Origin of the sequence: Mesorhizobium sp. B2-3-14 (assembly GCF_006442175.1) — a bacterium.
Lineage (GTDB): Bacteria > Pseudomonadota > Alphaproteobacteria > Rhizobiales > Rhizobiaceae > Mesorhizobium > Mesorhizobium australicum.
The window spans coordinates 55,660-169,311 of sequence record NZ_VFVP01000009.1 but is presented as its reverse complement, the minus strand read 5'-3'; the positions used below and the strand labels follow the sequence as shown (position 1 = coordinate 169,311).

Below are 113,652 nucleotides of genomic sequence, written 5' to 3'. Positions count from 1 at the left end.
TGCTCGCCTTCATCCGCGAAGGTGGCGGGGAGAGGTTGATCTGTGTCTTCAATTTCGCTGAGGAGCCGGCGACCTTGCCGTTGGTGGGTGATATCGGACCCGTCGCGGCTATCTTCGGCGGGACCGCTTCTGTCGAGGAAAACACCCTCTCGCTGCCAACTCTCGGCTGCTTTCTCGGTCGGCTCGACTGATTGGCACTTCGGTTGTGGCTAGGCGGTCCTACTGAACGAGCACCGCCCGGCCGCAGGTCGCGCCGGTGACGCGCACGTCGGCCTGGCCGACGCCCACGCCCAAGGCCGACAGGACATTGTAGAGAAGGTCGTCGACGGGCGCCGTTACAGTGTTGAGCAGTGCCACCACTGCTGGTTTGACAGTTCCGAGCAGGGCGGTCACATCGATCCCAAGGCCAAGCAGATTGGCCGAAAGCGACAGATTGTTGACCAGTGACGTAGTGAGCGACTGCGAGATGTTTCGCGTCGAAACGGTCTTCACCGTCTTGTTGGCGATGTCGGTCGCGTTGAAGGTCAGGGTCTGCGGACTGTTGTTGGTGATTGCCGTCGCGGCCGAACCCATCACCTGGATCAACGGGATGTTGATCAGCAGGAGCCTGAGGCTCACATCGGCGATGTCTGCATCCGTGAAGGTCTGCGGCTGGCTGAAGTCGGCGAAGCCGGAGGGATTGTTGCTGTTGGCCAGGTTCAGCTGCGCAACGCCCGGATGCGCGGCGATGGAAACGCTGATACTGGAAGGCCCTGTCGGACAGGTTATGTCGGTCAGTTTGGCTTCGGCGTAGGCGACTTCCACATTGAGCGGCAGGTTGACCGCGAGCAGGCTGACGCCGCCGGCGAGGCCCGGCGTGCCGATACCGACGGAGGCTGTCAGTTTGATGCGCGTCTGTGCGGTCCGCACGACAGTGCCGATACCATCGATCGCCAGCCAGGGCGAGGACTGCATCGGCTCGCCGATGGCGATGCTGAGTTTGGTGGAGAGCAGCCCCGGAATGGTGGCGCCGAGATCGATCGCGGCCTGGTTGGTACCGTTGGCGAGCACGGCGGCCGCCGTCAGCATGCCCATGGCGCTTGCGTCTACCCCAAGCCCGGACGGCTGTTGCCCGAGGCCCAGGCTGCCGACCGAACCAAGGTCGACAAGGCTGCTGAGCGGGATCTTGACGGTGCTGGTCGATTTGGAGGCGATGGTCTGCAGGGCGACCTTGGCCGTATTGCCGAGGCCGGGAACATTGGCCATGGCGGTAGCGATCTGGCCGACCGTCGCCTTCGATGCCAGAACGTCGGAATAGGTGCCGGCCGTGATGTTCAGTTGCGTGGCGAGCGCACTGATGAAGGAAAGCACGCTCACATCGGCCGAGATCAGCCCGTTGTAGTCCATGACGCTGAGCGAGATGTTGCCGCCGAGAAGTCCGCTCAAAAGTGCATTGAGGATGCCGCCGTTGACGCTGAGCAACCGCGATCCGACCGAGAACGTCGCCAGCGGCGTCATGCTGGCCGTGGCCTGGGTGCCGATGACGGGAGTGGGGATCAGCGAACTTGCGAAATAGCGGTTCGGAATCTTTGCCAAAGTGACGCGGACGGCATTGTAAGGCGTCACACCCGCCTGGAAGCGCTGGCTGACATTGGCGGTCGATGAGGCGTATCGGCCCTGCGTGACCGTCACCACCGTTTTGCCGGTAGCCGGGGCAATGGTCTGGCCCGAAGCTTGAACGACGACGCCCGGCATGCCGTTGTCGGTCAGTGTGGTGACGACCGCGGTGTTGACGTTGTTGATGTTCGAGGCGGCGGTAATCGCCGCCAGGTCGACCATCGCCTGGGCTTCCCGGCGCTCGGTATAGATGGAGGCTTCGTCAATGGCCACCGCTGCCAGCGCCAATGCAACCGGCGCGCTCAATGCGGTCATGACGGCGAAGTTCGCCTTCCTGTCTCCTATCATCGACCGTGCAAGCCGACCCATACCCTTGCCCGCCCGCCGCAGCATTCAGATACCCCCGACCCTGATCGTTGACTGACGCTTGATGGTCGTCCCTGGCATGGCTATGCCGGGGAACAGGTTCCAGATCGGCAGGTTGCGGGCATCGTAGGAGATGGACACCACGAACTGGCTTCCGTCGGCGATGCTGTCGTTGGCCTGGTAGGTCAGTTTGCTGGCGTCCACGAAGGGGTAGCCGCCGGCATTGTTGGTGAGATAGCTGGCCACGAGCGTCTGCCGCTCGGTCTGGTTCACCCCAGCGATGGCTGTTCGGGCAGCGTCGGCTGCAATTTGCTGGATCGAATTGGCGGCGCCAAAATAGATGCCGTATGCAACCATTCCGAGTAGAAGCAGAATGAAAAGCGGTGACAGCAAAGCGAACTCGACGGCTGAAGTTCCCGAGTTGTCTGATCGGAAACGGCGACTTCGGGCCTCGAAAATGGGGTGGTGAACCATCGCACCAGCATGCCCAAATTCGCATGCAGAAAGCGAAAACTCTGGGTGCAACCAAAGGGTGCGGTCGATTGAAAACGAATCTCTAATTTAGCCGTTGCTTTCTCGACAATGGGGATTGACTTAGGGTCAATCAGTACTCGGTTGAAAAGAGCTTACCTCCTGTCTAGTCTCCTGCCACCAGCCGCCGGAGGGAACCGGGGGCGCGCTCAAAGGAGCCAGTCATCGGCTTCGGGGCGTCAACACGTAAGGCGCGCCGATGGCAGCGCCGACAGGGAGAACTTCATGCTGAAAAACATGCTGAAGGCGACGGTATTCGCCACCACCATGGCCGTAACCGCCGGCGCATTCTACACGCCGGCTTTCGCGGAGAGTGTCTATAACAGGGGCACCGCCGCTGAATCGGAGTCGGTCGATCCGCACAAGACCTCGACGGTCTATGAAGCCAATGTGCTGCGTGACCTGTTCCAGGGATTGGTCATGCAGGACCAGAAGGCGAACCTCATTCCGGGCGCGGCCGAAAGTTGGACGGTATCGGATGACGGCACCGTCTACACCTTCAAGCTGCGCAAGGACGGCATGTGGTCTGACGGCAGCCCGGTGACGGCGGACGACTTCGTCTATGCCTTCCACCGGCTGGAAGATCCGGCGACCGGCGCCGAATACGCCTCGATGCTGTATCCGGTGAAGGGCGCGGAGGACGTCAACACCAAGAAAGGCAAGCCCGAGGACATGGGTGTCAAGGCGATCGACGCCGGCACCCTGGAGGTGACGCTGAAGGCGCCGACGCCGTACTTCCTGGAGATGCTGACCCATCAGGCGACCTATCCGGTCAGCAAGGCCTCGATTGAAAAGCTTGGCGCCGACTGGATCAAGCCCGGCAATCTGGTTTCGAACGGCGCCTATACGCTGGCCGAATGGGTTCCCAACGACCACATGAAACTGGTCAAGAATCCCAAATTCTGGGACGCCGCGACCGTCAAGTTCGACGTGGTCAACTACATTCCGACCGAGGATCGTTCGTCGGCGATGAAGCGCTTCGAGGCCGGCGAACTCGACAGCTATGACGATCTGCCGACCGAACAGCTCGCCGACCTCAAGACCAAGTTCGGCGACCAGATCCATGTCGGGCCGTATCTCGGCACCTACTATTATGCCATCAAGACCGACAAGGCGCCGTGGAACAACCCCGAACTGCGTAACGCCATCTCGATGGCGATCGACCGTGATTTCATCGCCGAGAAGGTCTGGCAGAATTCGATGCTGCCCGGCTATTCGATGGTGCCCCCCGGCATCGAGGGCTATACGCCCGCAATGGCCAAATACGCCGACATGCCGCAGATCGACCGCGAGGACGCGGCCAAGAAGATCCTCGAGAAGCTTGGCTACACCCCCGAACATCCGCTGAAGATGGAAATCCGCTACAACACCTCGGAAAACCACAAGAACACGGCAGTGGCGATCCAGGAACAATTGAAGCCGCTTGGCGTCGACGTCACGCTGCTCAACACCGACACCAAGACCCACTACTCCTTCCTCGAGCAGAAGGGCGACTATGACGTGGCGCGTGCCGCCTGGATTGCCGACTATAAGGATCCAGAGACCTTCCTCGGTATCACGCGCAAGGCCAGCGGCAACAACTATTCCAACTACAACAGCCCGCAATACGAAGCGGCAATGGACAAGGCCGCGGCCGCGGGCGGCAAGCCCGAAGAGCGCATGAAGGACCTCTCCGCGGCCGAGCGCATCCTCATCGACGACGTCGGCCAGATCCCGCTTCTCTACTACAGCTACCACGACATCGTTTCCTCGAAGCTGCATGGCTTCGTCGACAATGTGATGGACGTGCATCCGTCGCGCTTCGTCAGCAAGGATTGATCCCTGGCCAAGCCGCCGCGCTCAAAAGAGCGCGGCGGTGCTGGTTTGCCATCGCATCGGCCCGGGAAGCGGAAATCGATTTTCGGAAGAATCCGGTGTGAAGATTTGAAGGCTGGAGCGCAATCGTCCGAGTGGAAGGGCGTGCTCTGGATCAAGTGGGGCACCGATGCTGCGATACGTATTCCGGCGGCTTTTGACCGCCATCCCGACGCTGTTCGTCATCGTGACGATGGCGTTCTTCCTGATGCGCGTCGCGCCAGGCGGTCCATTCAACCAGGAGCGGGGGCTGAGCCCAGAGATCAAGGCCAACTTGGAAGCCCAGTTCGGCCTCAACGATCCGCTCTGGCTGCAATATGTCCATTATCTCGGCAATCTGCTGCGCGGCAATTTCGGCCCGAGCTACAACATGCCGGATTTCACCGTCACCGAACTGTTTGCCAAGGGCCTGCCCATTTCCGTGCAGCTCGGAGCCTCGGCGCTGATCCTGGCGCTGCTGCTCGGCAGCGTGCTCGGCACCATCGCCGCGCTCAACCAGAACAAGCTTGGTGACTATACGGTGATCGCCTTGGCGACAGCCGGCAGCACCATCCCGACCTTCGTCATCGCGCCGGTGATCCAGCTTGTCTTCGGACTGACCTGGAGGCTGCTGCCGATCGGTGGCTGGGGTGACGGCGCCTTCATCAACAAGGTTGGCCCGGTGCTGACACTTGCCTTGCCGCAAATCGCCATCGTTGCCCGGCTGATGCGCGGCTCGATGATCGAATCGCTGCGATCCCATCATATCCGAACGGCGCGCGCGCTCGGCCTTTCCGACTGGTCGGTGGTGGTCAAGCACGCGTTGCGCGGCGCCATCCTGCCGATCGTCTCCTTCACCGGCCCGGCGGCGGCGGCACTGCTGACCGGCTCGGTCATCGTCGAGACGATCTTCTCCATTCCCGGCGTCGGCCGCTATTTCGTCGATGCCGCGCTCAACCGCGATTATACGCTGGTGATGGGAACGGTGGTGGTGATTGCCATTTTTACCATCGTCTTCAACCTGATCGTCGACGTCATGTACGCGGTCGTCGACCCGAGGGTGCGCTATGACTGACATCGCAGCCACGGCCCCCGCAATCGTTGGTCGCTCGCTTTGGGGCGATGCCTGGGCGCGCCTCAAGGCCAATCGCGCCGCCATGTTCAGCCTCTACTACCTCGTTCTGATTGGGATCATCAGCGTCTTTGGCCCGTGGTTCGTGCCCCATCAATACACGACCATCTACGCCGACTACGTGCGCATGCCGCCAAGCCTCTCGGCCTATCCGAAACCCGATATGATCGAGACCGCGCTCACTGAAGCGATCAAGCGCATGCGGGTCGACATCAAGGAGTGGCGTCAGGAGGGGAGCCAGGTCTTCGTCACGGTCAAGTCGACCAAGCCGATCGACGACCGCAACATCCGCTACCTCGACCGGTCCGATGCCTTCGACGACACCAAGATCGAAAACAAGTCGCCCGACGGCCTCGAAGTGACGATGAGCGCATCGGTCAAGCAGCAGTATTTCCTGTTCGGCACCGACAATACCGGCCGCGATCTTCTCTCCCGCACGCTGATGGCCGGGCGCATATCGCTGGCCATCGGTCTGCTGGCCGGTGTCGTGGCGGTGGTGATCGGCGTGATCTACGGCGCCGCCGCCGGCTTTTCCGGAGGGAAGGTCGATGAAGTGATGATGCGCATCGTCGACGTGCTCTATTCCTTGCCGTTCATCTTCTTCGTCATCATGCTGGTGGTGTTCTTCGGCCGCAACTTCGTGCTGATGTTCCTGGCGGTCGGTGCCGTGCTGTGGCTCGACATGGCGCGCATCGTGCGCGGCCAGGCGCTGTCGATTCGCCGGCAGGAATATGTCCAGGCGGCGGAAGCCATGGGCATTGGCCAGCGTGGCATCCTGATCCGCCATGTCATCCCGAACCTGCTTGGCCCAGTGGTGATCTACATGACACTGCTGGTGCCGCAGGTCATCATCCTGGAGAGCTTCCTGTCGTTCCTCGGGCTTGGTATCCAGGAGCCGATGACCAGCTGGGGCGTGCTGATCTCGGTCGGCGCCAAGAACATCGGCACCGCCAACTGGCTGCTCCTGTTTCCCGCCTTCTTTCTGGTCTCGACGCTGTTCGCCTTGAATTTCGTCGGCGACGGCCTGCGCGACGCGCTCGACCCGCGGGATCGATAAAGATGGGTATCGATAAAGATGGGGACCGCTGAAATGGCTGCTTCCGAAACGATCCTCAGCGTCAAGGACCTTCGCGTCCGCTTCCGCACCCTCGACGGTGCGGTCGAAGCGGTCAAGGGCATCAACATCCACGTCAACGCGGGCGAAACGGTTGCCGTGGTCGGCGAGTCCGGTTCCGGCAAGAGCCAGACGATGATGGCGGCGATGAGCCTGCTGGCCTCCAATGGCGAAGCGTCAGGCCATGTCGACTATCGCGGCCGCAACCTGCTGACCCTGAGCAAGTCCGAGCTGAACAAGGTCCGCGGCCGCAAGATCAGCATGATCTTCCAGGAACCGATGACTTCGCTCGATCCGCTCTATTCGATCGGCAACCAGCTGATCGAGCCGATCCGCCGCCATCGGGGCCTGAGTGCCGCCGCAGCGCATGAAGAGGCGCTCAAGCTGCTGCGGCTCGTGCATATTCCCGATCCGGAACGGCGGATGAAATCCTATCCGCACGAAATGTCCGGCGGCCAGCGCCAGCGCGTGATGATCGCCATGGCGCTCGCCAATGACCCCGACATCCTGATCGCCGACGAGCCGACGACGGCGCTTGACGTCACCATCCAGGCGCAGATCCTGATGCTTTTGGCCGAACTGCAGCGCAAGCTCGGCATGGCGATCGTCTTCATTACCCATGACCTCGGTATCGTCCGGCGCTTTGCCGACCGTGTCTATGTCATGCGCCAGGGCGAGGTAGTCGAGGAAGGCGAGGCGGAAGCCATTTTTGCCAATCCGCGGCACGCCTACACCAAAATGCTGCTGGCGGCCGAGCCGACGGGAACCAAGGCGCCGCCGCCAGCCGATGCGCCGGTGGTGCTCGAAGGTAGGAATGTCGAAGTCACATTCAGGATCGGCGGTGGGTTTCTGGCCGGCGAACCGCTGATGCTGCGGGCCGTCGATCACATCTCGATCCGGCTGCAGCGCAACCAGACCATCGGCATTGTCGGCGAATCCGGCTCGGGCAAGTCGACGCTCGGCCGCGCCTTGCTGCGGTTGCTGCCGAGCGATGGGCTCATTCGGTTCGGCGATCGCGATATCTCCACTGCCGACCGGCAGCAGATGCGGCCACTGCGGCGCCAGATGCAACTCGTCTTCCAGGACCCGTTCGGCTCGCTGTCGCCGCGCATGACCGTCGGTCAGGTCGTCACCGAGGGGCTGCTGGTGCATGAGCCCAACCTTTCAGGAAAGCAGCGCGACCAGCGCGCGGTCGAGGCCCTGCGGGAGGTCGGCCTCGACCCCAATGCCCGCAACCGCTACCCGCACGAATTTTCCGGCGGACAACGGCAGCGCATCGCCATTGCCCGCGCCATGATTCTGAAGCCGAAGATGGTCGTGCTGGACGAGCCGACATCGGCGCTTGACCGCTCGGTGCAGAAACAGATAGTCGAACTGCTGCGCAAGCTGCAGGCCGACCACGAACTGTCCTACCTCTTCATCAGCCACGATCTGTCGGTCGTGCGCGCCATGGCCGACTACATCATCGTCATGAAGCAAGGCAAGATCGTCGAAGAGGGGCCGACGGAAGAGATCTTCAGCAATCCACGGGCGCCTTATACGCAGACGCTGATGAACGCCGCGATCGACGTCACACGGTTTCGACTGAGCGCGTAAGGCGCCGGCAGGGGCAATTGTCGTGGCGTCGTCTGTCGCTCAGCTCGCGCACTTGCGTGCGCGCACAGCGACAATGGCATCCTGCTGTCGCTTCAGCCGGTCGATCCTGGCCGTTTCACGGTTGGCGACCGCGGTCTTGACGCGCGATCCGCCCAGCAGCCAGCGCGGCACGCTGGTGTTGGCGACCTTGCCGCGGGTGATCGCCGTCTGCGAGATGTCGCGCGCGCTGCTTCCCAGCGCACTGTTGAGGTCGCTACAGCTCATGCTCTCGTATTTGGCCGGATCGGCCGTCCTGCCGATCGATGAGCATCCGGCAGCCATGAAGGCCGCAGCCAGAAGAGCGGGTGCCGACCTTGTCCTTGAAATCAAACTCATGCGCGCGTCCGGCCCGGCCGTTTTTGCCGCCTCCCTGATCTTCATTGATCAACCTAGCGCTGATAGCCAATTCGTCAAAGTTTCACCGGCCGGCCAGTGCTCGCGTTCTGCACTGGCTATCGGCCAATTATCGCTGTCGGAATTTTTACGCTGCTTGGGCGGCCAATTCGGCCATAGAGCCACAACCGCCGAGCATCATCTGGGCAATGTCGGTCGCATTGTCGTCGACATGCGCCGTCACCAGCACAATCCCCTCGCCAATACTTCGCCGCTCGGGTCTTTTGGCGGCCGCGACCATGGCGCCGAGCAATCCGCCAAGGCCGCCGCAGAACACGCTGGCCAGGGCTATTGCCGACAGGCCGGTCGGGAAAAGGTTGATGCGGTAAACAGCAACGGCGCCGAGGCACGCCAACAGCCCGGCGGCAGCGCCCAGCATGACACCCGGAGACCTCAGGACATCGATTTCGTCACGATAGGGCCCGATAATGGCGACCTGTACGCGCGGAACCCCGGCCGCCAACAGGTCGCCGGCAATCCGCGCCGCTTCGGCATGGGATTCGAAAAGCTTACTGATTGTTGGCATGGTTACTCGGACATCGCGTCCGTCAGCGTGTCGGTAACGAAGGATGCGGCGATCAGATCGTCGCCGTCGATGCGGCCTCGCCCGCCTTCAATCACGGCCGCTACCTTTTGGAAGGTCTTCATTTCCCCCTCGGTGATCTGAGCGTGTTGCATTCTGGTTTTGAGGCTATCTATGCGCATCCCCAACACATGGGATGTTACAGTCTCATGGTTCGACATGGTGGTGCTCATCCGTTCCCGCTTCGCTTGGTTTTCCCGCGCCCGATCTCGAACTTGGGCCGAGCGGAAACGTTCCCAGGGCAGGGCTTCGGTCGGGCGGAGGTCGGACCTAAGTCTGGGCCTGGAGCGCATTGGTCTTGCCAAGCGGGCCGGCCGGAACAGTCGCTCTTCGTCACCGTTGTCTGCTGCAATACCGGAGGAATTTGATGGAGAAGAGTGTTGGTCAGGCGCGCTGGTTGCTCGCACCGATTTTCGCGGTTGCCATCACCTTCATGGTGGCTGGAATAGTCCTCAGCTAATCTCTTGGCACATTAGCGCAGCCCAGTTCTTTCCCAGGCCGATAGGCTTCGTGAGCGAGCATGGATCTGGCGAACCCTGAAGTCTTGGCCAGGCCAGCTCAAATGACCTGGTCACCGAGCAGAATTCCCGCGACTTGCTTCCGAGCGGTATGGGAGATTCGAAGTTGAAACGATCGCTTCGCATGGCTGCATTTCAGCCGCGGGCGAGAACTCGAAGCTATTCGCATGAAACGCGCGCGAGCGTGCTGGGCAAAGTCACCTGGTGGCCGGGCTCGCGAGAGCCGGGCCACCAGTTGGGCATCAGTAACCGCCGTTTTCCATTACCACCGGATGATGGTGACGGTGGTGGGTGGAAACGGAGCCGGTGACGACGACTGCATTCCGATCGTGATGCCGGCGGCCATGGTCATAGAACGCCACCGTCCCGTGGTGTCGGTGATGCAGGCGCTGGCCTTCCTCATTGATGATCCTGACGTTGTGGTGGTGCCGATGGTGGGTCCTGATGACGACGTCGGCCTCGGCTGCCGAAGCCAAAGCGGGCAATCCCATTGAAAGCGCCAAAGCGCACATGATCATTGTTTTCATTGCAAGTTCTCCAACTGCTTTGATTAGCCCTTCGTTGGTTACAACTGCTGCTGATCCCTTTGGTTCCGGTTCCCGGGGACAGCCGCACGCAAGCGAAGGGCTGGCTATCGCGTCGCCACGATTGGCAAAGAGGAGGCTTGCTTCCGGCCATCTGCGCAGGCGGCGGCAAACGTCACCCGCGTTCTGTCACTGCCAGGGAGGAACGCTCTGCCGCAATTGTTAAGACAGTTCGCCCACCTGTCGCCAGATCCCCGTCAGGCGACGGAACATTAGGCCGGCCTAACAGTTCTTCCCGCAGCGCACATCACGGTTTGGTGTTCGCTGAAGATCAGCAGGCAAAGGCTGATCGGCCCGCGTCCTCCGCCAGAGGCGCGGGCTTCACCAGGCAACAGGAGTGAGATTATGAACAACATCATTTGGCTTGTGGGAGCGGTGGTCGTCGTCATAGCGGTATTGAGCTTTTTCGGCCTCCGTTAAACGCCTGCATATGGGGGCAGGGACTTCGTGGCCCATGCCCCCAAAGAGGAACGAATCTCGTGTCCGTTCCCGAGGAACAGGCATCATCTTGGACAAGGCTCTATCTCTGGTGAATCTCGGGTGGAGCGCCAAAGTCGGGATGCGCTAACAAATTGTTTTTTCTGGTCGGAGTGGCAGGATTTGAACCTGCGACCCCCTCGTCCCGAACGAGGTGCGCTACCAGGCTGCGCTACACTCCGTGACCAGATCGCGGGCTTATAGCCGCCACACATCGTTCCTGCAAGCGGCAATGGCAGCCCTTCTGTCGCATTTCGTCCGCTTTCTGCGGGCGTTGCCGGAAGGCCCGAATTTCCATCCGGGATAAACGTGGCTTAAAGCCTTGTGTGCTAAGCCGCTGCCTTGATGGATCGTATTTCTGCCGCTAGGAGCCCTGCCGTCTTGCCCCTAAAAATCGTCGGCGAAGCGTGGCCAAACAGCTTCGAATTCGAAACCGCGGCGCTGATCAAGGCATCCGGTTTTCGTGAATATGATGCGCGCTGGTGGTTCGGCCATCCCGGTTCGGCAGTGCCGCCTGAACTCAATCTGATCGGCGTCCAGGCGCTTGGCATGGGGCTCGGCACGCTGATCCGGCGGCTCGGCGCTGGGCCTGACATCGTCACCGGGCATGATTTCAGATCCTATTCGCTCGGCATCAAGCTGGCGTTGGTTTCCGGGCTGATGGCGGCCGGCGCACGGGTGAAGGATATCGGTCTGGCGCTGTCACCGATGGCCTATTTCGCGCAATTCGCGCTGGAGACGCAGTCGGTGGCCATGGTCACCGCATCGCACAACGAGAATGGCTGGACCGGCGTCAAGATGGGAGCGGCGCGGGCGCTGACCTTCGGCCCCGAGGAGATGAGCGCGCTGAAGACGATCGTGCTGGCCGCCGATTTCGACCTTACCGGCGGCGGCTCCTATGATTTCGTCGACAATTTTCGCGCCACCTATCTCGACGATGTGACAAGGGACAAGCGCATCACACGAAAGCTGAAAGTGGTCGCCGCCTGCGGCAACGGCACTGCTGGCGCCTTTGCCCCGGAAGCCCTGCAGCGCATTGGCTGCGAAGTGATCCCGCTCGATGTCGAGCTTGATCATACGTTTCCAAACTACAACCCCAATCCGGAAGACATGCAGATGCTGCATGCAATCAGGGACAAGGTGCTGGAGACCGGCGCCGATGTCGGGTTGGGATTCGATGGCGACGGCGACCGCTGCGGTGTCGTCGACAATGAAGGCAACGAGATCTTTGCCGACAAGGTCGGCGTCATGCTTGCGCGGGATATTTCGCGGCTCCATCCGGGTTCGACCTTCGTCGTCGACGTCAAGTCGACCGGACTGTTCAACACCGACGCGGTGCTGCGCGCCAATGGCGCCGTTACCGACTATTGGAAGACCGGCCATTCCTACATCAAGCGCCGGGTTGCCGAACTCGGCGCGGTCGCCGGCTTCGAAAAATCAGGCCACTTCTTCTTCAACCCCCCGATCGGGCGCGGCTATGACGACGGACTGGTCACGGCAATCGCCATCTGTCAGATGCTGGACCGTAACCCCGCCAGTTCGATGGCCGATCTCTACGGGGCACTGCCACTGACCTTCGGCACGCCCACAATGTCCCCGCACTGCGCGGACGATGTGAAGTACGGCGTGGTCGAGCGGGTGGTCTCCGATTTTCAGGCGATGAAGCGGGACGGCTCCAGTTTCGCCGGCCAGAAGATCGTCGACCTTGTCACCGTCAATGGCGTGCGCGTCGTTGCCGAGGACGGTACCTGGGGTCTGGTGCGCGCTTCGTCGAACAAGCCGGAACTGGTCGTGGTCGTCGAAAGTCCGGTCTCGTCCGAGCGTCGCCGGCAGATGTTCGATGCCGTCGACGCCGTGCTGCGCCGCAGTCCGGAAGTCGGCGCTTACAACCAGACTTTTTGACAGGGCATCCATGGGCCAGCGCATCGTCAGTTTTGTCATGAGCGGCGGCGTCGGCTCTCGGCTGTGGCCGCTGTCACGCGAGGACAATCCCAAGCAGTTCCACGACCTGTCGGGCGACGGTTCCATGCTCGCCAAGACCTTGCGCCGCCTGACGGCGAGACCGGCTGGCGAGACGCCGATCTTCCTGATCGCATCGGAGCGTCACGCCGATCGTGTCCATGCCGACTTGGCCGGTCTCGATCTTGCCGGCGGCGGCCCGCTGTTCGAGCCGGCGGGACGCAACACGGCCGCCGTCGTCGCACTGGCGACCCTGCGCACGCTGTCGGAATTCGGCGACAGCCTGATTCTGGTGGTGCCCTCGGACCATGAAATAGCGACGGCAGGGCAATTCTGGCAAAGTATCGAGGCGGGATCGCAGGCGGCGCGCGCCGGTCGTCTGGTGGTGTTCGGCATCAAACCGACCCAGCCGGAAACCGGTTACGGCTATATCGAGGTATCGGCCGAGAAGGGCGGGGTGTTCGACGTTTCGCGCTTTGTCGAGAAGCCCGACCTTGCGACGGCCAACGACTATCTCAAGGCGGGAAATTTCTACTGGAACACCGGCATCTTCCTGTTTCGGGCCGGTGCCATGCGCGACGCCTTCAAGACATTCCAGCCCGACATCTGGCACGCCACCGAAGCGGCCTACGAGGCGGCCACGACGGACCTGTCCGGCCTCTATATGCCGCTGGAACTTTACGCGGCGATCCCGTCGAACTCGATCGACTATGCCATCATGGAGCGGGCAAAAGACATAGCCATGGTGCCGGCCGGCTTCCGCTGGAACGACCTCGGCTCCTGGCAATCGCTCCTCGATGTCGGTCCCGCCGACGACCGGGGCAACGTCGTTGTCGGCGATGTCGTCGCCATAGATTGCGAGAATTCCTATATCCGCAGCGACGGCCGCCTGCTGTCGGCGATCGGCATGAAGGACGTTGCCATTGTCTCGACGGCGGATGCCACTTTCGTTGCCCCGGTGAGCCACAGCCAGCACGTCAAGAAGATCGTCGAACAACTCGAAAAATCGGGACGGCTGGAAACCAGGTTCACGCCGGCGCATGACCGCGTCATCGAAAGTGGCGCCTGGCGGCGGCGCGTTCATCACTGGCTGTTCCAGGAGACCTTGCCGTTGTGGTCGACATCAGGCGTCGACGAGCGCCACGGTGGCTTCCACGAGGCGCTGGGTTTCGACGCCAAGCCGCTCGTCAAGCGCAAGCGCATGCGCACCCAGGCCAGGCAGGTCTATGCCTTCGCGGTTGCCAAGGAGCGCGGTTGGACCGGGCCGGCCGACCGGCTGATCGCGCATGGCATCGACTTCATGGCGGGGCAGGGCCGCACCGAACGGGGCGGTTGGGTGCGCACGCTGAATGTCGATGGCTCCGTCGCCGATCCCGTCGAGGACGCCTACGATCATTCCTGCATCCTGCTGGCGCTGGCGTATGCGCATATGTCGGGCAATGCCGATGCCTTGCGGCTCGGCCAAGAGACCTTCACCTTCCTCGATGCGCATCTGGAGGACAGCCGCATGACCGGCTTCCTCGACACCTCGGACGGGGCGGGCGAGCGACGCTCCAACCCCCACATGCATCTGCTCGAAGCTTTCCTGGCTTGGCACCAGGCAACCGGTGAGCGTGCGCATCTGCGTCGCGCGGCGCGCATCATCGACCTCTTCCGCAGCCATTTCTTCGACGCCGAGAGCTGGACGCTCGGCGAGTATTTCGATGCAGAATGGAAACCGGTACCGGGAGAGAAGGGGGCCTGGACCGAACCTGGCCATCACTTCGAATGGGCCTCGCTGCTGGTCGATTTCGCCGGCCGCAGCGGTCAGGCCGAACTGAGCGTCTTTGCCCGAAAACTCTACGCCTCGGCAATCGCCAATGGCCTCAACCGGGCCACCGGCCTTGCTTATGGCGCAGTCTCGCGGCAAGGACTGCCGCTCGACCTGATATCGCGCAGCTGGCCGCAGGCCGAGGCGCTCAAGGCGGCGATCGCGCTGGATGGCTCGGGCGGCCCCGATCTGAAGCCGGAGATCGAGGCGAGGGTCGGCCGGCTGTTCCGCTGGCATATCGACCCGGCGCCGCTGGGTCTTTGGATCGATCGCATGGACGAGCGCGGCCGCTCGCTGGCATCTGACGTGCCGGCGAGCATCTTCTACCATCTGGTCTGTGCGCTGACGCAGTATCTGGATGGAACGGCGGAGAAGTAGGCGGGATCAGTACGGACTGGCGACGTCCCCGGTCTCGACATAGATCGACTTCAGCTGCGAATAGAGCGCCAGCGCCGCCAGCGAGTTCTCCCGCCCGATGCCCGATTGCTTGACGCCGCCGAAGGGAATTTCCACCGGTGTCAGATTGTAGGCATTGATCCAGCAGGTTCCGGCCTGCAACTCGGCGATGACGCGGTGGGCGCGCGGCAGGTCGCGCGTGAAGACGCCGGCGGCAAGACCGAACTCGGTGTCGTTGGCGCGGTCGATCACCTCGTCCTCGCTGTCGAATTTCAGCACGCTCATGACCGGGCCGAAAATCTCCTCGCGGGCGATCCGCATCGTGTCGGTAACGGCGGTGAACACGGTCGGCTCGACGAAGAAGCCGCCCTGTAAGCCCTGCAGCGACGGCACATTGCCGCCACAGGCCAGCGTCGCCCCATCGTGCTTGCCGGCCTCGATATAGCCGACGACTTTGTCTTGCTGTGCCTTGGAGACCAGCGGCCCCATCTGCGTTTCCGGGTCGAGCGGATCGCCGATGCGGATTTTCTTGGTCCGTTCGATCAGCCGCTCGACAAAGCGGTCGTGAATGCCACTCTGGACGAAAACGCGCGTGCCGTTGGAACAGATCTGGCCGGTCGAATAGAAGTTGCCGAGCATGGCGCCGCCAATCGCATTTTCGAGATCGGCATCGTCGAAGACGATCAGCGGCGACTTGCCGCCGAGTTCCATCGTCGCGTGCTTCATCCTGGAGCCCGCTAGCGACAGCACCTTGCGCCCGGTCGGCACCGAGCCGGTCACCGAGACCTTGGCCACGACATCATGGCCGACAAGGCCGGCGCCGACGTCGCCATAGCCTTGCACGACGTTGAACAGCCCGTCGGGCAGGCCGGCTTCCGAGTAGATCTCGGCCAGCGCCAGCGCCGAAAGCGGCGTGTTTTCCGATGGCTTGAACACCATGGCATTGCCCATGGCGAGTGCGGGTGCGGATTTCCAGCCGGCGATCTGGATCGGATAGTTCCATGCGCCGATGCCGACACAGACGCCGAGCGCCTCGCGGCGCGTATAGGCGAATGGCCCGCCGAGATCGACCGCTTCGCCGTTGAAGACAGCGACCGCGCCGGCGAAATATTCAAGGCAGTCCGCGGCGGAAGGTGCATCCGCCACCAGTGTCTCCTGGATCGCCTTCCCGGTGTCGAGCGTCTCGATGCGGGCAAGATCGGCGTTGCGGGCGCGCAAAATGTCGGCGGCTCGGCGCAGGATGCGGCCGCGCTCGACCGGCTTAAGCCGCGCCCAGGCCGGCTGTGCGGCGCGGGCGGCCTCGACCGCCAGTTCCAGCACGTTCGGCGTCGCCGATCGCAGCATGGCGATGGTCTCGCCCGTGGCCGGATAGATCACCGGCAGCGGCGCGCCGCCTTCGTCCTCGATATAGCGTCCGTTGACATAGTGCGAAGCCGTGGGCTGGGCGCGCATGGGAGGTCTCCAATCGTTGTGCCCAAGACGGCTATTGGGCGGGCGCCTGTCGGGCAGCTCACTCTATCGGCGGATCATGGCCTATCTGTCGGAAGCCTGCCAGCGCGGATTGATCCATGGTTCCTGGTTGGACGGCGCGAGCGGCGTGCGGCCAAGGATGTGATCGGACGCTTTTTCGCCGGTCATGATCGATGGCGCGTTGAGGTTGCCGTTGGTCACGCGCGGGAAGATCGAGGAGTCGGCGACCCGCAATCCGTCGACGCCGATGACCCGGCATTCCGGATCGACCACGCTCGATTGATCATCGACGCGGCCCATTCGGCAGGTGCCGCAGGGGTGGTAGGCGCTTTCGGCATGGTCGCGAATGAATAAGTCGAGATCGTCGTCCGACTGGACATGGCTGCCCGGCGAGAGTTCCTGTCCGCGATAGGCATCGAAGGCCGACTGGCCGAAGATCTCGCGGGTCAGGCGGATGCAGTGGCGGAACTCCGCCCAGTCGTCCGGATGCGACATGTAGTTGAAGCGGATGACCGGCTTCGCTTTCGGATCCGGCGAGCGCAGCGTCACCGAACCGCGCGACTTCGAGCGCATCGGTCCGACATGCGCCTGGAAGCCGTGCGACTTCGCCGCCGCCTTGCCGTCGTAACGCACCGCCGCCGGGATGAAGTGGTACTGGATGTCGGGATAGTCGACGCCTGCCTGCGAGCGCACGAAGGCGGCCGCCTCGAAATGATTGGTGGCGCCAAGGCCCGATTTGAAGAACAGCCACTGCGCCCCGATCATCGCCTTGGAGAACGGGTTCAGCACTGAATTCAGCGTGATCGGTTTGGTCGATTCCTGCTGGATGTAGAGCTCCAGATGGTCCTGCAGGTTGCCGCCGACGCCAGGCCGGTCGGCCACGACGGCAATGCCGTTTTCGTGCAAATGCCCGGCCGGGCCGATACCGGACAGCATCAGGATCTTCGGCGAGTTGATCGACGACGCCGCGACGATTACTTCACGTCGCGCCTTAACGACCTGAATCTGTTTGTGAGCTTCGATCTCGACGCCGATGGCGCGTTGATTCTCGATGATCACCCGGCGCGCAAAGCCTTTGACCAGTCTGACGTTTTTGCGCCGGAGCGCCGGCTTCAGATAGGCTGATGCCGCCGACCAGCGGCGGCCGCCCAGAATGGTCTGCTCCATCGGGCCGAAGCCTTCCTGCTTGGCGCCATTGTAGTCGTCGGTCAGTTCAAACCCTGCCTGGCGGCCCGCTTCGACGAAGGCGCCATAGAGCGGATTGCGCCGGGAGCCGCGCTGCACATGCAGCGGGCCGCCGTGCCCGCGCCAGCCATCCTCGCCGCCATCTGAATCCTCCATGCGTTTGAAGTAGGGCAGCACGTCGGCGAAGCCCCAGCCGGCCGCGCCCTGTTCGGCCCAATGGTCGAAGTCGCGGGCGTGGCCGCGCACATAGACCATGCCGTTGATCGAGGACGAGCCGCCGATCACCTTGCCGCGCGGCGTCGCCAGCACGCGGCCACCCAGATGCGGTTCCGGTTCACTGGCGAATCCCCAGTCGTAGAGGCTCATGTTGAGCGGTATCGACAGCGCCGAAGGCATCTGGATCAGCGGCCCGATATCAGTGCCGCCGAATTCGATGACGATGACCGAATGCTTGCCGTCTTCCGACAAGCGATAGGCCATGGCCGAGCCGGCGGAGCCGGAGCCGATGATAACGAAATCCGCTTCAAGCATGGTTCATATGCGCCATAAAATCGGCGAGCGAAACGTTGCCGCCGGTAGCCACCACCAGGACGGTTTTTCCCGCCACATCCACCTTGCCACCGAGCAATGCCGCCAGCGACGCCGCACCTGACGGTTCGAGCACCAGCTTCATCCGCTCGAAAGCGATCCGCATCGCGCGCCGCACCGACTGATCGTCGACCGTGATGCCGCGCACGCCAGCGGTCTTGACCGCGGCGAACGGCGCGTCGCCGGGCCGGCGCGACATCAGTCCGTCGCAGATCGATTTCGGACCGATCGGCATGGTCTCGATGCTGCCATGCGCCAGTGAAGAGCCCATGCCGTCGAACCCTTCGGGCTCTACGCCGATGATCTCGGTCGCCGGCGACAGATAGTGGAAGGCGAGCGAAACGCCGCCGATCAGCCCACCGCCGCCGACCGAGCAGAACAAGAGATCGGCGCTGGCATCCTTACCCGACAGCTGGTCGAGCGCTTCGAGGCCGGCACCCGCCTGACCGGCGACGATCTCGGGATCGTCGAATGGATGCAGGAGCGCTAGCCCTTCTGTTTCAGCGATTTCGCGCGCCTTGGCCGCCGCGACCTCTTCACGCGCGCGATCGTCATGGTCGGTCAGCACGACGCGCGCGCCATAACCCGCGGTAGCATCGCGCTTGGCGGCCGGCGCGTCGATCGGCATGACGATGGTCACGGGAATGCCGAGCGCCTGGCCGGCCGCGGCCAGCCCTTGCGCGAAATTGCCCGAGGAATAGGCGACGACGCCCTTCTTCGCCTCGTCGGGCGAAAGCCGCTTCAGCCGCCAATAAGCGCCGCGAACCTTGAAAGATCCGGCCCATTGCAGCGATTCCGGCTTGATGAAGACCCGGGCCGCGCCGGTTTCCCTGGCGAGCGCCGCCGATTCCAACAGCGGCGTGACCTGTGTCGCCCGTGACGTTACCGCATAGGCCTGCCTGAGATGGTCGAGAGTGGGAACGAGAAGGTCTGCCATCATTCGCCTCGCGGATACCTTTTGCTCTCTTCGAGATTGTCGAGGTTCATGTGATTGCGCATGTACCGCTCTGACGCTTTCTGCAACGGCTGGAAATCCCAGGGGTAATAGGCGCCGTTGCGCAGCGCCGGATAGACGACCCAGCGGCGTGCCTGGTTTTCGCGCACGGCGGCATCGAAGCCGGCCATGTCCCAACGCGCCCGGACCTTTTCCAGGAATGCCGCCACAAGACCCGCATTGGCGGGGTCGGCGGCCAGATTGTCCCGCTCGAGCGGATCGGCTTCGAGATCGAACAATTGCGGCGGATCGAGTTCGCAATGGACGAATTTGTACCTGCCTTCGCGGATTGCCACCAAGGGCGCATAGGAGCCCTCCGCCGCGTACTCGATCAGCACCGGTGCCGTGCGCTGCCCGCCCTTGGTGAGCGGCAGCAGCGACTGGCCGTCGGTCCACGGCGCGATCGCCCCGATGTCGATGCCGGCAAGGTCGCAAAGCGTTGGTGCTACGTCGAGATTGGAGACCGGCGCCTCGATCAGCCCGGCACGAATGCCCTTGCCGGCAATCATCAACGGCACTCGCGCCGAGCCTTCGAAGAAGCTCATCTTGAACCACAGGCCTCGCTCGCCGAGCATGTCGCCGTGATCCGAGCAGAACAGGATGATCGTGTCGTCGAGCATGCGCGTCCGCGTGAGAACGTCGAGGAGCTCGCCGACCTTGTCGTCGACATAGGAGATGTTGGCGAAATAGCCGCGCCGCGAACGACGCACCTCTTCAGGCGTGATCTCGAAAGAGGGATAGTCGCTGGCATGGTACAGCCGCCGAGAATGCGGATCCTGCTCGTCTTCGGCGATGTACCCGGTTTCCGGATCCAGCACCTGGCAATGCTCATAGAGATCCCAATACTGCTTGCGCGCGACATAGGGATCGTGCGGATGCGACAGCGAGACGGTGAGGCACCAGGGCCGATGGCTCGCATCGTCCTGTTCGCGCGAAAGCTGATAGAGCTTCTGAGACGCGAGGAACACGACCTCGTCGTCATACTCCATCTGGTTGGTTGTTTCCGCAACGCCGGCGCCGGTCACCGAACCCAGATTATGATACCACCACTCGATGCGCTCACCGGGTTTGCGGTAGTCCGGCGTCCAGCCGAAATCCGCCGGATAGATGTCGGTGGTCAGCCGTTCCTCGAAACCGTGCAGCTGATCAGGTCCGACGAAATGCATCTTGCCCGACAGGCAGGTGTAGTAGCCGGCCGCACGCAAATGATGGGCGAAGGTCGGGATCGACGAGGCGAACTCGGCGGCATTGTCATAGACCCCGGTGCGCGACGGCAACTGGCCGCTCATGAACGAGGCACGGCCCGGCGCGCAGAGTGGCGAGGCGGTGTAGTTGTTGGCAAAGCGCGCCGAACGCGCCGCCAGTGCCTTCAGATGCGGTGTGTGCAGAAATTCCGCCGGCCCATCCGGGAACAAGGTCCCGTTGAGCTGGTCGACCATGACGATCAGGAAATTGGGTCGCTTCGCTGTCACTGCTTGTGCCGTCCGCCAAGTTTGGTTTCGAGATAATCCTCGACCAGCGCGATCGCGGTCGCGGCGTCAGGCACGCCATCCTTCAGCGCGCGCCTGATGTAGAGCCCGTCGATCATCGCCGCCGTCGCTTCCGCGGCGCGGTCGGCCTCGGTCCTCGGCAGGATGCCGGTCAATCCACTCATCAGGTTGGAATGCAGCCGCCGAGCATAGATTCTAAGCAGCCGGCGCAGCGAAGACGATTGCTGCGCCTCGACATAGAAAGCGAGCCATGCGGCAATGGTTTCGGCCTGGAACTGGACATCGGAGAAGTTGACGGCGACCACGGCCGAGACGCGCTCGCGCGCGGTGCCGGCGCACTGCAAGGCGCGGCGCATATCGATGGTCAGTTCGGCCAGGATGTGCCGCATCGTCGCGAACAGCAGCTCGTCCTTGGCGCCGAAATAGTGGTGGGCGAGCGCTGAAGAGACACCGGCGCGTCCGGCGATCTCGGACATGGTCACGTCAAGCGAGCCACGCTCGCCGATCGCCGAGATCGTCGCGTCGATGAGCGCCCTGCGGCGCAATGGCTCCATTCCGACTTTTGGCATGCCGTTTCCGATTTTTGCGGGAGATTATTTTTTATTGACGCGTCAATCAATAAAAAATCGACCTCGACGCGACCTGTACCAAGCGATTGTTGCGTTGCGGCCCTTCACGGCCCGGGCGAGAATGTTTATATTTGAACAATAAAGGCGAAGTGCGTCACGAGCCGTGGGCGCTGGCGCCAAGGATGGAGACCGCCATGACCGCATGCATCGTTGGCTGGGCGCATTCGCGCTTCGGCAAGCTTGAGGGCGAGACGCTCGAAAACCTGATCGTCAAGGTCGCGACGGACGCGCTCGACCATGCCGGCATTGGCCCGGACGAGGTCGACGAGATCGTGCTCGGCCATTTCAATGCCGGTTTTTCGGCGCAGGATTTCACGGCAAGCCTGGTTCTCCAGGCGGACGACCGGCTGCGCTTCAAGCCGGCGACACGCGTCGAGAACGCTTGCGCCACCGGTTCGGCGGCGGTCAGGCAAGGTATCCGCGCCATTGATGCAAACGCCGCCCGCATCGTGCTGGTGGTTGGCGCCGAGCAGATGACGACGACGCCCGGGCCCGAAATCGGCAAGAATTTGCTGAAAGCTTCCTATCTGCCCGAGGACGGCGACACGCCAGCCGGCTTCGCCGGCGTCTTCGGCAAGATCGCGCAGGCCTATTTCCAGCGCTATGGCGACCAGTCGGATGCGCTCGCCATGATCGCTGCCAAGAACCACAAGAATGGCGTCGACAATCCCTATGCGCAGATGCGCAAGGATTTCGGCTATGACTTCTGCCGGCAGGAGAGCGAGAAAAACCCGTTCGTCGCTGGACCCTTGAAGCGCACCGACTGCTCGCTGGTCTCCGACGGCGCCGCTGCCCTTGTCCTTGCCGACACGGCAACGGCGCTGAAGATGCGCCGCGCGGTCGCCTTCCGCGCCAACGAGCATGTGCAGGATTTCCTGCCGATGTCGAAGCGCGACATCCTGACCTTCGAAGGCTGCGAACAGGCCTGGACCCGCGCGCTGAAGAACGCCGGCGTAACGCTCGACGATCTCTCCTTCGTCGAAACGCATGACTGCTTCACCATCGCCGAATTGATCGAGTATGAAGCGATGGGACTGGCCAAGCCGGGTGAGGGCGCCAAACTGGCGCTGGATGGCACAACGGCAAAAGACGGCCGTCTGCCGGTCAATCCCTCCGGCGGACTGAAGGCCAAGGGCCATCCGATCGGCGCCACCGGCGTCTCCATGCATGTCTTGACCGCCATGCAGCTTGTCGGCGAAGCCGGCGGCATCCAGGTGCCGGGCGCGAAACTCGGCGGCATCTTCAACATGGGCGGTGCGGCGGTCGCCAACTACGTTTCCATTCTCGACCGGATCAGGTAAACCGCCCCGGCATTCGCGGGAGGTAGCATGGCAAATCCGGTTCTGATCGAAGTTTTGCGCGGCGCCATTGTCGAGAGCGCCCATCGCGGCGCCGTTGCCGTCTTCGATGCCGACGGCAAGCCGGTGCTGGAGATCGGCGATACGTCGAAGCCGGTCTTTCCGCGTTCCGCCGTAAAGGCGATCCAGGCCCTGCCGCTTGTCGAAACGGGTGCCGCGGATGCCTATGGCTTCGGTGACCGCGAACTGGCGCTGGCCTGTGCCTCCCACTCCGGCGAGCCGGCGCATGTCGAACTGGCGCGGTCCATGCTGGCCAGGGCCGGGCTGGACGGGTCGGCGCTCGAATGCGGGGTCCACTGGCCCTCGAACCATGACGCGGAGATTGCGCTCGCGCGTGCCGGCGGCTCACCGAATGCGTTGCATAACAATTGTTCCGGCAAGCACTCCGGTTTCCTCTGTACCTGCGTTCATTTGGGCATCGCGCATCGCGGCTATGTCAGACCGGATCACGCCCTGCAGGAAATGGTGCGCGACGCCATGCAGGCAGTCACCGGCGCTGTCCACGGCCCCGACGAACGCGCGGTCGACGGCTGCTCGATTCCGACCTATGCGGTGCCGCTCAGGAGTTTCGCGCTCGGCTTTGCTCGCATGGCCACGGCCCAAGGCTTTGGCCCGGAGCGGGCGAAGGCCGCGAAGCGGCTGCTTTCGGCCTGCATGGCGGAGCCGTTCTTCGTGGCCGGCACCGGCCGCGCGGACCTGTTGCTGATGGAAGCCGCTCCGGGGCGAATTTTCGCGAAAGGCGGGGCCGAGGGCGTCCATTGTGCCGCAATTCCGGAACTCGGCCTCGGCATCGCGGTCAAATGCGATGACGGTGCCGGGCGCGCCGGCGATGCAATCGCCGCCGCGATCGTCGCCAGGCTGCTGCGGGCGGACGAGACCTTGGCGGCGAAGCTGCTCGAACTGGCGAATGCGCCTATCGAAAGCCGGATTGGCGCCAAGGTCGGGGCGCTGAGGCCGACGCCGGCCCTGAATTGAAGGTGGCAATCAGCTGACGCGGTTGCGCTCGACGGTCAGGTGCGCATAGCCGCTGCGGCTGGTCTGGGTGAGGTCTGATGTCACCGGCTCGGCCCAGCGCTGGCCGACAACCGCTCCGTTCGACGCGCCATCGATGACGTTGTCGGAGATGACGGCCGTGCCGGCACCTTCGACCACACTGACGACGATGCCGGTGCCTGCCTTGCGAATGATGTTGCCGGTGGCCACGACGTTGCGCAGATACGGCCCCCAGCCGATCGACATGCCGTAGAGCGCCGCGTTCTCGATGACGTTGTTGGAAGCGACGGTGTCGGCCTCGACGGCGATCCCAACGCCGAAGCCGGGTGGATCCGCGGTATAGGGGCCTGATGTCGACAGATTGCGCACGATGTTGCCGGAGCAGATACCCATGCGGCCGCCTTCGTTGAAGTTGACGATCGAGATGCCGTTGGCCGCGCCGTCGACGATGTTGTTGGAGATGACGGCGCCTTCGAACGAGAACTCGGAATAGACCGCGGTCTCGCCCGAGCGCGAGCAGGTGTTGCCCGATATCTGCAAATTGCTGGAACTGTTGGCCCGGATCGCCGAGAAGGCGCAGTCGGAGACCACATTGCCCGAGATGACGACATTGCCGGCGCGGAAGGCATTGATGCCGTTACCGTTCTGGCCTGTACCACCGCTGCGCGCGCCAATGCGTTCGACGCGGTTGCCGGTGACCATGGTGCCGTCTTCCGCAGCTTGCCAGCGGTGCACCAGGATGCCGCCATTGGCGCAATCGGAGACGGTGTTGCCTGATATCGCCAGCCCTGCGGCCTCCACCGAATAGATGCCGGCGTCCGCCGCCCCCGATATGTCCGAACGCTCGATCCGGCCCGCGGCGTGTTCCAGCGCCAGCCCATTCTTGCCGCTGCCTGTGATCTGGCAGTTGTCCACCACCAGATGCGCCACCCGGCGCAGATCGAGCAGTCCTTGCGCGTAGTCGCCCATCGAGCGGTTCGCGCCGTCGAAAACCAGTCCGCTGAGTTCGATATGGTCGGCGTGTTCGGCCATGAACAAATGGCCGTCGCCGCCATAGACGATCCGCGTCGCGCCCGGCACGCCGGAAAGACGCACGCGACCAGGCAGCGAGAGATTGGACACCACATAGGTGCCGGGCGGCAGGAAGATCGGCATGTCGCGGCCATTCGCGTCGCGCAGCAGCTTGGCGAAGGCCTTGCTCTGGTCGTCAGACGTACCGGGTTGGACGCCAAGTTCGGTGGCGTTGATCGAGCCGCGCATCGAGGCTTTCTCGATGCCGGTCAGGCTGGCGGCCGCCGCCTTGCCGAGCGTGAGGCCCATGACGGCAAAGCAGGTGGTCTGCGTCAGCAGCGTTCGTCTGTTCAACATCGGCACAGAATCCCAGTGTTCCGCCCCGACACCGCAGGAATCATGCCAGACGTTCAACGCGCCTCTTCTCGGCGGCAATGACTTGTCGTGCAGCCACTCGGCGCCTAAGTTCAGGGGATGAGCAGAGCTTTTACCCGCGAAGAAGACAGCGAAAACGCGATCGCCGGTGTTGGCGAGCGGCCGATCAGCACGCACCGGAACCTGGTGACGGAGCGCGGCCTGGCGCAGATCGACGACAATCTGGCCGATCTGCGCGATATCATGGCGAAAGCGGAGCGGAAAGCCGACCGCGAGCGCATCGCGGTCGTGTCGCGCGATCTGCGCTACTGGACCGCGCGACGCGAGAGTGCCGAGCTTTCCGTGCCGGAGCCCGGCAGCGATGTCGTCCGCTTCGGCATGGGTGTCACGCTGCAAAGTGACGACGGCAGGAAGGTGCACTGGAAGATTGTCGGCGAGGATGAAGCCGATCCGGCCAAGGGCAGCATCTCGCACGTCTCGCCTATGGCGGTCGCGCTGTTCGGCAAGAAGGTTGGCGACGTGGCCAGCGTCAACGGCAAGGAGTGGGAGATCGTCAAGCTCTCGGAGAGTTAGTCTTCAAGCTTGACGACATGGTCGCGGAAGAATGCGGCCGCACCCGCTTCGTCTATCTCGCCGGCAGCGACCATCATCACCAGTTGGATGACCTCCTCCTGTTCGGCTTCGATGCTCAATCCGTTGAAATAGAGAAACAAGTCGGCCGCAGCGAAAGCCGTGCGCTTGTTCCCATCGACGAACGGATGGTTCTTTGCGATGCCGAAGAGATAGGCGGCAGCGAGTTCGCTCAGATCCGGCTCGCCGTATGCTTCTTTCTGTTGCGGACGTGCGAGCGCCGATTCCAACAGGCCTTCATCGCGGATGCCCGACGCGCCGCCGTGAAGACGCAACTGCTCGGCATGCATCGCCTCCACGAACTCTCGCGAATGATGTGCCGTCATTTTGCGAGCGCGCGGTAGGCAACCTCGTATTTCCTCATCCGCTCGCGCGCTACCTTCATCTTGCGCTCGAATTCTTCGGCAGAATCTTCCAATCGGCGCAAGCGAAGCTCTTGACCTTCCTGGACGACGACCACGTTGTCGCCTGTCTTGAGATTCAATCGATCGAGAAGCTCTTTCGGCAGAATCACGCCGTCCGAATTACCGATCTTGCGAATTGTGGTGTTCATGATGAAACATCCTGTTGCAACGCTAATTATAACGCGGTGCGCCGGGTGTTGCAACAGATATTATAACAGATTCGTCACGAGGATAGCAGCCGATCCAGCAGCCGCTCCGCCGCTTCCGGAATGACCGTGCCCGGCGGGAAGATTTCCGCCGCGCCGGCTTGCAGCACCGCATCATAGTCCTGCGGCGGGATGACGCCGCCGGCCACGATCAGCATGTCGCCGCGGCCGAGCTTCTTCAGCGTGTCGCGCAATTCTGGGATCAGCGTCAGGTGACCCGCTGCCAGCGATGAGGCGCCGATGATGTGGACGTCATTCTGGACAGCCAGTTTCGCGATCTCTTCCGGCGTTTGGAACATGGCGCCGACGGTAACGTCGAAGCCGAGATCGGCGAAGGCCGTGGCGATCACCTTCTGCCCGCGGTCGTGGCCGTCCTGTCCCATCTTGGCCACGAGGATGCGCGGCTTGCCGCCGTTTTTCTTTTCGAAGGCACCGAGCTTGTCCTGCAGGCGGTCGATCACCGGACTGTCGCCAAGCGCCTTGCGGTAGACACCGGAAATGGTCTGCACCGTGGCCACATGGCGGCCATAAGCTCTTTCCAGGGCGAACGAGATTTCGCCGACAGTGGCATTGGCGCGCGCGGCGCGGATGGCGAACTCCAGGAGGTTGTCCTCGCTCTGTGCGGCACGGGTCAGCGCATCGAGCGCGCTTTCGACGGCGGCGACGTCACGCGTGCCTTTCAGCCGTTGCAGCTTCGAGAGTTGCCGGGCCCTGACCTCGGCATTGTCTATCTTCAGCACGTCGACCTTAATATCGGTCCCGGGGCGATGCGCATTGACGCCGACCAGCATCTGCTCGCCGGAATCGATGCGCGCCTGCGTGCGGGCGGCGGCTTCCTCGATGCGCAGCTTGGGTATGCCCTTTTCGATCGCCGCCGCCATGCCGCCGAGAGCCTCGACCTCCTCGATATGGGCGAGCGCACGCGCCGCCAGATCATGTGTCAGCCGTTCGAGATAGGCCGAACCGCCCCACGGATCGATGATGCGCGTGGTGCCGGATTCCTTCTGCAGGACGAGTTGCGTGTTGCGGGCGATGCGCGCCGAATGGTCGGTCGGCAGCGCCATTGCTTCGTCGAAGGAGTTGGTGTGCAGCGACTGGGTATGCCCCTGGGTCGCGGCCATCGCCTCGATCATGGTGCGGATGATGTTGTTGTAGGGATCCTGTGCCGTCAGCGACCAGCCGGAGGTCTGGCAATGGGTGCGCAGGGACAGCGACCGCTCGTCCTTTGGCGCGAAGTTCTTTTTCATCAGCGTCGCCCACAACAGGCGTGCGGCCCTGAGCTTGGCCACTTCCATGAAGAAATTCATGCCGATTGCCCAGAAGAACGACAGGCGCGGGGCGAAACGGTCAATGTCGAGCCCCGCCGCGACGCCGGCGCGGGCATATTCAATCCCGTCGGCGATCGTATAGGCGAGCTCCAGGTCGGCGGTCGCGCCGGCCTCCTGCATGTGATAGCCGGAGATCGATATCGAGTTGAACTTCGGCATGTTCTTCGAGGTGTAGGAGAAGATGTCCGAGACGATCCGCATCGAGGGCTTCGGCGGATAGATATAGGTGTTGCGGACCATGAACTCCTTCAGAATGTCGTTCTGAATGGTCCCGGCCAAATCCTTCTGCGCGACGCCTTGCTCTTCCGCCGCCACGATGTAGAGCGCCATGATCGGCAGCACCGCGCCGTTCATCGTCATCGACACGGTCATCTCGCCGAGCGGAATGCCGTCGAACAATTGCCGCATGTCGAGGATGGAATCGATAGCCACACCCGCCATGCCGACATCGCCGGCGACGCGCGGATGGTCCGAATCATAGCCGCGGTGCGTGGCGAGATCGAAGGCAACCGAAAGGCCTTTCTGGCCGGCGGCAAGGTTGCGCCGGTAGAAGGCGTTGGATTCTTCGGCGGTCGAAAAACCGGCATATTGCCGGATGGTCCAGGGTTGCTGGACATACATGGTCGGGTAGGGGCCGCGCACGAAGGGCGGCAGGCCCGGATAGGTGTCGAGATGCGACAATCCCTTGAGGTCGCCCTGACTGTACAGCTGCTTGACGACAAGGCCTTCCGGCGTTGTTCGCTGTCCCTTGACCTCGACAGGCGCGCGGCGCGGCGGCACCCAGCCGATCTGACTGAAATCCGGAATCAAGAAGCGGCCCCGATGGATTGATCGATGCGGACCGGAGACAACGCTTCGCACAGGACGACGCCCTCGGTGAAGGCAGGTCGCTTCTCTGCGTCCAGCGTCTCGACCGGGCGCTCGCTTTTCAACGGATAAAGCGTGGCGCCGACAATGGCCCGCTCGTCTGACTTGAAGGCTATGGCGCGATGGGCGGCGGCGTTGCGGACGCGCTGCTGGATATGTCCGTCCCGAAGGCTGGACAGCACGCCACCCTCAGCCTCGATGGCCTGTAATTCCGCCCACGCGGCTTCGCAGAGGTCTGAGGTGAGCGCTTCGACGGCGCCGGAGCCATGGGCGGGATCGGCGACATGATCGACATGGCTTTCATTGGCCATGATCAGCTGCGCGTTGCGCGCGACGCGGCGGGCAAAGGCCGCCGGCAGGCCGTGCGCGATCGTATGCGGCAGGATTGAGATCGAATCGGCGCCTCCCGCCGCCGCGGCGAAGCAGCCGATCGTCGTGCGCAGGATGTTGGTTTCGGAATCCAATGCCGTCATCATGCGAAATGATGTCTCGGCATGGATGTTGGCCGTGGAATTGGGGATCGAGCAGGCCTCCTGCATCCGTGCCCACAGCCTGCGCAGGGCTCGCACCTTGGCCATCGACAGGAACTGGTCCTGGTCGACGCTGAGCGCGAAACCGATATGAGGCGCGGCATAGACGAGCGGCTGCCGCGCCTTCTCGAACATTCGCAGATACGAGACCGCCGAGGCCAGCATGATGCCGAGTTCCTGCGCTTCCGTGGCGCCGGCATTGTGGAAGACGCGACCGTCTGCCTCGAGAAGCACACCCGGAACGCCCATCGAGAAGAAATGCGCCAGCGATTGCGGCATGGACTCCTGCAGCGCCTCGATCGACATGCGCAGCCGGCCGGTGCCGGCGAGGATAGCAGCCGGATCGATGCCGAAAGACAGGTTGAGCTTTGCCGGATCGGAGCGGCGCTTGCTCAGGAACGCCACCAGCCAGTCGGCCATGGGGCGGCTCCAGGGGTGGGTGTCGATACGGATCTGGACCCGGTTGAGGGGCACGCCCTCCAGCACCGTCTCAAGCGCCTGCGCCGTCCTCGGCAGGCCGTAGCCAAACGCGTTCGGGGCGCCCTCGAAGACAAGCGACAATCCCGTCGCGCCCTGGGCGACATCTTCCAGGACCTGCCTCTTGGCGCGTCCGACATCGGGGTCGTCGACGCGCTGGCTGACGATCCACGGCGATTGAGGATTGGCGCGCACGATCGGTTCCGTTCCGGTCGCGCGTTCATAGAGCGGCTCGACGCGGATATTGTCGTCGGTATGCGAGACCAGCTTTTCCTCGAAGGAGGCGCCGGCCAACGCTTTTCCCGCCAGCGTCAGCCATCGCTGACGCTCCTCATTCGTTGGCTCAACATCCCTGGTCAAGGCTCCGGCGCCCATTCATCGTCCTCGTTCTATATGGCCGCCTATATGGCCGCACCAGCCCGGGCAGCTCAATCTACGGTCCCCGGTCAGTTATCGCAATGCACGCCCAAGGCTTGAATTCGACCCACCTGATATTCGATCCACCTGATATAGGTCGCTTGCGTGGACGGACCATGAACGATTGCCAAACACCATCGAAATCCGCAAGTTCCAAAATCCGATTTTGGCGATTGGTCCGATTTGGACGATAGCCCTGATTGGACGATTGGTCCTGCCTTGGACAATTGTCATTGTCGCTGTGCGGCAGCCTCACTATACCGTCGGGCAAAGGCTGGCTTTAGACACATCAGTTTTGCGGAGACCCGAGCTATGGCTGACGACACCAGTATTTTTATCGGCGCCAGCCGCAAGCCCGACGACAGCTATCAGCGCGCCGAAAACCTGCTGCTGCAATACGGAAATCGCCATGGCCTGGTGACCGGCGCCACCGGTACGGGCAAGACCGTCACCTTGCAGATCCTGGCAGAGGGATTTTCCAACGCCGGCGTGCCGGTCTTCTGCGCCGACATCAAGGGCGACCTTTCCGGCATAGCCATGATGGGCACCGCCCAGGATTTCCTGGTCAAGCGGGCAGAACAGGTCAAGCTCGACCCTTACGACTTCCAGGAATTTCCCGTCATCTTCTGGGATCTGTTCGGCGAGCAGGGCCACCCCATCCGCGCCACCATTTCGGAAATGGGCCCGCTGCTCCTGTCGCGGCTGATGAACCTGACCGACGCGCAGGAAGGCATCATGAACATTGCCTTCCGCATTGCCGATGAAGAGGGCCTTCTTCTCCTCGACCTCAAGGACCTGCAGGCGCTGCTCGCCAACATCGCGGAGCGCGCCGAGGAAATCAGCGCCCGTTATGGCAACGTCACCAAGCCGTCGGTGGGGGCGATTCAGCGCACGCTGCTGGTACTTGAGCAGCAGGGCGCGGCGAACTTCTTCGGCGAGCCGGCTTTGCGCATTGCCGACATCATGCGCACCACCCGCGATGGTCGCGGCGCCATCAGCGTGCTGGCCGCCGACAAGCTGATGATGAATCCGCGCCTCTACGCGACGTTCCTGCTCTGGCTGATGTCGGAGCTGTTCGAGGAACTGCCGGAGGTTGGCGATCCCGACAAGCCGAAGCTGGTGTTCTTCTTCGACGAGGCACACCTCTTGTTCGACGAGGCGCCGAAGGTGCTGATCGACCGGGTCGAGCAGGTGGTCCGCCTGATCCGCTCGAAAGGCGTCGGCGTCTATTTCGTCACGCAGAACCCCTTGGATATCCCCGAAAAGGTCCTGGCCCAGCTCGGCAACCGCGTGCAGCACGCGTTGCGCGCCTACACGCCCCGCGAGCAGCAGGCGGTGAGGACGGCGGCCGAAACCTTCCGGCCCAATCCGGATTTCGACTGCGCCATCGCCATCACCCAGCTCGCCACCGGCGAGGCCCTGGTCTCGACCCTGGAGGCCAAGGGCATTCCGTCCATGGTCCAGCGCACGCTGATCCGTCCGCCGTCATCGCGGCTTGGACCCATCACCCCGGCCGAGCGGCAGAAGCTGATCGGGGAAAGCCCGGTCACCGGCCAGTATGACCAGGTTATCGACCGCGAATCGGCCTTCGAAATGCTGCAGAAGAAGGCCAAGCAGGCGCAGGACGCCGAGGCGCAGGCGCAGCAGGCCGGCACCGGCGGCTCGCGCTGGACCATTCCAGGCTTCGGTAATGACGATCCCGCGCCGCAGTCCGGTGGCCGGCGCGCGCCGGCGCCGCGCCCCTCCAATCGCCAGACGGTGGCCGAGGCCGCGATCAAGTCGGTGGTGCGCTCGGTCGGCTCGTCGGTCGGACGTGCCATTGTGCGCGGGATTCTGGGTAGTTTGTCGCGGGGACGGTAGATCAGGGCAGCGGCAACGCTGCTGCCCCCTGAACTCAGAAGCCCCCTGAAACTCAGAAGCCCCGTGAAACTCAGAAGATCGCGTTCGTGACCGCTTTGACTGGGCCGAGCAGCACCGATCCATCCGGCACGCCGGCATCGATCGGGATCGCCTTGTGGTTGGCCGTCGCCACCATCGGCTGGCGAGCGTCGCTGGTCACGATGACCGGCGTCTTCGAGGGCACGCGGTCATAAAGGTCGATAATGTCCTGGTTCATCAGGCGCACGCAGCCCGACGACACCGATTTGCCGATCGAGCGCCATTCCGGCGAGCCGTGCAGGCGATAGAGCGTGTCCACATTGCCCTGGAAGAGATAGAGCGCACGTGCGCCGAGCGGGTTCTTTAGGCCGCCGGGCATGCCGCCATTGTCGGCGCTGTACTGCTTCAATTCCGGCTGGCGGGCGATCATCTCATCCGGCGGCGTCCACTTCGGCCATTTCTGCTTCCACTGGACGACAGCGTCGCCCGACCATTCGAAGCCGGCGCGGCCAAGGCCGACACCATAGCGAATGGCCTGGCCGCCAGGGCGAACCAGATAGAGGAAATGGCCTGTCGTATCGACGACGATGGTCCCCGGCTTCTGCCCGGTCGGGTCGGGTACGATCTGGCGCAGGAACTGCGGATCGATCCTGTCGACGGGGATGGCCGGCAGATCGAAACCGCCATCGTTGACCGCAGCGTACATCGACGCATAGTCGGCGAGCGGAGGCTCGACATACGTTGGTGGCGGCGGCGGCTCGACTGGTCCCGGTCCGGTGGTGGCGCATGCGGAAACCGCGATCGAGGCGGCGCCCAGGGCTGCGGCGTTGAGGAAGCCGCGACGGCTCAGGCGATAGGATTCGATTTCGGTTATGGACATGGCTGCCTTCTTTAAGACTCAAATCGCAACAAAGCGTCAACACGCGACGTTCGCTGCGGGTGCCTGACAACACCTGAGGCGATAGGCGGTTCCGATTCTGGCTCGAACGTGGACAAACAAAGGCGAAGCTGTGACTGCGCCGCCACTGTGGCGCTGGGGCCACAGGTCAGTTAGGCGCCGGATACGAGTGCCTCCAACGATGGCAGGATCAGGGCCGGTGGCAAGTCCTGGTATTCCTCCGGCTGGTTGGAGCGGTTGATCCAGACCGTGCGGAAGCCGAATTTGGTGGCGCCCGCAATGTCCCAGCGATTGGAGGACTGGAAGGAGACCGCGCCGGGATAGAGGCGCCATCCCGTGGCGACCATGTCGTAGACAACAGGATCGGTCTTGAAGCGACGCACCGCATCGACCGAATAGATGTCGTCCAGGACCTGGTCGAGTGCCGCCGACTTGACTGCTGCCTGCAGCATTTCGGGCGAACCGTTGGAGAGGATCGCCAGCCTGGCGCCCGAAGCCTTGAGCGCTTTCAGCACGGCCGGCACTTCGGGATAACAGTCCAGCCGCCAGTAGGCTTCCAGAAGTTTCGCCTTGAGGCTCGGATCGGCCGAAGGGACCTTGCGCAAGGCGAAGTCCAGCGCCTGTTCGGTCAGCTGCCAGAAATCGGCATAGGCGCCCATCAGCGTGCGAACCCAGGAATACTCGAGCTGTTTGGCGCGCCAGATTTCGGACAGGAGTTGGCCGTCCGGGCCGATCGCGTCCGCATGGCGGCGCACGGCGGCGTGCACGTCGAACAGCGTGCCATAGGCGTCGAACACGTAGGCGGCGTATTGCATGGCAACAGTTTTGAGGCGAGGCGGGACAAGGTGCAAGCCTTGATTGCAGCGCACCCGTCGCTGGCCTCAACAAAACTCCCCGATGCTGGTTGACGGCGGCGGTCAAAGCATCATCCAATGTTGTCACACAAGATTGACCGGAACGGGAAAACGCGATGACACTGGCGGCGGCGGCGCAATCCGCGACATGGACTTTCGTCAATGGCGATTGGTACGAAGGCAATGTCGCCATTCTGGGGCCGCGCAGCCATGCCATGTGGCTCGGCACCAGCGTGTTCGACGGCGCGCGGTGGTTCGAAGGCGTGGCGCCCGATCTCGAACTTCATGCCGCACGCGTCAATGCCTCGGCGATCGCGCTTGGGCTGGCGCCGAACATGACGCCCGAGCAGATCGTCGGGCTGACCTGGGACGGGTTGAAGAAATTCGACGGCAAGACGGCGGTCTACATCAGGCCGATGTACTGGGCCGAGCATGGCGGCTACATGGGCGTGCCGGCCGATCCCGCCTCGACCCGTTTCTGCCTCTGCCTCTATGAATCGCCGATGATCTCACCGACCGGCTTTTCGGTGACCGTGTCGCCATTCCGGCGCCCGACCGTCGAAACCATGCCGACCAACGCCAAGGCCGGTTGCCTCTATCCCAACAACGGCCGCGCCATCCTCGAGGCCAAGGCGCGCGGCTTCGACAACGCGCTTGTGCTCGACATGCTGGGCAATGTCGCGGAGACCGGAAGCTCGAACATCTTCCTGGTCAAGGACGGCCATGTGCTGACGCCGGCGCCGAACGGAACCTTCCTGTCCGGCATTACCCGCGCGCGCACGATGACGCTGCTTGGTGACTATGGGTTCACGACGACTGAAAAGACGCTGTCGGTGCGGGATTTCCTCGAAGCGGACGAAATCTTCTCGACCGGCAACCACTCCAAGGTGGTGCCGGTCACCCGCATGGAGGGCCGTGATCTGCAACCCGGCCCGGTGGCCAAGAAGGCACGTGAACTCTATTGGGAGTGGGCGCATTCGACCTCGGCTGGCTGAGATAGCCGGCCTTTTTGTCGCCGCGCGGCTGGTCACAGGAAAAGCATGTGACAGTTCCCGGGAACCCGCTTAGAAAGGGACCGGCGCTTCACTTCCGGAGTTGCTCCAGCTCAATCCCGACCTATCTTACTCCGGTATCCACACCGGATTTTCCACGAGGGAGTACTACCCATGGCTTTCGAATTGCCCGCTCTGCCCTACGACTATGAGGCCCTGCAGCCCTATATGTCCAAAGAGACGCTGGAGTATCACCACGACAAGCATCACAAGGCCTATGTCGACAACGGCAACAAGCTCGCCGCCGAAGCCGGCCTTGGCGATCTTTCGGTCGAAGAGGTGGTGAAGCAATCGTTCGGCAAGAATGCCGGTCTCTTCAACAATGCTGCCCAGCACTACAATCACATCCATTTCTGGAAATGGATGAAGAAGAGCGGCGGCGGCAACAAGCTCCCTGGCGCGCTGCAGAAGGCTTTCGACAGCGATCTCGGCGGTTACGACAAGTTCAAGGCTGATTTCATTGCCGCCGGCACAACGCAGTTCGGTTCGGGCTGGGCCTGGGTTTCGGTCAAGGACGGCAAGCTGGCGATATCGAAGACGCCGAACGGCGAGAACCCGCTGGTTCATGGCGCATCGCCGATCCTCGGCGTCGACGTCTGGGAGCACTCCTACTACATCGATTATCGCAACGCCCGGCCGAAATACCTCGAGGCCTTCGTAGATAGCCTGATCAACTGGGATCACGTGCTTGAACTCTACGAAAAGGCGAATGCCTGATCAATCTTCCGAAAGGCCCGGCACCCCCGGGCCTTTTCTTTTCGTCTCGAACCCCACGGCTAGGGTCATGCAATTTCATGCGGGAGAATGGGAATATTCCACCTCCCGCATCCGTTAACGTCCTGTCCTGAAATGCCTTCACCACGGAGCCAAATGAATGAGAAAGCTTGTCATCGCCATCTCCATGCTCGCACTCGCCGCATCGGCGGCCTTTGCCGATCCGATCCTCGATCGGCAGGCTCTGATGAAGGAACGCGGAAAGATCGTCGGCGGCCTGTCGAAAGTGGTCAAGGGCCAGGAGCCCTTTGATGCCGCCGCGGTGCTGACGCAGTTGCAGGCACTGCAGGCAAATGCCGAGAAGTTCGACGTAGAGGCCTTGTTCCCGAAGGGCACCGACACCGGCGACACCACGGCGGCGCCAAAAATCTGGGAAGACATGGCCGGCTTCAAGGCGACCGAGGACAAGTATCTCGCCGATGTCAAGGCTGCGGTCGCGGCGGCTCCGGCCGACGTCGATGCGCTGAAGACGCAGATCGGCACCATCGGCTCGGACTGTGGTACCTGCCACCAGGGCTACAGGGTCAAAAAGGGCTGATCGCCAGCCATGGCATGGCTGAAGAAGCTCGTCGGCGCGGCCCTCGTCCTGGGCGTCGCCGGCGCGTCGGCGGGGTGGCTGCTGTCGGCACCGGTCACGCTTGATGCGGCGACCCTGGCGCAACTCGGCCCAGGCGATGTTGCCCGGGGCAAGCGCATCTTCTATGCCGGCGGCTGCACCTCCTGCCATGCCAAGCCCGGGTCGCAGGGCGATGCACGGCTTCAGCTCATAGGCGGGCTCGAACTCAAGACGCCATTCGGCATCTTTGTTCCGCCCAATATTTCGCAAGATCCTAAGGACGGCATCGGCGCATGGTCGGCCGGGGATCTCGCTAACGCCATGCTGAAAGGTGTGTCGCCTTCGGGCGAGCATTTCTATCCGGCATTCCCCTATGCCTCCTATGCTCGCATGAAACCGTCAGATGTCGCCGACCTTTACGCTTTCTTGAAGACGCTTCCCGCCGTCGCTGGCAAGGCGCCCGGCAATTCGCTGGCGTTCCCGTTCAGCATCCGGCGCGGCATTGGCCTGTGGAAGCGGCTCTATCTCAGTGACAAGCCTGTCGTGCCCCTGCCTGATGGCGCGCCAGACCCTGTGATGGCAGGCCGCTACCTGGTCGAAGGACCGGGCCATTGCGGCGAATGCCACACGCCGCGCGACCTCGCTGGAGGCACCAGGAAAAGCGAATGGCTGGCCGGTGCGGTGGCCGCCGAGGGCTCGGGCGTCGTGCCGAACATCACTTCGGGCGAGGGAGGTATCGGCAGCTGGTCCGCGTCCGACATCGCAAACTACCTCGAAACCGGATTCACGCCGGACTTCGATTCCGTCGGCGGCGCCATGGTCGACGTGCAGCGCAACATGGCCGAGCTGACGGCGGACGACCGTGCGGCGATTGCTGCCTATCTGAAGGCGGTGCCGCCGCATCCCAACGGCTATCCGGCGCGCAAGAAAAGTACGAATTAATCCTCGGACTGCAGGTGGCGATCGCCGAGGAAATCGAAGCCCGTTTCGAAGAAAAGGTTGTAGTTGCAGGTCATCTCCTCGCCAGGCGCGATGTCGCGCAAGGCGTAGGTCTCCTCGGGCGACGAGACATCGCAATTCGGCTCGTCGTCATGGTTCATGTAGCGGGCATCGTCGGCTTCGAAGACGATATAGGCGGGATCGCGACGGTCGGGGTAGGAATAGCGGTCGAGGTAGTTCTTCACCGGCCCGGTTTCGCTCTCATAGGTCTCGACGTCGATGATCCGATCGAACCGGGGGTCGAGCTTCCAGACCAGCGTGCCCTTGGCAATATGGTTCTTGGCAAACACACCGATGCCCTGGATCGGCGATTTGTCGAGATAGACGTCGACGAGCAGCATAATGGACCCTCGTGCAAGTGCGGACTTCGTGCCCGGGAAAACCGTGCCTTGGGTAGCGCGCGACCGTCGCAATTGCGAGCGGAAATGAGCCGCGCGGAATTCAAAAAGTGATGATCATCAGGCCTGCCAGCGGACGTGGGTCGCCTGGCCTCAGCGCTCTTGCAAGGCGAGGCGGACACCCAGGGCGCAGTAGATGCCGCCGACAACCTTGCCTTGCCATTTCAGCACTGTCGGATTTCGGCGCAGGAAACTGCCGAGCCGCCCTGCGCTCACGGCAAACACGACCGTGCTGAAAAGCCCCAGCATGACGAAGATGATCCCCAATACGGCCAATTGAACCATCACTGATCCGTTTTCGGGCCGCACGAACTGAGGCAGGAACGCCAGGAAGAAAAGCGCGGTCTTGGGGTTGAGCACCTCGGTCAGGACAGCCTGTCGAAACGCCTTGCCGGCGGAGCTTGCAAGCGCGCCGGCGGTCGGATCGGTTGGCGCTTTCTCGATGATGGCCCGAATGCCGAGGTAAACGAGGTAGGCCGCGCCGATATACTTTACGATGCTGAACAGCGTCGCCGATGTGGCGATGATCGCCGAGATCCCAACCATCGCCATGGCGGTATGAAACACATCGCCGGCCGCGATCCCGCCGCCTGTGGCGATTCCGACTCTCGTCCCCGAACTCGTTGCGCGGGCGATCGTCAACAGCGTGGCCGGGCCAGGAATGAAGACAAAGCCGAGCACAACCGCGATGTAAGCTATCGCTGTGGCCAGATCGATCATCGCAGCGTTCCTCCGTGAGCTATGCCTTGTCCGTCACCTTCAGCGTGAAGGCATAAGTATAGGCGATCTCCTCCAGGCGTGAAAACCGGCCGGAGGCACCGGCATGGCCGGAATCCATGTTGATCCTGAACAGTACCGGATTGTCGCCGCTCTTGCGGTCGCGCAGCCGCGCAACCCATTTGGCCGGCTCCCAATAGGTGACGCGCGGATCGGTGAGACCGGCGAGCGCCAGGATCGGCGGATAGTCGAGCGCGGCGACATTGTCGTATGGCGAATAGGCGGCGATCGTCAGGTAATCGTCGGCCGACGCGATCGGATTGCCCCATTCCGGCCATTCCGGCGGGGTCAGCGGCAGCGTTGCATCGAGCATGGTGGTGAGTACATCGACGAAGGGAACCTCGGCCACGATGCCGCCGAAGCAATCCGGCGCCATGTTGGCGATGGCGCCCATCAGCATACCGCCGGCCGAGCCGCCTTGCGCGACGATTCGGTCATGCGCGGTATAGCGCTCGGCAACGAGGTGGCGGGCGCAGGCGATGAAATCGGTGAAGGTGTTCATCTTGTGCGCCCGCTTGCCGTCGTCGTACCAGCCATATCCCTTGTCCTTGCCGCCGCGCACGTGGGCAATGGCAAACACGAACCCACGGTCCACCAGCGAGAACCAGTTGGTGTTGAAGGCGGCCGGCACGGTGATACCGTAGGAGCCGTAACCGTAGAGCAGGCATGGCGCGGAGCCATCCAGCGGCGTGTCGCGGTGATGCAGAAGCGAGATCGGCACCAGTTCGCCATCGGCCGCCGGCGCCATCAGCCGCCTCGTGACGTAGAGGTGCGGATCGTGGCCGGACGGCACTTCCTGGGTCTTGAGCAGCACACGCTCACGAGTGCGCATATTGTAGTCGAACATCTGCGACGGTGTCGTCATCGACGAGTAGGAAAAACGCATCATCTCGGTGTCGTATTCCAGGGACCCTGAAAGGCCGAGCGAGAAGGCTTCCTCATCGAAGGAAATCAGATGCTCTTCGCCGCTGGCCCGATCCCGCACGACGATGCGCGGCAGGCCTTCCTTGCGCTCGAGCCGCACCATGTGGTCCTTGAAGCCGATCACCGACAGGATCAGCCGGCCGGGTTCATGCGGCACCAGTTCCTGCCAGTTGGCGCGGACCGGGTCGCTCGCCGGCGCCGTCATGATCTTGAAGTCCTTGGCACCGTCCGCGTTGGTCAGGACGAAGAAGATATCGCCGCCTTCCTCAAGTTCATATTGAAGGCCGGTCTCGCGCGCCGAAACCAGCTTCGGCTCGGCAAATGGATCGCTGGCGCTTAAGAGGCGATATTCCGAAGTCTCGTGATCGTTGATGCCGATCATGATCCATTGATTGTTGCGGGTCCCGTCGACGTTCATGAAGAAGCCGGGGTCGGTTTCCTCGTAGATCAGCCGGTCGGTTTCAGGGGCCTGCCCCAGTGCGTGAAACAGCACCTTCGACGGCCGGTGGTTTGGGTCGAGACGCGTATAGAAGAACCCGTCATTGCCCGCGTCCCAGACGCCCGAACCGCCGGTGGCCTGTATCTGGTCCGCCAGTTCCTTGCCGTCGGCAAGGTCGCGCACACGCAGCGTGTAGAATTCCGAACCCTTGTCGTCGAAGGCCCATAGCAGCTTGCTATGATCGGCCGAATGATCGACGCCGCCAAGCCGGAAATAGGCCTTGCCCTCGGCCTCGGCGTCGCCGTCGAGCAGGATCTGCTCGGGTCCGCCGCCGCGCGGCGTTCGGAAATAGCGCGGCTGCTCGCCGCCGAGCTTGAAGGAAGAGCCGTAGGCATAAGGCCCGTCCTTCATGGGAACGGAAGAATCATCTTCCTTGATGCGGCCCTTCATTTCCTTGAAAAGCTGCTTTTGCAGATCTGACGTGTCGGCCATCAGCGTCGACTGATAGGCATTCTCGGCTTCGAGTTCGGCGCGGATACCTGGATCGAGCAAGGAAGGATCCCTGAACATTTCTTGCCAGTTATCCGCTCGCAGCCAGGCATATTCATCGGTTCGCGTGATGCCGTGATGCGTGTCCGAGACGGGCCTTTTCTCGGGGGCAGGGGCGCTGGCGATTGGAAATCGGGAAGTCCTGGTCATTGCGTCTCGCTCTGGAAATATCTTGAATGACGAATGAACACGCCGATCAGGGCAGGTTCAAGAGCTGTGGCGTAGAGTTGGTGTCGGCCCATGCGACGGCCGGGGGAGAGAAGATGACTATTCGGTCTCGTATTGCTGCGGCTTTCGCCGTCGCTTCGCTAAGTCTGGTCTTTGCCGGCCAGTCTCATGCGACCGTATTTTCGGCTTGGCAAGTGGCCAATGTGCCGTTCGGCGACACGCTCAATGTGCGCAAATATCCGTCGGGAACATCCCAGAAGCAGGTCGCATACCCGAACGGGACCGTCCTGCAGATGACCGGACGATGCACCGGCGGCATAAACCTGCTCGATATCGCCAATCAACCGGCATGGAAACAGCAGCAGACGGTTCGCTATCGCTGGTGCGAAGTCTGGCATGAGCCGGCCAAGAACGGCACCTTCGTGACCGGCTGGGCCTATGGCAGATATATCATCCCGTATTGAACGACCATCGATTTTGGCCCCGACGGGTTCGACCGGCGGGCATGTCGCCTGGTTGCCTGCCCGACAGAGAGGAGCGGCAACCTGTGGTTTTGAGGACAGATGCGAACAACCAAGTTTGCCGAAGCGACGGCAAAGCAAACGAGAGCATTGAAACCTGATTTGTGAGTTATCGCGAATGTAACGGTGAACTGACGTTACGTCAGGCTTTATCGGTTTGGCGGGCGAAATATCGAAAAATTACATGATGCACGAAAGATTGAAGCTGATCGCGGAATAGTTGATCAAGATTCATAAATATAATGCGCGCAACGAATTGACTTACTTGACCTGCGGCCGCATTGATGTCCCCGTGACACGAATCGCGGCAGCTCTATCTGCGCAAATTCGTGCAATGCCCTGCCTGTAAAAAGGGGCACAGACCGACGTAACTCTTGTTGGGGCCTGAAGACCATGGATATTGTCGAAACACCTTCCAGAAACAATGATGCGCTGATCGAGCTCACCGCCGACGTGGTGGCTGCCTATGTCAGCAACAATCCGGTGCCGGTCGGCGAACTGCCGAACCTGATATCCGATGTCCATGCCGCCCTCGGGCGTGTGGGCGGAACCGTCGAACAGGCGCCTGCCGACAAGCAGAAGCCGGCTGTCAACCCGAAGCGCTCGGTTCATGACGACTACATTGTCTGTCTCGAAGACGGCAAGAAGTTCAAGTCGCTCAAGCGTCACCTGATGACCCACTACGATCTGACGCCCGATCAGTATCGCGAAAAGTGGAACCTGGACCCAAGCTATCCGATGGTTGCCCCGAATTACGCGGCGGCCCGCTCGCAGCTTGCCAAGAAGATGGGCCTCGGCCGCAAGCGCAAGGCGGCGCGGTAGTCGCTGCTTGCCAGATTGGATTGAAATCAAACGGCGCCTTCGGGCGCCGTTTGATTTCAGGGGTGGGCGGAAGATCGACAGGTCGATCAGGCAGTCTGGGCGAGCGCCATCTCGGCATCGCGTTTGATGCGCTTGACCATCGAGCGAAGACCGTTGGCACGCTGGGGCGACAGGTGCTCGTCGAGGCCGAGTGCCTTCAGCGTCGCTTCCGCATCGATTTTCTGGATTTCGCTGGCCGTCTTTCCGGAAAACAGCGCCAGCATGATCGCAACCAGTCCGCGCACGATATGGGCGTCCGAATCGCCGGTGAAAGTGATGACGGGGTCGGCGCCCGGACCCCGTTCGGTGGTCAGCCAGACCTGGCTGACGCAACCTGGCACCTTGTTGGTGGCGTTGCGCTCCGCATCGGGAAAGGGCGGCAGCGCTTCGCCGAGTTCGATGACGTAACGATAACGATCCTCCCATTCGTCAAGGAACGAGAAGTCGTCGCGGATCGTCTGGATCGTGGTCGTCATGACCCGGATATAGTCACGCGGCGGCGCCGCGTCACGGAAAAAACAAGGACACCGCGGGCGTCGAGAGGGCAGACTGCCCGCGGTGCGCCGTCGAGACGGCTTAATTGTTTATCGGCAGGTTGACCGTTTCAGGCAGGACGACTTCCGGTACGCTGCCCGTCATTGTCGAGGTATCGGGGCCGGCGGACTTGTCGTCCAGCATGGCCGCCGCGATCTTGGCAGTTTCCTTGGCGCGTGCGGTGATGGTGTGCATCGCCGACTTGCCCGTCTCGCAGACATCGGGCTTGCGTTCGCAGATACCGGCGATGTCGCCGACGGCGTCTCGCGCCGCGAACAGGGCCTGGATCGGCCCGACGCTTTCCTGGCCCGTTTCATCGGACCCGACACCCAGCGGCAGCGCCAGCAGCACCAGTGAAAACCAGAAAGCCATTCTTATCAGGAAGAACATGCCTTGCCTCTCGTCGTGACCGGATCATGCATCATATGGCATGACCTCTTTTATGGGCAGGATGTTGACACACAGGCACAAAGGACGGCTTGCACGATCGCCGAGAATTTTCCTCAAATTTTAGGCAAATTCGAAACGAAGCGTTTTGCTGTCGATTTGTTTCATATCGGAACGATTCTTCTCACCATTCGATAACCATCTATCCCGTTGAATGAATTGTGTCTTCGAGGAAATAAAGCGGCTTCGACGACTTGGCCCGCGGTCCGACGACAGGGCCGCCAGGATAACCCTCCGTTTACTATGGCTGCATTTGACCGGGTTTTCGGCCGCCGTCATCCCGATATTTGCCGCAGGGCGGGCCTTGGTCGGCCCTGCCTTATCCATTCCTTAAACGCTGGATGCGAGTTTCAAAGCCAACCAAGACAATCTGCAAAAGCAGAGCTGTTCACGACGAGTGCGAGTGCGTTGAATTGATGCCGATCGAGGCCAGATACGCTGAATTGCCTGGTGCAATAGCGGCCGGTTGTGAGCGCATGGTTCATCCCAGCGTTCTCGAACGGAGCGACCGCGAGCGCCAGCGCCGTTTCATCGGCGTGATGCTGGCCGCGCCATTTTTTGCAGCGGGTGCCGCGGTCACGCTGGTTACATCGGGGATGGGCGCCGCGGTGACCATGGCCGCCATTTTCGCGGCCTTCGGCCTGTGCTGGTTCGTCGCCCTGCTGGTAGCCGCTACCGGCAAGATGGCTGCCGCGGGGCCGATCGCCCTGGCGATGGCGGCGCTTGCCCTTGCCGGTCTCATCGGTGCCGCCGGCGGATTGAGTTCACCTGTCGCCATGCTTACCCTGGCGCTGCCATTCGAAGCCTGGTGGATCGGCGCGTCACGGCGTGCGGCATTGTGGGGGGGCGCGACAGCCGTCATCGCCATCGCCCTTCAGTCCTTGTCGGCCGCCTTCCTTCCATTGGCGGATGCGCACATCGCCGCCTGGCATTGGCTGGTGCCATTGGCCTGGGCGCTGGCCCTCATCCCGCGGATATCGGCTTTTCGCGGCACCGCCGGCGCGGCCGATACGCTCGATGCCGGTGATCGACTGGAAGACATCATCGACGCGGTGGTCTTGCGGGTCGCCCGCCATGGCGAAGTCGTGGATGCATCCGCCAAGTCGCGTACGCTTCTGAAATTGCCGCCTGAGCTGTTGTCCGGAACGGGCCTCTTCGATCGGGTCCACCTGTCGGATCGTGTCTCCTATCTCAGCGCCCTGGCCGACATGCGTGACGGCGCACGGTCGCGCCGCCTCGACTTGCGCATCAGGCTGCCCCAGAGTGGCAACGGCGCCCACAATGGAAATGGCTTTGTGGCCGACAATTACCAGCCATTCGCGCTCGAACTGGTGCGTAGCGAGAAACAAGGCGACGTCTTCACGCTTGTCCTGCGCCAAAATGACGAGACCGCGCGGCTGCGCGAAGAACTGGCGCAAGCCAATGAGACGGCCGCCGCCGCCGAAGTGGCTAAGGGCCGGTTCCTGGCAGTCGTGAGCCATGAACTGCGCACGCCGTTGAACGCCATCATCGGTTTCTCCGACATGCTGCTGCACGAGATGTTCGGCGCCTTCAAGGATCCGCGCCAGAAGGAATATGTCGGTCTGGTGCGGGATTCGGGCCAGCATCTGCTGGCAGTCGTGACATCCATACTCGACGTATCGAGGATCGAATCGGGCGTCTACGCCACCGAGCCGGAGCCGTTCCGGTTCGTGGAAGCCGTGGACATGTGCCAGTCGATGATGCGGCTGCAGGCGCAGGCCAAGAATATCGACCTGCAGACGCAGATCGCCCCTGACGCCGGCGATATCAATGCCGATCGCCGCGCCGTACAGCAGATGCTCATCAACCTCGTTTCCAACGCGATCAAGTTCACCCCCGACGGCGGCGATGTCGTCGTCGGCGCCAAGCGGATCGGCTCACGTCTGCATTTCTGGGTGAGGGACACCGGTATCGGCATCGCCGAGGAGGATTTCGCCAATCTCGGCAAACCCTTCACGCAGATCCAGAACGACTATACCCGCCGTTTCGAGGGCACGGGTCTCGGCCTTTCCCTGGTGAAGGGGCTGGTGGCCTTGCATGAAGGGACCATGTCGATCGAAAGCATGCCGGGCGAGGGCACCACGGTGACCATCAGCCTGCCGGTCGGCGGGCCGAAGGGGCGCCCCGCCAACCCGACCGGAGTGCTGACAATGCCGGTGACGAGGGCGAAAGGGGACGGAAATGGCTCGCTCCGCAAAACAGGCTAAGGCGGTCAAACGCCGCGGCAATGCCTTTCAAGACGGCGCCATCGCCGTCGGCGGCATGATTTCGCGCAATCCCGTCCTGGTGGGAGGATCGACCGCATTCCTGGTGACGCTGTTCTATGTCTCGGCGAATGCGCTATGGTATCAGCCTTTCCCGCACGCCGGGGCGTTTTTCGCCACACGCAATTTCCAGGGCTTTCCGCACGCCGCCGCCGACGAGCCCGAGACGACAATCAACATCGTGCGGTCCAATGCCGCGCCCGCCCCGATCAAGGGTGACCCGGTGGTCGAGCAGGTGCAAGGCATATTGAAGGACCTTGATTTCTATTCCGGCACCGTCGACGGCATTTCCGGCCCCAACACGCGCAAGGCCATACAGGCCTATCAACAGAAGGTCGGGCTGAACGCCTCGGGCGAGATCGACGCACTGCTTCTGGATCAACTGGGTGCAACGCCGAAGACGGCTGCCGTGCCGAAACCGCAACCTCGTCCTGACATGCCGCCGGCCGCCGTTCCCGTGTCCTTGCAGACCAACGAGGCACAGGCGAACGCCGCTTTGCAGGGGCCTGACCCCCGCATCGTCAAGATCCAGGCCGGGCTGAAGGCCTTCGGCAATGACGACATGCAACTGGATGGCGTCGTCGGTGCACGTACCAAGGCGGCGATCAAGGAATTCCAGTCGCTGTTCGGCTTGCCGCAGACCGGCGAGCCCGACGAGATCGTCTACGTCAAGATGCGCGAGATCGGCCTCACCAACTGACGGCCGAAAACGACGGCTCGCCCTCCACGGGAAATTTCGGTAGAGAGCCCGCATGTCGTCGGGAGTCTTCCATGCGCGTAACCGCTGATCTGTGGGTCTCGGCCCTGTTGCGCCGGGTTTTCGGCGTCGGCGGATTTGCCGCCGTGGTCAATCGCGGCGCGACGGAGGCCGGGGCCGTGTTCATCCTGGCGCGGGGCAGGCTGGGTGAAACGGCTCTCTACGGGCCGGCACCGCAGACAAGCTACGATTCGGCCAAGCCCGAAGACCGTTTTTTCAGCCTTCTCGCCGCCGGCAATGATGCCGCCGTGCTGGATGCGAGACTGGAGCGCGAGAAAAAATTCGATCCCGACATCTGGGTGGTCGAGATCGAGGCCGGTAGCGTTCCCGTCGAGGAACTTATTTCCGTGAAGACGCCCTGAGGCCGGGGGCGTCGGCTTCGTCGCTGTTGGAGGCCCTGCGGCTGTCGCCGTTTGCCGGTGGCTTGCCGCGAACCGTCTTGGACAGGGTTTCGGCCTTCCACTCCCGCACCTTATCCAGGGCCGCGTCGCGATGCAGCAGGCGGTAGCGGTCGAGATAGGCGCGGATGGCCTGGGGATGCGGGAACAGGCCGGGATAGACGGCGACAGTGATCAGGAATGCCCGGTCCTCGCTGAAGTCGAGCGAACGCAGCGCCGCAAGCAGCGGCGCATAGTTCTGGTGGGCGGTCAGCGATTGCGCAATCGAAAAATCAATGTCGAGAGCGTCCGCCAGCGCGGTGTGGAAGAACGCGGCGTTTCCGGTCAGTGCGGTCTCGCGCAGTTTGACAAAGGTGTCCGCACCGGGAAACGCATCGACCTTCGCCGCCAAGGCTTGGTCGCCGGTGCGCATCATGGAGCGCAGCTTGCGCCGAGCGCTCTCGGCGGCAACGCCGGGCGTCTGCTGAGTTTCCGCGCTGTCCGCCGTCGCTTGCGCCTTCACGACAAGGCTCTGCGCCGGGGCTGCTTCCGGATCCCGCGTCCGCACCAGGGTTGGTCTTTCGAGCGCCCTGATTAGATCGGCGATGGTCGGGTTCAGGTCCTTCCGCCGCGCTATGGCGCGCGCATGCGGCAGCCCATGCCGGCCAATCAGCGCGATCAGGTCGATGTCGCTGACGGCGCGCGAGCGGATGAGCAGTGGAGCGGCAATGTCGACCGGTTCCTCGCAGAGGCGCCGCACCAGGGCCGCGGGTGCGTATTCGCATTCGGAAAGGGCGGCTGCCACGTAGCGCCGCGATTCGACGGATACATCATCGAACAGAGGCAGCGTCAGGTCTTCGAGTTGGCCGATCTCCCGGCGCGACGGCCGCGTCAGCGAGCAGAACGCGGAAACGGCGGCGCGGAACAGCCTTTCGGCTTTTCCCGATTGCGTCCTTATCGCGATTTGCCTGAAATCCGAAGATGACACGAAGGATACGCCTGACACCAGATACACACTCGACTTCGCGCACCGGGACTATGTCGGTTTCGCGATTGCCTCGGTCAGAACTCACTGACCGGGGAACAAAGATCAATTTAGCCGCGATCCGTTAGCGCTCCGTTAACCCTCTGCCGGCCTTAATGATATTTGGAGGCGTTGCGTTGTGCTCCGGGGAAACCGAGAGGAATGCGCGAATCATGGGCATGGTACTGTCTTTCGTGCCGCGTGCGGCACCGGCCAATCGAGCCAAGCAAACCACCGAAATACCGGCGGCTGTGATCATATTTCCCGGCATCCGTTATGAGCGGTCCAGCATCGGCGAAGCGCGGCCTGCAGGGCCAGACAAGCCGGGATCGCCACGGACGCCAGTCCCCCATCACTGAGCAGTCCCCATCACTGAGCAGTCCCCCATCACTGAGCTTTGCTGAAGCCATGGTGTGGTCCGTCAGTCCCTCTGCTCCGGATCCGCGATCGAGGATCGCGGCTTAGAAATCCTGCAACTCGCAGGAACTCTGATCGAGAAAGCGCGACACGATCGGCTTCCAGCTCTCGTCGGGTACGAAGCTGCGGATGACGAAGATGCCTTCATCGATGGGCGCCTCGACGAAGATCGCTCCCTGAAGATCCTCGGGCAGGTCCTTGCGCACGTCGATCATCTGCGCCGGCGTCAGCACGACGGCATCCAGCTTGCCGCCCGCCGCCGTGTGGTCGTTGAAGGAATAGATGTTGTGACCGCTGCGGTCATAGACCGACACCGACCAGAACGGGACGTCCCCCGGCGCCTTGATCCGGACCATTCCTTCCTCGAGGTCGAAGCGGCAGGCCGTTGCGTAGAACAGCGGGTCAACCGATTTCACCACCGGTGCGCCGCCCGCTTCGGCATCGAGCCGGTTCATCTTGTAGAGATCCGAAGCCATGGAGAGACGCGACCAGGCGTCGCGTTCCGAAAATTCCGGCACCAGAAGCAGGACGACAATGTGGACGATGCCGGCGCCGACGAGGCCGAGCAGGATGGCATGCAGAAGCCTGCGCAATGCGGCACGCAAACTACGCATCGCAGCCCGCCTTGACGATCCTGGGCAGCGAAACGTCTGACAGGCCGGTGCTGCTGGCGATCGGCGTGTCGTAGAGGGTCAGGACGAAATACATCCGTCCAGAACCGTCGGTCAGCAGCCAGTTGCCCGGCATCGGGTGATGGCCCACGGATATAATCACGGAATTGTCCGGTTGGCGTAGCACCTCGTAGGACTGAAGAGCCGCAAGCCGCGATTTGCCGGTCTCGACGACGCCGAGCGACTGATCGGCGGCATAAAGCGTCCAGAACCGCGCTGTCGGAAATCCGCCCTCGATCCTGTAAGTGCATTCCCGCTTGAGCTGGTCGCCGGCGGCATCCTTTTCCGCCACGAAGGACAGGCCCTCGGCGCGACCAAGCGCCAGCACGCCCTCGCGCGCCACGCGGGCCTTGGAATAGGGGTCCGCGGCCGGTGTGCCGATGTCGGGGAAGGCAGTCCACTGGCCGATCCTGATTGCGCCGACACCGTCCTGGATCTTCAGCGCATACCAGACGCTGGCACCGCCTCCGCCAATGGCTATGGCAAGCGAAATCAGCATCAGGAAGGCGTTCTTGAGCATGAAGGGCCAGGTGCGCGCAGGATTGCCGTTCGGGGATATCGCGGCGCGGGGCCTTGTGGCAAGCAGGCGTGATGGATTTGCCAGTCGGTCTTGTCTCAGCGGGCGGATATCACAGTGCCGACAACGTTTCGGGTGAAGCGGGGGCGTCGAGTTTGGGGGCCGCCTGGAACATCTGGCTCATGTCCCGCAACGTCTGTGTGGTTCGACTGGACAGCACCGGCGGCCGCTCGGCGGCGGCTTCAGCCGCTGCCTGCTCCTCGCTCTTCTTCTGTGCCTCGGCGGCCTTTGCCGCGACCTCCTCGTCGACGAAGGGCTTGTCTATCCCCGGGATCGGCTTCAAGTCGATGTTCTGGTGCGCGTAGACCATCAACCGCTGCCACACCATCGCCGGCAGCGAGCCGCCGGTCATGTTCTTGGTCGGGGTGAAATCGTCATTGCCCAGCCACACGGCTGCCGTGTAGTTGCCGGTAAAGCCGACGAACCAGGCATCGCGGTAGGATTGCGTGGTGCCGGTCTTGCCGGCGACGACGATGTTGGGAATTTGCGCCCGCCGCGCCGTGCCCATCACCGGCACGGCCGCCAGCATGGTGTTCATGGATTTCAGGGCCTGCTCGGACAGGACGCGATGCGGCGGCGGCGCGTCCTTGGTCCAGTCATACACCACGTCGCCGGTGCGGGTTACGAGCTGGGTGATGCCGTGCCGGGAACCGACGAAGCCATTCTGGGCGAACACGCTGTAGCCCGTCGCCTGGTCCATCACGGTCATGCCCGAGGTGCCGAGCACCATCGTCTTGTGCCCTTCGAGCGGCGATTCCACCCCAAACGATTCCGCCAATGCCTTGATCGGCGCGATGCCGAGATGGTCCTTGGCCAGCCGCACCGGCACGGTGTTGATCGACTTGGCCATCGCCATAATCAGCGTGATGTTGCCCGCCGACTCGCCGCTGTAATTGTGCGGCGACCAGTTGCCCCAGCTGATCGGCCCGCCAGAAATGATCGAGTTCGGCGTGAAGCCGTGTTCCATCGCCGTGGCGTAGACATAGGGCTTGAACGATGAGCCGGTCTGGCGCAGTGCCTTGGTGGCGCGGTTGAACTGGCTGGCGCCGTAGTCGCGGCCGCCGACGATCGCCCGCACCGCGCCATTGGTCTCGATGACCACCACGGCCCCTTCGGTGACGTTGTACTCCTTGCCGAACTGGCGCAGGTGGAACTCGACGGACTCCTCCGCCGCCTTCTGGATGTTGGCGTCGAAGGTGGTGTGGGCAACCAGCGAGTGCTGGCCTGGCTTGGCGATCTTCTTGACCTCATCGAAGGCCCAGTCGAGGTAGTAGTCGGGGCTCTTCTGTTCGCCGCGGTCGACGACGTCGGCCGGGTGCAGTCTGGCCTGCAGCACCTGGCCCTCGGTCATGAAGCCGGAATCGACGAGGTTGGACAGCACCACGTTGGCCCGCGCGCGCGCCGCCGGCAGGTTGATATGCGGCGCATATTTGGTCGGCGCCTTGAACAGGCCGGCCAGCATCGCCGCCTCGGCAAGGTTCAGGTCCTTGACGCTCTTGCCGAAATAGAAGTCCGCCGCCGCCTCGATGCCGAACGTGCCACCGCCCATATAGGCGCGGTCCAGATAGAGCTGCAGGATTTCCTTCTTCGACAGATTGGCCTCCAGCCACAGCGACAGGAACGCCTCCTTGATCTTGCGCTCGAACGTGCGCTCATTGGTCAGGAACAGGTTCTTGGCCAGCTGCTGGGTGATGCTCGAGCCACCCTGGACGACCGAATTCGCCCGCACGTTCTCGAAGATCGCGCGCGACAGGCCGAGCACATCAATACCGTAATGGTCGAAAAACCGGCGGTCCTCGGTGGCGAGCACCGCCTTGATGACATGGTCCGGCATCTCGTCGACCGGCACGGAATCGCGCTGTATGATGCCGCGCTGGCCGATCTCGTTGCCATAGCGGTCCAGGAAGGTGACGGCGAAGTCGCCCTGGGCACGCCAGTCGCCGGTGGTGTCCTGGAAAGCGGGTATCGCCAGCGCCAGCATCACCACCATGCCGCCGGCGCCGAGTGTAAAACCTTCGCTCAAAAGTTCTATGAAGCCGCGGCGCCAGCCCTTGAGACGGAAGCGCCGCGAGAAGATCGTCGCGGCCTCCCAGAACTGGCGCGCCTTGAACCCGATTTCATAGAGCGAGGAGTCGAGCCACGCGTCCAGCGCCAGCAACCAAGCGGCGATCGGACCTCTTCTCTTGCGTGGTTCAGGGCTGACCATTCAAAAAACCCGGCTCGGTTCTGGCGCGACCTGAAAACCGCAAGCGGGCAATTTCAGGGCGGCGCCCTGTCCGACTATTCATCCATTTACCGACACTCACAAGGGCGGCGAGGACACAGGGGCACGGTTTGTTGATGGAAGAGCCAGGTACCCGGCGGCCGGTTCCTCGCCCGCCAGGTACTCGATCCGGCGAGCGGGGGCAGTTTTGCCGTTTTCCCGACTATCAGGCCGCCTCGCGTTTCAGCGCCTGTGCCATGCAATGGATGCCGCCGCCGGTCTTGGAGATTTCGCTCATGTCGACGGCCGCGACCTCGAAGCCGCGCGCCTTGAGCTTTTCGATCAGCGTCTTGCTGGACGTCGGCGCGATCACCCGGTCCTTGCCCAGCGACATGAAGTTGCAGCCGAGCGCCATCGTATCCTGGAAGGGAACGTCGATGATCTCGTGACCCTTGCCCTTCAGCCAGTCGACGATGCCAGGCTCGGTGCAGGCGAGGCAGACGGCAGTGAGCTTTTCGGCGATCGGCACCACCATCAGGTCGATATGGACGTAATATTCGTCGATGAAGGCAATGCGTGTCTCCCAGCCTTCCTTCTCGAACCAGGCCTGCACCTGCCGGGCGCCTTCCTCCTGCGTGCGGGCGCCGCCGCAGCCGATCAGCACCACGCCGTCCTCGATGACATTGAAGTCGCCGCCCTCGAAAGTGCCGGCCGTAACCATGTCGTAGATCGGGATGCCGAGCTTTTCATAGGTGCGGATGGCGGCGTAGTTCTCGCCGCGCCGCCACCAGTTGGCCATGGCGGTGATGATGGCGCCATAAGGCGTCATCACGCTGGAATCGCGGGAATAGACCTGCATCGGCAGTTCCGGCGTCGGCTCGTGCCAGTGAATGTTGACGCCGAAATGCTCGTAGGCCGCGACAAGATCCTTGTGCTGTGCCTGCGCGATCTGAACGTTGCAAGGGGCTTCACGCAGGTGCTTGCGCGACAGCGAACTGGTCGACAGGTGGCGCAGGAAATTCGGCGATCCGAGCAGCACGTCGGTCAACACGTCGGTTTCGTTGGCGAAGCCCCAGACGGTCAGCGGCTGGGTGCCGCCGGCCGGGTTGCGGCGTTGCAGCGAAAACGGCTCGGCGATGATGCGGTCATGGACGGTCATGCGGGTTCTCCTCGTGGGCTCTTCTAAAGGGTTGGTCAGGTCATGCATTGCTTGGGATCCACCAGTCGCGGCCGCGCGCGGTGGTGACATATTCCGGCCAGCGAAAGTTGATCGGCGGGTCGTAGTCGCAGAGCGGCGCGATCCAGTTGGAGCCGCCGACGCCACCGCCGGTACGGGTGATGAACTCGTCCATTGCCGCATCGCGGGCGGTCTCGTCCTCGAGCAGGCGCAGCGCCGTCAGCGCGACCGTCTTGGCGGCGCAGATGACCATCGGGTCGATCGTCGCCGGAATGCCACCCAGCGCATTCATCACCCAGGAGGGATAGGCACCGCCATTCGCCGAGCGGAGCGCTGGGCGGGCGACATAGAAGCGGGCGGTCGGCGCGTGCCAGCTCATGTCGGTGTAGTCGTCGGAGGTCGAGTTCACCTGGGACGGCGGCAGGTCGCGGCGCAGGATCGCCTCGGCCTCTTGTGGCGAAATCAGCCGCTCAAGCTCCTCGATAAAAGGGTTTTCGGTAGCAGTGCCGCCGGTATTGACCTGGATTTCCCGCGCGATTGTTCTGGCGACTTGGTCCCAGCGTGGCGGCCCGACCGTCGACAGGGCTTCATAGGCAATCCCGGCCATGGCATGGTTCGCGAGCCCAGGCCGTGACTTCGACACCCAGTGCCGCTCGTAGCGGCAGCCGCTGATCGCAGCCGCGGCCGCGGCATTGCGGTCGAGCACCGCCGTTACCTGCTCGGCCATGCCGATGGTGGGCACGCGGATCATGTACTGGATCTCGGCCAGTCCCGCCGGCAGATTGTCGGCCGTGGCCTGGCCGGCCGTCAGGATAGCCTCGCTGATCGACCAGCCGCCCTGGTGTGGCAGCATGGAATCGCGCAACGCCTTGGAAGCCATGTACATGGTCATCAGTGCATCGTTGGCGCCCGGTGCCCTGACCGCCGAATGCGCCTGCGGGATCGGTGCGCCGTCGCTTGCGCGAACCCAATTTTCGGGTTCGTCGCAGACGAAGCGATAGATCATCGCGTAGGCCGCGCCGCAATGCGTGTCCCAGCGCGCGGTATTGCAGAGCGGCAGCATGTAGAAGGGATGGAAGGAGATCATGCCGGCAAGGTCGTCATAGTAGCCCTTTGCCGCATGGATCGGCTTCGAACCGCGCACTTTCTCAGCCGGCTCGCCGGTAAAGCGCAGCGTGCCTTGGATTTCGTGGCGCTGCATGGCGGCTTTGGTGGCGAGCAGGCCGCCGAGACTTGCTATGCCGAGCCCCGAATGCGGGTCGGTATGGCCGCCGGCCTCGGCGCCAAGGCCAGGTCGCGGCTGCCTCACCGTCACGGCGTCCTGGCAATTGCCGGGCACGGCATCATATTCGGCATACATGCCCACTGTCGGTCCGGCACCGTTCGTCCAATGGGCGCAAAGGGCGGTCGGCATGCCGCCCGAGCCTTCCTCGACCGAAAATCCCTCGCGCTTGAGTCGATCGACATACCAGGCGGCCGACTGGTACTCGCGCCAGGCGGTCTCGCCGAAATCGAAAATGGTGCGTGTCCATGCCGACAGCAGGGGCTGGATGCCGTCCAGGCAGGCAAGCGCGGTCTCTTGCGCCGATGTCGTCACCGGTTTCTCCATGCTCTAGAAGAAAGCAGTGAAGCGGCTCGCCAAAAAGTGATATGTTTTCCTGGTTCATGCAAATTCGGTTCACCTCTTGAGAATCCCATCGACACAGGCGCTACGCGCGCTCGACAGTTTTGCCAGGCATGGCAGCGTCTGGCGCGCCGCCGACGAACTGCACCTGACCCGCAGCGCGGTGAGCCACCAATTGCGGCTGCTCGAGCGCGATCTCGGCTTCGATCTGCTGGAGCGGATCGGCAAGGGGGTGGCGCTCACCCCGCGTGGGCAGCGCTATGCCAGCGACGTTCGCAAGGCGCTGACCGTGCTCGGTGACGCGGTGACGCGCGATGCCGGCACTGGCGTCGGCGGCTCGTTCGCCGTCTCCTGTACGCCGGGTTTCGCCTCGCTGTTCCTGTGCACCCATATCGGCGAGTTCCGGCAGATGTACCCTGACGTCGCGCTGCGCATCCTGACGCCCCGACGGCTCGACGATGTCAGCAATGCCGAGGCAGACGCCTTCATCGCCTTTGGCGTGGGCAACTGGCCGAACCGCATGGCCGAGCTGTTGTGCGAAATCTCGTTCACGCCGCTCTGCAGCCCGACGCTGCTCAACAAGGTCGGAGGCCTTTCCAGGCCGGCGGACGTACTGCGCGCCAATCTGCTTCATCTCGACGACACCGAGGATTGGGCACGCTGGCTGGCGCTGTCCAAGGTTGAAAACCCGGACACCGAAGGCGGCATCTTCTTTTCCGACATGAACCTCGTCTTCTCGGCGGCGATTGCCGGGCAGGGGATCGCCATGGGTGACGAACTGACCAGCCGCCGTGCGCTGAGCGAAGGCCGTCTGGTCAGGCCTTTCGACATCGCGATCAAATCGCCGCGCTCCTATTTTCTGGTCTCCGAACACGCAAAGGCCTCGCACCCGGTCCTGGAAGCCTTCGCGGGATGGCTGAGGTCGACTCTCTCCGAGAATCGCATTCAGCCTTATTGAGGGGCAGGGTGGCGTCAGCCCGCCATAGATGAATGAAATTTGCCGATCAGGCGAAAACTATTCGGTTGCGGTGAGCTTCCGCCCTGCCTACGATTTGGCTCAACGGTAAGGATAGAGGCAGGATGCAGCAACCCGGCCGGGCCGCAGAGATCAAGGCAATCGGGATCGGCAAGAGCTTCGGCTCGTTCCGTGCGCTGGACAATCTGACGCTCGACATAGGCCGCGGCGAATTCCTGACGCTGCTTGGGCCCTCCGGCTCCGGCAAGACCACCTTCCTGATGATCCTGGCCGGCTTCGTGCAGCCGAGCGAGGGCAGGCTTTTCAGCGACGGCGCCGATATCACCGACCGCCCGGCCGAGCAGCGTGCCGCCGGCATGGTGTTCCAGGGCTATGCGCTCTTTCCGCATATGAGCGTCGAGGCCAACATCGCCTTCCCGCTCAAGGTCCGCAAGAAATCGGCCGCCGAGATCAAGAAGCGTGTCGGCGAGATGATCGAGCGCGTCGGTCTGGTCGGCCACGAGAAGAAATTGCCCTCGCAGCTTTCCGGTGGCCAGCAGCAGCGCGTCGCGCTGGCCCGGGCGCTGGTGTTCGAGCCGGGCGTGCTCCTGCTCGACGAGCCGTTTTCGGCGCTGGACAAGAGCTTGCGCGGCCAGATGCAGGCAGAGATGAAGCGCCTGCACCAGGAGACCGGCACGACCTTCGTCTTCGTTACCCACGACCAGAGCGAGGCGCTGGCGCTGTCTTCGCGCGTCGCCATTTTCAATCATGGCAAACTGCTGCAGGTCGGCGCGCCGGACGAGGTCTACGACCGGCCGGACAATCGCTTCGTCGCCGAGTTCCTCGGCGAGATCAACATGCTGCCGCTGAAGGGGGTTAAGGCCGTCGACAACGGCTCGACCGGCCTCTGTGAGGACCGCGCGGTCAGCATGCACTGCAAGGCTGAGAAGGTCCGTGGCGACGCCATCCTGGCGATCCGGCCCGAACACATGTCGATAGCGCGCGAGGCCGCCGCCGGAGAGAACGGCATTGCCGCGACGGCAATCGCCTCGACCTATCTGGGGGCGGCGACCAAGCTCGACCTCACCACGCGCCAAGGTGCCAAAGTCACCGTCTCGGTGCCCAACGAGGTCGCGGCGGCGGCGCTCAGCAAGGGTAATTCCGTGTGGCTGACATGGCCGGCGGAAAAGGGTTTCCTCCTTCCGGACGGAGGACAATGAGCACCGGCGCGGCCTGATCAGCCGCACCGGCTTCCGGAATCAAAATCAACGAAAACAAAGGGGAACTGACATGAACGACACCAAGAAACAGGCCATCGAAACGCTGTCCGAAAGGACGAGACGCGGCGAGATCTCGCGTCGGCAGTTCACGCAACTTGCTGCCCTCGTGCTCGCCGGCACGCCGATGCTGCTGCGCTCGACCGGTGCCTTTGCCGCAGCGAAGGAACTTGTGCTGGTCAACTGGGGCGGCGATGCCATCACGGCCTACGACGCGGCCTATGGCCAGGCCTTCACCAAGGACACCGGAATCACCGTCAAGATGGACGGCTCGGGCCCGACCGAAGGCGCGATCGCCGCGCAATCCAAGAGCGGCGCCCCGACCTGGGACCTGGTCGACGTCGACCCGTTCTCGGCCATTACGCTCGGCGCGCAAGGCATGCTCGAGCCGATCGACTACAACATCGTCGACAAAAAGAAGATGCGGCCGGGCTTCGGCTGGGACTATGCCGCCTCGACCTATTTCTTCTCCTATGTCATCGCCTACGATTCCGAGAAATACGGCAAGGATGCACCGACTGGCATGGCCGATTTCTTCGATGTGAAGAAATTCCCGGGCAAGCGTTCGCTCTACAAATGGGGCGTGTCGAGCTGGGAAGCGGCCCTTTTGGCCGACGGCATCGCGCCGGCTTCGCTCTACCCGCTCGACCTAAAACGTGCGCATGACAAGATATCAGCCTTCAAGGAAAACGTCGTCGCCTATTGGGGCGGCGGCGCCGAGAGCCAGAGCGTGCTGCTCAATGGCGAAGCCTCCATGGCGATCGTCTGGTCGACGCGCGCCTCGCTGATCGAGCAGGATTCCGGCGGCAAGATCAAGTTTACCTGGGACCAGGGCCTGATCTCGCCCGGCGCGCTGGCCGTGCTCAAGAACAACCCCGGCGGCAAGGATGCGGCGATGAAGTTCATCGCCAGCGCCCAGGATCCGGAAAAGCAGCTCGTCATGTTCGACAAGCTCGGCCAGGGTCCGGCCAATCCGGCGGCCGACGCGCTGATCCCCGCCGACAAGAAGCGCATCAACCCCGTCGATCCCGAGAACATGAAGAAGCAGATCCCGCTCGACATGGACTGGTACGCCAAGAACTATGGGCCGGCGCTCGACGAATACACCAAGATCATCTCCGCCTGACCGGCGGCGATGCTGATCTGACATGAGAGGCGTTCTCTCCGACAGGATGGGCGCGGCGCTGTTGATGGCGCCGCTGCTCCTTTTTCTCGGCCTCGCCTATGCCTGGCCATTTCTCGGCGTGGTGAAGTGGAGCTTCACCTTGCCGACGCCTGGACTTGGTCAGTACGAGGCATTGCTCACCGACGATCTGGTCCAGTCGGTGTTCATCCGCACGCTGCGCATCGCCGCCATCGTCACTATTGTGTCGGTCGCCGCCGCCTATGCCATCACGGTCGTCTGGGTTCGCGGCAGCCCGGCGCAGCGCCTCATCGCCGAATTCTGCATCCTGGTGCCGTTCTGGATCTCGGTGCTGACACGCGCCTTCGGCTGGGTGGCGCTGCTGTCCAATCGCGGCCTGATCAACACCTGGCTGCAGTCGATCGGTTTTATCTCCGAACCGCTGACTTTGGTACGCAACGAATTCGGCGTCATTGTCGGCATGACGCATTTCCTCATTCCTTTTGCTGTCTTTCCGCTGGCTTCGGCCATGCGCAGCCTTGACGAGCGTGTTCTGCTCGCCGCGCGCGGCCTCGGCTCCAGCCGCATGCGCACCTTCTGGACGGTGTTCGTGCCGATGACGCGCTCCGGCATCATCGGCTCCGCGATGATCGTGTTCGTCTTCTCGCTCGGTTTCTTCGTCACGCCGGCGATTCTCGGCGGCGGGCGCAGCGTCATGATCGCCGAACTGATCTATCTCAGGATATTCCAGAGCCCGGACTGGGGGCTGGGGGCTGCGATCAGCGTCGTGCTGGTACTGTTCGTCGGCGCGCTGATGGCGCTCTTGTTCCGTTATGTCAGACCGAAGCAGCTGATCTGATGCCGACTTATCGTCCCGGTCCTGTCTCGCTGGTTATCGCCGCCCTGGTGGCGCTGTTCCTGCTGTTGCCGCTGCTGGCCGTCATCCCCGTGTCGCTGACGCCGAGCCGCATGCTGGCGATGCCGACGGGCGAATTGTCGTTGCGCCACTACCGATCGTTGATCGAGGATCCGCGCTGGCTCCAGTCGATCCTGCTTTCGATCCGCATCGGCATCGTCAGCAGCGCCATTTCAACTGTGCTGGCGCTCTGCTTCAGCCTCGGCGTCTGGATGTTCCAGCCGCGCTTCACCGCGACCCTCGTCGGCTTCGTGCTGTTGCCGATGGTGGTGCCGCCGGTGGTTTCGGCGGTCACGCTCTACTTCCTGCTCACCTCGATCTCGGGCGTCAGCTCCTTCTTCGGCTACGATACCTGGCTCGGCGTTGCCATGGCGCATTCGGTGATGACGGTGCCGTTCGCGACGGTGCTGATCCTGGTCTCGCTCAGCCAGCTAGACCGACGCATCGACCTTGCCGCGCGGGGGCTTGGCGCAAGTGTCTGGGCGCGCGCCACGCGCGTCATCATGCCCAACGTCAAGTTCGGCATCGTCACCGCGGCGCTGCTGTCCTTCGTGCTGTCCTGGGAAGAGATCGGCGTCACTTTGTTCATCACCTCGGTCAACGCCATCACGCTGCCGCGCCTGATGTGGATGGGACTACGCGACAACATCGACCCGGCGATCGCCGCCCTGTCGGTGATTTTGATCATCATCACCGTGCTGGTTCTGGCGGTGAGGAGCGTCGTGGTCAGGCTGAACCGGGGGAGCAAGCCGGTTTAGACGAACCGCACAGAGACTTTGCCGAACCTGCCCAAATCGCCAATGACTTCGTCACCGGCGGCGACGCTGATCGGTGTCACGCAAGTTCCGGTGATCACCACCTGTCCCGGTTGGAGCGCTATGCCAAGCCGCGACAGCTCATTGACGATCCACGTGAGCGCGATACGTGGGTCGCCGAGGACAGCCGCGCCCGTTCCGTCGTGCCGCGACTTACCCGAAACGAGACCGGTCACCGGGTACTCCGCGAGGTTCACGTCGCACCAATCGTCTTCGGCAGGCTGGCCGATGACAAACAGATTGGCGCAGGCATTGTCCGCGATCAGCTGCGGCGCGCCGACAGCGCAGAAATCATCATATCGTGAGTCCGGTATTTCGATCGCCGGATGCAGGGTCGCCACGGCGTCCATCACTTCAGCGATTTCATAAGGTGCCGCGCGAGGTGGGATCCGGCGGCCGAAACGGAATGCGAATTCGACCTCGGCGACCCGCATCTTGTTCGTCGCCAGCGAGACGATCCCGCCGACCTCGACCGCTTTTTCGGCGAGCAGACGCCCGGCCATCGGGCCGTCGACGTTGATATGCCTTTGACCGGCCAGGCTGGTTGCCGCGATCTTCCAGCCCAAAAGCGGGGCCGCCGAATGCTCCATGACATGCGACTGGATGGCGTAACCTTCGGTGCGCGTTTTCGGCCGCAGTTCCTCGGGTATGGCGTCGAGATGGGTGCCATTGTCCCAATGGCCTACCAGCAGACGTGACGCGGCCCTGGCCTTTTCTGGATCGAGCATGATCAGCTCCGGAAATCGGGAACATGCCCCTCTGTCCGGCCAAGCCGGCAAGGAACATTCCGTCGTATGGACCAGCCTATATGGGGCAAGATCGCGTGACCAGACAATCGGAGGCAAGCTCATGGTCAATTTGGCTCTACCGCGCCGGCCGACGAGATTGTCGGCAAGTCGCATTTTCGAGATCATCGGCGTTCATGATTCCGATGACGAATCGCCATCGTCTTCGCGTGGCGAACCGCTATATCTGAGAAGGGATGCGGACATGGGCAGGCTTTGGAAAAGCATTGTCGGTGGCGCAACGGCTTGAGGAAATGGACGATGACCGCGCCCGGCGATTTGCAGCAGGCCCTGTTTCTAAGATTGAAAAGCGATGCGTCGCTGTCGGCGCTGCTGGGCGGCGCCGGACTGCTCGAGCGGGCAACCGACAACGTCGCCTTTCCCTATGTGACTTCAGGCCAGACTTCTGCCTTTGACTGGGACACCGGCGCCGAGAACAACGACGACCAGCTGATCACGCTGCATGTCTGGTCGAAGGCGCATGGCGAGGCCGAGACCCGGGCGATCATGGATGCCATCAAGGCGCGGCTTGCCGGAGCGGTGTTGGTTATAGGCCCGCGTGGCCAGACGCGGCTGTCGCTGGAATTCAGCGAGGCGCGTTACGATGAGGAACTCCTTGTCCACCATGGCCTGCTGCGATTCCGTGCGCTGACGCAGGAAAACGCCTGACGCACTTTCAATATCACCAAAACGGAGTCTAGACTGAGCTTTCGCGGGTTTCACTGGGGGGCGGTGAAATCCAAGATGTCTGTCTCGCGTTGCAGGGGTGTGGCGAGCATGGTTTCAGGGCCGTTCACTGTTCATTTCACGTTCAGCACCGATGCGTTACAACGCGGGTCATGAAAACGCTTCGCTCCCATTTCCGAACCGCGACCCTGGCGCTTAGTGCCGCCGGGCTGTTTGCGTCGCAGGCAATGGCGATACCGGTCATCGAGCCCGACCAGGCCAGCCCGATCGTCCTGGCTGCATCCGACTGCTATGCGATCGGTCAGCAGGTGGCTCAGCAGAATGGCGGAACGCTCGCCAAGGCTTCGGCATCGACGCGTGGCGGCCAGCCGGTCTGCGTCATCGTCGTGCTCGTGCCCGGCAAGGACGGACAACGTCCGCGCCGCTCCGAAATCGTCGTTCCGCAGAACTGACCGCTCTTCCCTCCGTTTCCCAGGCCGGCGGAATCGGCCTATATCTGGAATCTTCAATCAACAGGCATTGGTCCCCGTATGCGCGTACTCGTCGTCGAGGATGACAAGGATCTCAACCGGCAGATCTCGGATGCGCTGGTCGATGCCGGCTATGTCGTCGATCGTGCCTTCGACGGCGAGGAGGGCCATTTCCTCGGCGACACAGAGCCTTACGATGCCGTTGTGCTCGACATCGGCCTGCCGCAGATGGACGGCATCAGCGTGGTCGAGCGCTGGCGTCGCGGCGGCCGCAAGATGCCGGTGCTGATCCTGACCGCGCGTGACCGCTGGAGCGACAAGGTCTCCGGCATCGACGCCGGCGCCGACGACTACGTCACCAAGCCGTTCCACATCGAGGAGGTGCTGGCGCGCGTCAGGGCCCTGATCCGCCGCGCGGCCGGCCACGCCTCGTCGGAACTGACCTGCGGGCCGCTGCGTCTCGACACCAAGGCTTCGAAGGCCGATGTCAACGGTGTGCCGCTGAAATTGACCTCGCACGAATTCAGGCTGCTTGCCTATCTGATGCACCACATGGGCGAGGTCGTTTCGCGCACCGAACTGGTTGAGCATCTCTACGACCAGGACTTCGACCGCGATTCCAACACCATCGAGGTCTTTGTCGGACGATTGCGCAAGAAGATGGGCATCGACATGATCGAAACCGTACGCGGCATGGGCTACCGCATGCGTGAGCCGGAGGCGTAAGGCGGAACCGCTCCCCACCAACCCGACCGTGGGCAGACGGCTCTCGCTGCGCGCGTGGCCGCGCTCGCTGACGTTCCGCGTCATCGCCTTCTCCACCGTGTGGGCGATCCTGACCCTGGTCGTCATCTTCACCCTGATCACAACGCTCTACCGACAGGCCAGCGAGCGGGGCTTCGACAGCCTGTTGTCGGCGCATCTGTTCAACCTGATCGGCTCCATCGGCATCTCCGACAGCGGCGCGTTGACCGGCTCCCCCGATCTTGGCGATCTCCGTTTCTCGGAACCGAATTCGGGCTGGTACTGGTCCGTCGAGCCCGCCTCGGAAGGCGTGCATGGCGATCTTCACTCGTCGTCCATGACCCGGACCATCCCGTCGCCGGACGTGGCGGATGTTCCCTTCAACGCCAATTTCCAGCGCAGCTATGCCGCGCAAGGCATCAATGGCGAGGAGCTGGTCGTGTTCGAGAGCGAATTCGTTCTCGACGCGAAGAACCGCGCCGCGCGCTTCCGCGTCATGGGCAACAAGACCGAGTTGGAGCAGGAAATAGCAACGTTCCAGCGCCGCCTGCTGACCTATCTCAGCCTGTTCGGAATCGGCATGATCGCCATCAACGCCATCGCCATCCTGCTCGGGCTGCAGCCGTTGCGCAGGGTCCGGAACGCACTCGCCATGGTGCGCGAGGGCACCGCACAGAGGCTCGACGGCCGCTTCCCGGCCGAGATCGAACCGTTAGCCAACGAAACCAACGCCTTGATAGAAAACAACAAACGCATCGTCGAGCGTTCTCGGACCCAGGTCGGCAACCTCGCCCATTCCTTGAAGACACCGCTTGCCGTTCTGCTCAACGAGGGCCGGGCGCTTGGCGGCGCCAAGGGACAGTTGATCGCCGAGCAGGCCGCCTCCATGCAAAAGCAGATCGACCATTACCTGCAGCGTGCCCGCGTCGCGGCGCAGCGCGACAGCGTCGTCTATCGCACGCCGGTGGCACCGCTGGTGCAGCGCATGGTGCGCGTTTTGCAGAAGCTGAACCCGCGGACCAGCCTGTCGCTGTCGCTGCCGGCCACCGAGATCGTCTTTGCCGGCGAACGCGAGGACCTCGAGGAACTGCTTGGCAATCTTCTCGAAAATGCGGTGAAATGGGCAAGGAGTGCTGTCGCGATCTCGGTCGTGCCCTTGGCCGGCAAGGATGAGAGCCTGTTTGAGATCAGCATCGAGGACGACGGACCGGGGATTCCCGAGGATAGGGCCCGTGAAGCGCTGAAGCGAGGGCGGCGCCTCGATGAGACCAAGCCTGGGACGGGCCTGGGCCTTGCCATTGTCGCCGATCTCGTCAACGAGTATGGAGGCGTCCTGGCACTCGAGCGGTCCGGCATGGGCGGACTGAAGGCGACGGTGCGATTGCGGAGCCTGCAGTAATGCTACCCAGGCCAATCGGCAGCAATGGAAGGCGCATATTGTGGCGGCATATCGATTGACCCCGGAGCAGCCGCCAGTGGCCAAATTTCCGACAAATATCAACACTATGGCCACGCCTACTTCTCCGATGACGCGGCCCCCGGCGCATCCATGGCAGGCTCCAACTCAAGAAAACCGGTTGTTGGCATGAAGATTCGCGTCGCGCTTGTTTCCGCATTGCTGGCCGTGTCGGGCTGCACCACCTTGAGCGGCAAGGGCCCGACCGTGGCGGCGACACCGGCCTCGACGCCTCCGGCCGGCGGCAAGGTCGTTACCAAGTCGATCATCTCCGCCATGGGCGGCGGCCTCATTGGCGGGTCGATCGGCAACGGTCTGAGCGACACGGAGAAGCGCAGCGCGCTCGAGGCCGAATACAAGGCGCTCGAATACAACACCAGCGGCCAGAAGGTGACCTGGAAGGGCGATCAGGCCTCGCGCTATGGCGAGGTCGTCCCGGCCCAGCCTTACCGCGTCGGTTCGCAGGATTGCCGCCAATACACGCAGACGGTGTTCACGGGCGGCGCCAGCGTCACGGCGCACGGAACAGCCTGCCGCAATGCCGACGGCAGTTGGACGCCATTGACCTAGCCAGCCGGGTCTCGTTGCGATCCGGCCGGTGGATTTCGATCGCGACATTCGGCGCGTGCCGTCAAAGCGTCGCAGGATGCCTGTGTTGGCAGGGCAGGGCTCTGCCGTTATTGGAAGAACCATGCTGTTCTGGGTCATAGCCGCAATTCTCACGCTGGGCGCCAGCCTGGCGGTGCTTTTGCCGTTGGCTGGTGCCTCCAAGGGCGCATCATCGAGCGGCGATCACGATCTGGAAGTCTATCGCGATCAACTGTCCGAACTCGACCGCGATGCCGGGCGCGGTTTGATCGGGCCCGCTGAAGCGGCCGAGGCGCGCGCCGAGATCGCCCGCCGCATCCTTCGCCTGGGCAACGCGGATATGGCGGCCAAGGCGTCCGGCAGGTCATCGGGCACCGTACGGCTTGTCGCGACCGTTGCGGTGCTGGCGGTTCCGTTGGTCAGTTGGGGGCTCTACAGTCAGATCGGCTCGCCTGACCTGCCGTCGCAGCCGCTCAGTGAGCGGTTGGCCAAGAATCCCGCCGACAGTTCGGTCGATGAGCTGGTGGCGCGCGCCGAGGCCCATCTTGCCGCCAATCCTTCCGACGGCAGGGGCTGGGACGTGCTGGCGCCGGTCTATCTGCGCATGCAGCGCTTTGCCGACGCCGCGGCGGCCTACCGCAACGCCATTCGCCTCGACGGCGACAGCGCTGTCCGTCAGGCCGGTCTCGGCGAGGCGATCGCCGGTGCGGCGGGCGGCATTGTTTCGGCCGATGCCCAGGATGCCTTCGAGGCGGCCTTGAAGCTTGACCCGGCCAATGCGAAAGCCGGTTTCTATCTGGCCATGGCACTGGCGCAGGAGGGTCGTGGCAAGGAAGCGGCCGCGGCCTGGCAGGCTATGCTTGGTACGCTGCCGCCGGATTCGCCGTGGCGCGGCGCTGTCGAACAGGCGCTGGCCAAATCCGGCGGCCCGGAAGTCGCCTCCGGCACGACCGCGAAAGGCCCCGATGCCGCCGATGTCGACGCGGCGTCCTCCATGTCGCAGCAGGACAGGGAAGCCATGATCAACACCATGGTCGCCGGCCTGGACGACAAACTTCGTCAAAATCCGCGCGACCCGGAAGGATGGATGCGGCTGGTTCGTTCCTATGTCGTGCTGGGCAAGGCCGATCAGGCGCGCGATGCGCTGGGCCGCGCCATTGCGGTCTTTGGCGCCGATAGTGACGAAGCCAAGAAATTCACCGCCTTTGCCGCCTCGCTCGGCCTGACGGCGACGGAGTAGAATTGGGTATGACGCGCAAGCAGAAACGATTGTCGGTGATCGCGGGCGGATTGGTTTTTCTGGGTGCCGCCACCGGGCTGACCTTTTATGCGCTTGGCCAGAAGGCGTCCTATTTCTACATGCCGGCCGATCTGACCACCGCCAGCGTTCAGCCGGGCCAGCGCATCAGGCTCGGCGGTTTGGTCGAAAAAGGCACCATCCAGCGCGGCCAGGGCGCAACGGTTGCCTTTTCGGTCACCGACACCCACAAATCGGTCAAGGTGACTTATACCGGCATCTTGCCCGACCTTTTCCGCGAAGAGCAGGGTGTCATCACCGAGGGTACCTTCGGCCCCGACGGCGTCTTTGTCGCCGACAGCGTTCTGGCCAAGCACGACGAGCGCTATATGCCCAAGGAAGTAGCCGACGGCCTGAAGGCCAAGGGCGTCTGGCAGGAGAGCAAGAGTGAGTGACTCTGGCGGAAGAGCAAGTGTGAGCCGCGCGAATGGTTGAAACCGGACATTTCGCCTTGGTTCTGGCGTTCGCGCTTTCACTGGTGCAGACGATCGTGCCGCTGTTTGGCGCGAGGCTGAACAACCAGCGCCTGATGGCGGTCGGCGGTCCGGTCGCGGTGACCGGTTTCGCGTTGACGGCGCTGTCCTTCGCGGCCCTTGCGAGCGCCTATGCAAGCTCTGATTTTTCCCTGGCGAACGTCTGGGAGAACTCGCATTCGCTGCAGCCGCTGATCTACAAGATCACTGGAACCTGGGGCAATCACGAAGGTTCGATGCTGCTCTGGGTGCTGATCCTGACCTTCTTCGGCGCGCTTGTGGCCGCTTTCGGCTCCAACTTGCCGGCGACGCTGCGCGCCAATGTGCTCGCCGTGCAGGGCGCTATTGGCGCTGCATTCTTCCTGTTCATCCTAGTGACCTCCAATCCCTTCATCCGGCTCAATCCGGCGCCCATCGAAGGCCGCGATCTCAACCCGATCCTGCAGGATCTTGGCCTCGCCATTCACCCGCCGATGCTCTATCTCGGTTATGTCGGCTTCTCGATCTGCTTTTCCTTCTCGGTCGCCGCCCTCATCGAGGGTCGCATCGATGCCTCCTGGGCGCGCTGGGTGCGGCCATGGACGCTGGTCGCCTGGATGTTCCTGACCGGCGGCATCGCCATGGGATCGTACTGGGCCTATTACGAACTCGGCTGGGGCGGTTTCTGGTTTTGGGATCCGGTCGAGAACGCTTCCTTCATGCCGTGGCTGGCGGGCACCGCGCTGCTGCATTCGGCCATCGTCATGGAAAAGCGCTCGGCGTTGAAGATCTGGACCCTGCTGCTCGCCATCCTCACCTTCTCGCTGTCGCTGCTCGGCACCTTCCTGGTGCGTTCGGGCGTCCTGACTTCCGTCCATGCCTTTGCCACCGATCCGACGCGCGGCGTCTTTATCCTATGCATCCTGACGCTGTTCATCGGCGGCTCGCTGGCGCTGTTTGCGCTGCGCGCCTCGAAGCTGACGGCAGGCGGCCTCTTCCATCCGGTTTCGCGTGAAGGCGCGCTCGTCCTCAACAATCTATTCCTGACCACGGCGACCGCCACGGTGCTCGTCGGCACGCTCTATCCGCTGGCGGTCGAGGCTTTTTCGGCCGACAAGATTTCGGTCGGAGCGCCGTTCTTCAACCTCACCTTCGCCCCGCTGATGGTGCCGCTGCTCGTGATGGTTCCCTTTGGGCCGCTGCTGGCCTGGAAGCGCGGCGATGTCTTCGGCGTTGCGCAGCGGCTGATGGCCGCGTTCGCAGCCGCACTTCTTGCGACGCTGGTTACTGTCCTGTTCATCGACGGCGCTTCGGTGCTTGCCGCGCTTGGCGTCGGCCTCGGCGTCTGGCTGATCCTCGGCGCGCTGACCGACCTCGCCACCAAGGCGGGGGTCGGCAATGTCGCCGCGCCGACAATGGTCAGGCGTCTGGTTGGTTTGCCACGCTCGGTCTTCGGGACTGCTTTCGCGCATCTTGGCCTCGGCCTGACCGTGCTCGGCATTGTTGGCACGCTCTGCTTCGGGACGGAGAAGATCCTGTCCATGCATGCCGGTGAAACCGTCGAAATCTCCGGCCGCACGGTGCGGTTCGTCGGGCTCTATCCTGCGCAGGGACCGAACTACAGCGAGGATCGCGGGCGTTTCGAGCTGATCGGCGTCAGCGGCAGCCCTGTCGGTGAAGTCAGCTCCGCCAAGCGTTTCTATCCGGTGCGGCAGATGACGACGACGGAGTCCGGCATCAAGACTATTGGCCTTTCCCAGCTCTACATTTCGCTCGGCGACGAGGGCAAGGACGGCTCGGTCGTGGTGCGTCTGTGGTGGAAGCCGCTGGTAACGCTGATCTGGGGCGGCGGCCTGGTGATGATGGCGGGTGCGGCGATGTCGCTGATGGACAGGCGCCTGCGGGTCGGCGCGCCTTCACGCCGTCGCAAGCAGGCGGTGGCGCCGGCGGGCCTGCCATGAGGGCAAGGCTTTCGTTGACGTCGATGGTCTTGTTGCTGGCGTTGTTCTTCGCCGGAACGGCAATGGCGGTGAAGCCTGACGAGATGCTGGCCAACCCGGCACTCGAGGCGCGGGCGCGGGCGCTGTCGGAAGGCCTGCGCTGCATGGTCTGCCAGAACCAGTCGATCGACGAATCCGATGCGGACCTTGCCAGGGACCTGCGCGTCCTGGTGCGACAACGCCTTGTCGCGGGCGATACCGACCGGCAGGTGATGGATTATGTGGTTTCGCGTTACGGCGAGTTCGTGCTGCTGAAGCCACGCTTCGATCTGCGCAACGCGCTGCTGTGGGGCACGCCGGTTCTCCTGCTTCTGGCCGGCGGCGTGTTTATAGTGCTCAGTGCGCGGTCGCGCCGGCTTCCGGCAACGGCAGCGCTTTCGGTCGAAGAGCAGGCCGCATTGGACGCGATCCTCCGCCGCGACTGACGGCTGCCGTCGCCCGCCAACATTACCAAAGTTTCATGTGCCGGAAATGGCGTCGTAATGTGCGCTTCCCTAATTCTCGTTCCTTGAGGATGCCGATCAAGGCGCGTCCGCTTGAAAGAGGATAAGAGATCCATGAATATTGCCCCCGATTCATATTTTCGCACACGCAAGCGTCTTCTGGCTGCTGCCGCGTCTATCGCGGTCGCCGGTGCGATCGGCGTTGGCGCGCTGACCAGCGGAACCAGCCCCGTTCTCGCTGACGCCGTGCGCGTCGAGGCCCCGCAGGTTCCGAGCTTCGCCGATGTCGTGGAGCGTGTGTCGCCAGCGGTGGTCAGCGTCAAGGTCAAGGCCAAGATCCAGCCGACCGCCGATGATGGCTCCGACGATCAGGACGGCCTCGACAATCTTCCCAACAATCCGCAGCTGCGTCGTTTCTTTAAGGAATTCCGCGGCTTTGGTGACCAGGGCGGCCAGAACGACGAAGGTCATCGTCGCTTCGGACATCGCGACCGCAACAACGGCGAGCCGCGCCCGGTAGCGCAGGGCTCCGGCTTCTTCATCTCCGAAGACGGTTACCTCGTCACCAACAACCATGTCGTCGAAGAGGGCACCGCCTTCACCGTTGTGACCAATGACGGCAAGGAACTCGACGCCAAGCTGGTCGGCACCGATCCGCGCACCGATCTCGCCGTGCTCAAGGTCGATGGTGGCGGCAAGTTCACCTATGTCGACTTCGCCGACGATTCCAAGGTTCGTGTCGGTGACTGGGTCGTGGCTGTCGGCAATCCGTTCGGTCTCGGCGGCACCGTGACCGCAGGCATCGTCTCGGCGCGCGGCCGCGATATCGGCGCCGGCCCCTATGACGATTTCCTCCAGATCGACGCCTCGGTCAACCGCGGCAATTCAGGCGGCCCGACCTTCAACCTCAACGGCCAGGTGGTCGGCATCAACACCGCCATCTTCTCGCCTTCCGGCGGCAGCGTCGGCATCGCCTTCGACATTCCGGCCTCGACCGCCAAGCAGGTCGTCGGGGACCTGATGAAGAGCGGTGCGGTGCAGCGTGGCTGGCTCGGCGTCGAAATCCAGCCGGTCACCTCCGACATCGCCGAATCGCTCGGCCTGAAGTCCAACAACGGCGCGTTGGTTTCGAGCGCCCAGGACGACGGCCCCGGCAAGAAGGCCGGCATATCAGCCGGCGACGTGATCACCCAGGTCGACGGCAAGGACGTTGCGTCGCCGAAGGAGCTCGCCCGCCTGATCGGCGCCTATTCGCCCGGCAAGTCTGTTGATGTCACGGTCTGGCGCGACGGCAAGAGCCAGACGGTCAAGGTCGATCTCGGCAAACTGCCGGCGAGCGACAAGCAGGCCTCGAACGACCAGCAACAGCAGCCTGCCGCTCCGGCAAAGCCTGACACGCTGGCCGATCTCGGTCTCACCGTCACCAAGTCTGAAAACGGCAAGGGTCTGGTGGTGACAGACGTCGACCCCGACAGCGCCGCCGCCGATCGCGGCATCCAGCCGGGCGACGTCATCACCGCGGTCAACTCGGCGGAGGTCAATGGCACCGAAGACGTCACCAAGGCCATGGCCGATGCGGTCAAATCCGGACGCAAGGCGGTGCTGATGCAGATCACCCGTGACGACAACAACCGCTTCGTCGCGGTGCCGGTGGCCAAGGGCTGAGACGACTTTTCCAATGCGGCGGTTTCAACACCCCCGAGTCGCCGCATGGGGAAAGTAAGACGGAGAGCCCGTTAGTCAGTCATCGCGCTCTCCTTCAGCGGCAGCGGGCTTCCCATCGCCCGCTGCCGCGCCCGTATGTGGCTGCCCACTCAGGCCCTCGTGCCCGATGCCGGTTGGTCCCGGGTTGCAGGTAACGACATGACCGGGAACTGGCATGTTCGGCCTAACGACGCCACGGAACAAAGATTTTATCGCGTACGCTCTCGATCGTCTTGATCGCGATGCGCTTTGGCAAAGGCTAAAATGCAGATGCCGGCTACTCAACCTTCAAGCGAAATCGCGTATAACGGCCCTATGAAGATTCTCGTCATAGAAGACGATCGCGAGGCTGCGGATTATCTGCAGAAAGCCTTCACCGAAGCCGGTCATACCGCGCATGTTGCGGGTGACGGCGAGACCGGCTTCGCGCTTGCCGATGCGGGTGACTACGATGTGATGGTCATCGATCGGATGATGCCGCGCCGCGACGGCCTGTCGGTTATTGCCGCCCTCCGCTCCAGGGGCAACACGACGCCGGTGCTCATCCTTTCGGCGCTGGGCGAAGTCGATGACCGGGTCACCGGCCTGCGCGCCGGCGGTGACGATTACCTGACCAAGCCCTATGCCTTTTCCGAACTTCTGGCTCGTGTCGAGGTGCTCAACCGACGCGCCAGCGCCAAGGAGGCCGAGACCGTCTACCGGGTTGGCGATCTTGAACTCGACAGGCTATCGCATTCTGTCCGCCGGGCGGGCCGTGAGATCACGCTCCAGCCACGCGAATTCCGCCTGCTCGAATATCTCATGCGCCATGCCGGCCAGGTTGTGACGCGCACGATGCTGCTCGAAAATGTCTGGGACTATCATTTCGATCCGCAGACCAATGTCATCGACGTCCACGTCTCCCGGCTGCGCGGCAAGATCGAAAAGGGCTTCGACAAGCCGATCCTGCATACCGTTCGCGGCGCCGGCTACATGCTGAAGGGCGGCTAGGCGGCGGCATGGCGCTTTCCGTGCCCGCCATCATGAAGACGACGGCCGCGCGGCTTTCGGCGCTCTATCTCTTGCTCTTCGCGCTCTGCGCGGTGCTGCTCGTCCTCTATATGACTTCGCTCTCGGCGCGCATGCTGACCGGGCAGACGCAGGAGACCATCAACGACGAGGTGCTCGGCCTTGCCCGCGCCTATCAGCGCGGTGGCCTTCCCGTATTGGTCCGCGTGGTCGAGGCCCGCTCGCGGCAGCCCGGCGCCAATCTCTATCTGATCGCCGATGCCAACGGCCAGATCCTGACCGGTAACGTGCAGAGCCTCGAGCCGGGCGTTCTCGAAAACGAAGGCTGGACCACCAGCCCTTTTTCCTATCAGCGCTTTGGCGAGGGAGAACTCGACCGTCTACGCAACTTGCCTGCCGACAAGGGGACCGCACAGCCCGACCAGAGCGACACGCAAGCGCAGGGCGAGAAGGGCCACAACGCCATTGCCCTGGTGCTGCGGCTGCCGAACCAGATGATCATGCTGGTCGGCCGCGATCTCGGGGAACCAGAGCGGTTCCGTGCCGTCATCCGCCGTTCGCTGATGCTGGCGCTCGGCATGATGGCCCTGGGTGGCATCCTGATCTGGTTCTTTGTCGGCCGCGCGGCGCTGAAGCGTATCGATGGCGTATCGGAGGCAAGCCGGCGCATCATGGGCGGGGATCTCTCCGGCCGGCTGCCGGTAACCGGCGCCGGCGACGAGTTCGACCGGCTTTCGGAAAACCTCAACGCCATGCTGGCCAGGATCGCCACGCTCAACGAAGGCCTCAAGCAGGTTTCCGACAACATCGCGCATGACCTCAAGACGCCGCTGACCCGGCTGCGCAACCGGGCCGAAGCGACGCTTTCCGGCAAGCAGAAGACATCGGACTATCGACAGGCGCTGGAAGGCACCATCGCCGAGTCCGACCAGTTGATAAAGACCTTCAACGCCATCCTGATGATCTCCCGCCTGGAGGCGGGCTATTCTTCCGAGCACACCAGCCGCGTCGATCTGGCGGTGGCCGTCCGTGATGTCGTCGAACTCTATGAGCCGGTGGCCGAGGAGGCTGGCGTTTCGCTGGACGCCGAGGTGAATGGTGCTTTTGTCGTCGACGGCAACCGCGAGCTGATCGGCCAGGCGCTCTCCAACATCGTCGACAATGCGATCAAGTACTCGACCGATTCGACGTCCAAGCCGGCGGTCCGTGTAAAGCTCGAACGCACGCATGGCGAGATCAGGCTTTCCGTCACGGACAATGGCCAGGGCATTCCCGACGACGCCGATCGCGCCCGGGCGACGGAGCGCTTCGTGCGGCTGGAGAAGAGCCGTTCGCAGCCTGGTTCCGGCCTTGGCCTCAGTCTCGCCAAGGCGGTCATGACATTCCATTACGGCCGGCTTGACCTGCTGCCTGGCAATCCAGGACTATCCGTGGTCATGAGTTTCCCGGCACGCGAGGATCACTGATGGCGGCCGTTGCCAAGCGGAGCAAGACAGACTGGCTGCTCAGCCTGGAAACCCCGCTTGCCCCGCTCGACGCAGCCCGGGCACGACAGGAGCTGGCCGAAATCGCGGACGCAGCGCGCGAAGAGGGGCTGACACGGGTGGCCAAATTCCTGGCCGGCAAAGGCAAGGCGCAGGATCTCCTCGCCGCTGTCTTCGACCTTTCGCCATTCCTGCGCGACACGGCGCGCCGCCGGCCGCAAATCCTGGACGGGCTGTTCGACCTGCCGATAGAGGCCCGTCTGAAGGCGATCACCGCCGCGATCGACCAGGCGCCGCTGGCCGAAACGGCCTCGGAATCCGGCCTGATGATGGCGCTGCGCCGGCATAAGGCAGAGGCGCATTTCCTGATCGCGCTCGCCGATCTTTCGGGCGAAGCCGAAACCTCGCTGACCGTAAGGCGGTTGAGCGATCTCGCCGACGCCTGCACCCGCGCGGCAGTCGATTTCCTGCTGCGTGACGCGCATGGCCAGGGCAAGCTCAAGCTGCCCGACCTCGACAACCCCTCGCATCGATCGGGCTGGATCCTGCTCGGCATGGGCAAGCTCGGCGCGCATGAGCTGAATTTCTCCTCCGACATCGACCTCGTCGTGTTCTTCGATCCGGAGGCACCCGCCGTGGTCGATCCTCTCGACGCCACCGACCTGTTCTCACGCCTGACGCGCCGGCTGGTTCGCATCCTGCAGGACCGCACCGAGCACGGCTATGTCTTCCGCACCGATCTGAGGTTGCGTCCCGATCCCGGCTCCACCCCGCTGGCTATCCCGGTTGAAGCCGCGCTTCGCTACTACGAAGCGCGTGGCCAGAACTGGGAGCGTGCCGCGATGATCAAGGCCCGCCCGGTGGCCGGCGATCTCGCCGCGGGCGATGCCTTCCTCAAGGAGCTCCAGCCCTATATCTGGCGCAAATACATGGATTACGCGGCGATTGCCGACGTCCATTCGATCAAGCGCCAGATTCATGCTCATAAGGGCCATGGCGAGATCGCGGTGAAGGGGCACAACGTCAAGCTCGGGCGCGGCGGCATCCGCGAGATCGAGTTCTTCGTCCAGACCCAGCAGCTCATCGCCGGCGGCCGCTTTCCGGAGCTGCGCGGCCGCGAAACCGTGCCGATGCTCGGTCAGCTCGCGGCCCGAGGCTGGATCACATCAGACGCAAGAGACGCACTCGCCCTCCAGTACTGGTTCCTGCGCCGGGTCGAACACGCCATCCAGATGGTGGCCGACGAGCAGATGCACACGCTGCCGGAAGACGATGAAGGGCTGGAGCGCATCGCCCGCATGCTGGGCTTCGCCGACGCCGCCGCGTTCGCCGGGGCCTTCCGTGCCTCGCTGCAGCAGGTCGAGCGCCACTATGCGGCGCTGTTCGAAACCGCGCCCGAGCTTTCGGCCGGCATCGGCAACCTGGTCTTCACCGGTGACGTCGACGACCCGGACACGCTGCAGACCCTGAACGGCCTCGGCTTTCAGCGGCCGAGCGATATCTGCCGTGTCATCCGCGGCTGGCATTTCGGCCGCTATCGCGTCACCCAGTCGGCGGAGGCGCGCGAGCGGCTGACGGAACTGACGCCGGCACTGCTCAAGGCCTTTGGCCAGACGCGCCGGGCCGACGAGGCGCTGGTCCGTTTCGACGAGTTCCTCGCCGGCCTGCCGGCCGGCATCCAGCTGTTTTCGCTGCTGCAGTCGAATCCCGCACTGCTCAAGCTGATGGCGACGATCATGGGCGCGGCACCAAGGCTGGCGGCCATCATCACTCGCCGGCCGCATGTCTTCGACGGCTTGCTCGACCCGGCATTGCTGACCGAGCTGCCAGACCGCGCCTATCTCTCGGGGCGGCTTTCCGCCTTCCTCGAGGGCGACAGGGCCTATGAGGACGTGCTCGACCGCTTACGCATATTTGCTTCCGAACAGAAATTCCTCATCGGTGTGCGGCTGCTCGCGGGCTCGATCGACCCGGCCCGCGCCGGCCGCGCTTTCTCCGATCTGGCGGACCTGACCATTGCGGCGGCGTTGCAAGCGGTGATCGCCGAATTCGCGGTGCGCCACGGCACGATCGCCGGTGGCGTGGTTTCGCTGCTCGGCATGGGCAAGCTCGGCAGCCGCGAATTGACGGCCGGATCGGATGTCGATCTCATCCTGCTTTACGATCACGATGCGGACGCCGAGGACTCCGATGGTGAAAAGCCGCTGGCGCCGTCGCACTACTACACCCGCATGACGCAGCGGCTGATATCCGCGGTATCGGCGCCAACGGCGGAAGGGGTGCTTTACGAGCTCGACCTGCGTTTGCGGCCGTCCGGCAACAAGGGACCGGTCGCCACCCATATCGATGCCTTCAAGAAATACCAGCGCCAGGAAGCCTGGACCTGGGAACACATGGCGCTGTCGCGGGCGCGGCCGATTGCTGGCGACGCCGGTCTCTGCGCCGAGGTTGAAACGGAAGTCGCCGCGCTACTCGGCCAGCCACGCGACGGGGCGAAGGTGAAAACCGAAGCCTCCGACATGCGTGCCATGATCGAGCAGGAAAAGCCGCCCCGCGACCTGTGGGACATCAAGCTGATCCCGGGCGGTCTGATCGATCTCGAATTCATCGCCCAGGTGGCTGTCATCACTGGGCAGGTCGAGCCCGGGCCGCGCGCCACCGGCACGGCTGAGATCCTGTCTCGTCTGACGCCCCATTTCGCCAATGCCGTGATCAGGCAGGACCTTGGCGAGGCTTACGCCCTTTATCTGGCGCTGACCCAGATGACGCGGCTGTGCCTTACCGGACCGTTCGAACGTGACGACGTTCCGCCGGGGCTTTCGGATCTGCTTCTGGCGGTCACCGACCTGCCGGATTTCGGTGTGCTGGAAGCACATCTCAAGGAGACGTCGCAAAAGGTCAGGAAGGATTTCGACCTTCTGCTTCGTGCCGGAGGGTCGTGACCAACGACCGTTCGGCCGCGTCGGGGGTGACGATGCAACAGGAGAAAACCATGAGAAAGACAACCAAGCTCGCACTTGCCTACATCGCCCTGGCCGGAGCCGTCGGCGGCGCGGCCTATGCCGAGAACCTCGACAGCGCCAACGTGCGTGAGCGCACCATGATGCGGCTCGACAAGGCGATGAAGGACAATGACGGCAAAATCACTTTCGACCAGTTCTCCGATGTCATGGACGCGCGGCTCAAGAAGCTTGTCGCTGATAAGGGCGGCAAGCTGACTGTCGCTCAACTCGCCGACGCGCTGGAGAAGGCGCGCTTCGAACGCATGGCCAGGCGCATCATCGCCCGTTACGACAGCAAGGGCGACGGCACGCTGACATCGGATGACATCATCGGCCGCGAAAAGAAGCTTTTCGCGATGCTCGACAAGAACAATGACGGCAAGATCGAGAAGGGCGAACTGCCGAAGGACGGGCGCGATGACCGTCAATGGGATGGCGAAGGCAACGAAGGCGGCGTGCAGTAAGATTTGGTTGATACGGGCTCCGACATCGCCAACCGGAGCCTGTCGCTCAGGCCGCGGCCTTGACCGCCGTTGGCGCCTTCTTCACGGGAATGCGCACCGATACGATCGTGCCGACGCTTTCGGTCGAGCGGATCTTCAGTGCACCGCCTTGCAACTCGGCCAGCGAGCGCGAAATGGCAAGGCCAAGGCCGGAGCCGGCATGGTTCTTGGAAAACTGGTTCTGCACCTGCTCGAAGGGGCGCCCCAGCTTGCCGAGGGCTTCCTTCGGGATACCGCAGCCATTGTCCTCGATCGTCAGCACCAGCGCGCCTGACGTGTTGCGGGCCCTGACCGATATGTGGCCGCCCTGGCCGGTGAATTTCACCGCGTTGGACAGGAGATTGATGACGATCTGCTTGATCGCCCGGCGATCGGCAAACAAAGTCAAGGCGTCGGCAATGCGCGTTTCCACGGTGATCGCCTTCTGCGCCGCCTGCAGAGAGACGACACGCACCGTCTCGCTGATCAGCGGACCGAGGTCGATCTGTTCCTGGTCCAGCGAGAACTGGCCGGCTTCGATCTTGGACATGTCGAGAATGTCGTTGATGACGCCGAGCAGATATTTGCCGCTGCTGTTGATGTCGGTGGCGTACTCCTCGTAGCGCTCCGAGCCCAACGGACCGAACAGCCTCTGTTCCATCAGTTCGGAGAAGCCGATGATGGCGTTGAGCGGTGTGCGCAGTTCATGCGACATGTTGGCCAGGAATTCGGATTTGGCCCGGTTCGCCGCTTCGGCGCGCTCGGTTTCCTTCATGTATTTGCGGTTGAGGTCGACCAGTTCGCGCGCCCGTTCCTCTTCGGCCCGGCGGGCGAGGCTGAGATCATGGATCGTCGCCATCAGCCGGCGTTCGCTGTCGACGAGTTTCTCCTGGTGCAATTTGATCTGGGTGATATCGGACCCGACCGAGACGATGCCACCGTCCCTGGTCCTGAGCTCGTTGACCTGCAGCCAGCGGCCGTCGGACAGCTGCCGCTCGAACGTGGCGCCGCCCTGCGGACCGTTGGTATTGGCGAGCCGGCGCTCCGAAGCGAAGGCCAGCATCCGCTCTTCCAGGGAAGCGCGCGTCACACCTGGCATCACGTCGCGATCCGAGAGCCCGTTGTCCTGCTGATATTTGGAATTGCACATGATCAAGTTTTGAGCCGAATCCCACAGCACGAAGGATTCATTGATGTTCTCGATCGCGGTCCTCAGGCGAAGATCGGCCGCTTCGGAGCGCAGCGCCAGGTGGCGCTGCTCGGTGACGTCGACGGCGATGCCTATGAGCTGGATCTCCGGCGCTTCCGGGTCCATGACCTGGGCGCGGGCGCGCATCCACACCCACTGGCCATCGGCATGCCGCATCCGGAACACCTGGTCGATGTGGTCGATCTCGCGCGCGACGATCCTGTTGGCGAGTTCGAACAGGTCGCCATCCTCGGGATGGATGATCTCGTCGACCTCGCCGAAGGACAGCATCGTCTCGCAGGGCTCATAGCCGAGCATGTCGTACATCGAGCGTGACCAGTACATCTTGCCGCGCACCATGTCCCAGTCCCACAGGCCGCAGCGGCCGCGGACCAGCGCCATGTCGATACGCTGATGCGCTTCGACATAGATGCGGTCGGCTGCCTGCGCGCGCGCCGCCTGTCCGAAATAGGCATAGAGGATGATGATCAGCACGCCGGCCGTCAGCACAAACAGGGTGACGTTGAGCGAGACGGTCTTGCGCCACGTGTCGAAGACCGCCTCTTGGGGGACGAGCGCCGCCGCGGCTCCCTTCCTGTCCTTGCTCAGGCTGACCGCCGCGTACCAGTCCTGCCCGCCGATGTTGACCTCCATGACGCCGGCCCGGTCGCCGAACATGAACAGAGGTTGGCCGCCCTGGACGAGGCCGTCGAGCGAATGGCCTTGCCAGGGCACCGAACGCGGCGTCACCGCGGTGATCCTGAAGGCGCTGTCGGTGATGACCAGCACATGGCTGCGGCCCATGGCGCCCTGGCGGCTGGTGGTCTCCAGCAGGTCCTGGGTGGCGCCCGGCAGCGTGTCCGCTGTGGTGGCGAGCGAACTGGCGAGCTGCGCGGCGGCCAGCGTCAGGATAGCCTTGGCATCGCGCTCCACGTCGTCGCGCTCGTTCATCAGCGAGACTACACGCAGCGCCGCGATGACGAGCAGGAAGATGACGATGAGGGCCGGTATCGACCGGCGCAGCAGCGGTTCGGCCGCCAGAAGCCGCTTGTAGGCCGGTTCGGCAATGAGCCGCGTATTCCCGGCAAGGCCGTCGCCGCGCGTCTCGCGACGCGCAAAAACCATCCCACCGGGCGCGCCCCACGCGTCCGCCTTTGCCATAAATGGCACTCCCCGATTTCAGTATGCCGCATTTCTATGTGCTGGTGATCCGGCAACACCGCACTTCCGAATCGCCATTAAAGAATCAAAGGTGATTCGCCTTGTCCAGTGGTCGGGCGAAAAAAGATTAAAAATCGACTAAAATAATGGGCTTTTAGAACCCTGCCTTCTCCCGCAGGGAAGAAGGCGGGAGCGCCTAAGCCAACGTGCGCTCGACGATGTCGCGCAGATCCGCCGACAGGTTTTCGGCATTGGCGATCGAAACCAGCACTTCCCGGGCCTGGGCTTGCCTGCCCGGTTCGAGCGAGCGCCATGACCTGAGCGCCGTCGCCAGTCTTGCCGCCACTTGCGGATTGCGCTTTTCAACCTCGAGCACCGTCTGGGCGAAGAAGCGGTAGCCTTCGCCGTCGGCGCGGTGAAAGCCGGTCTGGTTGGCGCTGGAGAATGTGCCGATCAACGAGCGCACCCGGTTCGGATTGCCCATCGAGAAGCCGGCATGAGCGGTCAGGGCGCGAACCGTCTCCACCGCCTGCGGCCCAGGCACGCTGGCCTGGATCTGGAACCATTTGTCCATCACCAGCGGGTCCGACGCATATGTCTGTTCGAAAGCCGCCAGCGCCTTGCTTGCCTCCGGCGATCCGTGGTGGCGATGCGCAAGCACGGCCAATGCGGCCGCCCGGTCGGTCATGTTGCTCGCGGACTGGAAATGCCCGGCCGCCAACGCCGCTCCACCTGGCAGCAGCGAGAGATAATCCAGCAGAATGTTGCGCAAGGCGCGCCGTCCGGCACTCGCCGCGTCGGGGCTGAAAGCGCTCTTCTCGGCAAGGCTGTCGTAGAGGCCGGAAAATGCCTCGCCATTGGCCATGCCGATCGCCAGCGCAAGCGCCTGTCGGGCCGCATGGATGGCGTCGGGATCGATGTTCTTGCCGATGTCGCGGGCGATGTCGGCGTCTCCAGGCAGCGCCAGGGCCAGGGCCCGATAGGCTGGCTCCAGCGTCTCGTCGCTGGCGATGCTGCCGGCAAGCTCGGTCAGCCGTGGGGCGAAGTCCGGCTGTTTGCCGCCAAGGATCTGGCGGAAGGCAGCGATCAGAGCATCGGTCAACAGCGTGTTGAAGGCCTGCCAGCGCGAGAAGGCGTCGCTGTCATGGCGGGCGAGGAAGTACTGGTCGGCCGCCTTCTGCTCGGCCGACAGCGTCACCGGCGCCGAAAAGCCACGGTTGAGCGACACCGCCGGGCGCTCGGCCACGCCCGAGAAACGCACCACATGGCGACGCTTGCGGACATGGATGACGCCGTCCTCGACGTTGGCGCCCTCGACGCCGCTATACGCGACAGGTTTGCCGCCGGCGCCGATCAGGCCGAAGGCGAGCGGGATATGCATCAGCCGCTTGCGGCTTTCGGAGGGCGTCGGCGGCACCGACTGCTCGATCTCGAGCGTGAATTCCTGTGCGGCCGGATTGTGCGTCGAACTCACCGTCAGGTTGGGTGTGCCCGCCTGATGATACCATAGCGCGAATTGCGACAGGTCGCGGCCGGACGCGTCCTCGAACACCTTTATGAAATCCTCGATGGTCGCGGCCTCGCCGTCGTGGCGTTCGAAATAGAGGTCCATGCCGGCGCGAAAGACCTCGGCCCCGAGAATGGTGCGGATCATGCGCACCACTTCGGAGCCTTTCTCGTATATCGTCGCCGTATAGAAATTGTTGATCTCGCGGTAGCGGCGCGGCCGCACGGGATGCGCCAGCGGGCCCTGGTCCTCGGGAAACTGGTGGGCCCGCAGCGTGCGCACCTCGGCGATGCGCTTGACAGCGCGCGAGCGCTGGTCGGCGGAGAACTCATGATCGCGGAAGACCGTCAGCCCTTCCTTCAGGCAAAGCTGGAACCAGTCGCGGCAAGTGATTCTGTTGCCTGTCCAATTGTGGAAATATTCATGCGCGATGATCGCCTCGATATTGGCGAAATCGGCGTCCGTCGCCGTCTCCTGGTCGGCCAGCACGTATTTGTCGTTGAAGATGTTGAGGCCCTTGTTCTCCATCGCGCCCATGTTGAAGTCCGACACGGCGACGATGTTGAAGACGTCGAGGTCGTACTCGCGGCCAAACGCCTCCTCGTCCCATTGCATCGACCGCTTCAGCGCGTCCATCGCGTAGCCGGCGAGCGCCTCCTTGCCGGGCTCGACATAGATGCCGAGCTCGACCTTGCGGCCGGACTTGGTGACGAAATTGTCGGCCACCTGGCCGAGATTGCCGGCCACCAGCGCGAACAAATAGGATGGTTTGGGGAAGGGGTCGTGCCATGTGGCGTAGTGCCAGCCTTCGGCGTGATCGCCGCTCTCGACCGGATTGCCGTTCGACAGGAGCAGCGGCGCCTCGTCGCGTCGCGCCTCGATGCGCACCGTGTAGACGGACAGGATATCGGGGCGGTCGAGGAAATAGGTGATGCGGCGAAAACCCTCCGCCTCGCATTGCGTGCAGTACACGTTGTTCGAGCGGTAAAGGCCCATCAAGGCCTCGTTGCCGGCTGGGGCCAGTTCGGTTTCGATCAGCAGCTGGAAACGAGGTGCCGCCGGCGGTTTGAGCAGGGTCAGTTGGTCGGGGCTCGCCAGCAGATCCGCCGGTCTCACCACCTTGCCGTCGACCTCGACGCGTTTGAGCGTCAACCCATCGCCGTCGAGCACCAGCGGAGCCGACGTGGATATGTCCTCGCGGCGTTCGACGGTCAGTATCGCGGCGACGACCGTTGCCTGCGGCGAAAGACGGAATTCAAGGCTGGTTTCCGGAATGAGGTAGTCGCTGGGGCGATAGTCCTCGAGTTTGAAGACCTGGCCTGTATCGGTGCGCATTCCCTGGCTTTTCCTGTCTTTTCCGGGGACCGGACATGATCTGACCGGTCCAAAAATTTGAAGTCCGCGCTCTTTACACGAAACACTCCCTCGACAAAACTGCGGCAGGGCCTAATTCAGGTCATCCTTTCCTTGTCGCGAGGCAGTCATGACGGCCGTCACACCGAAATTCGGGATGGGCGCTTTCGTTCGGCGCGCCGACAATTTCCCGTTCTGCCATTTCGAGAACCGTAGCGTGCCCTCGACCGCGGGCAGAGACGCATTGCCAAAGTGACATCAGGAGCGGGGGCGCAACCAGAGACGACGGGCGGCCACGGCACCCTGAGAGGCATCGTGCTGAAGATCGTCTCCGTGGCGGTTTTTGTCGGCATGCAAACCTGTATCAAGGCGGCAGGCGATGTGCCTGCCGGGCAGATCGTCTTCTTTCGTTCCTTCTTCGCCATCTTCCCGATCATTGTCTTCCTGACGTTGAAGGGACATCTGGCCACGGCATTTGTGACGAAACGCCCCTTCAACCACGTCGCGCGTGGCGTCGTCGGCGTCGGTGCCATGGGGCTCGGCTTTTTCGCGCTCACCAGGCTGCCTCTTCCCGAGGCGATCACCCTGAACTATGCACAGCCGCTGCTGGTCGTGGTGTTCTCCTCGGTCTTCCTTGGCGAGACGATCCGCGTCTATCGCTGGAGCGCTGTCGCGATCGGCCTCATTGGCGTGCTCGTCATTTCCTGGCCGGAGCTGACGCTGCTCAATTCGGATGAAGGTCTCGACGACCAGGAGGTCCTGGGCGTCATGGCCGCGCTGGCGGCCGCGGCAATCTCCGCTGTCGCCATGCTGTTGGTGCGCAATCTCGTGCAGACGGAGAAGACGGCGACCATCGTGCTATGGTTCTCGTCGACGGCGAGCGTGCTCTCGCTGTTGACGCTGCCCTTCGGCTGGCAGTCGCTGACGCCAATACAAGCCACGTTGCTCATCCTCGCCGGCTTTTGTGGCGGGCTCGGCCAGATTTTGATGACCGCGGCCTATCGTCATGCCGAAGCCTCGGTCGTGGCGCCTTTCGAATACACCTCGATGATCCTCGGCGTCGTCGTCGGCTATTTCGTTTTCGGCGACGTGACCTCGCCCGGCACGCTGGTCGGTGGCGTGATCGTGGTCGCCGCCGGCATCTTCATCATCTGGCGCGAACGGCAGCTGGGTCTGGAACGGACGCGCACCCGCAAAGCTGCGCTGCCGCAAGGGTGATCAGGACCGTTCCTTCGCCAAGCGTACCAGCATCGCCCGTGTCTGCTCATCGGCCGGGAAAAAGGATTCGATCGCCAGTTCCGAAAGGGTGACATCCAGTGGCGTGCCAAACACGGTGATGGTGCTGATGAAGGAAAGCACCGTGTCGCCATGGGCAAGCCGCAGCGGATGCACGATCGCATTCGGCTCGACTGGCGCCGGCCGGCTGCTCTGCAGGCCAGAGGGGTAGCCGCGAAGCTCTTGCTCCAATGCCACCAGCACCGGGTCACCGGCGGCATCGTTCTGATGTTTCAGCCGTTCGAGCAGGTGGGTGCGCCATTCCTGGAGGTTCACGATCCGTGGCGCGACACCACCTGGGTGCAGGCTGAGCCGCAGCACATTGACGGGTGGCTGGAGCAGAGAGGGCTCGGAAACATCGGCCAGGAATGGCCCGATCGCCGTGTTCGCCGCAACCAGGTTCCAGTGCCGGTCCACCGCCAATGCCGGAAACGGCTCATGCCCCTTGAGCACCATCTCGACCGCCGCCATTGCCGGTGCCAGCGTCGTATCGGTGAGCGGCCGTTCGCTGAAGCTCGGCGCGAAGCCCGCGGCCAGCAGCAATTGATTGCGCTGCCGCAGCGGGATCGCAAGCTGCTCGGCCAGATGCAGCACCATGTCGCGCGAGGGCGCGGCACGCCCGCTTTCGACGAAGGAGAGATGCCGTTGCGAGATCTCGGCCTCCATGGCGAGGTCGAGCTGGCTCATGCGACGTCGCGTGCGCCATTCGCGGATCAGGCTACCGGCGGAGGTTTGGGGCGTTGTCATGCAGGACGACTAGGCTGACGCTGAATGTATTTCAATTACCTGCAAGGTCATCGTTAGCTCACTTCCCGCAGCTTCGCCTTCACTTCGAGAAAATCCCGCCATGCGAGCTTCTTGTGCGCGGGGGTGCGCAAGAGATAGGCCGGGTGCAGTGTCGGCATGGCTGGAATGGCAATGCCGGAACCCGTTGTGTGCACGCGCCAGTTGCCGCGCAGCCGCAGGATTCCTTCCGAGGTGTTGAGCAGGGTCTTGGCCGACGGGCCGCCGAGATTGATCAGCACCTTGGGATTGACCAGCTCGATCTGACGCTCGATGAACGGCCGGCAGATCTCGGTCTCGTGCGGCGTCGGCGTGCGGTTGCCGGGTGGGCGCCAGGGAATGACGTTGGCGATGTAGACCGAGCTACGGTCGAGGCCGATCGCAGCCAGCATCCGGTCGAGCAGGCGGCCCGAGCGGCCGACGAAGGGCAGTCCTTCAATGTCCTCGTCACGGCCTGGGGCTTCACCGACCAGCATGACAGCCGCTTGCGGGTTGCCGTCGGCGAATACCAGGTTCTTGGCGGTCGCCTTGAGATTGCAGCCCTCGAAAGCGGCCATGTGCTGGCGTAATTCGTCCAGCGACATTGCCGCGGTCGCCAGCTGGCGCGCCAGCGCCGCCTGCGCTTCGTCGGGCACGGCCGAGGTCGGCGGGCGCGGGGCCGGAGCATCCGGCACGGCGCGCCCATCGAGGCGCGGCGGAGCCGTGGGCGGCTCCGGTGCCTTGCTTTCGCGCGGCGCCGCCGGCGTGCGCTCCGCCGGCTTCGGCACGGCCTCCGCGAACCGATTGACCGGCGCATCCTCCAAAGCCTCGTCAACACCCGCGCTGGCATAGAAGGCGAGCAGATCGGCCAAATCGACCGGATTGTTGGGAGAGGCGGCAGTCATGGCCGCACCATCGTCCGGGCGGGATCAATTTGCAACCTCGGCGAGGTCGATGGCGGCAGCCAATCCCGCCTGCCAAGGTGAGGTCGCGGTCTAGCCAGTGGGTATGCGTGGATCCTGAACCAAATAGAAGGTCCATCGCGGCGTGTAGTCGGTCATCAGGAATTCGAAGCTGGCGGTCTTCAGCGGGTCCACCTTGCCGTTTTTGAACAGCAGCCGGTCATAGGGCTCGAAATCGCGGTCGAAATCGGCGAAATTGCTCGACCAGATATTGTCGGGCGTCTTGTTGCGCTGGTCGAACGAAAGCCCGTCTCCGAACACGCTTGGCTGGTCCAGTATTTCCTGAAGCTCGAACTGGAACTCGATCCAGGCCTGGCCGCTGTTGTTGAGCACGTCAATGCGCATATACATGATGCCATTGGCGAACTCGCCTGCTCTGCCGAATGCCTGGATCGGCTTTGTGGTGCGGATGGTCAGCGTCACGGGTGTCGCCGAATTCAGCTCTTCGGTGATGACCAGCGGATCGTCCTTGGTTCCGATGCCGGAGGCTCCGGTGATGCGGAAACCGCCAAGCTCGTCGGAAAACGAGTATGCGCCTGTCGCCCAGACCTTCACTTCATCCGCGACGGCATGACACGGGCTCGACGCCAGAAGGGCCAAAATAAGCGCCCGGCAGGCCCGGCCGGGCGTTGATGGAAAGCGCGTCGAAGAGAAGCCGCCTGGCCCGGGAATGCGCATGGCGGGAAGTATGGCCGATAAGCAAGCCGTCGAACAATAAAAAACGCAAGCCTTGCGGGCCGCGCCGCGTGGAAATGGCCTCTCTGCCGCGCAAAGCGCGACTTTTTGGCCAAATCGGCATTGTCACGTATGCGCCGGTTTCCTGTCGCCAATTGATGCGCTATGCAGCGCAGGAGCCAGCAAGATACGCCAACGGCGGCAAGCCAGTGCGGAGGGGTTGATGAGCGATATCGAACGCGAAAGCATGGAATTCGACGTGGTCATCGTCGGTGCCGGACCGGCCGGCCTTGCCGCGGCCATCCGCCTCAAGCAGGTCAATCCCGAGCTCTCCGTCGTCGTGCTGGAAAAGGGCGGCGAAGTCGGCGCCCACATCCTGTCGGGGGCCGTCGTCGATCCGATCGGCATCGACCGGTTGCTGCCTGGCTGGCGCGAGGAGGATGGTCATCCCTTCAAGACGCCGGTCACTGCGGACCATTTCCTGGTGCTCGGCCCCGCCGGTTCGTTCCGCCTGCCCAACATCTTCATGCCGCCGCTGATGAACAACCACGGCAACTATATCGTCTCGCTCGGCAACGTCTGCCGCTGGCTGGCTGGCAAGGCCGAGGCGCTCGGCGTCGAGATCTACCCAGGCTTTGCCGCGGCCGGCCTGCTCTACAATGAAGAAGGTGCCGTCACCGGCGTCGTCACCGGAGACATGGGCGTCGAGAAGGACGGCACGCATGGTCCAGGCTTCGCGCCGGGCATGGCGTTGATGGGCAAATATGTGCTGATCGGCGAAGGCGCGCGCGGTTCGATGGCCAAGCAGTTGATCGCTAGATATAAACTCTCCGATGGCCGCGAGCCCGGCAAATACGGCATCGGCCTCAAGGAACTCTGGCAGGTCAAGCCGGAGAACCATCGGCCGGGTCTGGTGCAGCATTCCTTCGGCTGGCCGCTGGACATGAAGACTGGCGGCGGTTCGTTCCTCTATCATCTGGAGGATAATCAGGTGGCGGTCGGCTTCGTCCTCCACCTCAATTACAAGAATCCCTATCTGTCGCCTTTCGAGGAATTCCAGCGCTTCAAGACCCATCCGGCGATCGCGGGCACGTTCGACGGCGCCAAGCGCCTGGGCTACGGCGCGCGCGCCATAACCGAGGGCGGCTGGCAGTCAGTGCCGAAATTGTCGTTCCCGGGCGGTGCGCTGATGGGGTGCGCGGCGGGCTTCGTCAACGTGCCGCGCATCAAGGGCTCCCACAATGCGGTGCTGTCGGGGATGCTGGCGGCCGAGCATGTCGCCGAGGCGATCGGCGCCGGCCGAGCCAATGACGAGCTTTCCGCCTATGAGGATGCCTGGCGGGCGACCGACATCGGCAAGGACCTGAAGAAGGTGCGCAACGTCAAGCCGCTGTGGTCGCGCTTCGGCACCATCATCGGCGTCAGCCTCGGCGGCCTCGACATGTGGCTGAACACGCTGTTCGGCGTCTCGCCCTTCGGCACGCTGAAGCACGGCAAGGCCGACTATGCCACGCTCGAGCCTGCCGCCCAGCACAAGAAGATCGTCTATCCGAAGCCGGATGGCGTGCTGACCTTCGACCGTCTGTCCTCGGTGTTCCTATCCAACACCAATCACGAGGAAAACGAGCCGGTCCATCTGCTGGTCGGCGACATGGACCTGCAGAAACGCTCGGAACATGATGTCTTTGCCGGACCTTCCACACGCTATTGCCCGGCCGGCGTCTACGAATGGGTCGACAAGGACGGCAACGCCGCCGCCGACCCGCAGGCGAAGGATGTGCGCTTCGTCATCAACGCGCAGAACTGCGTCCACTGCAAGACCTGCGACATCAAGGACCCGAACCAGAACATCGACTGGGTGCCCCCGCAAGGCGGTGAAGGACCGGTCTACCAGGGCATGTGACCCCTGCGCCGCCGGGCCGTCCAGGGCGCGGCAGCAAAATTGCAGCGGAGTTCTGGCTTCGAGACCATGCAGCGCAGCAGAATCGTTGAAACTATCACCGGCTTATGGTTCCCTTCTCCTGGGACAAGGAGAAGGCCGATGCGCCGGACAGTTCTGACATGCCTCGCCGTCATCGGGACACTGTGCGCGCCTGAGGCCTTTGCCGGCACCAGGGCAATCGTCCAGACGCGGACCTACGACATCACGGGAAACTCGGGTACGGCCTTCATCGACGCGATGGACAGCAAGGGGCCCAAGCATGGCTTCATGACGCATGCCATCGCCACAACCGCCTATACGGTCGACTGGGATCTCGGCGGAGGCCAGGACAACGGCGTCTGCCGGCTGCGGCGGGTCAACGGCACGCTCAATCTGTTCTACACCTTCCCTCGCGTCGGCTCGCCCATGGCGCCGACCTTGAAGAGGCGTTGGAACAGGTTTTTCGCCGGTGTTCGCGCCCATGAGGAAACACATGGGCGCATCGCCAGGGAGATGATGCGCGTGACAGAAAGGTCGATAACTGGCCTGCGGGTCGCCAACGACCCGTCATGCGACAAGGCGCGCCGCGAGGCTCGGCTTCGCATCAAGGCCGTTTATGCAGAATATGAGGCGAGGCAAAACGCCTTCGATCGGCGTGAGCATCGCGATGGCGGCCATGTCGAACATCTGATCGCTGCCTTGATCGGGAAACCTTGAACGAGCAATCCGTTCGCCATCTCAACGCTTCGCCGCGGCGCGGGTGCTCCATTCGTTGACGCGTCAGCCGTGCGGCTCAGCAGGCAAATCGTGCGCCGCGAGCGCGGTGGCGTGCCCATCCTCAGGCTGTTTCTCATCGGACCGGACCAAGAATTCGACCAGCACCGGCAGGTGGTCGGAGCCGGCATCTTCCAGCCGCGTCGAAGACAGGATCGTCACGCCGCCTTTGCTGAACACCTGATCGATCGGCAGGCCTGCATAGCGGCGCAGGAAGTCGGGCAGCGTCCGGTGGATCCACGTCGGGCCGGCGGAAGGCATGAGTGTCAGCCCGCCGAGAGCCGCGACCCGCCGCACCGCGGCACTCCACGGCACGGCGTTGCAATCGCCTGCCATGATTGCGGTCTCGCCGAGCAAGGCCAGTGGCTGCGCCAGTTCGCCGATCTGCCAGTATTGCTCCTTCGGCCAGGGCCAGCTCAAATGAATCGCGGCGACATCGACATCGGTGCCGCCGAAGTCGACCGTGGCGATGGCCATCGCGCCGCGCGGCTCGCAGCGCGGCGCGGCGTCGGCGGCAAAGGGCCGGCGCGACAGCAGCGCCACGCCGAACATGCCGTTTGGGTAGGGGCAGAGGATTCGGTAGGGGTAGGCGCTGGCGATGTAGCCAAGCTCGGTCGTCCACATCTGCGACACCTCGTCGAGCGTGATCACGTCCGGATTGGTGCGGCCGATCAGTGAGAGCACTTTCTTAGGTGTTGGGTTGTTGAAGCGCAGATTCATCTGCAGCAGGCTGTAGACGATCTGGCCGGTCGGCTTGGCGGCCGCCTGTTGTGGCCACCATTTGGGCAGCGCACCCGTCGTTGTGGCCAGGCAGAAAATGGCAAAAAGCAGCCCAGCCGCGGCTTGCAGCCGAAACGAGCTGGCGAGCAGCGGCAGCGCCAGAAGTGCCATCAGCACGCTGAGATGAATGCGGAAATGCGAGAAGGAATCGAACGCCGGGTGCAGTGCGCCGAAAAATCCGGCCAACAAAGCCGTCATCGCCAGGAATGCCAGCCCAGCCGTCATGTTCAAGCGCGCGCCTGTTGCCATTGAGGTCGTGTCTGCGAGGTTGTATCCGCTGAATGCCGCCTGTCGGTCCGTTCGATTTGCTTATCGGCCAAATTGCGGCCTGAGCAAGACGACGAATTGCCTCGCCGAGGCTTCGCGGTCGCCTACTGGAATGCCGTTTCCGAAAAGCTCCGGAGCTTGCGCGAATGCAGCCGCTCCATCGGCATCTCCGCCAGCTTCTCCATCGCCCTGATGCCGATAGTCAGGTGCTGCGCCACCTGCCGCTTGTAGAATTCGGTTGCCATGCCAGGCAGCTTCAACTCGCCATGCAGCGGCTTGTCGGAAACGCACAGCAGCGTGCCGTAGGGGACGCGGAAGCGGAAGCCATTGGCGGCGATGGTCGCCGATTCCATGTCGAGCGCAATGGCGCGCGACTGCGACAGCCGCTGCACCGGTCCGCGCTGGTCGCGCAGTTCCCAGTTGCGGTTGTCGATGGTGGCGACGGTGCCGGTACGCATGATGCGCTTCAAATCATAGCCCGACAGGCCGGTGACCTCGGCGACGGCTTCCTGCAGCGCGACCTGGATCTCGGCCAACGGCGGGATCGGCACCCAGACCGGAAGATCGTCGTCCAGCACGTGGTCCTCGCGCACATAGGCATGCGCGAGCACATAGTCGCCGAGCGCCTGGGTGTTGCGCAGCCCGGCGCAGTGACCAAGCATCACCCAGGCATGTGGCCGAAGCACAGCGATATGATCGGTGATGGTCTTGGCGTTGGAAGGACCCACGCCGATATTGACCATGGTGATGCCGCCATGGTTCGGCTTCTTCAGATGGTAGGCAGGCATCTGCGGCAGGCGCTGTGGCGCTACGCCTTCGCTGGGCGCGCTCTGCCCGGCCCGGGTGATAACGTTGCCAGGTTCGACAAATTCCGTGTAGCCGTCACCGCCCTTTTCCATCAGGTCGCGGGCGCGGGCGACGAACTCGTCGATATAGAATTGATAGTTGGTGAACAGCACGAAGTTCTGGAAATGCTGCGGGCTGGTTGCGGTGTAGTGCGTCATGCGGTGCAGCGAATAGTCGATGCGCTGCGCCGTGAACGGCGCCAGCGGCCGGGGCTCGCCGAAGGCCACTTCGAACGTGCCATTGGCGATCTGATCGTCGGTGCCGTCGAGATCCGGCACGTCGAACAGGTCGCGGATCGGCCGCTTGATGCGTTCGGCAGCGGCGCCGTCAACATAGGTGCCTTCCAGAAAAGCGAAATGCAGCGGGATCGGCGTGGTCGATTCCGAGACGGCTACCGACACGCCGTGATTGCGCATGATCAGCCGAAGCTGCTCGATGAGGTAGGTCTCGAACAGGTCCGGCTGGGTAACCGTGGTGGCGAAATGACCTGGTGTTGGCATGTGGCCATAGGCCTGGCGCGAATCGACCTGGGTGAACGAACTCGTGGTGACGCCGATCTCGGGGTAGAAGGCCCGGTAGCGCTTGCTGCTGTCGCCGCCGGCGGCTAGGGCCGCGAAGGAATCGCGCAGAAACTTGGTATTGCGGTCGTAGAGCACCTGCAGCGCGGCAACGGCCTTTTCGGCGTTATCGAAGCTTTGCCGGCCAAAGGGCTCGGGCATGACGACAGATTCGATGGCTTGGGGATAGATTCGCTTTTCCATGGCTCAATATAGAGACTTGGACGGGCGGTTGGGAGGGGGCTCGCCGCCGAAGGCACTCAAAGCGCCCTTTTTTCTTCAACCCCGCTGCAGGCTGACCAGTAGTACGAACCCGACGCCTGACTTTCTGAGCGCCGGCGCCTCGATCGTCGAGCCGCTATCGGCGCGCATCATCGGCACCGCCAGGACCGGAGCGGCCAGAAGTATCAGGATGAGCGCCGCCCGCGGCAGGAGCCGGAGGGTCTTGGAGAGGTTGGCGGCGATGCGGTTCATGATCTCTGTGCTCTTCTTTTCGAGGTCCGGGTTCTCTGCTTCAGTGACGAAAATCGGTCGGGCAGGCGAGATGGCACATTCTGGTGGCGCCGTCCCAGGAGCGCGGGGAACGGCCCGCTTCGGCGACAAGGATGGCGAAGAACATTCCAAACAGGCTCATCAGCAGGCAGACGATGGTGAAGCGGCGAGCAAGCATTGGGTCCGTGTCTCCTTCAACACGCATGAGAATGCCCTGACGCCTCTGAACCGGCTCTGATGCCGGCGTTCATCTGCCGTTCAAATTGATTGAAGGGATGTTGACTGGGTTGCGGCAACCAGAATGCCGACCGAGCGCTGCCTGCTCATCGACAGAACGAAAACGGGGCCCGCCAGGCCCCGTTTAGAGATCACACGGAAATGGTCGCTTAGAGTTTGTGCCAGGTCTGGCTCTTGCAGATCAGTCCGCCGAGCACGCAACCGCTCATCTTGAGCGAGGCGCCCGACAAGGTTGCCTTGCCCGAATAGGTCTTGTCATTTGCCGGATCGGTGATGTTGCCGGTGTATTTGTTGTCGCCGGCCGCCTTGAGCGAGCCGATGGTCTTGCCGGCATATTTGCCTGATTTGAGCGTGATGGAGAACGAGCTGCTGCCTGAAATGGCAGCGGTGTCGCCGGCTTGCGTTTTCCAGTTGCCCTCGATCGGATCGGCCCACGCCGCGCCGCTCAGGATCAAAGTGGCCGCCAGGGCCAGGCTCACTTTTCGAGACATGTCTTCCTCCCTTTGGATAGCCGGCCGAATGCTCCGCCTCGCCGGTCTGCCGCTTACGCAAACGTAAGCTAATCCAGCTTCCGTCAAAACGAAAGCGGTGCCGCGACGGAAGGTTTTGGCATTTCGAAAGCGCCTGAATTCGCCCTGTCGGCCCGGAAATGAAAACGACCAGCGCCTCGTGTTTGCTTTCTAGGGTTAGCAGAGTGTTGACCGCGCGCTCGAAAATTTTCGGCAAATTTGGCGAAAACCAGCTGAATTGCTGGCTTCGTATCCTTAACGAATTTTCGCGTTTACCTCTTGTTTTAGCTTTGTTTTCCTCAAATTAAGCACGCCATTTAACGACGGATTCAAGCCTGCGCGGCATTCTCGAAAGCATCGAAAGAGCGGCCCGGACAAGACGAACGGAGGCAGCTCTCGGGAGCCAGACAGGGGACTAAAAATGGCACGTTTTGAAATGCTTGAAGCAGGCTTCGGCGCCATGGGGGCAACTGCCCAGGCCGACATTCTTTTCGAATTGGGCATGATGTATGCGACCGGCCGCGATTGCGAAACCGACGTCGTTGCCGCCCACAAATGGTTCAACATCGCCGCCATCAAGGGATCGGCCCGCGCCGCCGAGTTGCGCTCGGAACTCTCGGCGGCCATGTCGAAGGTCGAGATCGCCAAGGCGCTGCGCGAAGCCCGCGAATGGATGACCATGCACTGAGTTCCGCCAGACGGAGACGCTCCGGCCAAGACCGCAGAAAGACGGTCGGGCCAACAGGGAAAAGGCTGCGCAGACAGCCAGGCCACGGCCATCGACAACGAGAATGCGGCACGCCGACAGGTCCAAGCCGCGCGACGGACCATGATCCCGAAGACTCCGGTTTTCGGAAGGATCATGGCCAACATGAAGACAGGGAAGGTGGGTTGGGTTCACAGCGCGGGGGCGCAGGGGAAACAGCCTGACCGGCAAAAAAAGCCACGACCGGCCGGAACAAGGCTGGCGTGGCTTTTTGCGTGGATGAGGCCGCGCAGGCCTAATCGAGTGGCGCCAATGCGCCTAGACAGGTCCGATGAAGGATGAAATTGTCCCGCCTCTCTGGAAGAAGCGCGGCCGGGCGGCCGCGCGTGAGTGGAGGAGTTCTATTGTCATGAAAAAAATGAGTGTTTTGAGCGCGGCCATTTTCGGCCTGATGATGAGCGCGCCGGTCGCGTTCGCCGATGACATCACCATCTCCGTGGTCGGCCCGATGACCGGACAGCTCGCCACCATCGGCGATCAGTTCAAGCAGGGCGCACAGGCCGCCGCCGATGCCATCAACGCGGCTGGCGGCGTCAACGGCTCCCAGATCAAGCTCGACATCGAGGACGACCAGTGCGATCCCAAGCAGGCGGTGTCGGTCGCCAATCGCATCGTCGCCAACAGCGTCAAGTTCATCGACGGGCATGCCTGCTCGGGTTCCAGCATTCCGGCCTCGGCGGTCTATGCCGAAGCCGGTGCCCTGATGATGAGCCCGGCTTCCTCGAACCCGGTGCTGACCGATGCGGCCGCCAAGGCCGGCTGGTCGACGATCATGCGTCTCTATACGCGTGACGACGCACAGGGCGCCTTCATCGGCCCGTGGATCGCCAAGAAATACGCCGGCAAGAACGTCGTCATCCTGCACGACAAGAGCGCTTACGGCCAGGGCGTGGCTGATGCCGTCAAGGCGACCATGAATGCCGGTGGCCTCAAGGAGGTTTATTATGACGCCATCAACCCCGGCGAGAAGGACTATTCGGCGCTTGTCACCAAGCTGAAGGATCTCAAGGCCGATGTCGTCTATTTCGGCGGTTATCATCCTGAAGCTGGCCTGATCCTGCGTCAGTCGGCGGAACAGAATTTCAAGTTCCAGCTGATCATGCCGGACTCGATCGCTTCGCCGGAATTCTGGCAGGTTGCCGGCCCGGCCGGCGAGGGCACGATGTTCGTGTTCCCGTCGGATCCGCAGGCAAAGCCGGAAGCCAAGGCAGCCGTCGAGAAGATCAAGGCCGGCGGCTTCGTGCCGGAAGGCTTCACGCTGTTCTCCTATGCCGTGGTCCAGGCATTCGCCGAAGGCATCAAGCGTGCCGGCAGCGACGATCCGGCCAAGGTTGCCGAGGCGCTGAAGAATGGCACGGCGATCAGCACCGTTGTCGGCGACGTCACCTTCGACGAGAAGGGCGACCTCAAGAATGCCAGCTACGACATCAACCAGTGGCATGACGGCAAGTACGCGCCGATCGCGCAGTAATCGCCCTGGCAGTCGGGTACTCCAAGGGAATGGCCGGTTCGTCCTGGCCATTTCCGTTTGCGGTCCGCGGTGCGCTCCTTCTATCCGCCGGCGGCCGCGGTGGACGCGTTCTGGTCCTCGGCGAACCGCACCAGCACTGTCCCGTCGGTGACCTGTGCGCCTTCCCCGGCGATCTCGGCGATCACCCCGTCATGCGGGGCGGCGATGGTGTGCTCCATCTTCATCGCCTCGAGGATCAGCAGAGGTTGCCCTTTGATCACAGCGTCGCCTTTCGCCACGCGCACAAGCTTGACCAGGCCCGGCATCGGCGCGCGCAGGCTGCCGGTGGCGGCGGCCGCTCCATCGCTCCTGGCCAAGGGGTCCGGCACCGCGAAAGTATAGCCGGCGGCGCCTTCGAACACCGTGATGTGGCCAGGCCAGCGGGCGAGGCGGGGAACGGCGCGAATATCATGCAAATTGGTGCTGTCATAAGGCGCATCGAGCGCCACCTGGAAGCGCCCGTCCGATCGCACTGAAATCCTTGCCTGAATGGCTTCGTCGCCGAACGTCAGCCGCATGCGCCGCGCCACGCCCTGGAAATGCGCATAGCCGGCGAGTGACGACCACGGGTCGTTCGACGGCGGCAATGCTCCGGCACCCGAGGCCGCCAGGGCGGCAGCCGCGATGATCTCGCCGGTCGGCGGCGCGACCGCCGTCAGCGCCTCCTGGTGTCTGCCGATCAGGCCGGTATCGATGTCTTCAGCCGCAAAATCCGGATCGGCGGCAAGAGCGGCAAGAAAAGCGGTGTTGACGGTGGAGCCGGCAATCTCGGTTTGCGCGAGCGCGGTGCGGAGCGCTTCCAGCGCCTGCCGTCTGTCTCCGGCATGGACGACCAGCTTCGCGATCATCGGGTCGTAGTAGGGCGAGATGGCATCGCCAGCCCGCACGCCGGTCTCGATGCGCATTGTTGCCCCGTCGGGCGCCGCGTCGGGAAACTTCAGATGGTGCAGCGTGCCTGTCGCCGGCAGAAACCCCTTGGCCGCATCCTCGGCATAGATGCGCGCCTCGAAAGCATGGCCGCAAAGCGTGATCTCGCTCTGTGTCTTCGGCAGTTTTTCGCCGCTGGCGACCCGTAGCTGCCATTCGACCAGATCGGTGCCGGTGACCATCTCGGTGACCGGATGCTCGACCTGCAGCCGGGTGTTCATTTCCATGAACCAGAAGCGATCGGCCTCGAGGCCTTGCGAGGCGTCGACGATGAATTCGATGGTGCCGGCGCCGGAATAGTTGATTGCCTTGGCGGCCTTCACCGCCGCCTCGGTCATTGCCTTGCGCAAAGCCGGCGTCATGCCGGGAGCGGGGGCCTCCTCGATTACCTTCTGGTGGCGGCGTTGCGCCGAACAGTCGCGCTCGTAGAGATGCACCGCATTGCCGAAATTGTCGCCGAACACCTGCACTTCGATATGCCGCGGCTTGTCGACATATTTCTCGACCAGCACGTGGTCGTCGCCGAAAGCGGCCTTTGCTTCGCGCCGGGCGCTGGAGAGTGCCTCGGAAAAGTCATCGGGATGCTCGACGCGGCGCATGCCCTTGCCGCCGCCGCCAGCGCGCGCCTTGATCAGCACGGGATAGCCGATCTCGCGGGCCTTTGACGCAAGCAGCACGATTTCCTGTGCCTCGCCATGATAGCCCGGAACGACCGGAACGCCGGCTTTTTCCATCAGCCGCTTGGCGGCGTCCTTCAGCCCCATGGCGCGGATCGAGGTCGCCGACGGGCCGATGAAAATGAGGCCGGCCGCCACCACCTGGTCGACGAAATCGGGGTTTTCCGACAGGAAGCCGTAACCGGGATGGATAGCCTGCGCACCCGTGGCCAGGGCCGCGGCGACAATCCTGTCACCGCGCAGATAGCTCTCGCCGACGGGCGAAGGACCGATATGGACCGCCTCGTCGGCCATCTCGACATGCAGGGATCTCGCGTCGGCATCCGAATAGACGGCGACAGTGTGCACGCCCAGCTTGCGAGCCGTGCGGATGACGCGGCAAGCGATCTCGCCCCGATTGGCGATCAGGATTTTGCTGAACATGGAGCCTCCCGGGTCAGTATCGGGCGGCGCCATTTTGGTAGGCACCGGCCTATTTCGAAGCGGCGATCTCGCAGGCGCCGCCGGTGGTTACCTTGTAGTGCGCGCGCGTGGTCAGACAGGATTTCATAGCCAGTTCTTCCGCTGCCTTTTGTGACGGCGCGTTCAGATGCCCGCCGCAGATTATGTATGATGACATGATCCGGGCATAGGGCGTGGTGGCGTAGGCCGAATGGCCGCCGGCCGCCACATAGGCCTTGTAGGTCTTGGTACATGGATCTTTCAAATTTCGTGGCAAATAGGGCGGGAAACGCTTGTCTCCCTCGCTTCCCGCCAGCGATCCGGCCACGCCCGCGCCAAGCGCGGCGGTTAGCAGCAATGCCGAAAGTATTAAAGTAGACACATTCCGTGAATATTTCCGTTTCATTCTCACCCCATCCCCATTGCAAAGTGCAGCAGGAGCGATAGCGAATATTCTCCGGCGCCGCCAGAGCTGCGGGATGAGCTCGCGATTTCGTGAGCGAACGAAAGGCCTGGTCTATAAAATTCAATCTCCACCCAATGTTGCCAGATGTTGTCGGTATAGTTCCGCCATCGCTTCGTCGAAGCAGCAGAAAACAACGATTTCGGGAAGCGCGTTGCGCTTGGTGAAGTCATTGACCTCATAGACGGCGACTTTGGCCGCGTCATCTTTCGGATAGCGGTATACACCGGTCGAGATGGCTGGGAACGCCACTGAGCGGCAATCATTGGCGACGGCTAGTTCAAGCGAACGCCGGTAACAGGACGCCAGCAGCTCGGCTTCGCCCTTACCGCCGCCCTGCCAGACCGGCCCGACAGTATGGATGACATGTCGAGCCGGCAGCTTGTAACCGCTGGTGATCTTGGCATCGCCGACCTTGCAGCCATTGAGCATCCGGCACTCGAATTCGAGCTCACGACCCGCCGCGCGGTGGATGGCGCCATCGACTCCACCGCCGCCGAGAAGCGAGGTGTTGGCAGCATTGACGATGGCGTCGACATCCAGCTTCGTGATGTCGCCGGTGTGGATGCGGATCCTGTCTTGGGCCTTGCTCATCTCACATCCTGAACACGCCGAAGCGTGTCTCCTCGATCTCGGCGTTGAGCGACGCGGAAAGGCTGAGCGCCAGCACCTCGCGTGTCCTGGCCGGATCGATGATGCCGTCGTCCCAGAGGCGGGCGGACGAGTAGAGCGGATGGCCCTCATGCTCGTATTTCATCAGGATCGGCTTCTTGAATTTCGCTTCCTCCTCGGCGCTCCACTCGCCGCCCTTTCGCTCGATGCCTTCGCGCTTGACCATGGCGAGCACGGTTGCCGCCTGTTCGCCGCCCATCACCGAGATGCGCGCGTTCGGCCACATCCACAGGAAGCGCGGTGAGTAGGCGCGGCCGCACATGCCGTAGTTGCCGGCGCCGAACGAACCGCCGATGATGACGGTCACCTTCGGCACCCTGGCGGTCGCCACCGCCATCACCAGCTTGGCGCCGTCCTTGGCGATGCCGCCCGCCTCGTATTTGCGGCCGACCATAAAGCCGGTGATATTCTGAAGGAAAACCAGCGGAATCTTGCGCTGACAGCACAACTCGATGAAGTGCGCGCCCTTCAGCGCGCTTTCGGAAAACAGCACGCCATTGTTGGCGATGACGCCGACCGGCATGCCATGGAGGTGGGCGAAACCGGTAATCAGCGTGGTGCCGTAGTTCTGCTTGAACTCATCGAATTCGGAGCCGTCGACGATGCGCGCGATCACCTCGCGCACGTCATAGGGCTGGCGCAGGTCGGTCGGGACGATGCCATAGAGCTCATCCGCGGGATGAAGCGGCTGATGAGCTTTCTGTAAGCTCAGGCTTACAGCCTTGTTCCGATTCAGGTTCTTGATGATGCGCCGGCAAATGGCGAGCGCGTGTTCGTCGTCCAGCGCATAGTGATCGGCGACGCCGGAAAGCCTGGTGTGTACATCCGCGCCGCCCAATTCCTCGGCGCTGACGTCTTCGCCGGTGGCCGCCTTCACCAGCGGCGGTCCGCCGAGGAAGATGGTCGCCTGGTTGCGCACCATGATCGTCTCGTCCGACATCGCCGGCACATAGGCGCCGCCAGCGGTGCAGGAGCCCATGACGCAGGCGATCTGCGGAATGCCGGCCGCCGACATGTTGGCCTGGTTGTAGAAGATGCGGCCGAAATGCTCGCGGTCGGGAAAGACCTCGTCCTGGTTGGGCAGGTTGGCGCCGCCGCTGTCGACCAGATAGACGCATGGCAAATTGTTCTGCAGCGCGATCTCCTGCGCGCGCAGATGCTTCTTCACCGTCAACGGATAGTAGGTGCCGCCCTTCACCGTGGCGTCGTTGACAACGACCATCACCTCGGTGCCCTCGACGCGGCCGATGCCGGCGATCAGGCCGGCCGACGCAATCTCCTCGCCATACATGGACCATGCCGCGAACTGGCCGATCTCGAGGAAGGGCGAACCGGTGTCCAGCAATTGCGCCAGGCGTTCGCGCGGCAGCAGCTTGCCACGACCGACATGGCGATCGCGGGCCTCATCCGAGCCGCCGCGCTCGACTGTCGTCGCCTTTTCAGCGATATCGGCAACCAGCGCGCGCATGCGCTCGGCATTGGCACGGAAGGTTTCGGAGGAGGGCGAGATCTGGGTTTGGAGGATAGCCATGCTACACCCCCTCCGCCATGATCTCGCGGCCGATCAGCCAGCGACGGATCTCGCTGGTGCCGGCGCCGATCTCGTAGAGCTTCGCGTCGCGCAAAAGCCGGCCGGTCGGATAGTCGTTGATATAGCCGTTGCCGCCAAGCAGCTGGATCGCGTCGAGTGCCATCTGCGTGGCTTTCTCGGCGGCGAACAGCACGCATCCGGCTGCATCCTTGCGGCTGGTCTGGCCGCGGTCGCAGGCGGCGGCGACGGCGTACACGTAGGCACGCGCGGCGTTCATCGCCGTATACATGTCGGCAAGCTTGCCTTGCACCAGCTGGAATTCCCCGATCGGCTGGCCGAACTGCTTGCGCTCGTGAACATAGGGGATCGCTACGTCGAGGCAGGCCGCCATCAGGCCGATCGGGCCGCCGGCAAGCACGGTGCGCTCATAGTCGAGGCCGGACATCAGCACCTCGACGCCGCGTCCTTCCTCGTGCAGCACATTGTCGAACGGCACCTCGACGTCCGAAAAGACCAGTTCGCCGGTGTTGGACCCCCGCATGCCGAGCTTGTCGAGTTTCTGCGCCACCGAAAACCCCGGCATCGCCTTTTCGACGATGAAGGCGGTGATGCCGCGCGATTTCCGGTCCGGGTCGGTTTTGGCGTAGACGACCAGCGTTTCGGCATCCGGGCCGTTGGTGATCCACATCTTGGTGCCGTTGAGCACATAGCGGTCATTGCGCTTTTCGGCGCGCAACTTGAGCGACACCACGTCGGAGCCGGCGCCGGGCTCCGACATGGCCAGCGCGCCGACGTGCTCGCCCGAACATAGCGGCGGCAGGTATTTTTCCTTCTGTGCCGGCGTTGCCCAGCGGTTGATCTGGTTGACGCAGAGATTGGAGTGGGCGCCGTAGGAAAGGCCGACCGATGCCGAGGCGCGCGAAATCTCCTCGACCGCGATCACGTGGGCGAGATAGCCCATGCCGCTGCCGCCGAAATCGGGATCGGCGGTTATGCCGAGCAGGCCAAGAGTGCCGAGTTCTCCCCATAGATGCGCCGGGAATTCGTTCTCGCGATCGATGTCAGCGGCTATCGGCGCGATTCTGTCCTGGGCGAAGCGGCGCACCAGGTCGCGCAACGCCTCGACGTCCTCATCATGCCCGAAGCTGAGCGTGTTCGTGTACATGCCGTTCCTCCCCGGTACCAATGCCGATGTTCGCGCCGACCAGGCGCATTGTCATCGAAAGGTATGTCTGCGTGACCTCGGCGATCGACAATCGCTCGCCCGGCCGGAACCAGACGATGACGCCGGTCATCATCTGGATCAGAGCCATGGCCGTCAGGCCGGTGTCCTCGATGCGGAAAATACCCGCCTCGGCGCCATCGCGCAGGATCGAACGCAGGTCCTTTTCGTAGGCCGTGCGCATGCGCAGGATCTGTGTCAGCCTGTCAGGCGACAGGCTGCGCAATTCCATGTTCGACACATGCGTGGCGTGGCGGCGCCCGATATGAAAGGCGATGTGGTTGCGCACAAAGGCGGCAAGCTGCCGTACCGGATCCGCGTCGGCCGGCCTGGAACGCTCCCAGGCCTCGCGAAGCGCTTGCATATGGTCGCGCATCAGCGTGAACAGCAGGTCTTCCTTGGTCGGAAAATAGTGATAGAGCGCGGCCGCCTGCACGCCGACCTCGGCGGCCAGCTGGCGCATCGACATTGCTTCATAACCGTAACGCGCAATCAGGGTGGCCGCCGCTTCACGGACTGCCGCTTCGGTTCGCTCGCCGTGTGACCCTGTGGTGCGCGCCATCGTCGCCTCGTTGACGGCAGAATAATAAAACAAACGTTCAATTAATTCAAGGCAGGCGGAAATCCGTCTATCCGATAATCCTGAAATCTCCAGGCGTGGCCCAGGTCTCCAGCCCTTCCACATCGATGCGAGAGACAGCCGCGCCAGGCGGGCCTTGCCGAAGCCGTTCAATCATGGCCGCAATCGCCGCGTCGGCGCCGGTAAGCCATGCCGTCACCGAGCGGTCTCTTTCGTTGCGCACCCAGCCCAACAGCCCGAGCCTTGTCGCTTCATCGCGCGTCCACGCCCTGTAGCCGACCCCTTGGACCGTGCCGTATATGTGCGCCTGCACTGCCCTTTTCCGCTCATTCATGGCTCGCTCCCGTTCCATAGAGTCTGGCGCAGCATCGAACGAAGGCAACGGTTGAGACGGTGACCCCGATGAAAATCGAGGGCCTCCGTTCCAAATTTTCTGCCGCCGGCCTGACCGAGATGTGTACCGATCCCGCGCTACTCCGGCCGCGCGTTCTTTCGCTCACCGCGCGCGGCCAGGCCGCGCTTGCGGCACTTCATGCGGCCACGGATCGTGATCTGGCCCGCCTGACCGCGGGCTTGAATGACAGGGAAGCCGCGGAATTGTCGGATGTGCTGGCGCGTGCCGGACATCTGCTCGGCGCCGCGATGGCTCCCGAGCGCCGCGAAGTGCCCTAGTTTCCGCGCGCCGCTGCCAAGGCGCCAGGCAATTCCTCGGCGAAGATGTCCAGTTCGTGGGCGAGACCGACGCTGACGCGGATGCAGTGGTCGAGCCGTGGCGCCATCGGCTTGCGGATGAAGACGTCGCGCGACAACAGCCCCTGCAGCACTTTCAGGGCAAAAGCACCGTCATGGCCGCAGTCGATGGTGACGAAATTGGTCGCCGAGGCGAGCGGCTTCAACCCGTTCTGTTCCGCGATATCGGCAATGCGCCGACGTCCGGCTGCGACCCGGGCCACCACCGTCTCGAGATAGGCTTGGTCGGCGAGCGCCTCGACGCCGGCGATCTGCGCCATGCGGCTGACGCCATAGTGGTTGCGGATCTTCTCGAAGTCGCTGATCACTTGCGTCTCGGCGACGGCATAGCCGCAGCGTATTCCGGCAAGTCCATAGGCCTTCGAAAAGGTTCGCATGCGGATGACGTTCGGCCGCGAGATGTCGATCGGCGGCAGGGCCGAGGCTGGTCCCAATTCGCCATAGGCTTCGTCGAGCACGAGCATGGTGGTTTCCGGCAAGGCTTCGATGAAGCGGATGACCTCGTCGGCTTCCCACCAACTGCCCATCGGATTGTCCGGGTTGGACAGATAGACCAGCGGCGCCTTCTCCCTGACGACTGCCGCGAGCAGACCGTCCAGGCTTTCCCTGTCATTCTCGTAAGGGACGGTCACCAGCCGGCCGCCGACACCGGCAATGTGGAAGTTGAAGGTCGGATAGGCGCCGAGCGAGGTGACCACGGCATCGCCAGGCGCCACGTACATGCGCGCCACCAGGCTGAGCAGACCGTCAATGCCTTCGCCGACAACGATATTTTCGACCGCCACATGGTGATGCGCCGCAGCCGCGACCTTCAGATCGTAATTGTCGGGGTCGCAATACATCCACTGGTCGCGCGCGACGCTCTCCATGCGGGCGATCACGCGCGGCGAGGGGCCAAAACTGCTCTCATTGGCGCCCATGCGGGCACGGAAAGGGCGTCCGCGCTCACGTTGCTGCGCTTCGGGGCCGACAAACGGCACGGTCGACGGAAGCGCGGCGATGAGGGGTGAGAGGGCAGGGCGCTGAGGCATGGCGGAAGCTCGCTTGGAAGGGGCCTTCTTGCTAACGCGCCGGCTTATTAGGTGCAAGTTGCTCGCAGGCAGCAATTTGTCATGCTGGATTCGGCCGTGTCTTTTTGGTAGCCAGACACGATGAACAATCGTCTGCCGCCTGCCTGGTCCAAGCATCTGAAAACTCCGTCCGGACCGAAAAACCCGCAGTCGAAAATCGCCGAACCCAAAGCGGGGTCGCTATCACACGCGCAGGCCGATGACGCACTGCTCAGGCGGGCGGTAGAACTTCATCGGGCAAATCGGTTGCCGGAGGCGGAGGCGCTGTGTCAGCGTGTATTGGCTCATGCCCCGCGACACCCCCTTGCCTTGTATCTGCTTGGAACCTTTGCGCTCGGGCTGGATGACGAGATGGCCATTCGCTGTTTTGAGCGAGCGGTAAAGGAGGCACCTCAAAATCCGCATTACCATCTGACCCTGGGTGAAACCTATTTGAAAGTCGGCGAGCATACGGATGCAATCAGGCATTTCGAGCGTGCTTGCGAATTGAAGGCCGACTGGGTCGAGGCGCTTTGTGCGCTGGGCCGCGCCTACACCGGATTCGGCAAAGCCGACCTCGCGGTGCCCCTCTATGAGAAAGCGCTCAAGATCGATGACGGCCGTTCCGCTATCCGAATAGGGTTGGCCAACGCGCTTGTAAGCCTCGGCCGGATGGATGAGGCGGCAAACTACATGAAAGAGGCGATCGCCCGTGGCCAGGATGTCGCCGCTGCTTACAACGGCCTGGTCGGTATACGAAAATTCAAGGAAGAGCCGACGGAGTTAAAATCCATTCTGGCTGAACTGAAGAATCCGGCGCTTGATAACAAAAGTATACAACAACTCCACTACGCGGCCGGGAAGGTGCTCAACGATATCAGGCGCTATGACGAGGCGATGGGCCATTTTCAGCAGGCAAAGCGCTCGACCCGCGGCTTTGATCTTGAGGCTTACCGCCGCGGCATCGATTTCTTGATCGAACTGTTCAGCCCCGAGATGTTGGCCGCCAAGACAGGACATGGAAGCTCTTCGGAAGTGCCTGTCTTCGTGCTTGGCATGCCACGTTCAGGCACCACTTTGACCGAGCAAATCTGTGCGAGCCACTTGGATGCTTATGGCGCTGGCGAGCTGACAAAACTCCGGCGCATCACAAACAGTCTCGCGCCCAAAACGCGCTCGCCCGAAGAATTGCGAAGCTCGATCCTGACCATGACGGTGAATCAGTCGAAGGCTTTGGCTGAAGACTATCTTGCCCATATCCGTCAACGGTCCCCCAACGCCCAGCGTATCGTCGACAAATTGCCGCATAATTTCGAACTTATCGGCCTTATAAGGCTTCTGTTTCCCAAGGCACGCATCATTCACTGCCGTCGAGATGCTATCGACAACTGCCTCTCGTGTTATTTCCTGGGTTTCAATGACGACAACAGTTATACCGCGGATCTCCATATGCTCGGACTGTATTATCGCGAATACGACCGGCTTATGCGGCACTGGGATAAGGTCTTTCCAGGCCAAATCCTTGAGACCCGCTATGAGGACATGGTCTCCGACCAGGAAGCGCAATCGCGCCGCTTGATCGACCATCTGGGGCTGCCCTGGGACGACGCCTGTCTGCGCTTCTTTGACAAGCCAGGTTCGGTGAACACGTTTAGCCGCTGGCAGGTTCGACAACCGATCTACACCTCGTCTGTCAATCGCTGGAAGGGCTATGGAAGTTCAATCCTGCCGCTGATTGAGGCCCTTGGAGACTTGGCTGAGACTTAGTCTGGCACGCTTGCGCCGGAACGATGTCGAGATTTGGCCGTGGCTGCGCGAGACGTCCTGCCCCTCTGGCCTAAATCCGTTAAGCGGGTAGATGCACGCGAGTGCAGGACTGGATCAGATCTGCAGGCGTAGGGGAGTAAGATTTCGGTATCAAATAGTTCTGGCAAGTCTCCAGGCAACGGCCGGTGGTCTATCCCATGCTGGATTCTGTCGGCCGTTTTTGCTAGCGAGGCACGATGAACTCACGGCTGCCCCCAACCTGGTCCAAGCATCTCAAGGCACAGCCAGTGCAAAAGGCCAGACCCTTCGCCCAACCGGCTAAGCCTGGATCGTTGCTTGGGCCAACCGATGACATGCTGCTTAGACAAGCGCTGGAACTACAGAAAGCCGGACGGCTGCCGGAAGCCGAAGAACTCTGCCATCGTGTTCTGACGCGCTCGCCCAATCACGCGCTTGCCCTCTACATTCTTGGCACGCTGGGGCTCGGTTTCGACGACGAACTGGCGATCAAGTATTTCGCCCGCGCGGCAGCGAAGGAGCCGAAAAATCCATACTATCAGCTCAGTCTGGGGGAGGCCTTTCTAAAGGTCGCGGATTATCCGCTTGCGATTCATCATTTGCAGCGCGCCTGCGAGCTGAAGCCCGATCTCACGGATGCTCTTCGTCGACTTGGCGAAGCATATTTCATGTTCGAAAAGGCGGACGTGGCTGTGCCGCTCTATGAAAAAGCGCTCGAAATTGACCCCGACAACGCATTCGTCCGGACGGCCCTTGCGAATACTCTCGTTGCCCTCGGCCGCATGGACGAAGCTACGGTTTGCCTGAAGGAGAGCATCGACAGGCGCATGAGCGTGCCGTCGTCCTACAATACGCTTGTAGCGGTTCGAAAATTCTCCGCCGAGCCACCCGAGCTCAAAGCCATTCTGGACGAGCTTCAAAAAACGGCGAATCCCGCCGATGAGCCCTACCAGCTTCATATGGCCGCCGGTAAGGTCTTGGATGATCTTGGTCGCCACGATGAGGCCATGGACCATTTTCTCAGAGCCGCAACGAACAAGGGGTTCGATTTTGACATTGAATCCTACGGTCGACAGGTCGATGCGTGGATCGAGTTGTTCAATCCGGAGTTCTTCGCGGCGAGGGTGGGATATGGTGATCCATCTGAGACGCCTGTATTCGTGCTTGGAATGCCGCGTTCTGGCACGACGCTGACGGAACAGATCTGCTCGAGCCATCCCGATGTCCACGGCGCGGGCGAACACTCCAAGCTGGGGCGAGTCGCGGTTGCCAACGGTCTTAAATTGCAGCCGGGACGCCCATTGGGACGACCAGTCATGTCGATGACGCGAACGCAATCCAAGGCGCTCGCCGGTGAATATCTATCCAGCTTGCGTCTCAACGCGCCCGAGGCATTGCGAATCGTCGATAAGATGCCTCACAATTTCGAACTTGTGGGCCTCATCGCCCTTCTCTTCCCTAACGCACGGATTGTTCATTGCGTACGCGATCCCGTTGATAATTGTTTTTCTTGCTTCACCTCGAATCTTAACGACGCGCATAAGTATAATTCGGACCTTGCGGTGCTTGGGCTTTACTACCGCGAGTACGATCGCCTGATGCGCTATTGGAAGTCGATTTTTCCGGGACGCATTTTCGAGAATCGCTATGAAGACCTTGTTTCCGACCAGGAGGGGCAGTCCCGTCGGCTTGTGGAGCATCTGGGTTTGGAGTGGCACGACGCCTGCCTCCGTTTCTTCGAAAGGGCTGGCTCCGTCAGAACCCTCAGCCACTGGCAGGTTCGTCAGCCGATCTACAAATCATCGGTCAAGCGTTGGAAGCACTACGAAGGCAGGCTTCGGCCATTGATCGAAGCCTTGGGGGATTTGGCTGAAGGCTAGCCGTTCTCAGTTGTTCGAACTGACTTTCTGCGCACGACGGAGGCCCCTTACCTGCGATAGTTGCAAGCGGCCTAAAAAAACCCGGCGGTTGCCCGCCGGGTTTGATTTCGCCAAGGCGAATTGACTAGAAGTCGCGTTGGAAGCGGAGGAGACCGCCGACGTTGTCCTTCTTGGTCGCGTTGACCCACACGGACTGGTTGTCGATGGCGCCTTGGCCGACGCGCTGCCAGTCGACTTCCGCCGTGACGGTGAGGCCGGGAACGACGGTGTAGGCGACGTTCGCCGCGACACCGATGTCCTTCCAGTCATCATACGACGCCTGGAGGTTGAACGATGTCTTTTCGTTAAACTTGTAGGTGCCGCCGCCCCATGCTGCCCAGTTGCCGCCCCACTGCTTGTAGAAGCCGCGGCCGAGCGCATCGATGTTGTTGGTCGGGTCGTTGAGGTTGTTGTCCGAGCCATAGCCGACCATGGCAAACAGCGACAGTTCGTTGGATACGTTGACGTCCAGGCGAACCTTGCCGGCGACTTCTTCGTAGTTGCTGTCATAGGCGACGACGCCGGTGATGGCGCCCCAGCCCTGTGTCCACTTCACACCGCCGACGACATGCGGAACATAGCTGTCGATGGTGCCAACCTCACCGGAGCCTTCTTCCAGCGAGACCACGGCCGAGAAGCCGTTTCCAGCGTCGAAGTAGTATTGGATGACGTTGGTCTGGAAATTGCCGTAAGGGACGATCGTGTCGTTGATGACGTTACCGGCGTAGCCGATGAACGTATCAAAGGCCGATTCGTCAGCGCCGACACGCAGACCGCCGAGCTGGATCCAGGCAAATTCCAAGGCGCTGGTCTTGTTGCGCGCCTGCCAGCCGTCGCCGCCAGCGTTAGGGTTCGCTTCGGTGTTGCCTGCGAGACCAGGGGTGCCATAGTCGCCGTAGCTGTTGCCGAAGTTGATGCGGTACTCAGTGTAGGTCTTCAACGTACCGAGTTCGGTTTCCTGGCCAGTCCAGGTCTTCAGCGTGAAGCGGGTCTGCTTCCAGTAGGTCGAGTCGTCATCACCGTGCTGGTGGTCCGTGACGTGATTGACGCCATCGAACGAGCCACCGTCGCCCACACCGATATCCTCACGAATATAGCCGCCGACGCGCAGGCAGGTTTCGGTGCCGGGGATGTAGAAGTAGCCAGCGCCGTAGACGTCGCAAATCTTGACGTATTCAGCGGGCTCCGGCTCGGCGACGACGACGGCGTCGGCGGCGCGCGCACCGGAAACTGCGATCAGGGCCGCAGCGGAGCCGAGAAGAAGGCTCTTGATGTTCATTTTCTGACCTCCAGTCAGAATCGCGAGCGAAGGCCGACGAAAAGCTGCCAGGAGAGCCGTTTTCCTTTTTATTTCAGGTAGATAATATGGTGGCGGTCAGCGAGGCGCGGTCTGCAAGAAACGCTTGGTCGCGAAAGCCTTGCCCGATCCGGTCTTGAAATATCTCTCGAGTTGGCGAGCGTTGGCCTCGGTTTCGACCGCGATGTAGCTCTTCAAGGCTACGGGCAGGTAGGCCTTTGTCGATGGAACATTGCCCAATCGGTGCGATTCGGTGCGGCGTCGAAGGTCGTTTGTCGATCCGACATAGATATCGCCGTTACGGAGCTCCAGGAAATAGACGTACCACATGGTCCCCCTACGCTACTTCGTAGCTTCGGGCGACACTCCTACGCCGAAATGCGGTTCCGGGTGGCCTGCCACCCGAAGCCCGCAGGGCGTAGGGTGGCGGAGAGGATGGGATTCGAACCCACGAGAAGCTTTTGACCTCTACTCCCTTAGCAGGGGAGCGCCTTCGACCACTCGGCCACCTCTCCGTTGAGCCGCTGGATAAAGAAAAGCGCCGGCACAATCAACAAGCCCGCATCATTAATATAGAAAATAACGGCGCTCTGTCGCCGCGGATTTCCGCGATGGGGCGGTAATGCGGCAAATCCCTGGCAGGTGACTCGCGGCCTCGCCACGATTCCATCGGCCGAATGCCGGATTCGGCCGGAAATAGCCGGCTGCGGCGGGCTCGATGATTAACGAGAGCTTTCTGAGTGAGGCCAAATCGTGTCATTTGTGCAACAACGCTGGGGGATAGCAGCCGAACAGCCCTTTCGCCGGTACGATCGTTGTTGAACGCCGCCGGCTCATGGGTAATGTCGAGTTCGAAGGAGCGGCGCGGTGCGCATCTTTTTCGGTAGTGGGGATGGGGCAGGGAACGCTGTCCTTCAGCAAAGAATACCCAGACCCGTTTTTTAACTTTTGACTGGAGGTCAGAAAATGAACATCAAGAGCCTTCTTCTCGGCTCCGCTGCGGCCCTGATCGCAGTTTCCGGTGCGCGCGCCGCCGACGCCGTCGTCGTCGCCGAGCCGGAGCCCGCTGAATACGTCAAGATTTGCGACGTCTACGGCGCTGGCTACTTCTACATCCCCGGCACCGAGACCTGCCTGCGCATCGGCGGCTATGTCCGCTACGACATCGGCGTGGGTGATGCCGGCGCATTCGGTGGCGCCCAGAACGTTCCGGACCATATGGGCGATGGCGATCACGACACCTACTGGAAGAACGCCCGCTTCACGCTGAAGACCTGGACCGGCCAGGAAACCGAACTCGGCACGTTGAAGACCTATACCGAGACCCGCTTCAACTTCGGCAACAACTATGGCGACTATGACTTCCCGCAGACTGGCACGTTCGAGGCGCACAACAAGGGCGTTTCGCTGAATTTCGCCTGGATCCAGCTTGGTGGTCTCCGCGTTGGTAAGGATGAATCGGCCTTCGATACGTTCATCGGCTACGCCGGCAACGTCATTGAGGACACGATCGTCCCCTACGGCAATTTCGACACCAACGTCGTTCAGTACTACTTTGACGCCGGCAACGGCTTCTCGGCTGTGGTCTCGCTGGAAGAAGGCGCAGGTGCCGATACCATCGACAGCTACGTTCCGCATGTTGTCGGCGGTCTGAAGTGGACCCAGGGCTGGGGCGCTCTCACCGGCGTCGTTTCCTATGACAGCAACTACGAAGAAGTTGCCGGCAAGGTTCGTTTGGACGTCAACGTCTCCAATGAGCTGTCGCTCTGGATCATGGGCGGCTATGGCTCGGACGACAACCTCAACGACTTCGGTACCGGCCGCGGCTTCTACAAGCAGTGGGGCGGCAACTGGGCAGTGTGGGGCGGTGGCACCTACAAGTTCAACGAGAAGACCTCGTTCAACGCTCAGATCTCGTATGATGACTGGAAGAACCTCGGCATCGCTGCGAACATCGCCTATGACGTTGTTCCTGGCTTCACGGTCACGGCCGAAGTCGATTACCAGAACGTCGGCGGTGCTGACGACCTGTCGCAAGGCTGGGTCGGTGCGACCAAGAAGAGCAACGTCGCCGGTATCCTCCGCTTCCAGCGCTCTTTCTAAGGGCTGGTTCCTTACAGATGAAATCCAGCCCGGGCGCACAAACGCCCGGGCTGTTTTTGTTTCGTGACTGGGTCAACGCAAACCAAGGAAAGAGGGGGAATCGGTAGCTGAACAGATCCGTAGGTTGGTCTCGTGGGATCCGCGGTGGGCGGGTGAGATCACAACTGCGTGATTTAATCTCTTGAAAGGACGCTCCCAAGCGGATAGGGCTGATCCCAATCCACTCGGGGGAGTGACGGATAATGACCAACGAAGCGATTCAAGAGGGATACCCCTCTGATCAGTTTTCGACGTTTTCTTCTCAGAACTCGAAGATCAACTACACATATAACAAGATAAGAGAAGTAAAGTCATACCGGGTCGGAGAGCTTTTTTCAGCTTATCGAGACATATTGTGGGATGATGGGCGACATAAATATAATGTCAGCTCCTTCATCGGCGAGATAGACGAGATCCTCCTTGGGGAGCGTTTCAGCGCCTTTGACCAGAGTACCCTGGACAACCTTATCGGCACCTTGCGCCAGCGCGGCAACAGCAACGCGACCATCAATCGAAAGATGGCTGCTCTCAGCAAACTGCTGCGCAAGGCTTACAAGATGGGAGATATCCACAGCCTGCCCGAGTTTCGCCGCCAGAAGGAGCGGGCGGGACGAATTCGTTTCCTCGAGAGGGAGGAAGAGGCAAGGCTGTTTGCCGCTATCAAGAGCCGCAGCGAGGATGCTTACCGGCTTTCCGTCTTCCTGGTCGACACCGGATGCCGCCTCGGAGAGGCGCTCGGGCTGATCTGGAACGATATCCAGGAACATCGCGTCTCCTTCTGGATCACCAAGTCCGGTCGCAGCCGCACCATTCCGATGACCGAGCGGGTCAAGGAGGTCATCAAGCTGCCTCCGGCCGAAGGGCGCCGGCCTAAGGGGCCGTTCACCAAGCTCAGCCAGGCACAATTTCGCGCCATCTGGAACGATGCCAAGGCGGAAGTCGGCCTCGGTGCCGACGACCAGGTCGTGCCGCACATCCTGCGCCACACCTGCGCTTCGCGTCTTGTCCAGGGCGGCATCGACATCCGCCGCGTTCAGATGTGGCTTGGCCATCAGACCTTGTCGATGACCATGCGCTACGCGCATCTGGCCACCAATGATCTCGATGGCTGCGTTGTCGTGCTGGAGAAGCCTCGCGGCGAGCAACCGGCCGGCAGCGCGGAAAGCTCTCTGTTTTCGTCGCCGGTGACGACGCCGTCGGCGAAGCGGAAGCAGGCGGATGAGGGCGCTTCGGCGAAGGCGCCGCCAAAAGCGACCCGCAAAAGCTCCAAGGCCAAGTAGTTCCGACAGTTTGCCTTTGCCGCCGTAACAGCCCCGGGATCTGATCTGGTCTTGGGGCTTATTTGCCGCTTATTTGCCTCTCGGCGCGATCGAGAAAAGCAGCAACGGCGACGGGCAGGCTGCCGGTCTCGAGGAAAGGCGCGTGGCCTTGGCCCTCGACCGTGATCGCCTCGAGGTTTGGGTGGCGCTTCTTCATTTCTTCAAGCGTCTCGACGGACAAAAGTCTGGAGTTGGCGCCGCGTATGACCAGCATAGGCATGGCGGCCAGCGCCTCGAATTGCACCCACAAATCCGGCAGTTTCTTGCTTAGGTCGAGGGCGGCGAGCGTTTCAACCAGCCTCGGGTCGAAATCCGGCATCAGCCCCTGATCCGTCTCGCGATAGAGCGCCGACGCCATCCGCTCCCAATCCGCCGAAGCGAGGGCGGGAAAGTCGCCGCCATGCGTGTCGCGCAGGGCATCGACAGTCTCGGCACGGCTCTTCGGTCTTGGCGTGGGATCGAGATAGGCGCGGATATGGGCAAGGCCGGCGGGCTCGATCACTGGCCCGATGTCGTTGAGCACGATGGCTTTCAGCGCCGCCGGCTGCATCGCGCCAAGCACATGGATGATCAGCCCGCCGCGAGAGGTGCCGATGAAGGCCGCCTGTTCGATGCCGAGCGCCGTCAGCCCGGCAAGGATGTCCCCCGCCTCGACGCCGACATTATAGTGACTGACATCGGGATCGTAGGCCGACTGTCCGCGTCCGCGATAGTCGAAGGCGATGACCTTGCGCGCAAAGGCGGATCGCGTTGAGAGATAGAGCGCCAGCTCGTGAAAATCCCGCGCATTACGTGTCAGGCCAGGCAGGCAGACGACCGGCCAATGTGCGGAATTCGCTTCGCCATAGACGCGCGCGTGAAGTCTCAGCCCATCTGGCGCGGCATAGAAGAAGTCGGAGAAACCAGGGTTGCTCGACATGGGACGGGCTCCTTAGCCGAAGGGATCGTCCACGTCTGCTATAGACGGAGCGCAGGAGGGTCAAATGGGAAAGGCTTCTCCTTCTCCTCACGAAGGAAGGGCAAAAACTTCAACTCCGCCCGTTCACGAGATCGCCGACGATGTCGTACTTGCCGGAGATACGCATCTTGTAGACCTCGTAATTCTCCATCACGCGCTGCACGTAACTTCTTGTTTCCGTGTAGGGAATCCGTTCGATCCAGTCCACCACCGCATCGATGTCCTTGCCGCGTGGGTCACCATATTTCGTCACCCACTGGCCGGCCCGGGCCGGGCCGGCATTGTAGCCCGCGAAGGTCAATACGTACGAGCCGTTGAAGCGATCGAGCTGTTCGCCGAGGAAGGCCGAACCAAGCGTTGCATTATAGGCGGCGTCGGTTGTCAGCCTGTTCTGCGAAAACTGCAATCCGGCCTTCTTCGCCAATTGCCTGGCGGTTGCCGGCATCAGCTGCAGCAGCCCGCGCGCGCCGGCACTGGATATGGCGCCGATATTGAATTCGCTTTCCTGGCGGGCGATCGCGTAGGCCAGCGCCTTGCCGGAACCGGAAATATTGGCCGAATCGGGGATGACGCCGAGCGGATGCGACAGCGCTCCGACGTCGATGCCCCGCGCTCCGGCGATCTTGCCGATTTTCAGCGCCATGAAATGGTTGTCCTGCTTTTCCGCCAGGACGGCGAGCAGCGCCAGTTCACCCGGGCTGGTCAACTGCCCGGCAAGGTCGCGGTAGAGCGTTTCGGCATAGCGGTCGTAGCCCGCCTCCTGCAGGCGCTTGATGGCGGAGACGGCCTCGCGGCCGGCAAAGCTCCGCCGGTCGGCGGCACTTGGCTGGGGATAGACGATGTTGAGCGCCTGCCGGCCGACACGTTCGGCGGCGAGCTGGCCGTAAAACGTGGTGCCGTAGGTCGCCGCACGTCCAAAATAATCCTTGGCATTGCCGGGGCCTCCGACTTCCGCCGCGCGGCCGAGCCAGTAATAGGCGCGCGACAGGGTCATCGGTCCCTGGGCAAGGTCGGCGATGCGCGCGAAATGCGTCGCCGCGAGCTTGGGATCGTTCAGGCCACGCAGCGCGTACCAGCCGGCATGGAACTCGGCTTCCGCCGCATTGGCCGCGCTTTCGGCGGCATGCGTGGCGACCATCTTGTATGCCGTCTTCATGTCGCCCTGGTCGACCAGTTCGCGCGACAGCACCCGGCGTTCGACCCACCAGGCATCCGGATCGACCAGGGAGTCACGGTCCGCCGGCGCCTTCATGACAACCGCCGCGGCGCCCGCAAAATCCTGCTGCTTGCGCAGATACTCGGCCTGCGCGAAGAAATAGCCGGCCGAACGCTGCGCCGCCGGCACGGCCTTCAGCAGTTTGGCGGCATTCTTGTCGCCCCTGTCGGCCGCCGCCCAGGCGTCGGCAAGCTGCTGGGCGCCGGCGAGGCCGGCGACACGCAAGGCGGAATTCACCCGGTCGGCATAGAACATGCGCTCCATGCGAAAACGGTGATCGGCGGCAGGAACAAGGCTGCCGAACTCCTTGATCAGAGCCGTCTCGTCCTTGGCTTCCAGGATCGCGGTGCGCCAGAACGGCGACAGCACCGATCGCGCCGCCTTGGCGTTGCCGGACGACACATAGGCGCGCGCGAGAACCATCACGCCTTCGAATGTCTGCGGCTGGCTGCCGTCGAATGCCTTGACGACGACATCCGCCGCCGGGTTTTCGCGGTAGAGCGCGCGCTCGCTGTTCTTGCGCAAGGCAACGGTGCCCGGCCAGTTGGGCAGCATCTTCGCGGCCGCCGCGATGTCGCCGCTCGGAACCTTGTCTCCGCCGTAAAGCGCGATCGCCCAGGCCAATACGTGCTGGTCGAGCGATTGTGCGGGCAGTGCATCACGCACGCCGCGCGCGCCGGCAATATCGCCGGCCGCCAGCGCATCCAGCCCACTTTTCAACCGCGCGACGCTGGGTGAGGGGGCCTGTTGCGCCTTGTCCTGTACACCGGGCACCGGGATGGCCGAGGTGACCCGCACATCGACGCTGCCGCTGATCGCCACGCCGGGCATCAGCGCGGCGACGGCGCCAAGCAGCGCGAAGAGATGGGGCCGACTGGTCGGCATGATCGCGTGTCTTTCCTTAATCCAGCATTTTACCAGCGGGCGAAGAAGCCTTGAAGCCTAAACTTAGGTCGTGAAGGGCTCGTAAACAAAGGGTTATCGAGGCCGTTCGAATTACGCTTGCTGGCACCATGGCAATGCTTGCCGCGCAACAATGTCGAGACTATGGTGCGCGGCTTCGCTTTCGGTTAGAAGGCGCGCACCACGAAACACCGACGCATGGCGCCCAAAAGTGGATACCGGTTTTGGGGTAACGACATGCATAACCAACAAAGTGCATGGCGCCCAAAAGTGGATACCGGTTTTGGGGGTAACGACATGCATAACCAACAAAGTGCATGGCGCCCAAAAGTGGATACCGGTTTTGGGACAGCGACATGCGTGAACCGAGAAGTCCCAAGGAGTTGGACGACATGCTGAGAGGCTCGCTTACCGCGCTCGTGACACCGTTCGAAAAGAGCGGGCGTTTCGACGAGAAAGCCTTTCGCGCGTTCGTCGACTGGCAGCTTGGCGAGGGCACGACAGGCCTGGTTCCTGTCGGCACAACGGGCGAGTCGCCTACGCTGTCGCATGACGAGCATCGCCACGTCGTCAAGGTCTGCATCGAGGTGGCCAAGGGCCGCGCCCCGGTGGTTGCCGGCGCCGGCTCCAACAACACCGAGGAAGCCGTCGGGCTCGTGCAGTATGCCGAAAAGGCCGGCGCCGATGCTGCCCTGGTCGTAACGCCCTATTACAACAAGCCGACACAGCGCGGCCTCTACGAGCATTTCGCCGCTGTCGCCCGGGCGACCAAGCTGCCGATCATCATCTACAACATCCCGCCGCGCTCGGTCATCGACATGATGCCGGAGACGATGGGCCGGCTGGCGCAAGACTTCAAGAACATCGTCGGCGTCAAGGACGCCACCGGCAAGGTCGAGCGCGTGTCGGAGCAGCGCATGACCTGTGGCAAGGATTTTATCCAGCTTTCG

Annotated in this window: 102 protein-coding genes and 2 tRNA genes (2 of these 104 cut by a window edge); 50 read left to right on the top strand and 54 right to left on the bottom strand. The window is 62.7% G+C overall.

The window, feature by feature from the left end; translation table 11 throughout:
- Nucleotides 1-191, top strand: the 3' portion of a protein-coding gene (locus tag FJ950_RS22300; RefSeq protein ID WP_140618627.1) for an alpha-glucosidase family protein. It extends 1,444 nt beyond the left edge of the window; 191 of the gene's 1,635 nt are visible here — the last part of the coding sequence; the start codon falls outside the window, past its left edge; it ends in the stop codon at nt 189-191.
- 28 nt (nt 192-219) lie between these two features.
- Here FJ950_RS22300 and FJ950_RS22295 read toward each other — a convergent pair whose 3' ends face one another.
- Entirely contained in the window at nt 220-1,989 is a 1,770-nt protein-coding gene (locus tag FJ950_RS22295) for a TadG family pilus assembly protein (protein ID WP_140618625.1), read from the bottom strand.
- Nucleotides 1,990-2,436, bottom strand: coding sequence for a TadE/TadG family type IV pilus assembly protein (locus FJ950_RS22290; RefSeq protein WP_140618623.1), 447 nt, complete (start codon nt 2,434-2,436; stop codon nt 1,990-1,992).
- A 282-nt stretch (nt 2,437-2,718) separates the two neighbouring features.
- Between FJ950_RS22290 and FJ950_RS22285 the strand changes: the two genes are divergently transcribed.
- The 4 genes from FJ950_RS22285 to FJ950_RS22270 all read left to right on the top strand — a co-directional run bounded on the left by FJ950_RS22285 (nt 2,719) and on the right by FJ950_RS22270 (nt 8,168).
- Entirely contained in the window at nt 2,719-4,311 is a 1,593-nt protein-coding gene (locus FJ950_RS22285) for a peptide ABC transporter substrate-binding protein (protein WP_140618621.1), read from the top strand.
- 166 nt (nt 4,312-4,477) lie between these two features.
- Nucleotides 4,478-5,401 carry an ABC transporter permease subunit gene (locus FJ950_RS22280; RefSeq protein ID WP_015318681.1) on the top strand — a complete coding sequence of 308 codons (924 nt, stop codon included), beginning with the start codon at nt 4,478-4,480 and terminating at the stop codon, nt 5,399-5,401.
- Nucleotides 5,394-6,515 (top strand): ABC transporter permease subunit, encoded by a 1,122-nt coding sequence (locus FJ950_RS22275; protein ID WP_140618619.1) that lies wholly within the window; start codon nt 5,394-5,396, stop codon nt 6,513-6,515. The genes FJ950_RS22280 and FJ950_RS22275 overlap by 8 nt, the downstream gene beginning before the upstream one ends.
- 33 nt (nt 6,516-6,548) lie before the next feature.
- Nucleotides 6,549-8,168 carry an ABC transporter ATP-binding protein gene (locus tag FJ950_RS22270; RefSeq protein WP_140618618.1) on the top strand — a complete coding sequence of 540 codons (1,620 nt, stop codon included), beginning with the start codon at nt 6,549-6,551 and terminating at the stop codon, nt 8,166-8,168.
- 39 nt (nt 8,169-8,207) lie between these two features.
- On the opposite strand, the gene FJ950_RS22265 is transcribed toward FJ950_RS22270, so the two are convergent.
- The 5 genes from FJ950_RS22265 to FJ950_RS22245 form a co-directional block, all read right to left on the bottom strand.
- Nucleotides 8,208-8,543 carry a hypothetical protein gene (locus FJ950_RS22265; protein WP_140618616.1) on the bottom strand — a complete coding sequence of 112 codons (336 nt, stop codon included), beginning with the start codon at nt 8,541-8,543 and terminating at the stop codon, nt 8,208-8,210.
- Nucleotides 8,544-8,688: 145 nt separating this feature from the next.
- Nucleotides 8,689-9,126 carry a hypothetical protein gene (locus FJ950_RS22260; protein ID WP_140618614.1) on the bottom strand — a complete coding sequence of 146 codons (438 nt, stop codon included), beginning with the start codon at nt 9,124-9,126 and terminating at the stop codon, nt 8,689-8,691.
- Nucleotides 9,127-9,128: 2 nt separating this feature from the next.
- On the bottom strand, nt 9,129-9,356 hold the full coding sequence (locus FJ950_RS22255) for a hypothetical protein (protein ID WP_318011560.1): 228 nt from the start codon (nt 9,354-9,356) through the stop codon (nt 9,129-9,131).
- Nucleotides 9,357-9,943: 587 nt separating this feature from the next.
- A complete protein-coding gene (locus FJ950_RS22250) occupies nt 9,944-10,228 on the bottom strand; it encodes a hypothetical protein (RefSeq protein ID WP_140618613.1) in 285 nt (94 codons plus the stop codon).
- A gap of 639 nt (nt 10,229-10,867) precedes the next feature.
- Nucleotides 10,868-10,944: transfer RNA gene (locus FJ950_RS22245), tRNA-Pro, on the bottom strand.
- 199 nt (nt 10,945-11,143) lie between these two features.
- Between FJ950_RS22245 and FJ950_RS22240 the strand changes: the two genes are divergently transcribed.
- Nucleotides 11,144-12,664, top strand: coding sequence for a phosphomannomutase/phosphoglucomutase (locus tag FJ950_RS22240; RefSeq protein WP_140618611.1), 1,521 nt, complete (start codon nt 11,144-11,146; stop codon nt 12,662-12,664).
- 10 nt (nt 12,665-12,674) lie between these two features.
- Entirely contained in the window at nt 12,675-14,909 is a 2,235-nt protein-coding gene (locus FJ950_RS22235; RefSeq protein WP_140618609.1) for a mannose-1-phosphate guanylyltransferase/mannose-6-phosphate isomerase, read from the top strand.
- A 6-nt stretch (nt 14,910-14,915) separates the two neighbouring features.
- Here FJ950_RS22235 and betB read toward each other — a convergent pair whose 3' ends face one another.
- The 5 genes from betB to betI form a co-directional block, all read right to left on the bottom strand.
- Nucleotides 14,916-16,379, bottom strand: a complete 1,464-nt coding sequence (gene betB / locus FJ950_RS22230) for a betaine-aldehyde dehydrogenase (protein WP_140618607.1) — start codon at nt 16,377-16,379, stop codon at nt 14,916-14,918.
- Between the two features lie 81 nt (nt 16,380-16,460).
- Complete coding sequence (betA, locus tag FJ950_RS22225; RefSeq protein ID WP_140618605.1) at nt 16,461-18,113, bottom strand: choline dehydrogenase; 1,653 nt, start codon at nt 18,111-18,113, stop codon at nt 16,461-16,463.
- Complete coding sequence (locus FJ950_RS22220) at nt 18,106-19,110, bottom strand: threonine/serine dehydratase (RefSeq protein ID WP_041163494.1); 1,005 nt, start codon at nt 19,108-19,110, stop codon at nt 18,106-18,108. Before FJ950_RS22220 ends, betA begins: the two co-directional genes overlap by 8 nt.
- A complete protein-coding gene (betC, locus tag FJ950_RS22215) occupies nt 19,107-20,636 on the bottom strand; it encodes a choline-sulfatase (RefSeq protein WP_140618604.1) in 1,530 nt (509 codons plus the stop codon). Before betC ends, FJ950_RS22220 begins: the two co-directional genes overlap by 4 nt.
- Nucleotides 20,633-21,223 carry a transcriptional regulator BetI gene (gene betI, locus FJ950_RS22210; RefSeq protein ID WP_015318667.1) on the bottom strand — a complete coding sequence of 197 codons (591 nt, stop codon included), beginning with the start codon at nt 21,221-21,223 and terminating at the stop codon, nt 20,633-20,635. Before betI ends, betC begins: the two co-directional genes overlap by 4 nt.
- A gap of 194 nt (nt 21,224-21,417) precedes the next feature.
- Between betI and FJ950_RS22205 the strand changes: the two genes are divergently transcribed.
- Complete coding sequence (locus FJ950_RS22205; RefSeq protein WP_140618602.1) at nt 21,418-22,584, top strand: acetyl-CoA acetyltransferase; 1,167 nt, start codon at nt 21,418-21,420, stop codon at nt 22,582-22,584.
- A 27-nt stretch (nt 22,585-22,611) separates the two neighbouring features.
- Nucleotides 22,612-23,616 carry an asparaginase gene (locus FJ950_RS22200; protein WP_140618600.1) on the top strand — a complete coding sequence of 335 codons (1,005 nt, stop codon included), beginning with the start codon at nt 22,612-22,614 and terminating at the stop codon, nt 23,614-23,616.
- Between the two features lie 9 nt (nt 23,617-23,625).
- On the opposite strand, the gene FJ950_RS22195 is transcribed toward FJ950_RS22200, so the two are convergent.
- Nucleotides 23,626-25,002, bottom strand: a complete 1,377-nt coding sequence (locus FJ950_RS22195; RefSeq protein ID WP_140618599.1) for a TIGR03808 family TAT-translocated repetitive protein — start codon at nt 25,000-25,002, stop codon at nt 23,626-23,628.
- 117 nt (nt 25,003-25,119) lie between these two features.
- Between FJ950_RS22195 and greA the strand changes: the two genes are divergently transcribed.
- Nucleotides 25,120-25,593 (top strand): transcription elongation factor GreA, encoded by a 474-nt coding sequence (greA, locus tag FJ950_RS22190; protein WP_015318663.1) that lies wholly within the window; start codon nt 25,120-25,122, stop codon nt 25,591-25,593.
- Here the strand turns inward: greA and FJ950_RS22185 are convergent.
- From FJ950_RS22185 to FJ950_RS22170, 4 genes are all read right to left on the bottom strand, one after another.
- A complete protein-coding gene (locus FJ950_RS22185) occupies nt 25,590-25,976 on the bottom strand; it encodes a type II toxin-antitoxin system death-on-curing family toxin (protein WP_140618597.1) in 387 nt (128 codons plus the stop codon). The genes greA and FJ950_RS22185 overlap by 4 nt on opposite strands.
- Nucleotides 25,973-26,203: an AbrB/MazE/SpoVT family DNA-binding domain-containing protein gene (locus tag FJ950_RS22180; RefSeq protein WP_015318661.1), complete on the bottom strand. Its 231-nt coding sequence runs from the start codon at nt 26,201-26,203 to the stop codon at nt 25,973-25,975. The genes FJ950_RS22185 and FJ950_RS22180 overlap by 4 nt, the downstream gene beginning before the upstream one ends.
- 74 nt (nt 26,204-26,277) lie before the next feature.
- Nucleotides 26,278-28,398 (bottom strand): methylmalonyl-CoA mutase, encoded by a 2,121-nt coding sequence (scpA, locus tag FJ950_RS22175; RefSeq protein ID WP_140618595.1) that lies wholly within the window; start codon nt 28,396-28,398, stop codon nt 26,278-26,280.
- A complete protein-coding gene (locus FJ950_RS22170) occupies nt 28,395-29,837 on the bottom strand; it encodes a methylmalonyl-CoA mutase subunit beta (RefSeq protein ID WP_140618593.1) in 1,443 nt (480 codons plus the stop codon). The genes scpA and FJ950_RS22170 overlap by 4 nt, the downstream gene beginning before the upstream one ends.
- A gap of 354 nt (nt 29,838-30,191) precedes the next feature.
- Here FJ950_RS22170 and FJ950_RS22165 point away from each other — a divergent pair, with 354 nt between their 5' ends.
- Nucleotides 30,192-31,739 (top strand): helicase HerA-like C-terminal domain-containing protein, encoded by a 1,548-nt coding sequence (locus tag FJ950_RS22165; RefSeq protein ID WP_140618591.1) that lies wholly within the window; start codon nt 30,192-30,194, stop codon nt 31,737-31,739.
- A 70-nt stretch (nt 31,740-31,809) separates the two neighbouring features.
- Here the strand turns inward: FJ950_RS22165 and FJ950_RS22160 are convergent, their stop codons facing one another.
- Both FJ950_RS22160 and FJ950_RS22155 read right to left on the bottom strand, forming a co-directional pair.
- Nucleotides 31,810-32,637 (bottom strand): L,D-transpeptidase, encoded by an 828-nt coding sequence (locus FJ950_RS22160; RefSeq protein WP_015318657.1) that lies wholly within the window; start codon nt 32,635-32,637, stop codon nt 31,810-31,812.
- Between the two features lie 170 nt (nt 32,638-32,807).
- Entirely contained in the window at nt 32,808-33,470 is a 663-nt protein-coding gene (locus FJ950_RS22155) for a haloacid dehalogenase type II (RefSeq protein ID WP_140618589.1), read from the bottom strand.
- Between the two features lie 155 nt (nt 33,471-33,625).
- Between FJ950_RS22155 and FJ950_RS22150 the strand changes: the two genes are divergently transcribed.
- The 4 genes from FJ950_RS22150 (at nt 33,626) to FJ950_RS22135 (ending at nt 36,833) form a co-directional block, all read left to right on the top strand.
- Nucleotides 33,626-34,504 (top strand): branched-chain amino acid aminotransferase, encoded by an 879-nt coding sequence (locus FJ950_RS22150; protein ID WP_140618587.1) that lies wholly within the window; start codon nt 33,626-33,628, stop codon nt 34,502-34,504.
- Nucleotides 34,505-34,675: 171 nt separating this feature from the next.
- A complete protein-coding gene (locus tag FJ950_RS22145; protein ID WP_140618585.1) occupies nt 34,676-35,278 on the top strand; it encodes a superoxide dismutase in 603 nt (200 codons plus the stop codon).
- Nucleotides 35,279-35,435: 157 nt separating this feature from the next.
- Nucleotides 35,436-35,873 (top strand): cytochrome c, encoded by a 438-nt coding sequence (locus tag FJ950_RS22140; RefSeq protein ID WP_140618583.1) that lies wholly within the window; start codon nt 35,436-35,438, stop codon nt 35,871-35,873.
- Nucleotides 35,874-35,882: 9 nt separating this feature from the next.
- Entirely contained in the window at nt 35,883-36,833 is a 951-nt protein-coding gene (locus tag FJ950_RS22135) for a cytochrome c (protein ID WP_140618581.1), read from the top strand.
- On the opposite strand, the gene FJ950_RS22130 is transcribed toward FJ950_RS22135, so the two are convergent.
- The 3 genes from FJ950_RS22130 to FJ950_RS22120 all read right to left on the bottom strand — a co-directional run bounded on the left by FJ950_RS22130 (nt 36,830) and on the right by FJ950_RS22120 (nt 40,127).
- A complete protein-coding gene (locus FJ950_RS22130; RefSeq protein WP_015318651.1) occupies nt 36,830-37,231 on the bottom strand; it encodes an SET domain-containing protein-lysine N-methyltransferase in 402 nt (133 codons plus the stop codon). The genes FJ950_RS22135 and FJ950_RS22130 overlap by 4 nt on opposite strands.
- Nucleotides 37,232-37,381: 150 nt before the next feature.
- Entirely contained in the window at nt 37,382-38,008 is a 627-nt protein-coding gene (locus FJ950_RS22125) for a LysE family translocator (protein ID WP_140618579.1), read from the bottom strand.
- Nucleotides 38,009-38,027: 19 nt separating this feature from the next.
- Complete coding sequence (locus FJ950_RS22120) at nt 38,028-40,127, bottom strand: S9 family peptidase (RefSeq protein ID WP_140618577.1); 2,100 nt, start codon at nt 40,125-40,127, stop codon at nt 38,028-38,030.
- 113 nt (nt 40,128-40,240) lie between these two features.
- Between FJ950_RS22120 and FJ950_RS22115 the strand changes: the two genes are divergently transcribed.
- Together FJ950_RS22115 and FJ950_RS22110 are read left to right on the top strand one after the other, a co-directional pair.
- On the top strand, nt 40,241-40,609 hold the full coding sequence (locus tag FJ950_RS22115; protein ID WP_140618729.1) for an SH3 domain-containing protein: 369 nt from the start codon (nt 40,241-40,243) through the stop codon (nt 40,607-40,609).
- A 450-nt stretch (nt 40,610-41,059) separates the two neighbouring features.
- Nucleotides 41,060-41,488 carry a MucR family transcriptional regulator gene (locus tag FJ950_RS22110; protein ID WP_015318648.1) on the top strand — a complete coding sequence of 143 codons (429 nt, stop codon included), beginning with the start codon at nt 41,060-41,062 and terminating at the stop codon, nt 41,486-41,488.
- Nucleotides 41,489-41,574: 86 nt separating this feature from the next.
- On the opposite strand, the gene FJ950_RS22105 is transcribed toward FJ950_RS22110, so the two are convergent.
- Together FJ950_RS22105 and FJ950_RS22100 are read right to left on the bottom strand one after the other, a co-directional pair.
- Nucleotides 41,575-42,003, bottom strand: a complete 429-nt coding sequence (locus tag FJ950_RS22105) for a SufE family protein (protein WP_015318647.1) — start codon at nt 42,001-42,003, stop codon at nt 41,575-41,577.
- Nucleotides 42,004-42,103: 100 nt separating this feature from the next.
- Nucleotides 42,104-42,451 (bottom strand): DUF5330 domain-containing protein, encoded by a 348-nt coding sequence (locus FJ950_RS22100; RefSeq protein ID WP_015318646.1) that lies wholly within the window; start codon nt 42,449-42,451, stop codon nt 42,104-42,106.
- A 533-nt stretch (nt 42,452-42,984) separates the two neighbouring features.
- On the opposite strand from FJ950_RS22100, the gene FJ950_RS22095 reads away from it, so the two are divergent.
- The 3 genes from FJ950_RS22095 to FJ950_RS22085 all read left to right on the top strand — a co-directional run bounded on the left by FJ950_RS22095 (nt 42,985) and on the right by FJ950_RS22085 (nt 45,912).
- Complete coding sequence (locus tag FJ950_RS22095; protein WP_140618575.1) at nt 42,985-44,736, top strand: HAMP domain-containing sensor histidine kinase; 1,752 nt, start codon at nt 42,985-42,987, stop codon at nt 44,734-44,736.
- Nucleotides 44,711-45,493 (top strand): peptidoglycan-binding protein, encoded by a 783-nt coding sequence (locus tag FJ950_RS22090; protein ID WP_140618573.1) that lies wholly within the window; start codon nt 44,711-44,713, stop codon nt 45,491-45,493. The genes FJ950_RS22095 and FJ950_RS22090 overlap by 26 nt, the downstream gene beginning before the upstream one ends.
- A 71-nt stretch (nt 45,494-45,564) precedes the next feature.
- Nucleotides 45,565-45,912 carry a DUF1491 family protein gene (locus FJ950_RS22085; protein ID WP_140618571.1) on the top strand — a complete coding sequence of 116 codons (348 nt, stop codon included), beginning with the start codon at nt 45,565-45,567 and terminating at the stop codon, nt 45,910-45,912.
- On the opposite strand, the gene FJ950_RS22080 is transcribed toward FJ950_RS22085, so the two are convergent.
- From FJ950_RS22080 to FJ950_RS22050, 6 genes are all read right to left on the bottom strand, one after another.
- Nucleotides 45,890-46,915 (bottom strand): hypothetical protein, encoded by a 1,026-nt coding sequence (locus tag FJ950_RS22080; RefSeq protein WP_140618569.1) that lies wholly within the window; start codon nt 46,913-46,915, stop codon nt 45,890-45,892. The two genes, FJ950_RS22085 and FJ950_RS22080, sit on opposite strands and share 23 nt — an antisense overlap.
- Before the next feature lie 497 nt (nt 46,916-47,412).
- The gene (locus FJ950_RS22070; RefSeq protein WP_140618565.1) at nt 47,413-47,982 is read right to left on the bottom strand and encodes a DUF1254 domain-containing protein; all 570 of its coding nucleotides are present in this window, start codon (nt 47,980-47,982) and stop codon (nt 47,413-47,415) included.
- Nucleotides 47,975-48,559: a DUF1214 domain-containing protein gene (locus FJ950_RS22065; protein ID WP_015318639.1), complete on the bottom strand. Its 585-nt coding sequence runs from the start codon at nt 48,557-48,559 to the stop codon at nt 47,975-47,977. Before FJ950_RS22065 ends, FJ950_RS22070 begins: the two co-directional genes overlap by 8 nt.
- 109 nt (nt 48,560-48,668) lie before the next feature.
- Nucleotides 48,669-50,822 carry a penicillin-binding protein 1A gene (locus FJ950_RS22060; RefSeq protein ID WP_140618563.1) on the bottom strand — a complete coding sequence of 718 codons (2,154 nt, stop codon included), beginning with the start codon at nt 50,820-50,822 and terminating at the stop codon, nt 48,669-48,671.
- A 223-nt stretch (nt 50,823-51,045) separates the two neighbouring features.
- Nucleotides 51,046-51,978 (bottom strand): dimethylarginine dimethylaminohydrolase family protein, encoded by a 933-nt coding sequence (locus FJ950_RS22055; RefSeq protein WP_140618562.1) that lies wholly within the window; start codon nt 51,976-51,978, stop codon nt 51,046-51,048.
- Between the two features lie 40 nt (nt 51,979-52,018).
- Nucleotides 52,019-53,605, bottom strand: a complete 1,587-nt coding sequence (locus FJ950_RS22050; RefSeq protein WP_181171380.1) for an amidohydrolase — start codon at nt 53,603-53,605, stop codon at nt 52,019-52,021.
- Nucleotides 53,606-53,681: 76 nt separating this feature from the next.
- Here FJ950_RS22050 and FJ950_RS22045 point away from each other — a divergent pair, with 76 nt between their 5' ends.
- The 5 genes from FJ950_RS22045 to FJ950_RS22025 all read left to right on the top strand — a co-directional run bounded on the left by FJ950_RS22045 (nt 53,682) and on the right by FJ950_RS22025 (nt 58,649).
- A complete protein-coding gene (locus FJ950_RS22045; protein ID WP_140618559.1) occupies nt 53,682-54,578 on the top strand; it encodes a LysR substrate-binding domain-containing protein in 897 nt (298 codons plus the stop codon).
- Nucleotides 54,579-54,700: 122 nt separating this feature from the next.
- Entirely contained in the window at nt 54,701-55,795 is a 1,095-nt protein-coding gene (locus FJ950_RS22040) for an ABC transporter ATP-binding protein (protein ID WP_140618557.1), read from the top strand.
- A 70-nt stretch (nt 55,796-55,865) separates the two neighbouring features.
- Nucleotides 55,866-56,978: an ABC transporter substrate-binding protein gene (locus FJ950_RS22035; protein ID WP_140618556.1), complete on the top strand. Its 1,113-nt coding sequence runs from the start codon at nt 55,866-55,868 to the stop codon at nt 56,976-56,978.
- A 22-nt stretch (nt 56,979-57,000) separates the two neighbouring features.
- Nucleotides 57,001-57,834, top strand: a complete 834-nt coding sequence (locus tag FJ950_RS22030; protein WP_015318632.1) for an ABC transporter permease — start codon at nt 57,001-57,003, stop codon at nt 57,832-57,834.
- Nucleotides 57,834-58,649: an ABC transporter permease gene (locus tag FJ950_RS22025; protein ID WP_140618554.1), complete on the top strand. Its 816-nt coding sequence runs from the start codon at nt 57,834-57,836 to the stop codon at nt 58,647-58,649. Before FJ950_RS22030 ends, FJ950_RS22025 begins: the two co-directional genes overlap by 1 nt.
- Here the strand turns inward: FJ950_RS22025 and FJ950_RS22020 are convergent.
- Entirely contained in the window at nt 58,646-59,434 is a 789-nt protein-coding gene (locus FJ950_RS22020) for a fumarylacetoacetate hydrolase family protein (RefSeq protein WP_140618553.1), read from the bottom strand. The two genes, FJ950_RS22025 and FJ950_RS22020, sit on opposite strands and share 4 nt — an antisense overlap.
- 318 nt (nt 59,435-59,752) lie before the next feature.
- On the opposite strand from FJ950_RS22020, the gene FJ950_RS22015 reads away from it, so the two are divergent.
- The 14 genes from FJ950_RS22015 to FJ950_RS21950 all read left to right on the top strand — a co-directional run bounded on the left by FJ950_RS22015 (nt 59,753) and on the right by FJ950_RS21950 (nt 75,290).
- Nucleotides 59,753-60,160, top strand: a complete 408-nt coding sequence (locus FJ950_RS22015) for a DUF3168 domain-containing protein (protein ID WP_015318629.1) — start codon at nt 59,753-59,755, stop codon at nt 60,158-60,160.
- Nucleotides 60,161-60,330: 170 nt separating this feature from the next.
- The gene (locus tag FJ950_RS22010) at nt 60,331-60,630 is read left to right on the top strand and encodes a hypothetical protein (protein WP_015318628.1); all 300 of its coding nucleotides are present in this window, start codon (nt 60,331-60,333) and stop codon (nt 60,628-60,630) included.
- A 78-nt stretch (nt 60,631-60,708) separates the two neighbouring features.
- Nucleotides 60,709-61,374 carry a response regulator transcription factor gene (locus FJ950_RS22005; protein ID WP_015318627.1) on the top strand — a complete coding sequence of 222 codons (666 nt, stop codon included), beginning with the start codon at nt 60,709-60,711 and terminating at the stop codon, nt 61,372-61,374.
- Nucleotides 61,358-62,791: an ATP-binding protein gene (locus FJ950_RS22000; RefSeq protein ID WP_140618552.1), complete on the top strand. Its 1,434-nt coding sequence runs from the start codon at nt 61,358-61,360 to the stop codon at nt 62,789-62,791. The genes FJ950_RS22005 and FJ950_RS22000 overlap by 17 nt, the downstream gene beginning before the upstream one ends.
- Before the next feature lie 186 nt (nt 62,792-62,977).
- On the top strand, nt 62,978-63,418 hold the full coding sequence (locus tag FJ950_RS21995) for a hypothetical protein (protein WP_041163489.1): 441 nt from the start codon (nt 62,978-62,980) through the stop codon (nt 63,416-63,418).
- A 121-nt stretch (nt 63,419-63,539) separates the two neighbouring features.
- Nucleotides 63,540-64,676, top strand: coding sequence for a c-type cytochrome biogenesis protein CcmI (gene ccmI / locus FJ950_RS21990; RefSeq protein WP_140618550.1), 1,137 nt, complete (start codon nt 63,540-63,542; stop codon nt 64,674-64,676).
- Between the two features lie 8 nt (nt 64,677-64,684).
- The gene (gene ccmE / locus FJ950_RS21985; RefSeq protein WP_015318623.1) at nt 64,685-65,128 is read left to right on the top strand and encodes a cytochrome c maturation protein CcmE; all 444 of its coding nucleotides are present in this window, start codon (nt 64,685-64,687) and stop codon (nt 65,126-65,128) included.
- A 32-nt stretch (nt 65,129-65,160) separates the two neighbouring features.
- Entirely contained in the window at nt 65,161-67,146 is a 1,986-nt protein-coding gene (locus tag FJ950_RS21980; protein WP_140618548.1) for a heme lyase CcmF/NrfE family subunit, read from the top strand.
- Complete coding sequence (locus tag FJ950_RS21975; RefSeq protein ID WP_140618546.1) at nt 67,143-67,610, top strand: cytochrome c-type biogenesis protein; 468 nt, start codon at nt 67,143-67,145, stop codon at nt 67,608-67,610. Before FJ950_RS21980 ends, FJ950_RS21975 begins: the two co-directional genes overlap by 4 nt.
- Before the next feature lie 132 nt (nt 67,611-67,742).
- On the top strand, nt 67,743-69,293 hold the full coding sequence (locus FJ950_RS21970) for a Do family serine endopeptidase (protein WP_140618544.1): 1,551 nt from the start codon (nt 67,743-67,745) through the stop codon (nt 69,291-69,293).
- A 354-nt stretch (nt 69,294-69,647) separates the two neighbouring features.
- Entirely contained in the window at nt 69,648-70,322 is a 675-nt protein-coding gene (locus FJ950_RS21965) for a response regulator transcription factor (protein ID WP_041163488.1), read from the top strand.
- Nucleotides 70,323-70,330: 8 nt separating this feature from the next.
- The gene (locus FJ950_RS21960) at nt 70,331-71,806 is read left to right on the top strand and encodes an ATP-binding protein (protein ID WP_140618542.1); all 1,476 of its coding nucleotides are present in this window, start codon (nt 70,331-70,333) and stop codon (nt 71,804-71,806) included.
- Nucleotides 71,806-74,766, top strand: a complete 2,961-nt coding sequence (locus FJ950_RS21955) for a bifunctional [glutamine synthetase] adenylyltransferase/[glutamine synthetase]-adenylyl-L-tyrosine phosphorylase (RefSeq protein WP_140618540.1) — start codon at nt 71,806-71,808, stop codon at nt 74,764-74,766. Before FJ950_RS21960 ends, FJ950_RS21955 begins: the two co-directional genes overlap by 1 nt.
- 50 nt (nt 74,767-74,816) lie before the next feature.
- Nucleotides 74,817-75,290: a hypothetical protein gene (locus FJ950_RS21950; protein ID WP_140618538.1), complete on the top strand. Its 474-nt coding sequence runs from the start codon at nt 74,817-74,819 to the stop codon at nt 75,288-75,290.
- A 46-nt stretch (nt 75,291-75,336) separates the two neighbouring features.
- On the opposite strand, the gene FJ950_RS21945 is transcribed toward FJ950_RS21950, so the two are convergent.
- Together FJ950_RS21945 and pepN are read right to left on the bottom strand one after the other, a co-directional pair.
- A complete protein-coding gene (locus tag FJ950_RS21945) occupies nt 75,337-77,658 on the bottom strand; it encodes a PAS domain-containing sensor histidine kinase (protein ID WP_140618536.1) in 2,322 nt (773 codons plus the stop codon).
- 196 nt (nt 77,659-77,854) lie between these two features.
- On the bottom strand, nt 77,855-80,500 hold the full coding sequence (gene pepN / locus FJ950_RS21940; RefSeq protein ID WP_140618534.1) for an aminopeptidase N: 2,646 nt from the start codon (nt 80,498-80,500) through the stop codon (nt 77,855-77,857).
- Nucleotides 80,501-80,770: 270 nt separating this feature from the next.
- Between pepN and FJ950_RS21935 the strand changes: the two genes are divergently transcribed.
- Entirely contained in the window at nt 80,771-81,736 is a 966-nt protein-coding gene (locus FJ950_RS21935) for a DMT family transporter (protein WP_140618532.1), read from the top strand.
- Here the strand turns inward: FJ950_RS21935 and FJ950_RS21930 are convergent, their stop codons facing one another.
- The 3 genes from FJ950_RS21930 to FJ950_RS21920 form a co-directional block, all read right to left on the bottom strand.
- Nucleotides 81,737-82,540, bottom strand: coding sequence for a helix-turn-helix transcriptional regulator (locus FJ950_RS21930; RefSeq protein WP_015318612.1), 804 nt, complete (start codon nt 82,538-82,540; stop codon nt 81,737-81,739).
- 53 nt (nt 82,541-82,593) lie between these two features.
- Nucleotides 82,594-83,460 carry a uracil-DNA glycosylase gene (locus tag FJ950_RS21925; protein ID WP_140618530.1) on the bottom strand — a complete coding sequence of 289 codons (867 nt, stop codon included), beginning with the start codon at nt 83,458-83,460 and terminating at the stop codon, nt 82,594-82,596.
- Between the two features lie 90 nt (nt 83,461-83,550).
- The gene (locus FJ950_RS21920; RefSeq protein WP_015318610.1) at nt 83,551-84,195 is read right to left on the bottom strand and encodes a hypothetical protein; all 645 of its coding nucleotides are present in this window, start codon (nt 84,193-84,195) and stop codon (nt 83,551-83,553) included.
- Between the two features lie 220 nt (nt 84,196-84,415).
- Here FJ950_RS21920 and FJ950_RS21915 point away from each other — a divergent pair, with 220 nt between their 5' ends.
- Together FJ950_RS21915 and FJ950_RS21910 are read left to right on the top strand one after the other, a co-directional pair.
- Nucleotides 84,416-86,095, top strand: a complete 1,680-nt coding sequence (locus FJ950_RS21915; RefSeq protein ID WP_140618528.1) for an electron transfer flavoprotein-ubiquinone oxidoreductase — start codon at nt 84,416-84,418, stop codon at nt 86,093-86,095.
- A gap of 138 nt (nt 86,096-86,233) precedes the next feature.
- Nucleotides 86,234-86,830, top strand: coding sequence for a DUF922 domain-containing protein (locus FJ950_RS21910; RefSeq protein WP_015318608.1), 597 nt, complete (start codon nt 86,234-86,236; stop codon nt 86,828-86,830).
- 63 nt (nt 86,831-86,893) lie between these two features.
- Here FJ950_RS21910 and FJ950_RS21905 read toward each other — a convergent pair whose 3' ends face one another.
- From FJ950_RS21905 to FJ950_RS21890, 5 genes are all read right to left on the bottom strand, one after another.
- Complete coding sequence (locus FJ950_RS21905) at nt 86,894-87,892, bottom strand: endonuclease/exonuclease/phosphatase family protein (RefSeq protein WP_181171397.1); 999 nt, start codon at nt 87,890-87,892, stop codon at nt 86,894-86,896.
- 146 nt (nt 87,893-88,038) lie between these two features.
- Complete coding sequence (locus FJ950_RS21900) at nt 88,039-89,499, bottom strand: AMP nucleosidase (RefSeq protein ID WP_246677741.1); 1,461 nt, start codon at nt 89,497-89,499, stop codon at nt 88,039-88,041.
- Between the two features lie 117 nt (nt 89,500-89,616).
- The gene (locus FJ950_RS21895) at nt 89,617-89,811 is read right to left on the bottom strand and encodes a hypothetical protein (protein ID WP_015318605.1); all 195 of its coding nucleotides are present in this window, start codon (nt 89,809-89,811) and stop codon (nt 89,617-89,619) included.
- 40 nt (nt 89,812-89,851) lie between these two features.
- Nucleotides 89,852-90,007, bottom strand: a complete 156-nt coding sequence (locus FJ950_RS29575; protein ID WP_181166393.1) for a hypothetical protein — start codon at nt 90,005-90,007, stop codon at nt 89,852-89,854.
- 208 nt (nt 90,008-90,215) lie between these two features.
- A complete protein-coding gene (locus FJ950_RS21890) occupies nt 90,216-90,557 on the bottom strand; it encodes a DUF2147 domain-containing protein (protein WP_140618524.1) in 342 nt (113 codons plus the stop codon).
- 439 nt (nt 90,558-90,996) lie between these two features.
- On the opposite strand from FJ950_RS21890, the gene FJ950_RS21885 reads away from it, so the two are divergent.
- Both FJ950_RS21885 and FJ950_RS21880 read left to right on the top strand, forming a co-directional pair.
- Nucleotides 90,997-91,263: a sel1 repeat family protein gene (locus FJ950_RS21885; RefSeq protein WP_010915070.1), complete on the top strand. Its 267-nt coding sequence runs from the start codon at nt 90,997-90,999 to the stop codon at nt 91,261-91,263.
- 427 nt (nt 91,264-91,690) lie between these two features.
- On the top strand, nt 91,691-92,812 hold the full coding sequence (locus tag FJ950_RS21880) for a branched-chain amino acid ABC transporter substrate-binding protein (RefSeq protein ID WP_015318602.1): 1,122 nt from the start codon (nt 91,691-91,693) through the stop codon (nt 92,810-92,812).
- An 80-nt stretch (nt 92,813-92,892) separates the two neighbouring features.
- On the opposite strand, the gene FJ950_RS21875 is transcribed toward FJ950_RS21880, so the two are convergent.
- From FJ950_RS21875 to FJ950_RS21845, 7 genes are all read right to left on the bottom strand, one after another.
- Nucleotides 92,893-94,878, bottom strand: coding sequence for an acetyl/propionyl/methylcrotonyl-CoA carboxylase subunit alpha (locus FJ950_RS21875; RefSeq protein WP_140618522.1), 1,986 nt, complete (start codon nt 94,876-94,878; stop codon nt 92,893-92,895).
- A gap of 49 nt (nt 94,879-94,927) precedes the next feature.
- Nucleotides 94,928-95,302, bottom strand: a complete 375-nt coding sequence (locus FJ950_RS21870) for a hypothetical protein (protein WP_181171378.1) — start codon at nt 95,300-95,302, stop codon at nt 94,928-94,930.
- 120 nt (nt 95,303-95,422) lie between these two features.
- Nucleotides 95,423-95,953 carry an O-acetyl-ADP-ribose deacetylase gene (locus FJ950_RS21865; RefSeq protein WP_140618520.1) on the bottom strand — a complete coding sequence of 177 codons (531 nt, stop codon included), beginning with the start codon at nt 95,951-95,953 and terminating at the stop codon, nt 95,423-95,425.
- 1 nt (nt 95,954) lies between these two features.
- On the bottom strand, nt 95,955-97,562 hold the full coding sequence (locus tag FJ950_RS21860) for a carboxyl transferase domain-containing protein (protein ID WP_140618518.1): 1,608 nt from the start codon (nt 97,560-97,562) through the stop codon (nt 95,955-95,957).
- A 1-nt stretch (nt 97,563) separates the two neighbouring features.
- Entirely contained in the window at nt 97,564-98,727 is a 1,164-nt protein-coding gene (locus tag FJ950_RS21855) for an isovaleryl-CoA dehydrogenase (RefSeq protein WP_140618516.1), read from the bottom strand.
- Nucleotides 98,696-99,346 carry a TetR/AcrR family transcriptional regulator gene (locus FJ950_RS21850; RefSeq protein WP_140618514.1) on the bottom strand — a complete coding sequence of 217 codons (651 nt, stop codon included), beginning with the start codon at nt 99,344-99,346 and terminating at the stop codon, nt 98,696-98,698. Before FJ950_RS21850 ends, FJ950_RS21855 begins: the two co-directional genes overlap by 32 nt.
- Nucleotides 99,347-99,413: 67 nt before the next feature.
- Nucleotides 99,414-99,698 carry an acylphosphatase gene (locus FJ950_RS21845; RefSeq protein ID WP_140618512.1) on the bottom strand — a complete coding sequence of 95 codons (285 nt, stop codon included), beginning with the start codon at nt 99,696-99,698 and terminating at the stop codon, nt 99,414-99,416.
- A gap of 68 nt (nt 99,699-99,766) precedes the next feature.
- Here FJ950_RS21845 and FJ950_RS29570 point away from each other — a divergent pair, with 68 nt between their 5' ends.
- Complete coding sequence (locus FJ950_RS29570) at nt 99,767-100,036, top strand: hypothetical protein (protein WP_181171092.1); 270 nt, start codon at nt 99,767-99,769, stop codon at nt 100,034-100,036.
- On the opposite strand, the gene FJ950_RS21835 is transcribed toward FJ950_RS29570, so the two are convergent.
- Entirely contained in the window at nt 100,033-101,145 is a 1,113-nt protein-coding gene (locus FJ950_RS21835; protein WP_140618511.1) for a pyridoxal phosphate-dependent aminotransferase, read from the bottom strand. The genes FJ950_RS29570 and FJ950_RS21835 overlap by 4 nt on opposite strands.
- Before the next feature lie 120 nt (nt 101,146-101,265).
- Between FJ950_RS21835 and FJ950_RS21830 the strand changes: the two genes are divergently transcribed.
- The gene (locus FJ950_RS21830) at nt 101,266-102,930 is read left to right on the top strand and encodes a sulfotransferase (protein WP_140618509.1); all 1,665 of its coding nucleotides are present in this window, start codon (nt 101,266-101,268) and stop codon (nt 102,928-102,930) included.
- Between the two features lie 236 nt (nt 102,931-103,166).
- Nucleotides 103,167-104,828: a sulfotransferase gene (locus tag FJ950_RS21825; protein WP_140618507.1), complete on the top strand. Its 1,662-nt coding sequence runs from the start codon at nt 103,167-103,169 to the stop codon at nt 104,826-104,828.
- A gap of 124 nt (nt 104,829-104,952) precedes the next feature.
- Here FJ950_RS21825 and FJ950_RS21820 read toward each other — a convergent pair whose 3' ends face one another.
- From FJ950_RS21820 to FJ950_RS21810, 3 genes are all read right to left on the bottom strand, one after another.
- Nucleotides 104,953-106,146 (bottom strand): porin, encoded by a 1,194-nt coding sequence (locus tag FJ950_RS21820; protein WP_015318591.1) that lies wholly within the window; start codon nt 106,144-106,146, stop codon nt 104,953-104,955.
- Between the two features lie 96 nt (nt 106,147-106,242).
- On the bottom strand, nt 106,243-106,494 hold the full coding sequence (locus tag FJ950_RS21815; protein ID WP_140618505.1) for a GIY-YIG nuclease family protein: 252 nt from the start codon (nt 106,492-106,494) through the stop codon (nt 106,243-106,245).
- 94 nt (nt 106,495-106,588) lie between these two features.
- Nucleotides 106,589-106,679, bottom strand: a tRNA-Ser gene (locus FJ950_RS21810).
- 451 nt (nt 106,680-107,130) lie between these two features.
- Between FJ950_RS21810 and FJ950_RS21805 the strand changes: the two genes are divergently transcribed.
- Nucleotides 107,131-108,267 carry a porin gene (locus tag FJ950_RS21805; protein WP_015318589.1) on the top strand — a complete coding sequence of 379 codons (1,137 nt, stop codon included), beginning with the start codon at nt 107,131-107,133 and terminating at the stop codon, nt 108,265-108,267.
- Between the two features lie 242 nt (nt 108,268-108,509).
- The gene (locus tag FJ950_RS21800) at nt 108,510-109,586 is read left to right on the top strand and encodes a site-specific integrase (RefSeq protein ID WP_181171376.1); all 1,077 of its coding nucleotides are present in this window, start codon (nt 108,510-108,512) and stop codon (nt 109,584-109,586) included.
- A 58-nt stretch (nt 109,587-109,644) separates the two neighbouring features.
- Here FJ950_RS21800 and FJ950_RS21795 read toward each other — a convergent pair whose 3' ends face one another.
- Nucleotides 109,645-110,544 (bottom strand): alpha/beta hydrolase, encoded by a 900-nt coding sequence (locus FJ950_RS21795; protein ID WP_140618501.1) that lies wholly within the window; start codon nt 110,542-110,544, stop codon nt 109,645-109,647.
- A gap of 109 nt (nt 110,545-110,653) precedes the next feature.
- The gene (locus tag FJ950_RS21790) at nt 110,654-112,684 is read right to left on the bottom strand and encodes a lytic transglycosylase domain-containing protein (protein WP_140618499.1); all 2,031 of its coding nucleotides are present in this window, start codon (nt 112,682-112,684) and stop codon (nt 110,654-110,656) included.
- Nucleotides 112,685-113,094: 410 nt separating this feature from the next.
- Here FJ950_RS21790 and dapA point away from each other — a divergent pair, with 410 nt between their 5' ends.
- Nucleotides 113,095-113,652, top strand: partial view of a 4-hydroxy-tetrahydrodipicolinate synthase gene (dapA, locus tag FJ950_RS21785; protein ID WP_140618726.1) — the 5' portion only. It continues 324 nt past the right edge of the window; 558 of the gene's 882 nt are visible here — the first part of the coding sequence; its start codon is at nt 113,095-113,097; its stop codon lies off the right edge, out of view.

Excerpts from the sequence above, each read along its gene's own strand:
- FJ950_RS22290 (WP_140618623.1), bottom strand. The coding sequence starts at position 2,436 with ATGGTTCACCACCCCATTTTCGAGGCCCGAAGTCGCCGTTTCCGATCA.
- FJ950_RS21970 (WP_140618544.1), top strand. The coding sequence starts at position 67,743 with ATGAATATTGCCCCCGATTCATATTTTCGCACACGCAAGCGTCTTCTG.
- FJ950_RS21925 (WP_140618530.1), bottom strand. The coding sequence starts at position 83,460 with ATGACTGCCGCCTCTCCCAACAATCCGGTCGATTTGGCCGATCTGCTC.
- FJ950_RS22140 (WP_140618583.1), top strand. The coding sequence starts at position 35,436 with ATGAGAAAGCTTGTCATCGCCATCTCCATGCTCGCACTCGCCGCATCG.
- FJ950_RS22150 (WP_140618587.1), top strand. The coding sequence starts at position 33,626 with ATGACACTGGCGGCGGCGGCGCAATCCGCGACATGGACTTTCGTCAAT.
- FJ950_RS22180 (WP_015318661.1), bottom strand. The coding sequence starts at position 26,203 with ATGAACACCACAATTCGCAAGATCGGTAATTCGGACGGCGTGATTCTG.
- FJ950_RS22170 (WP_140618593.1), bottom strand. The coding sequence starts at position 29,837 with ATGGGCGCCGGAGCCTTGACCAGGGATGTTGAGCCAACGAATGAGGAG.
- FJ950_RS21915 (WP_140618528.1), top strand. The coding sequence starts at position 84,416 with ATGAGCGATATCGAACGCGAAAGCATGGAATTCGACGTGGTCATCGTC.
- FJ950_RS21965 (WP_041163488.1), top strand. The coding sequence starts at position 69,648 with ATGAAGATTCTCGTCATAGAAGACGATCGCGAGGCTGCGGATTATCTG.
- FJ950_RS21930 (WP_015318612.1), bottom strand. The coding sequence starts at position 82,540 with ATGACAACGCCCCAAACCTCCGCCGGTAGCCTGATCCGCGAATGGCGC.
- FJ950_RS21880 (WP_015318602.1), top strand. The coding sequence starts at position 91,691 with ATGAAAAAAATGAGTGTTTTGAGCGCGGCCATTTTCGGCCTGATGATG.
- FJ950_RS22025 (WP_140618554.1), top strand. The coding sequence starts at position 57,834 with ATGCCGACTTATCGTCCCGGTCCTGTCTCGCTGGTTATCGCCGCCCTG.
- FJ950_RS22090 (WP_140618573.1), top strand. The coding sequence starts at position 44,711 with ATGGCTCGCTCCGCAAAACAGGCTAAGGCGGTCAAACGCCGCGGCAAT.
- FJ950_RS21790 (WP_140618499.1), bottom strand. The coding sequence starts at position 112,684 with ATGCCGACCAGTCGGCCCCATCTCTTCGCGCTGCTTGGCGCCGTCGCC.
- ccmE (WP_015318623.1), top strand. The coding sequence starts at position 64,685 with ATGACGCGCAAGCAGAAACGATTGTCGGTGATCGCGGGCGGATTGGTT.
- FJ950_RS22255 (WP_318011560.1), bottom strand. The coding sequence starts at position 9,356 with ATGAGCACCACCATGTCGAACCATGAGACTGTAACATCCCATGTGTTG.
- FJ950_RS22030 (WP_015318632.1), top strand. The coding sequence starts at position 57,001 with ATGAGAGGCGTTCTCTCCGACAGGATGGGCGCGGCGCTGTTGATGGCG.
- FJ950_RS22015 (WP_015318629.1), top strand. The coding sequence starts at position 59,753 with ATGACCGCGCCCGGCGATTTGCAGCAGGCCCTGTTTCTAAGATTGAAA.
- FJ950_RS21910 (WP_015318608.1), top strand. The coding sequence starts at position 86,234 with ATGCGCCGGACAGTTCTGACATGCCTCGCCGTCATCGGGACACTGTGC.
- FJ950_RS29570 (WP_181171092.1), top strand. The coding sequence starts at position 99,767 with ATGAAAATCGAGGGCCTCCGTTCCAAATTTTCTGCCGCCGGCCTGACC.
- FJ950_RS22260 (WP_140618614.1), bottom strand. The coding sequence starts at position 9,126 with ATGCCAACAATCAGTAAGCTTTTCGAATCCCATGCCGAAGCGGCGCGG.
- FJ950_RS22235 (WP_140618609.1), top strand. The coding sequence starts at position 12,675 with ATGGGCCAGCGCATCGTCAGTTTTGTCATGAGCGGCGGCGTCGGCTCT.
- FJ950_RS21980 (WP_140618548.1), top strand. The coding sequence starts at position 65,161 with ATGGTTGAAACCGGACATTTCGCCTTGGTTCTGGCGTTCGCGCTTTCA.
- FJ950_RS22205 (WP_140618602.1), top strand. The coding sequence starts at position 21,418 with ATGACCGCATGCATCGTTGGCTGGGCGCATTCGCGCTTCGGCAAGCTT.
- FJ950_RS22005 (WP_015318627.1), top strand. The coding sequence starts at position 60,709 with ATGCGCGTACTCGTCGTCGAGGATGACAAGGATCTCAACCGGCAGATC.
- FJ950_RS21900 (WP_246677741.1), bottom strand. The coding sequence starts at position 89,499 with ATGCCCGAGCCCTTTGGCCGGCAAAGCTTCGATAACGCCGAAAAGGCC.
- FJ950_RS22060 (WP_140618563.1), bottom strand. The coding sequence starts at position 50,822 with ATGGTCAGCCCTGAACCACGCAAGAGAAGAGGTCCGATCGCCGCTTGG.
- FJ950_RS21800 (WP_181171376.1), top strand. The coding sequence starts at position 108,510 with ATGACCAACGAAGCGATTCAAGAGGGATACCCCTCTGATCAGTTTTCG.
- FJ950_RS22130 (WP_015318651.1), bottom strand. The coding sequence starts at position 37,231 with ATGCTGCTCGTCGACGTCTATCTCGACAAATCGCCGATCCAGGGCATC.
- FJ950_RS21835 (WP_140618511.1), bottom strand. The coding sequence starts at position 101,145 with ATGCCTCAGCGCCCTGCCCTCTCACCCCTCATCGCCGCGCTTCCGTCG.
- FJ950_RS21885 (WP_010915070.1), top strand. The coding sequence starts at position 90,997 with ATGGCACGTTTTGAAATGCTTGAAGCAGGCTTCGGCGCCATGGGGGCA.
- FJ950_RS22295 (WP_140618625.1), bottom strand. The coding sequence starts at position 1,989 with ATGCTGCGGCGGGCGGGCAAGGGTATGGGTCGGCTTGCACGGTCGATG.
- FJ950_RS21865 (WP_140618520.1), bottom strand. The coding sequence starts at position 95,953 with ATGAGCAAGGCCCAAGACAGGATCCGCATCCACACCGGCGACATCACG.
- FJ950_RS21830 (WP_140618509.1), top strand. The coding sequence starts at position 101,266 with ATGAACAATCGTCTGCCGCCTGCCTGGTCCAAGCATCTGAAAACTCCG.
- FJ950_RS21805 (WP_015318589.1), top strand. The coding sequence starts at position 107,131 with ATGAACATCAAGAGCCTTCTTCTCGGCTCCGCTGCGGCCCTGATCGCA.
- FJ950_RS21920 (WP_015318610.1), bottom strand. The coding sequence starts at position 84,195 with ATGCGCATTCCCGGGCCAGGCGGCTTCTCTTCGACGCGCTTTCCATCA.
- FJ950_RS22155 (WP_140618589.1), bottom strand. The coding sequence starts at position 33,470 with ATGCAATACGCCGCCTACGTGTTCGACGCCTATGGCACGCTGTTCGAC.
- FJ950_RS22085 (WP_140618571.1), top strand. The coding sequence starts at position 45,565 with ATGCGCGTAACCGCTGATCTGTGGGTCTCGGCCCTGTTGCGCCGGGTT.
- FJ950_RS22120 (WP_140618577.1), bottom strand. The coding sequence starts at position 40,127 with ATGACCAGGACTTCCCGATTTCCAATCGCCAGCGCCCCTGCCCCCGAG.
- FJ950_RS22270 (WP_140618618.1), top strand. The coding sequence starts at position 6,549 with ATGGCTGCTTCCGAAACGATCCTCAGCGTCAAGGACCTTCGCGTCCGC.
- FJ950_RS22035 (WP_140618556.1), top strand. The coding sequence starts at position 55,866 with ATGAACGACACCAAGAAACAGGCCATCGAAACGCTGTCCGAAAGGACG.
- FJ950_RS29575 (WP_181166393.1), bottom strand. The coding sequence starts at position 90,007 with ATGCTTGCTCGCCGCTTCACCATCGTCTGCCTGCTGATGAGCCTGTTT.
- betI (WP_015318667.1), bottom strand. The coding sequence starts at position 21,223 with ATGCCAAAAGTCGGAATGGAGCCATTGCGCCGCAGGGCGCTCATCGAC.
- FJ950_RS21845 (WP_140618512.1), bottom strand. The coding sequence starts at position 99,698 with ATGAATGAGCGGAAAAGGGCAGTGCAGGCGCACATATACGGCACGGTC.
- FJ950_RS21870 (WP_181171378.1), bottom strand. The coding sequence starts at position 95,302 with ATGAAACGGAAATATTCACGGAATGTGTCTACTTTAATACTTTCGGCA.
- pepN (WP_140618534.1), bottom strand. The coding sequence starts at position 80,500 with ATGCGCACCGATACAGGCCAGGTCTTCAAACTCGAGGACTATCGCCCC.
- FJ950_RS22125 (WP_140618579.1), bottom strand. The coding sequence starts at position 38,008 with ATGATCGATCTGGCCACAGCGATAGCTTACATCGCGGTTGTGCTCGGC.
- betA (WP_140618605.1), bottom strand. The coding sequence starts at position 18,113 with ATGCTTGAAGCGGATTTCGTTATCATCGGCTCCGGCTCCGCCGGCTCG.
- FJ950_RS22275 (WP_140618619.1), top strand. The coding sequence starts at position 5,394 with ATGACTGACATCGCAGCCACGGCCCCCGCAATCGTTGGTCGCTCGCTT.
- FJ950_RS21820 (WP_015318591.1), bottom strand. The coding sequence starts at position 106,146 with ATGAACATCAAGAGCCTTCTTCTCGGCTCCGCTGCGGCCCTGATCGCA.
- FJ950_RS22145 (WP_140618585.1), top strand. The coding sequence starts at position 34,676 with ATGGCTTTCGAATTGCCCGCTCTGCCCTACGACTATGAGGCCCTGCAG.
- FJ950_RS21890 (WP_140618524.1), bottom strand. The coding sequence starts at position 90,557 with ATGTCTCGAAAAGTGAGCCTGGCCCTGGCGGCCACTTTGATCCTGAGC.
- FJ950_RS22285 (WP_140618621.1), top strand. The coding sequence starts at position 2,719 with ATGCTGAAAAACATGCTGAAGGCGACGGTATTCGCCACCACCATGGCC.
- FJ950_RS22195 (WP_140618599.1), bottom strand. The coding sequence starts at position 25,002 with ATGTTGAACAGACGAACGCTGCTGACGCAGACCACCTGCTTTGCCGTC.
- FJ950_RS21895 (WP_015318605.1), bottom strand. The coding sequence starts at position 89,811 with ATGAACCGCATCGCCGCCAACCTCTCCAAGACCCTCCGGCTCCTGCCG.
- FJ950_RS22040 (WP_140618557.1), top strand. The coding sequence starts at position 54,701 with ATGCAGCAACCCGGCCGGGCCGCAGAGATCAAGGCAATCGGGATCGGC.
- betB (WP_140618607.1), bottom strand. The coding sequence starts at position 16,379 with ATGCGCGCCCAGCCCACGGCTTCGCACTATGTCAACGGACGCTATATC.
- FJ950_RS22100 (WP_015318646.1), bottom strand. The coding sequence starts at position 42,451 with ATGTTCTTCCTGATAAGAATGGCTTTCTGGTTTTCACTGGTGCTGCTG.
- FJ950_RS22250 (WP_140618613.1), bottom strand. The coding sequence starts at position 10,228 with ATGAAAACAATGATCATGTGCGCTTTGGCGCTTTCAATGGGATTGCCC.
- FJ950_RS22010 (WP_015318628.1), top strand. The coding sequence starts at position 60,331 with ATGAAAACGCTTCGCTCCCATTTCCGAACCGCGACCCTGGCGCTTAGT.
- FJ950_RS22095 (WP_140618575.1), top strand. The coding sequence starts at position 42,985 with ATGGTTCATCCCAGCGTTCTCGAACGGAGCGACCGCGAGCGCCAGCGC.
- FJ950_RS22105 (WP_015318647.1), bottom strand. The coding sequence starts at position 42,003 with ATGACGACCACGATCCAGACGATCCGCGACGACTTCTCGTTCCTTGAC.
- FJ950_RS21825 (WP_140618507.1), top strand. The coding sequence starts at position 103,167 with ATGAACTCACGGCTGCCCCCAACCTGGTCCAAGCATCTCAAGGCACAG.
- FJ950_RS21860 (WP_140618518.1), bottom strand. The coding sequence starts at position 97,562 with ATGGCTATCCTCCAAACCCAGATCTCGCCCTCCTCCGAAACCTTCCGT.
- FJ950_RS22050 (WP_181171380.1), bottom strand. The coding sequence starts at position 53,605 with ATGGAGAAACCGGTGACGACATCGGCGCAAGAGACCGCGCTTGCCTGC.
- FJ950_RS21960 (WP_140618542.1), top strand. The coding sequence starts at position 70,331 with ATGGCGCTTTCCGTGCCCGCCATCATGAAGACGACGGCCGCGCGGCTT.
- FJ950_RS21905 (WP_181171397.1), bottom strand. The coding sequence starts at position 87,892 with ATGACGGCTGGGCTGGCATTCCTGGCGATGACGGCTTTGTTGGCCGGA.
- FJ950_RS22185 (WP_140618597.1), bottom strand. The coding sequence starts at position 25,976 with ATGACGGCACATCATTCGCGAGAGTTCGTGGAGGCGATGCATGCCGAG.
- FJ950_RS21995 (WP_041163489.1), top strand. The coding sequence starts at position 62,978 with ATGAAGATTCGCGTCGCGCTTGTTTCCGCATTGCTGGCCGTGTCGGGC.
- FJ950_RS21795 (WP_140618501.1), bottom strand. The coding sequence starts at position 110,544 with ATGTCGAGCAACCCTGGTTTCTCCGACTTCTTCTATGCCGCGCCAGAT.
- FJ950_RS21875 (WP_140618522.1), bottom strand. The coding sequence starts at position 94,878 with ATGTTCAGCAAAATCCTGATCGCCAATCGGGGCGAGATCGCTTGCCGC.
- FJ950_RS22220 (WP_041163494.1), bottom strand. The coding sequence starts at position 19,110 with ATGATGGCAGACCTTCTCGTTCCCACTCTCGACCATCTCAGGCAGGCC.
- FJ950_RS22135 (WP_140618581.1), top strand. The coding sequence starts at position 35,883 with ATGGCATGGCTGAAGAAGCTCGTCGGCGCGGCCCTCGTCCTGGGCGTC.
- FJ950_RS22070 (WP_140618565.1), bottom strand. The coding sequence starts at position 47,982 with ATGCGTAGTTTGCGTGCCGCATTGCGCAGGCTTCTGCATGCCATCCTG.
- FJ950_RS21945 (WP_140618536.1), bottom strand. The coding sequence starts at position 77,658 with ATGGCAAAGGCGGACGCGTGGGGCGCGCCCGGTGGGATGGTTTTTGCG.
- FJ950_RS22200 (WP_140618600.1), top strand. The coding sequence starts at position 22,612 with ATGGCAAATCCGGTTCTGATCGAAGTTTTGCGCGGCGCCATTGTCGAG.
- FJ950_RS21975 (WP_140618546.1), top strand. The coding sequence starts at position 67,143 with ATGAGGGCAAGGCTTTCGTTGACGTCGATGGTCTTGTTGCTGGCGTTG.
- FJ950_RS21815 (WP_140618505.1), bottom strand. The coding sequence starts at position 106,494 with ATGTGGTACGTCTATTTCCTGGAGCTCCGTAACGGCGATATCTATGTC.
- FJ950_RS21850 (WP_140618514.1), bottom strand. The coding sequence starts at position 99,346 with ATGGCGCGCACCACAGGGTCACACGGCGAGCGAACCGAAGCGGCAGTC.
- FJ950_RS22265 (WP_140618616.1), bottom strand. The coding sequence starts at position 8,543 with ATGAGTTTGATTTCAAGGACAAGGTCGGCACCCGCTCTTCTGGCTGCG.
- ccmI (WP_140618550.1), top strand. The coding sequence starts at position 63,540 with ATGCTGTTCTGGGTCATAGCCGCAATTCTCACGCTGGGCGCCAGCCTG.
- FJ950_RS22115 (WP_140618729.1), top strand. The coding sequence starts at position 40,241 with ATGACTATTCGGTCTCGTATTGCTGCGGCTTTCGCCGTCGCTTCGCTA.
- FJ950_RS22165 (WP_140618591.1), top strand. The coding sequence starts at position 30,192 with ATGGCTGACGACACCAGTATTTTTATCGGCGCCAGCCGCAAGCCCGAC.
- FJ950_RS22065 (WP_015318639.1), bottom strand. The coding sequence starts at position 48,559 with ATGCTCAAGAACGCCTTCCTGATGCTGATTTCGCTTGCCATAGCCATT.
- FJ950_RS22020 (WP_140618553.1), bottom strand. The coding sequence starts at position 59,434 with ATGCTCGATCCAGAAAAGGCCAGGGCCGCGTCACGTCTGCTGGTAGGC.
- FJ950_RS21950 (WP_140618538.1), top strand. The coding sequence starts at position 74,817 with ATGAGAAAGACAACCAAGCTCGCACTTGCCTACATCGCCCTGGCCGGA.
- greA (WP_015318663.1), top strand. The coding sequence starts at position 25,120 with ATGAGCAGAGCTTTTACCCGCGAAGAAGACAGCGAAAACGCGATCGCC.
- FJ950_RS22280 (WP_015318681.1), top strand. The coding sequence starts at position 4,478 with ATGCTGCGATACGTATTCCGGCGGCTTTTGACCGCCATCCCGACGCTG.
- FJ950_RS21955 (WP_140618540.1), top strand. The coding sequence starts at position 71,806 with ATGGCGGCCGTTGCCAAGCGGAGCAAGACAGACTGGCTGCTCAGCCTG.
- FJ950_RS22055 (WP_140618562.1), bottom strand. The coding sequence starts at position 51,978 with ATGACCGTCCATGACCGCATCATCGCCGAGCCGTTTTCGCTGCAACGC.
- FJ950_RS22110 (WP_015318648.1), top strand. The coding sequence starts at position 41,060 with ATGGATATTGTCGAAACACCTTCCAGAAACAATGATGCGCTGATCGAG.
- FJ950_RS21855 (WP_140618516.1), bottom strand. The coding sequence starts at position 98,727 with ATGTACACGAACACGCTCAGCTTCGGGCATGATGAGGACGTCGAGGCG.
- FJ950_RS22160 (WP_015318657.1), bottom strand. The coding sequence starts at position 32,637 with ATGTCCATAACCGAAATCGAATCCTATCGCCTGAGCCGTCGCGGCTTC.